112 protein-coding genes, 8 tRNA genes, 8 rRNA genes and 2 other annotated features (1 of these 130 cut by a window edge) are annotated in these 107,500 nt (G+C 48.1%); of the genes, 1 reads left to right on the forward strand and 127 read right to left on the reverse strand.

Annotated elements, in window-relative coordinates:
• Positions 1–110 precede the first annotated feature (110 nt).
• From ACV3PA_RS01680 to metG, 116 genes are all read right to left on the reverse strand, one after another.
• Positions 111–713 (reverse strand): KinB-signaling pathway activation protein, encoded by a 603-nt coding sequence (locus ACV3PA_RS01680; protein WP_023466658.1) that lies wholly within the window; start codon positions 711–713, stop codon positions 111–113.
• A 2-nt stretch (positions 714–715) separates the two neighbouring features.
• A complete protein-coding gene (locus tag ACV3PA_RS01685; protein ID WP_035413182.1) occupies positions 716–1,747 on the reverse strand; it encodes an Mrp/NBP35 family ATP-binding protein in 1,032 nt (343 codons plus the stop codon).
• A gap of 144 nt (positions 1,748–1,891) precedes the next feature.
• Positions 1,892–2,539, reverse strand: coding sequence for a M15 family metallopeptidase (locus ACV3PA_RS01690; protein ID WP_456125518.1), 648 nt, complete (start codon positions 2,537–2,539; stop codon positions 1,892–1,894).
• Between the two features lie 477 nt (positions 2,540–3,016).
• On the reverse strand, positions 3,017–3,409 hold the full coding sequence (gene rpsI / locus ACV3PA_RS01695) for a 30S ribosomal protein S9 (protein ID WP_023466655.1): 393 nt from the start codon (positions 3,407–3,409) through the stop codon (positions 3,017–3,019).
• A 24-nt stretch (positions 3,410–3,433) separates the two neighbouring features.
• The gene (gene rplM / locus ACV3PA_RS01700; protein WP_023466654.1) at positions 3,434–3,871 is read right to left on the reverse strand and encodes a 50S ribosomal protein L13; all 438 of its coding nucleotides are present in this window, start codon (positions 3,869–3,871) and stop codon (positions 3,434–3,436) included.
• Positions 3,872–4,039: 168 nt separating this feature from the next.
• Positions 4,040–4,774 carry a tRNA pseudouridine(38-40) synthase TruA gene (gene truA / locus ACV3PA_RS01705; RefSeq protein WP_456125519.1) on the reverse strand — a complete coding sequence of 245 codons (735 nt, stop codon included), beginning with the start codon at positions 4,772–4,774 and terminating at the stop codon, positions 4,040–4,042.
• The gene (locus ACV3PA_RS01710) at positions 4,774–5,565 is read right to left on the reverse strand and encodes an energy-coupling factor transporter transmembrane component T family protein (protein ID WP_456125520.1); all 792 of its coding nucleotides are present in this window, start codon (positions 5,563–5,565) and stop codon (positions 4,774–4,776) included. Before ACV3PA_RS01710 ends, truA begins: the two co-directional genes overlap by 1 nt.
• Complete coding sequence (locus tag ACV3PA_RS01715; RefSeq protein ID WP_456125521.1) at positions 5,562–6,416, reverse strand: energy-coupling factor transporter ATPase; 855 nt, start codon at positions 6,414–6,416, stop codon at positions 5,562–5,564. Before ACV3PA_RS01715 ends, ACV3PA_RS01710 begins: the two co-directional genes overlap by 4 nt.
• Positions 6,404–7,234 carry an energy-coupling factor ABC transporter ATP-binding protein gene (locus ACV3PA_RS01720; RefSeq protein ID WP_023466650.1) on the reverse strand — a complete coding sequence of 277 codons (831 nt, stop codon included), beginning with the start codon at positions 7,232–7,234 and terminating at the stop codon, positions 6,404–6,406. The genes ACV3PA_RS01715 and ACV3PA_RS01720 overlap by 13 nt, the downstream gene beginning before the upstream one ends.
• 98 nt (positions 7,235–7,332) lie before the next feature.
• Positions 7,333–7,704: a 50S ribosomal protein L17 gene (gene rplQ, locus ACV3PA_RS01725; protein WP_023466649.1), complete on the reverse strand. Its 372-nt coding sequence runs from the start codon at positions 7,702–7,704 to the stop codon at positions 7,333–7,335.
• 33 nt (positions 7,705–7,737) lie between these two features.
• Entirely contained in the window at positions 7,738–8,682 is a 945-nt protein-coding gene (locus tag ACV3PA_RS01730) for a DNA-directed RNA polymerase subunit alpha (RefSeq protein ID WP_023466648.1), read from the reverse strand.
• Positions 8,683–8,819: 137 nt separating this feature from the next.
• The gene (gene rpsK / locus ACV3PA_RS01735) at positions 8,820–9,215 is read right to left on the reverse strand and encodes a 30S ribosomal protein S11 (RefSeq protein WP_053451737.1); all 396 of its coding nucleotides are present in this window, start codon (positions 9,213–9,215) and stop codon (positions 8,820–8,822) included.
• A 16-nt stretch (positions 9,216–9,231) separates the two neighbouring features.
• Positions 9,232–9,597 carry a 30S ribosomal protein S13 gene (gene rpsM / locus ACV3PA_RS01740; RefSeq protein WP_023466646.1) on the reverse strand — a complete coding sequence of 122 codons (366 nt, stop codon included), beginning with the start codon at positions 9,595–9,597 and terminating at the stop codon, positions 9,232–9,234.
• A gap of 20 nt (positions 9,598–9,617) precedes the next feature.
• Positions 9,618–9,731, reverse strand: a complete 114-nt coding sequence (rpmJ, locus tag ACV3PA_RS01745) for a 50S ribosomal protein L36 (protein ID WP_003156543.1) — start codon at positions 9,729–9,731, stop codon at positions 9,618–9,620.
• Positions 9,732–9,764: 33 nt separating this feature from the next.
• Entirely contained in the window at positions 9,765–9,983 is a 219-nt protein-coding gene (gene infA, locus ACV3PA_RS01750; protein ID WP_012369032.1) for a translation initiation factor IF-1, read from the reverse strand.
• Positions 9,984–10,132: 149 nt separating this feature from the next.
• Positions 10,133–10,885 (reverse strand): type I methionyl aminopeptidase, encoded by a 753-nt coding sequence (gene map, locus ACV3PA_RS01755; RefSeq protein WP_023466644.1) that lies wholly within the window; start codon positions 10,883–10,885, stop codon positions 10,133–10,135.
• Complete coding sequence (locus ACV3PA_RS01760) at positions 10,885–11,532, reverse strand: adenylate kinase (protein WP_023466643.1); 648 nt, start codon at positions 11,530–11,532, stop codon at positions 10,885–10,887. The genes map and ACV3PA_RS01760 overlap by 1 nt, the downstream gene beginning before the upstream one ends.
• A gap of 71 nt (positions 11,533–11,603) precedes the next feature.
• Positions 11,604–12,893 carry a preprotein translocase subunit SecY gene (gene secY / locus ACV3PA_RS01765; RefSeq protein WP_023466642.1) on the reverse strand — a complete coding sequence of 430 codons (1,290 nt, stop codon included), beginning with the start codon at positions 12,891–12,893 and terminating at the stop codon, positions 11,604–11,606.
• Complete coding sequence (rplO, locus tag ACV3PA_RS01770; RefSeq protein WP_047390602.1) at positions 12,893–13,333, reverse strand: 50S ribosomal protein L15; 441 nt, start codon at positions 13,331–13,333, stop codon at positions 12,893–12,895. The genes secY and rplO overlap by 1 nt, the downstream gene beginning before the upstream one ends.
• A gap of 35 nt (positions 13,334–13,368) precedes the next feature.
• Positions 13,369–13,554, reverse strand: coding sequence for a 50S ribosomal protein L30 (gene rpmD / locus ACV3PA_RS01775; protein WP_023466640.1), 186 nt, complete (start codon positions 13,552–13,554; stop codon positions 13,369–13,371).
• A gap of 18 nt (positions 13,555–13,572) precedes the next feature.
• Positions 13,573–14,073, reverse strand: coding sequence for a 30S ribosomal protein S5 (gene rpsE / locus ACV3PA_RS01780; protein ID WP_050677141.1), 501 nt, complete (start codon positions 14,071–14,073; stop codon positions 13,573–13,575).
• A gap of 22 nt (positions 14,074–14,095) precedes the next feature.
• The gene (gene rplR, locus ACV3PA_RS01785; protein ID WP_029343092.1) at positions 14,096–14,446 is read right to left on the reverse strand and encodes a 50S ribosomal protein L18; all 351 of its coding nucleotides are present in this window, start codon (positions 14,444–14,446) and stop codon (positions 14,096–14,098) included.
• 37 nt (positions 14,447–14,483) lie between these two features.
• Entirely contained in the window at positions 14,484–15,020 is a 537-nt protein-coding gene (gene rplF, locus ACV3PA_RS01790; protein WP_053451738.1) for a 50S ribosomal protein L6, read from the reverse strand.
• A gap of 31 nt (positions 15,021–15,051) precedes the next feature.
• On the reverse strand, positions 15,052–15,450 hold the full coding sequence (gene rpsH, locus ACV3PA_RS01795; protein WP_012369023.1) for a 30S ribosomal protein S8: 399 nt from the start codon (positions 15,448–15,450) through the stop codon (positions 15,052–15,054).
• Positions 15,451–15,481: 31 nt separating this feature from the next.
• Complete coding sequence (gene rpsN / locus ACV3PA_RS01800) at positions 15,482–15,751, reverse strand: 30S ribosomal protein S14 (RefSeq protein ID WP_035413163.1); 270 nt, start codon at positions 15,749–15,751, stop codon at positions 15,482–15,484.
• Between the two features lie 14 nt (positions 15,752–15,765).
• A complete protein-coding gene (gene rplE / locus ACV3PA_RS01805) occupies positions 15,766–16,305 on the reverse strand; it encodes a 50S ribosomal protein L5 (protein WP_053451739.1) in 540 nt (179 codons plus the stop codon).
• Positions 16,306–16,336: 31 nt separating this feature from the next.
• Positions 16,337–16,648 (reverse strand): 50S ribosomal protein L24, encoded by a 312-nt coding sequence (gene rplX / locus ACV3PA_RS01810; RefSeq protein WP_012369020.1) that lies wholly within the window; start codon positions 16,646–16,648, stop codon positions 16,337–16,339.
• A 34-nt stretch (positions 16,649–16,682) separates the two neighbouring features.
• Positions 16,683–17,051, reverse strand: a complete 369-nt coding sequence (rplN, locus tag ACV3PA_RS01815) for a 50S ribosomal protein L14 (RefSeq protein ID WP_012369019.1) — start codon at positions 17,049–17,051, stop codon at positions 16,683–16,685.
• Between the two features lie 48 nt (positions 17,052–17,099).
• Positions 17,100–17,363 carry a 30S ribosomal protein S17 gene (rpsQ, locus tag ACV3PA_RS01820; protein WP_023466634.1) on the reverse strand — a complete coding sequence of 88 codons (264 nt, stop codon included), beginning with the start codon at positions 17,361–17,363 and terminating at the stop codon, positions 17,100–17,102.
• A gap of 31 nt (positions 17,364–17,394) precedes the next feature.
• A complete protein-coding gene (gene rpmC / locus ACV3PA_RS01825; RefSeq protein WP_012369017.1) occupies positions 17,395–17,598 on the reverse strand; it encodes a 50S ribosomal protein L29 in 204 nt (67 codons plus the stop codon).
• Entirely contained in the window at positions 17,585–18,022 is a 438-nt protein-coding gene (gene rplP / locus ACV3PA_RS01830; RefSeq protein ID WP_012369016.1) for a 50S ribosomal protein L16, read from the reverse strand. Before rplP ends, rpmC begins: the two co-directional genes overlap by 14 nt.
• Positions 18,023–18,055: 33 nt before the next feature.
• Positions 18,056–18,712: a 30S ribosomal protein S3 gene (gene rpsC / locus ACV3PA_RS01835; protein ID WP_023466633.1), complete on the reverse strand. Its 657-nt coding sequence runs from the start codon at positions 18,710–18,712 to the stop codon at positions 18,056–18,058.
• Between the two features lie 12 nt (positions 18,713–18,724).
• On the reverse strand, positions 18,725–19,057 hold the full coding sequence (gene rplV / locus ACV3PA_RS01840) for a 50S ribosomal protein L22 (RefSeq protein WP_012369014.1): 333 nt from the start codon (positions 19,055–19,057) through the stop codon (positions 18,725–18,727).
• A 20-nt stretch (positions 19,058–19,077) separates the two neighbouring features.
• Positions 19,078–19,356: a 30S ribosomal protein S19 gene (gene rpsS, locus ACV3PA_RS01845; RefSeq protein WP_012369013.1), complete on the reverse strand. Its 279-nt coding sequence runs from the start codon at positions 19,354–19,356 to the stop codon at positions 19,078–19,080.
• A gap of 63 nt (positions 19,357–19,419) precedes the next feature.
• A complete protein-coding gene (gene rplB / locus ACV3PA_RS01850; RefSeq protein ID WP_023466632.1) occupies positions 19,420–20,250 on the reverse strand; it encodes a 50S ribosomal protein L2 in 831 nt (276 codons plus the stop codon).
• 32 nt (positions 20,251–20,282) lie between these two features.
• Complete coding sequence (rplW, locus tag ACV3PA_RS01855) at positions 20,283–20,567, reverse strand: 50S ribosomal protein L23 (protein ID WP_023466631.1); 285 nt, start codon at positions 20,565–20,567, stop codon at positions 20,283–20,285.
• On the reverse strand, positions 20,567–21,190 hold the full coding sequence (gene rplD, locus ACV3PA_RS01860; RefSeq protein WP_023466630.1) for a 50S ribosomal protein L4: 624 nt from the start codon (positions 21,188–21,190) through the stop codon (positions 20,567–20,569). The genes rplW and rplD overlap by 1 nt, the downstream gene beginning before the upstream one ends.
• 29 nt (positions 21,191–21,219) lie before the next feature.
• Complete coding sequence (rplC, locus tag ACV3PA_RS01865; protein WP_023466629.1) at positions 21,220–21,846, reverse strand: 50S ribosomal protein L3; 627 nt, start codon at positions 21,844–21,846, stop codon at positions 21,220–21,222.
• A gap of 68 nt (positions 21,847–21,914) precedes the next feature.
• Positions 21,915–22,223, reverse strand: a complete 309-nt coding sequence (gene rpsJ / locus ACV3PA_RS01870; RefSeq protein ID WP_029343090.1) for a 30S ribosomal protein S10 — start codon at positions 22,221–22,223, stop codon at positions 21,915–21,917.
• A gap of 319 nt (positions 22,224–22,542) precedes the next feature.
• Entirely contained in the window at positions 22,543–23,730 is a 1,188-nt protein-coding gene (gene tuf, locus ACV3PA_RS01875; protein ID WP_053451741.1) for an elongation factor Tu, read from the reverse strand.
• A gap of 117 nt (positions 23,731–23,847) precedes the next feature.
• Positions 23,848–25,926: an elongation factor G gene (gene fusA, locus ACV3PA_RS01880; protein ID WP_053451742.1), complete on the reverse strand. Its 2,079-nt coding sequence runs from the start codon at positions 25,924–25,926 to the stop codon at positions 23,848–23,850.
• A gap of 124 nt (positions 25,927–26,050) precedes the next feature.
• The gene (gene rpsG, locus ACV3PA_RS01885) at positions 26,051–26,521 is read right to left on the reverse strand and encodes a 30S ribosomal protein S7 (RefSeq protein ID WP_023466623.1); all 471 of its coding nucleotides are present in this window, start codon (positions 26,519–26,521) and stop codon (positions 26,051–26,053) included.
• Positions 26,522–26,570: 49 nt separating this feature from the next.
• Positions 26,571–26,993, reverse strand: coding sequence for a 30S ribosomal protein S12 (gene rpsL / locus ACV3PA_RS01890; protein ID WP_012369004.1), 423 nt, complete (start codon positions 26,991–26,993; stop codon positions 26,571–26,573).
• A gap of 125 nt (positions 26,994–27,118) precedes the next feature.
• Positions 27,119–27,370, reverse strand: coding sequence for a ribosomal L7Ae/L30e/S12e/Gadd45 family protein (locus tag ACV3PA_RS01895; RefSeq protein WP_023466620.1), 252 nt, complete (start codon positions 27,368–27,370; stop codon positions 27,119–27,121).
• Between the two features lie 80 nt (positions 27,371–27,450).
• Complete coding sequence (gene rpoC / locus ACV3PA_RS01900) at positions 27,451–31,050, reverse strand: DNA-directed RNA polymerase subunit beta' (RefSeq protein WP_053451743.1); 3,600 nt, start codon at positions 31,048–31,050, stop codon at positions 27,451–27,453.
• 20 nt (positions 31,051–31,070) lie between these two features.
• Positions 31,071–34,628 carry a DNA-directed RNA polymerase subunit beta gene (gene rpoB, locus ACV3PA_RS01905; protein ID WP_053451758.1) on the reverse strand — a complete coding sequence of 1,186 codons (3,558 nt, stop codon included), beginning with the start codon at positions 34,626–34,628 and terminating at the stop codon, positions 31,071–31,073.
• 231 nt (positions 34,629–34,859) lie between these two features.
• Positions 34,860–35,456, reverse strand: coding sequence for a class I SAM-dependent methyltransferase (locus tag ACV3PA_RS01910; RefSeq protein WP_023466614.1), 597 nt, complete (start codon positions 35,454–35,456; stop codon positions 34,860–34,862).
• An 82-nt stretch (positions 35,457–35,538) separates the two neighbouring features.
• Positions 35,539–35,907, reverse strand: coding sequence for a 50S ribosomal protein L7/L12 (gene rplL / locus ACV3PA_RS01915; RefSeq protein WP_023466613.1), 369 nt, complete (start codon positions 35,905–35,907; stop codon positions 35,539–35,541).
• 76 nt (positions 35,908–35,983) lie between these two features.
• A complete protein-coding gene (rplJ, locus tag ACV3PA_RS01920; protein WP_053451745.1) occupies positions 35,984–36,490 on the reverse strand; it encodes a 50S ribosomal protein L10 in 507 nt (168 codons plus the stop codon).
• 50 nt (positions 36,491–36,540) lie between these two features.
• Positions 36,541–36,692 (reverse strand) — a sequence feature (ribosomal protein L10 leader region).
• Between the two features lie 55 nt (positions 36,693–36,747).
• Positions 36,748–37,434, reverse strand: coding sequence for a 50S ribosomal protein L1 (rplA, locus tag ACV3PA_RS01925; RefSeq protein WP_023466610.1), 687 nt, complete (start codon positions 37,432–37,434; stop codon positions 36,748–36,750).
• A gap of 117 nt (positions 37,435–37,551) precedes the next feature.
• Positions 37,552–37,977 carry a 50S ribosomal protein L11 gene (gene rplK, locus ACV3PA_RS01930; protein WP_023466609.1) on the reverse strand — a complete coding sequence of 142 codons (426 nt, stop codon included), beginning with the start codon at positions 37,975–37,977 and terminating at the stop codon, positions 37,552–37,554.
• Positions 37,978–38,126: 149 nt separating this feature from the next.
• Positions 38,127–38,678: a transcription termination/antitermination protein NusG gene (gene nusG / locus ACV3PA_RS01935; RefSeq protein ID WP_053451747.1), complete on the reverse strand. Its 552-nt coding sequence runs from the start codon at positions 38,676–38,678 to the stop codon at positions 38,127–38,129.
• Between the two features lie 19 nt (positions 38,679–38,697).
• Positions 38,698–38,868 carry a preprotein translocase subunit SecE gene (gene secE / locus ACV3PA_RS01940; RefSeq protein WP_023466605.1) on the reverse strand — a complete coding sequence of 57 codons (171 nt, stop codon included), beginning with the start codon at positions 38,866–38,868 and terminating at the stop codon, positions 38,698–38,700.
• 44 nt (positions 38,869–38,912) lie between these two features.
• On the reverse strand, positions 38,913–39,059 hold the full coding sequence (gene rpmG, locus ACV3PA_RS01945; protein WP_023466603.1) for a 50S ribosomal protein L33: 147 nt from the start codon (positions 39,057–39,059) through the stop codon (positions 38,913–38,915).
• A gap of 155 nt (positions 39,060–39,214) precedes the next feature.
• Positions 39,215–39,856: an RNA polymerase sporulation sigma factor SigH gene (sigH, locus tag ACV3PA_RS01950; protein WP_053451748.1), complete on the reverse strand. Its 642-nt coding sequence runs from the start codon at positions 39,854–39,856 to the stop codon at positions 39,215–39,217.
• 186 nt (positions 39,857–40,042) lie between these two features.
• The gene (locus ACV3PA_RS01955) at positions 40,043–40,573 is read right to left on the reverse strand and encodes an NYN domain-containing protein (RefSeq protein WP_456125522.1); all 531 of its coding nucleotides are present in this window, start codon (positions 40,571–40,573) and stop codon (positions 40,043–40,045) included.
• Complete coding sequence (rlmB, locus tag ACV3PA_RS01960) at positions 40,570–41,253, reverse strand: 23S rRNA (guanosine(2251)-2'-O)-methyltransferase RlmB (RefSeq protein WP_456125945.1); 684 nt, start codon at positions 41,251–41,253, stop codon at positions 40,570–40,572. Before rlmB ends, ACV3PA_RS01955 begins: the two co-directional genes overlap by 4 nt.
• A gap of 166 nt (positions 41,254–41,419) precedes the next feature.
• On the reverse strand, positions 41,420–41,824 hold the full coding sequence (locus ACV3PA_RS01965; RefSeq protein ID WP_023466600.1) for a Mini-ribonuclease 3: 405 nt from the start codon (positions 41,822–41,824) through the stop codon (positions 41,420–41,422).
• Complete coding sequence (gene cysS, locus ACV3PA_RS01970) at positions 41,821–43,218, reverse strand: cysteine--tRNA ligase (RefSeq protein WP_456125523.1); 1,398 nt, start codon at positions 43,216–43,218, stop codon at positions 41,821–41,823. The genes ACV3PA_RS01965 and cysS overlap by 4 nt, the downstream gene beginning before the upstream one ends.
• Positions 43,172–43,873 carry a serine O-acetyltransferase gene (cysE, locus tag ACV3PA_RS01975; RefSeq protein ID WP_268760699.1) on the reverse strand — a complete coding sequence of 234 codons (702 nt, stop codon included), beginning with the start codon at positions 43,871–43,873 and terminating at the stop codon, positions 43,172–43,174. The genes cysS and cysE overlap by 47 nt, the downstream gene beginning before the upstream one ends.
• Positions 43,874–43,900: 27 nt before the next feature.
• Positions 43,901–44,119, reverse strand: a binding site (T-box leader).
• Positions 44,119–45,567: a glutamate--tRNA ligase gene (gene gltX / locus ACV3PA_RS01980; protein ID WP_053451752.1), complete on the reverse strand. Its 1,449-nt coding sequence runs from the start codon at positions 45,565–45,567 to the stop codon at positions 44,119–44,121. It overlaps the preceding feature by 1 nt.
• Before the next feature lie 43 nt (positions 45,568–45,610).
• A complete protein-coding gene (gene ispF / locus ACV3PA_RS01985; RefSeq protein ID WP_456125524.1) occupies positions 45,611–46,093 on the reverse strand; it encodes a 2-C-methyl-D-erythritol 2,4-cyclodiphosphate synthase in 483 nt (160 codons plus the stop codon).
• Between the two features lie 2 nt (positions 46,094–46,095).
• Positions 46,096–46,779: a 2-C-methyl-D-erythritol 4-phosphate cytidylyltransferase gene (gene ispD, locus ACV3PA_RS01990; protein WP_456125525.1), complete on the reverse strand. Its 684-nt coding sequence runs from the start codon at positions 46,777–46,779 to the stop codon at positions 46,096–46,098.
• A gap of 132 nt (positions 46,780–46,911) precedes the next feature.
• Positions 46,912–47,997 carry a PIN/TRAM domain-containing protein gene (locus ACV3PA_RS01995; protein ID WP_456125526.1) on the reverse strand — a complete coding sequence of 362 codons (1,086 nt, stop codon included), beginning with the start codon at positions 47,995–47,997 and terminating at the stop codon, positions 46,912–46,914.
• A 127-nt stretch (positions 47,998–48,124) separates the two neighbouring features.
• Positions 48,125–49,501: a DNA repair protein RadA gene (gene radA, locus ACV3PA_RS02000; RefSeq protein ID WP_029343076.1), complete on the reverse strand. Its 1,377-nt coding sequence runs from the start codon at positions 49,499–49,501 to the stop codon at positions 48,125–48,127.
• Positions 49,502–49,576: 75 nt separating this feature from the next.
• Positions 49,577–52,024 (reverse strand): ATP-dependent protease ATP-binding subunit ClpC, encoded by a 2,448-nt coding sequence (gene clpC, locus ACV3PA_RS02005; RefSeq protein WP_035413120.1) that lies wholly within the window; start codon positions 52,022–52,024, stop codon positions 49,577–49,579.
• The gene (locus ACV3PA_RS02010; RefSeq protein ID WP_053451756.1) at positions 52,024–53,097 is read right to left on the reverse strand and encodes a protein arginine kinase; all 1,074 of its coding nucleotides are present in this window, start codon (positions 53,095–53,097) and stop codon (positions 52,024–52,026) included. The genes clpC and ACV3PA_RS02010 overlap by 1 nt, the downstream gene beginning before the upstream one ends.
• On the reverse strand, positions 53,090–53,518 hold the full coding sequence (locus ACV3PA_RS02015) for a hypothetical protein (RefSeq protein WP_023466580.1): 429 nt from the start codon (positions 53,516–53,518) through the stop codon (positions 53,090–53,092). Before ACV3PA_RS02015 ends, ACV3PA_RS02010 begins: the two co-directional genes overlap by 8 nt.
• A gap of 25 nt (positions 53,519–53,543) precedes the next feature.
• A complete protein-coding gene (locus ACV3PA_RS02020; RefSeq protein WP_053451757.1) occupies positions 53,544–53,999 on the reverse strand; it encodes a CtsR family transcriptional regulator in 456 nt (151 codons plus the stop codon).
• Between the two features lie 131 nt (positions 54,000–54,130).
• A 5S ribosomal RNA gene (rrf, locus tag ACV3PA_RS02025) occupies positions 54,131–54,246 on the reverse strand.
• A gap of 46 nt (positions 54,247–54,292) precedes the next feature.
• A 23S ribosomal RNA gene (locus tag ACV3PA_RS02030) occupies positions 54,293–57,206 on the reverse strand.
• 164 nt (positions 57,207–57,370) lie between these two features.
• Positions 57,371–58,932: ribosomal RNA gene (locus ACV3PA_RS02035) — 16S ribosomal RNA — on the reverse strand.
• 125 nt (positions 58,933–59,057) lie between these two features.
• Positions 59,058–59,133: transfer RNA gene (locus ACV3PA_RS02040), tRNA-Ala, on the reverse strand.
• Positions 59,134–59,155: 22 nt separating this feature from the next.
• Positions 59,156–59,232 (reverse strand) — tRNA-Pro (locus tag ACV3PA_RS02045).
• A 4-nt stretch (positions 59,233–59,236) separates the two neighbouring features.
• Positions 59,237–59,310: transfer RNA gene (locus ACV3PA_RS02050), tRNA-Arg, on the reverse strand.
• Between the two features lie 40 nt (positions 59,311–59,350).
• A tRNA-Leu gene (locus ACV3PA_RS02055) sits at positions 59,351–59,437 on the reverse strand.
• A 62-nt stretch (positions 59,438–59,499) separates the two neighbouring features.
• A tRNA-Thr gene (locus tag ACV3PA_RS02060) sits at positions 59,500–59,575 on the reverse strand.
• Between the two features lie 14 nt (positions 59,576–59,589).
• A tRNA-Val gene (locus ACV3PA_RS02065) sits at positions 59,590–59,665 on the reverse strand.
• Positions 59,666–59,674: 9 nt separating this feature from the next.
• Positions 59,675–59,790 (reverse strand): 5S ribosomal RNA (rrf, locus tag ACV3PA_RS02070).
• Between the two features lie 101 nt (positions 59,791–59,891).
• Positions 59,892–62,805, reverse strand: a 23S ribosomal RNA gene (locus tag ACV3PA_RS02075).
• A gap of 164 nt (positions 62,806–62,969) precedes the next feature.
• A 16S ribosomal RNA gene (locus tag ACV3PA_RS02080) occupies positions 62,970–64,531 on the reverse strand.
• The 16S, 23S and 5S rRNA genes sit together here with 6 tRNA genes alongside, the layout of an rRNA operon.
• A gap of 378 nt (positions 64,532–64,909) precedes the next feature.
• Positions 64,910–66,391 carry a lysine--tRNA ligase gene (gene lysS / locus ACV3PA_RS02085; protein WP_456125946.1) on the reverse strand — a complete coding sequence of 494 codons (1,482 nt, stop codon included), beginning with the start codon at positions 66,389–66,391 and terminating at the stop codon, positions 64,910–64,912.
• A gap of 162 nt (positions 66,392–66,553) precedes the next feature.
• Positions 66,554–67,546 carry a tRNA dihydrouridine synthase DusB gene (gene dusB, locus ACV3PA_RS02090; protein WP_456125527.1) on the reverse strand — a complete coding sequence of 331 codons (993 nt, stop codon included), beginning with the start codon at positions 67,544–67,546 and terminating at the stop codon, positions 66,554–66,556.
• Entirely contained in the window at positions 67,546–68,061 is a 516-nt protein-coding gene (folK, locus tag ACV3PA_RS02095; protein WP_456125528.1) for a 2-amino-4-hydroxy-6-hydroxymethyldihydropteridine diphosphokinase, read from the reverse strand. Before folK ends, dusB begins: the two co-directional genes overlap by 1 nt.
• The gene (gene folB / locus ACV3PA_RS02100; RefSeq protein WP_456125529.1) at positions 68,058–68,429 is read right to left on the reverse strand and encodes a dihydroneopterin aldolase; all 372 of its coding nucleotides are present in this window, start codon (positions 68,427–68,429) and stop codon (positions 68,058–68,060) included. The genes folK and folB overlap by 4 nt, the downstream gene beginning before the upstream one ends.
• Before the next feature lie 2 nt (positions 68,430–68,431).
• Complete coding sequence (gene folP, locus ACV3PA_RS02105) at positions 68,432–69,217, reverse strand: dihydropteroate synthase (protein ID WP_456125530.1); 786 nt, start codon at positions 69,215–69,217, stop codon at positions 68,432–68,434.
• Positions 69,214–70,053: an aminotransferase class IV gene (locus tag ACV3PA_RS02110; RefSeq protein ID WP_456125531.1), complete on the reverse strand. Its 840-nt coding sequence runs from the start codon at positions 70,051–70,053 to the stop codon at positions 69,214–69,216. The genes folP and ACV3PA_RS02110 overlap by 4 nt, the downstream gene beginning before the upstream one ends.
• Positions 70,037–70,618: an anthranilate synthase component II gene (locus tag ACV3PA_RS02115; protein WP_456125532.1), complete on the reverse strand. Its 582-nt coding sequence runs from the start codon at positions 70,616–70,618 to the stop codon at positions 70,037–70,039. Before ACV3PA_RS02115 ends, ACV3PA_RS02110 begins: the two co-directional genes overlap by 17 nt.
• Positions 70,615–72,000: an anthranilate synthase component I family protein gene (locus ACV3PA_RS02120; protein ID WP_053454597.1), complete on the reverse strand. Its 1,386-nt coding sequence runs from the start codon at positions 71,998–72,000 to the stop codon at positions 70,615–70,617. The genes ACV3PA_RS02115 and ACV3PA_RS02120 overlap by 4 nt, the downstream gene beginning before the upstream one ends.
• A gap of 87 nt (positions 72,001–72,087) precedes the next feature.
• On the reverse strand, positions 72,088–73,032 hold the full coding sequence (cysK, locus tag ACV3PA_RS02125; RefSeq protein WP_456125533.1) for a cysteine synthase A: 945 nt from the start codon (positions 73,030–73,032) through the stop codon (positions 72,088–72,090).
• 80 nt (positions 73,033–73,112) lie between these two features.
• Entirely contained in the window at positions 73,113–73,424 is a 312-nt protein-coding gene (locus tag ACV3PA_RS02130) for a SurA N-terminal domain-containing protein (RefSeq protein ID WP_023466564.1), read from the reverse strand.
• 12 nt (positions 73,425–73,436) lie between these two features.
• On the reverse strand, positions 73,437–74,360 hold the full coding sequence (hslO, locus tag ACV3PA_RS02135; protein ID WP_053454595.1) for an Hsp33 family molecular chaperone HslO: 924 nt from the start codon (positions 74,358–74,360) through the stop codon (positions 73,437–73,439).
• Between the two features lie 10 nt (positions 74,361–74,370).
• Positions 74,371–75,132: a type III pantothenate kinase gene (locus ACV3PA_RS02140; RefSeq protein WP_053454605.1), complete on the reverse strand. Its 762-nt coding sequence runs from the start codon at positions 75,130–75,132 to the stop codon at positions 74,371–74,373.
• Positions 75,133–75,312: 180 nt separating this feature from the next.
• A complete protein-coding gene (gene ftsH / locus ACV3PA_RS02145; protein WP_053454594.1) occupies positions 75,313–77,316 on the reverse strand; it encodes an ATP-dependent zinc metalloprotease FtsH in 2,004 nt (667 codons plus the stop codon).
• Between the two features lie 120 nt (positions 77,317–77,436).
• On the reverse strand, positions 77,437–77,982 hold the full coding sequence (gene hpt, locus ACV3PA_RS02150) for a hypoxanthine phosphoribosyltransferase (protein WP_456125534.1): 546 nt from the start codon (positions 77,980–77,982) through the stop codon (positions 77,437–77,439).
• 33 nt (positions 77,983–78,015) lie between these two features.
• Complete coding sequence (gene tilS, locus ACV3PA_RS02155; protein ID WP_053454593.1) at positions 78,016–79,248, reverse strand: tRNA lysidine(34) synthetase TilS; 1,233 nt, start codon at positions 79,246–79,248, stop codon at positions 78,016–78,018.
• Between the two features lie 71 nt (positions 79,249–79,319).
• A tRNA-Glu gene (locus ACV3PA_RS02160) sits at positions 79,320–79,391 on the reverse strand.
• A 9-nt stretch (positions 79,392–79,400) separates the two neighbouring features.
• Positions 79,401–79,477, reverse strand: a tRNA-Met gene (locus ACV3PA_RS02165).
• 153 nt (positions 79,478–79,630) lie between these two features.
• Positions 79,631–80,146 carry a S1 domain-containing RNA-binding protein gene (locus tag ACV3PA_RS02170; RefSeq protein WP_035413250.1) on the reverse strand — a complete coding sequence of 172 codons (516 nt, stop codon included), beginning with the start codon at positions 80,144–80,146 and terminating at the stop codon, positions 79,631–79,633.
• An 83-nt stretch (positions 80,147–80,229) separates the two neighbouring features.
• A complete protein-coding gene (locus ACV3PA_RS02175; RefSeq protein ID WP_053454592.1) occupies positions 80,230–80,607 on the reverse strand; it encodes an FtsB family cell division protein in 378 nt (125 codons plus the stop codon).
• Positions 80,608–80,672: 65 nt separating this feature from the next.
• On the reverse strand, positions 80,673–80,945 hold the full coding sequence (locus tag ACV3PA_RS02180; RefSeq protein ID WP_023466556.1) for an RNA-binding S4 domain-containing protein: 273 nt from the start codon (positions 80,943–80,945) through the stop codon (positions 80,673–80,675).
• Entirely contained in the window at positions 80,942–82,372 is a 1,431-nt protein-coding gene (yabN, locus tag ACV3PA_RS02185) for a bifunctional methyltransferase/pyrophosphohydrolase YabN (protein WP_456125535.1), read from the reverse strand. The genes ACV3PA_RS02180 and yabN overlap by 4 nt, the downstream gene beginning before the upstream one ends.
• A complete protein-coding gene (locus tag ACV3PA_RS02190; RefSeq protein ID WP_456125536.1) occupies positions 82,369–83,916 on the reverse strand; it encodes a putative polysaccharide biosynthesis protein in 1,548 nt (515 codons plus the stop codon). The genes yabN and ACV3PA_RS02190 overlap by 4 nt, the downstream gene beginning before the upstream one ends.
• Positions 83,913–87,428, reverse strand: coding sequence for a transcription-repair coupling factor (gene mfd / locus ACV3PA_RS02195; RefSeq protein ID WP_456125537.1), 3,516 nt, complete (start codon positions 87,426–87,428; stop codon positions 83,913–83,915). The genes ACV3PA_RS02190 and mfd overlap by 4 nt, the downstream gene beginning before the upstream one ends.
• A 56-nt stretch (positions 87,429–87,484) precedes the next feature.
• Positions 87,485–88,042, reverse strand: a complete 558-nt coding sequence (gene pth, locus ACV3PA_RS02200; protein WP_023466549.1) for an aminoacyl-tRNA hydrolase — start codon at positions 88,040–88,042, stop codon at positions 87,485–87,487.
• Between the two features lie 87 nt (positions 88,043–88,129).
• A complete protein-coding gene (locus ACV3PA_RS02205) occupies positions 88,130–89,086 on the reverse strand; it encodes a ribose-phosphate diphosphokinase (RefSeq protein ID WP_012368955.1) in 957 nt (318 codons plus the stop codon).
• 55 nt (positions 89,087–89,141) lie between these two features.
• Positions 89,142–90,491 carry a bifunctional UDP-N-acetylglucosamine diphosphorylase/glucosamine-1-phosphate N-acetyltransferase GlmU gene (glmU, locus tag ACV3PA_RS02210; protein WP_053454588.1) on the reverse strand — a complete coding sequence of 450 codons (1,350 nt, stop codon included), beginning with the start codon at positions 90,489–90,491 and terminating at the stop codon, positions 89,142–89,144.
• A gap of 168 nt (positions 90,492–90,659) precedes the next feature.
• Positions 90,660–90,971 carry a septation regulator SpoVG gene (gene spoVG / locus ACV3PA_RS02215; RefSeq protein ID WP_053454587.1) on the reverse strand — a complete coding sequence of 104 codons (312 nt, stop codon included), beginning with the start codon at positions 90,969–90,971 and terminating at the stop codon, positions 90,660–90,662.
• Positions 90,972–91,129: 158 nt separating this feature from the next.
• Positions 91,130–91,969, reverse strand: coding sequence for a pur operon repressor (gene purR / locus ACV3PA_RS02220; RefSeq protein ID WP_456125538.1), 840 nt, complete (start codon positions 91,967–91,969; stop codon positions 91,130–91,132).
• A gap of 69 nt (positions 91,970–92,038) precedes the next feature.
• Positions 92,039–92,899, reverse strand: a complete 861-nt coding sequence (ispE, locus tag ACV3PA_RS02225) for a 4-(cytidine 5'-diphospho)-2-C-methyl-D-erythritol kinase (RefSeq protein ID WP_053454585.1) — start codon at positions 92,897–92,899, stop codon at positions 92,039–92,041.
• Positions 92,900–92,994: 95 nt separating this feature from the next.
• Positions 92,995–93,234: a Veg family protein gene (locus ACV3PA_RS02230; protein WP_012368950.1), complete on the reverse strand. Its 240-nt coding sequence runs from the start codon at positions 93,232–93,234 to the stop codon at positions 92,995–92,997.
• Between the two features lie 84 nt (positions 93,235–93,318).
• Entirely contained in the window at positions 93,319–94,197 is an 879-nt protein-coding gene (rsmA, locus tag ACV3PA_RS02235; protein ID WP_053454584.1) for a 16S rRNA (adenine(1518)-N(6)/adenine(1519)-N(6))-dimethyltransferase RsmA, read from the reverse strand.
• Positions 94,194–94,751, reverse strand: a complete 558-nt coding sequence (gene rnmV / locus ACV3PA_RS02240; protein WP_023466539.1) for a ribonuclease M5 — start codon at positions 94,749–94,751, stop codon at positions 94,194–94,196. The genes rsmA and rnmV overlap by 4 nt, the downstream gene beginning before the upstream one ends.
• A 66-nt stretch (positions 94,752–94,817) precedes the next feature.
• Positions 94,818–96,089: a 3D domain-containing protein gene (locus tag ACV3PA_RS02245; protein ID WP_053454583.1), complete on the reverse strand. Its 1,272-nt coding sequence runs from the start codon at positions 96,087–96,089 to the stop codon at positions 94,818–94,820.
• Positions 96,086–96,853: a TatD family hydrolase gene (locus tag ACV3PA_RS02250; RefSeq protein WP_456125539.1), complete on the reverse strand. Its 768-nt coding sequence runs from the start codon at positions 96,851–96,853 to the stop codon at positions 96,086–96,088. Before ACV3PA_RS02250 ends, ACV3PA_RS02245 begins: the two co-directional genes overlap by 4 nt.
• A 59-nt stretch (positions 96,854–96,912) precedes the next feature.
• Positions 96,913–98,892 (reverse strand): methionine--tRNA ligase, encoded by a 1,980-nt coding sequence (gene metG / locus ACV3PA_RS02255; RefSeq protein WP_268760732.1) that lies wholly within the window; start codon positions 98,890–98,892, stop codon positions 96,913–96,915.
• 324 nt (positions 98,893–99,216) lie between these two features.
• On the opposite strand from metG, the gene ACV3PA_RS02260 reads away from it, so the two are divergent.
• Positions 99,217–99,513, forward strand: coding sequence for a transition state genes transcriptional regulator AbrB (locus ACV3PA_RS02260; RefSeq protein ID WP_023466531.1), 297 nt, complete (start codon positions 99,217–99,219; stop codon positions 99,511–99,513).
• A 35-nt stretch (positions 99,514–99,548) separates the two neighbouring features.
• Here ACV3PA_RS02260 and rsmI read toward each other — a convergent pair whose 3' ends face one another.
• From rsmI to ACV3PA_RS02315, 11 genes are all read right to left on the reverse strand, one after another.
• Complete coding sequence (gene rsmI / locus ACV3PA_RS02265; protein WP_456125540.1) at positions 99,549–100,406, reverse strand: 16S rRNA (cytidine(1402)-2'-O)-methyltransferase; 858 nt, start codon at positions 100,404–100,406, stop codon at positions 99,549–99,551.
• Positions 100,403–100,657 (reverse strand): GIY-YIG nuclease family protein, encoded by a 255-nt coding sequence (locus ACV3PA_RS02270; RefSeq protein WP_053454580.1) that lies wholly within the window; start codon positions 100,655–100,657, stop codon positions 100,403–100,405. Before ACV3PA_RS02270 ends, rsmI begins: the two co-directional genes overlap by 4 nt.
• Complete coding sequence (locus ACV3PA_RS02275) at positions 100,650–101,387, reverse strand: tRNA1(Val) (adenine(37)-N6)-methyltransferase (RefSeq protein ID WP_456125541.1); 738 nt, start codon at positions 101,385–101,387, stop codon at positions 100,650–100,652. Before ACV3PA_RS02275 ends, ACV3PA_RS02270 begins: the two co-directional genes overlap by 8 nt.
• A gap of 51 nt (positions 101,388–101,438) precedes the next feature.
• On the reverse strand, positions 101,439–101,789 hold the full coding sequence (gene yabA / locus ACV3PA_RS02280; RefSeq protein WP_119182633.1) for a DNA replication initiation control protein YabA: 351 nt from the start codon (positions 101,787–101,789) through the stop codon (positions 101,439–101,441).
• An 8-nt stretch (positions 101,790–101,797) separates the two neighbouring features.
• Positions 101,798–102,628: a PSP1 domain-containing protein gene (locus tag ACV3PA_RS02285; RefSeq protein ID WP_029343044.1), complete on the reverse strand. Its 831-nt coding sequence runs from the start codon at positions 102,626–102,628 to the stop codon at positions 101,798–101,800.
• A gap of 6 nt (positions 102,629–102,634) precedes the next feature.
• On the reverse strand, positions 102,635–103,627 hold the full coding sequence (locus ACV3PA_RS02290) for a DNA polymerase (RefSeq protein WP_053454578.1): 993 nt from the start codon (positions 103,625–103,627) through the stop codon (positions 102,635–102,637).
• Positions 103,627–103,956: a cyclic-di-AMP receptor gene (locus tag ACV3PA_RS02295; protein WP_023466519.1), complete on the reverse strand. Its 330-nt coding sequence runs from the start codon at positions 103,954–103,956 to the stop codon at positions 103,627–103,629. Before ACV3PA_RS02295 ends, ACV3PA_RS02290 begins: the two co-directional genes overlap by 1 nt.
• Positions 103,953–104,591 carry a dTMP kinase gene (tmk, locus tag ACV3PA_RS02300; protein ID WP_456125542.1) on the reverse strand — a complete coding sequence of 213 codons (639 nt, stop codon included), beginning with the start codon at positions 104,589–104,591 and terminating at the stop codon, positions 103,953–103,955. The genes ACV3PA_RS02295 and tmk overlap by 4 nt, the downstream gene beginning before the upstream one ends.
• Positions 104,588–106,006: an aminotransferase class I/II-fold pyridoxal phosphate-dependent enzyme gene (locus tag ACV3PA_RS02305; RefSeq protein ID WP_456125543.1), complete on the reverse strand. Its 1,419-nt coding sequence runs from the start codon at positions 106,004–106,006 to the stop codon at positions 104,588–104,590. Before ACV3PA_RS02305 ends, tmk begins: the two co-directional genes overlap by 4 nt.
• A gap of 70 nt (positions 106,007–106,076) precedes the next feature.
• Positions 106,077–106,192: ribosomal RNA gene (rrf, locus tag ACV3PA_RS02310) — 5S ribosomal RNA — on the reverse strand.
• A 47-nt stretch (positions 106,193–106,239) separates the two neighbouring features.
• A 23S ribosomal RNA gene (locus ACV3PA_RS02315) occupies positions 106,240–107,500 on the reverse strand; it runs 1,653 nt beyond the window's last position.

A 107,500-nucleotide genomic window follows, 5' to 3' on the forward strand; every position in this document is an offset into this window, starting at 1 on the left:
TAATATATCAACTCTTGTTTTTTTCGTCAACTGTTTTTCTAAAAAAACTTTTAAAAAAAGATAGACCCGCTTGAACCGGTAAAACGCTACCCGTTCGCGGGTCTTTTTCGTTACGCTTGTTTTTGCGATTGTCCTTGAGAAGCAGGCTTTTCTTGTAAGCGATGCAGCATTAAAATCTGGTACGCGTTACAAATCAAGAGTGTCGCAAGCGCTGCCCATAACATTCGTTTATCTTGTGTTGCCTGCAATGCAGGTACCCATTCAATCAACGTGATGACTGTCATGAGGAACAATGTTGGAATGAACGCTGTAAAGTTCGTTTCTCGTGCTTTCGTCCGCGCGACTAGGAAGGCAATTAACAGTAAGACGACCATCTCACCAATATAGAGGCTAGTCTTATCGAAGCCGTATGCTAATCCGCGTAGATAGACACCATCAAACAGTGCAAATGCGATCAATACGATCTGGACACGATTCCAAAGCTTTGCGCCCCGGAATAAGTCGAGTCCGACACGATGTAAGATCAAGTACGAGAAAAAACCCATTAAACTGATGGCTGTCCACGTACTGCTGTAGGAGAGAGCTGTTACATATCCGCTAATCGATTGATTTCGGATATATCCAGGTTCTGCTACCAAGTTAAACACGAAGCCGGCGAGCGTTCCGATTAGGAGCGTCATCCAAAACAGCTTCAAAAATCCTTTAATCTTCATTCTTATCCCTCTACTTTTTCGATGACACGCGTGGCGAGTTCATTATAGTACGTCTCAAATGGATGATCATCGCGATAGATAGATGGAGCGAAGTCCGCATCATTCGCATATGGTTGTCCAAGTGGAATCTTAGCTAGAATATCGGTTTTTAACGCTTCTGACAACCTCTCTCCGCCACCACTACCGAAGACATATTCTTTTTCGCCTGTCACTTTACTTTCAAAGTACGCCATGTTCTCGACGATTCCGAGTAAGCGATGGTTCGTTTTGATGGCCATTGCTCCTGCTCGTGCTGCAACGAAAGCGGCTGTTGCATGAGGTGTCGTGACGATGACTTCCTGACAGCTCGGGAGCATCGAATGAATATCAAGCGCGACATCCCCTGTACCTGGTGGGAGATCCAGCAATAAATAATCGAGATCGCCCCATTCAACGTCCGCGAAGAAGTTATTGAGCATCTTCCCGAGCATTGGTCCACGCCAGATGACAGGTGCATTGTCTTCGACGAAGAAGCCCATCGAGATGACCTTGACGCCAAAACGCTCTGGTGGAACGATCCGGTCATTGACGACAGTCGGTCGTGTTTCAATCCCCATCATGTCAGGTACACTAAAACCATAGATATCGGCATCAATCAAACCGACCTTCTTCCCTGCTCGTGCAAGTGCCACTGCTAAGTTAACGGAAACGGTCGATTTCCCGACACCACCCTTACCAGAAGCAATTGCGATGAATGTCGTACCGGATTCCGGTTTTAGGATCGATGGTGTCGTCGCCGCTTGAATCCCGTGATCACCAAGTGCCTCAAAGCGAAGTCCAACCGTTTTGAATCCTTTTTCTTTTAGTTCCTTGACGATTTGCTGTTGGAGCACGAGTTGCTCCCCAGAACCAGATTGAGCTAAAGCGATTTTAAGACTGACATAATCACCTTTAATCCGGACGTCACGAATGCCGTTCGTATCTGCAAGCGGGCGGTCAATCGTCGGATCGACGAGCGTTCCGACTACCTCGCGAATTTCTTGTTCATTCAACATAGTGCCTTCCCCCTGAAAACGTTCGATTTAATCCTTATTAGTATAACAAAAATAAGAGAGCGCTTGCACATTTCGACACCGGAAAGGATGACTTTTCCATGTCCGATGTCGCTTTTCATCATTTAGAGTAATCATCGGCTCTTGTTAGAACATCCGATTCCATGTACTAGGACCCACGACACCATCAACTTCGAGTCCTTGACGTGTTTGGTAGGCACGGACCTTTTGAGTCGTCTCTGTATCAAAACGGCGAGTTATGGTCGCTTTGACAGCCCGCTGGATCCGTTCGATATCCCTTGGATTCATATTCGCGGCACCTTGATACAACGGACGACCTGGATATGGAACGATCGCACTCTCTTTCGTCGTCCTTTTAGAAGCTTTTAGTAATTCAAAATGTGGATAGTCTTTAAAGCTCTTCCAGTCCCCACCCCAAGAAAAACCACGTCGTTTCATCGCAGCAACGATTATTTGAAACGCTTGATCATTTTGAAACAATGCTTGCGTACCATCTCGGGAATATTGAAAGAGATCGACAGCAATCCCACGATTATGATTTGATTGTCCCCCGCGTGCATTCGTCACGATCGGTCCCTCTGTCGTCCGTCCTTGTGCATATAAGCGATTCTGCTCCGCAATGGAACGATACCCTTGAGCGACACCGACATAAATTCCTTGCGTATGCATCTCTCGGATGACCTCACGTGTTCGCTTGGCAACTTCCGGTGAAAGACCTGAAGCATTCAACTTCCGATTCGCTCGCTCGAGTAACCAGCTGATCGATAATGCCATCTATGCTCACTCCCCTTTGTCTTCTGTTCCCAAAAACAAAATCCGCTATACTTATGAAATGCAGAACGATGCTAACTGACATCAAAAGGAGCAGTTTATGAAAATACGTATCATTTGGACATTTGGCGCCACATGCCCCTTGCCTCTTAGCTTTATCCTTCACTTTATGCTACAGCCCGCTACAACTACCAAAACAGAGTTACCGGACAATGCCACCCTCTTGAGTGAAGAAACCTCTTTTACAGCACAGGTTGGTCAAGCGACAACACACACTCCTATCGAATTCGTACAATCTTTATTTCTTTGGAGCATTCCGCTGACGATTGTCCTCCTTTATCTGCTTCTGACCTTGCTACACCGATTACGCATAACCAAGTCGACCTCACTTTAACCGCTGTTCTGACACTGTGTCAGAACAGCGGTTTTTTATACACAAAAAAACCTCCCACCACAAGGGTGAGAGGGATTCGAAAAGAATTAACGTTTCGAGAACTGTGGTGCACGACGAGCTGCTTTAAGACCGTATTTTTTACGCTCTTTCATACGAGCGTCACGAGTCAAGAAGCCTTTCGCTTTAAGTGCGCCGCGGAATTCTGGATCCGCTTGAAGAAGAGCACGTGAGATACCGTGACGGATAGCGCCTGCTTGACCAGTGAAGCCGCCGCCTTTGACCGTTACGATTACATCGTACTTGCCTTCTGTTTCTGTGATTACGAGTGGTTCTTTTGCAGTCATGATCAATGTCTCATAACCGAAGTATTCGCTGATATCGCGACCGTTAACTGTGACTTTACCGTCTCCAGCAACGAGGAAAACGCGCGCTGCCGCGTGTTTCCGGCGACCAGTGCCGTAGTAACGTACATCTGCCATCGTGTAGTTCCTCCTAAATTCGTATTAACCGCGAAGTTCGTAAACTTCTGGTTGTTGTGCTTCGTGCTTGTGTGCAGCTCCAGCGTAGACGTGGAGTTTGTTGAACATTTGACGACCGAGGCTACCTTTTGGAAGCATCCCTTTGATCGCGAGTTCAAGCATGCGCTCAGGTTTGTTAGCAAGCATATCGCGTGCAACAGTCTGCTTTAAGCCGCCTGGATGACCAGAGTGACGGTAGTAGACTTTTTTGTCGAGTTTGTTACCAGTTAAAACGATTTTCTCAACGTTGATGAGGATAACGTTATCCCCACAGTCAACGTGTGGTGTGAACGTAGGCTTGTGCTTACCACGGAGAAGTGATGACACTTCGCTCGCAAGGCGACCGAGTGTTTTACCTTCAGCGTCGATAAGGAGCCATTTGCGTTCTACATCAGTAGCTTTCGCCATGAAAGTTGTGCGCATGTAAAATACCTCCTAAGGAATTAAAAGTTCTGTTTTTGATTTTTCATTTATTCACTAGGTGAATCTATCATAATCTTAGGTGTACGGGGCTAAGATTGTGGTTTCATAATAAATGAAATGCCAATAAACATTGTATGTTTTTTAATGACCAATGTCAATTGCCTTTTTTCACTCCGGATAGAAAACTTCCCATAGGTAAAGTCCATGGGGAGGTGCCGTCACGCCCGCTACGTTCCGGTCCTTTGCCAGCAACATTTTTTTTATGTCCTCTGGCTCGAAGCGCCCGCGACCAACGTCGAGTAACGTCCCGACCATGATCCGGATTTGATTATACAAAAAACCACTGCCCTGGAACCGAAAGACGAGCTCGTCACCGACCGTCATCAACTCTGCCTCGTAAATCGTCCGGACACGGTTATCCGTTTCCGTCTTCGTGACACAAAACGAACTGAAGTCATGCGTCCCGACGAGATGAGCCATCCCTTGACGGATTCGCTCGAGATCGAGCGGATACGGAATATGGACCGATAGATTCCGACGAAACGCATTTTCTTCGCGACGTACGAAATACCGGTATTCCTTCCCTATGACGTCGTAACGTGCTTCGAAGGCCGGTTCAACCTCTTCACAGCTCCGGACACGGATATCCGCTGGTAAGAGCGTATTGAGTGCCTTGACGACGTTCTCTGGAGGAATCGATAGTTCTGTGTCAAAATGAATGACTTGCCCGTAAGCATGGACTCTCGCATCGGTCCGTCCCGATCCAATGATCTTAACAGGATGTTTGTGCATCCGCGCAAGCGTTGTTTCGATCACCTCTTGAATCGTCAATCCATTTGGTTGAACTTGATACCCAGCATAGCCGGTTCCGTCATATTGAATCGTACATTTTAAACGACGCATCAGCCAATCCCTCGCAATCCTACTAAACTGACCATAATAAGGACGAGTAAGACCATTAGACCGGTATCGCGCATCGTCCACTTGGATTCACGTAAACGAGTCCGTCCCTCTCCTCCACGATACCCCCGAGCTTCCATCGCTGTCGCGAGATCCTCTGCTCGCTTAAAGGCAGAGATGAATAAGGGAATCAATAACGGAATGATTGCCCGGACCCGTTCCTTGATTGGTCCAGCCGCTAAATCGACGCCACGTGCTTGCTGTGCCTTCATGATCTTCTCTGTCTCCTCTGCTAAGGTCGGCAGGAATCGAAGCGAGATCGATAACATAAGCGCGATCTCATGCGTTGGAACACGAACGACCTTGAACGGCTTCAATAATAATTCAATCGCATCTGTCAGTTCGATCGGAGACGTCGTCAAAGTGACGAGTGTCGTGATCGAGACCAGATAGAAGAAACGCAACGAGACGATGATCGCGAGTCGCAGTCCTTCTTCATAAATCCGTAACCAGCCGAGTTCGAAAATCACAGCCCCTTCACGTGTAAAGAATAGCTGGATGACGAACGTAAAAACGATTAGAAACAGAATGGGTCGTAGCCCCTTTAGAACATACCGAAGCGGCAACTGACTACTCATGAGTGCGAGAAACGTAAAGACAAGTAAAAAGATGTTCGTTGCTGCATTGTTTGCAAGAAAGACGAGCGGAATGAAGCAAAAGGCAAAAATGATCTTTGCGAGTGCTGACGAGCGGTGTAAATACGACTGACCAGGAATATGTTGTCCAACGATCATTCGCTCACCCCTTTCGTCATCAACCAATCGATCAATTCTGTCTCCGTCCGAATTTCTGGACGCTCCAACCCACGCTGATCAGCCACTTGCCAAGCAAGCGACAACACGTGTGGAAGATCGAGATGAAACTGCTCAAGTAACGTCTCTTCTCGGAATAAGTCGAGCGGTAGCCCGTCAAACGCCACCTGGGCGTCTTCCATGACGATGACACGTTCGGCATACTCAAGCACCTGATCCATATCGTGCGTGATTAAGAGTAACGTCAGCCCTGTCTCCGCATGAAGTCGGGCAAATAGACTTAGCATATGCTTGCGCCCTTGCGGATCGAGTCCTGCCGTCGGCTCATCGACGATCAACACGTCTGGTTGACTAGCGAGTACGCCAGCAATTGCTACACGCCTCATTTGCCCACCAGACAGGTCAAACGGCGAACGACTCCAAAAGACTTCATCGAGTCCAACAGTCCGTAATGCTTCTTTTGCTAATTCCTCAGCAGTCGCGGCATCATGACCGAAATTCATCGGACCGAACATGACATCTTTTAAGACCGTCTCTTCGAACAATTGATATTCTGGATATTGAAAAACAAGCCCGACACGACGTCTTAATGGCTTGAGGTCCTGTTTTTTCTTTGGTTCGACGATGATGTCGTCCACTTGTACCTTCCCCGCTGTCGGCTTGAGCAGCCCATTGATATGCTGCACGAGCGTCGATTTCCCGGATCCAGTATGCCCTACAAACGCAACAAGCGCCCCTGACGGAATCTCAAGATTCACATCACGTAGCGCGACTCGTTCGAACGGACTATTGAGTTGATACGTATAATTTAATTCCTGGATTAAGATTGGCATAAACGGTTCACCAATTCTCTTTCATCTAGTATCGTCTCCTCGAGTGAGAGACCTTGCGCCCGTAAGCGTTCTTGTACCCGAACAACGAATGGAACATCGAGTCCGATGTCTTCTAAGAACGATGCATGACGAAAGACTTCCTGAGGGGATCCTTCTAATACGATTTTCCCAGCATCCATTACGATGACACGACTAGCCCGTAACACTTCGTCTAATTCATGTGTAATCGCGATGACCGCCATTGGGTGGGTCGCGTGCAGTTCCTGAACGGTCGACATGACCTCTTGACGTGCTAATGGATCAAGCATTGATGTGGCTTCATCCAGCACGAGAACATCAGGGCGCATCGCAAGCGCCGAAGCGATTGCGACACGCTGCTTCTGTCCGCCGGATAGTTGATGGGGTTCCCGATCAACAAAATCCGTAAGGCCAACGCGCGCTAGACTGTCGTCGATACGACGAACCATTTCCTCGCGTGGCACACCCCAGTTTTCTAAGGCGAATGCCACGTCGTCGCGCACGGTCGTGCCAACGAATTGATTATCTGGATTTTGGAAGACGATACCGATTGCTCGGCGCATCTCCCACAGTTGCTCCGGATTCGCACTTGAAAAGCGCTCAGCAACCGTAACGGTCCCTGTCTCCGGTAACAACAATCCATTAAACAATTTCGTCAGCGTTGATTTTCCAGAGCCGTTGTGACCAACGATGGCGACCCATTCACCTGAACGAATCGTCAGAGAGACTTCTTGTAAGGCTGCTTGTTCCTGTTCCGGATACCGATAGGTGACCTGTTCCAGTTCAATCAGCTTGTCCATGATCTCTCCTCCTTCATCAAATCAATACTTTCTTTTTGTAGCAAAAGGGCAGAAGCGGGATACGCACTGCCCTTTTATGGCGAATCATTTAATGAGGATTAAACGAGTTCGATGATGACCATTTCTGCGCCGTCACCACGACGTGGTCCCATTTTCATGATACGTGTGTAACCACCTTGACGCTCAGCAAAACGTGGAGCCACATCAGCGAATAATTTTTGGATCGCGTCTTGTGCTTTGCCCTCTGCGTTTTGACCAGCAGCTTCACGGCGAACGAACGATGCAACTTGACGACGAGCGTGGAGATCACCGCGTTTACCTAAAGTGATGAGTTTCTCTACGACTGGACGAAGTTCCTTCGCTTTTTGTTCTGTAGTTTGGATACGCTCATTGATGATGAGATCAGTCGCAAGGTCACGCAAAAGTGCCTTACGTTGTGAGCTTGTACGGCCTAATTTCGAGTATGCCATGGATGGATTCCCTCCTTCGTGCAATTAATAGTATTAGTCTTCTTTGCGCAAGCCTAGTCCGAGTTCGTCGAGTTTCGCTTGAACTTCCTCGAGTGATTTACGTCCGAGGTTACGGACTTTCATCATCTCGTCTTCGCTCTTGTTCGCGAGTTCTTGAACCGTGTTGATACCAGCGCGTTTCAAACAGTTGTACGAACGAACTGAAAGATCGAGTTCTTCGATCGTCATTTCGAGTACTTTTTCTTTTTGATCTTCTTCCTTTTCGACCATGATTTCAGCATGGAGCGCTTCGTCCGTAAGACCAACAAAAATGTTTAAGTGTTCTGTCATGATTTTTGCACCGAGTGACACTGCTTCTTCAGGGCGGATTGAACCGTCCGTCCAAACATCAAGCGTCAACTTATCGAAGCTCGCATCTTGACCAACACGTGTTTTTTCAACTTGATAATTTACACGTTGAATTGGCGTGTAAATCGAGTCGATTGGGATTACACCGATTGGCATATCGTCCCGTTTGTTATCTTCAGCCTGAACATACCCACGACCACGGCGTGCTGTTAGACGCATATGAAGTGATGCACCTTCTGCAAGCGTTGCGATGTGAAGTTCTGGGTTGAGGATTTCGACGTCGCTGTCATGCGTAATGTTCGCAGCAGTGACAACACCAGCGCCTTGAATATCGATCTCAAGCGTTTTCTCTTCTTCCGAATACACTTTGAGGGCGAGTTTCTTAAGGTTCAAGATGATTTGGGTAACGTCTTCTACAACGCCATCAATCGTCGAGAACTCATGAAGAACGCCATCGATTTGGACTGCAGTGACTGCAGCACCCGGAAGTGAAGACAATAGGATACGACGCAAAGAGTTACCAAGCGTTGTACCGAATCCACGCTCAAGCGGCTCAACTACGAATTTACCAAACGTAGCGTTCTCGCTTAACTCGATCGTTTCAATCTTCGGTTTTTCGATTTCGATCATCTGAACCCCTCCTTGAATATCGTCATGTTGGCCATCGCATTCAATCGCCAACCGTCTTGTGTACGTTTCTACTGCCTTGCTTGGTCAAACGATCAACAAAAGTCTACTCGAATCCCCGCTCTGCAGTACAAGACGGGTTACACGCGACGACGTTTTGGAGGGCGGCAACCGTTGTGTGGTACTGGAGTGACGTCACGGATTGCAGTGACTTCGAGACCGATTGCTTGAAGAGCACGGATAGCTGCTTCACGACCTGCACCAGGACCTTTAACGTTAACTTCTACAGTACGCATACCGTTATCCATTGCTGTTTTAGCAGCTGTTTCAGATGCCATTTGTGCAGCGAAAGGAGTCGATTTACGTGAGCCTTTAAAGCCCATGTTACCTGCAGTTGCCCAAGAGATTGCATTCCCTTGCACATCAGTGATCGTAACGATTGTGTTGTTGAATGTTGAACGGATATGCACGATACCAGATTCAATATTCTTTTTGACTTTACGTTTACTACGAACGTTCTGTTTACGTTTTGCCATTTTAGTTTACCCTCCCTTACTTCTTCTTGTTCGCTACTGTACGGCGTGGGCCTTTACGAGTACGCGAGTTGTTTTTAGTGTTTTGACCACGAACTGGAAGACCACGACGGTGACGAACACCACGGTAGCAACCGATTTCGATCAAACGTTTGATGTTGAGTGAGATTTCACGACGAAGGTCACCCTCAACTTTGATTTTGTCTAAACCATCACGAAGTTGGTTCAATTGTTCCTCAGTCAAGTCGCGAGTACGAGTATCTTCAGAGATACCAGTTTCTTTCAAGACTTTCTGAGCAGTCGTTTTACCAACACCATAGATGTAAGTGAGTGAGATGACGATGCGTTTCTCACGTGGAATATCTACACCAGCAATACGTGCCATGTGTGCACCTCCTTGTTTAATTACCCTTGTTTTTGTTTATGCTTAGGGTTTTCGCAAATAACCATTACTTTGCCTTTACGGCGGATAACTTTACATTTTTCACAGATCGGTTTAACCGAAGGTCTTACTTTCATTGTGAATACCTCCTCCTGAAAAAATCGGAGTTTTTATTTGAAACGGTATGTGATCCGTCCGCGAGTCAAGTCGTATGGTGACAACTCAACCGTTACTTTATCTCCTGGCAAGATCCGAATGAAGTGCATCCGAATTTTTCCTGAGACGTGCGCGAGGACCGTGTGGCCGTTTTCTAACTCCACCTTAAACATCGCGTTTGGAAGCGGCTCGATAACCGTACCTTCCACTTCGATTACATCTTGTTTCGCCATCAATTATACCCCTTTCTCTATAAAGTTGATTGGGAGCCCAGACGATTTGTAGCGCTAGGGGCTTTCTACAAGAGCCATTGAGAGATCATCGGTCACAAACACGAGTGGATACTGGCTTATAGAAAGGTGACACCAATAACGCGCACAGCTCACTCTGCATCGACCGTTAAGATCTCGTAGCCGTCGTCTGTGATGGCGATGGTGTGCTCAAAGTGGGCGCACATGCTACCGTCCACCGTCACTACCGTCCAATTGTCGGATAGTGTGCGAACATAGCGTTTCCCGACATTGACCATTGGCTCAATTGCCAGTGTCATGCCGGTTTTCAGGCGCGGCCCTTTCCCCGGTGGTCCATAATGTGGAATTTGCGGATCTTCATGCAAATTTTGTCCCACGCCGTGGCCCACATATTCGCGGACTACAGAAAAATTCGCTGCTTCAACATGTGACTGAATCGCATGCGAAATATCTGTCAGGTGCACGCCAGCTTTGGCGCGCTCCAATCCTTTATACAGAGATTCTTCAGTTACGTCAAGTAACCGCTTCGTCTCTTCAGAGATTGTACCTACCGGATATGTCCAGGCTGAATCTCCGTGATACCCATTGTACTCTGCTCCGATGTCAATCGAGATGATGTCACCGTCCTGAAGTACACGATCTCCCGGAATACCATGGACAAGCTCTTCGTTCACAGAAGCACAGATGCTTCCTGTGAAACCATTATACCCTTTAAACGATGGTGTTGCCCCTTGACTTCGAATATAGCGTTCAGCGATCGCGTCGAGTTGCCCCGTCGTGATACCTGGGCGAATATGAGCTTGAAGCTCCTTATGCGTCCGGGCGACGATTTGTCCTGCTTTACGCATGATGTCGATTTCACGCGGCGCTTTCGTGATGATCATTACTGATCACCAAGGAGTGCCTGAACATCGGAATATACATCGTTGATCGGACGATCACCGTCCAAATTACGAAGATACCCTTTTTCTGCGTAAAAGTCAATCAAAGGTTGCGCTTGTGCGACGTTGACTTCCAAGCGACGACGTACTGTCTCCTCTTGGTCATCTTCACGTTGTACAAGTGCTGATCCGTCAATATCACAAATCCCCTCCACTTTTGGTGGGTTATAGAGAACGTGATACGTTGCTCCACAAGTTGGGCAAATCCGGCGACCTGTCAAACGAGGGACAAGTTTCTCCGGGTCTACACCGATGTGAATGACGTGATCAATTTGTTTGCCCAGATCTTCAAGTAATGCTTCAAGAGCATCGGCTTGTTTCACTGTGCGTGGGAAACCGTCAAGGAGAAAACCATTTGCACAGTCTTCTTTGGCGAGACGCTCACGTACGATGCCGATTGTGACTTCGTCCGGAACGAGTTCCCCTTTATCCATGTATGATTTCGCTTCTTGCCCGAGTGGCGTCGAATCTTTGATCGCCGCACGGAACATGTCGCCTGTCGAGATGTGGGGGATCGCATAGTCTTCGATGATTTTCGCAGCCTGCGTTCCTTTACCAGCACCCGGCAAACCCATCAATACTAGATTCATGTCGGTAGCCTCCACTTCTATAGCTCTATAGACACAACAGAAAGGAAAGGGATGGTCCCCTTCCTCCCGCCTTATCGGATAAAGCCTTTGTAGTGTCGTTTAACCAGTTGGCTTTCAATCTGTTTCATCGTTTCTAGTCCTACACCGATGACGATCAGCAAGCTCGTTCCACCAATTTGCACCGAGTTCGGTAAGCCAGCAAACTTAATAAAGAATGTCGGCGTCACCGCGATGACAGCGAGGAAGAGTGAACCGAAGAATGTCAGACGGTATAGAATCTTCGTGATGTACTGTTCCGTTTGCTTACCAGGACGAATACCAGGAATGTATCCGCCTTGTTTTTGAAGGTTCTCTGCCATTTGTTCCGGGTTAACCTGAACGAATGTGTAGAAGTACGAGAACGCGATGATCAGTGCCACATAGATCGACATACCGATTGGACTCGTATAGTCGAAAATGTCACGGATCTTCGTTGCCGTTTCCGGACTTGCAAAGAAACTCGCAATCGTTGGTGGCGTCACCATGAACGACACCGCGAAGATAACTGGAATAACACCGGCAGCGTTCAATTTGATCGGTAAGTGTGCCGATTGACCGCCAACTGGTGTCCGGTTCACCGTACGCTTAGCGTACTGAATCGGAATCTTACGTGCAGCTTGCTGTACGTAGATGACTCCGACGATGACCGCGATGATGATTAAAAGTAAAAGTACGATATAAAGCACGTTCACAAACAAAGCATCCCCTGCATTTTGGAGCTTCGTTTCGTAAATCTGGCGGAATGCATTCGGGAAGCCCGCGACGATCCCAGCGAAGATGATCATTGATATCCCGTTACCAATGCCCTTCTCCGTGATGAGTTCACCGATGAACATCAAGAATGCTGTTCCCGCTGTCAATACGAGTGCAATCATAACGTATGTCCAGGTGCCGAACTGTTCGTCGACAAGACCTGGGTAGATACGGTTAAATCCAAGCGCGATTCCAAACGCTTGGACTAAGCCGAGTACGATCGTTCCATAGCGCGTTACCGTTGCTAACTTCTTACGGCCCGCCTCTCCTTGTTTTGCCCATTCGGCAAACTTTGGAACAACGTCCATCTGTAAGAGTTGGACAACGATCGAGGCCGTGATATACGGCATGATTCCCATCGCAAAGAGTGAGAAATTCTGCAAAGCATTCCCACCGAACGAGTTCAAGAAACCAAGAATACCATTCTGGTCAATCTTGAACACTTCCGTGTTTACCATCGGCACTGGGATATGTGCTCCGATCCGGAACACGATGACCAAGGCCAAGGTAAAGAGAATGCGCCGACGAATGTCAGCTACGCGCCACATATTGGAGATCGCTTGAAACATTAGATCACCTCAACCGTACCGCCGGCAGCTTCGATCGCTTGCTTCGCAGCTTCGGAGAACTTATGAGCTTTAACTGTTAGTTTCTTTTCGATCTTACCGTTAGAAAGGATCTTAACGCCGTCTTTCATGCCTTTGACTGTACGAGTCTCGACAAGAAGTTCTGGAGTGATTTCAGTTCCTTCTTCAAAACGGTTGAGTGTGTCAAGGTTAATGACCGCGAACTCTTTACGAGTTGGGTTGTTGAAGCCGCGTTTTGGTAAACGACGGTAAAGTGGGTTTTGTCCACCTTCGAAACCTGGACGAACACCACCGCCTGAACGAGCTTTTTGACCTTTGTGACCACGGCCAGAAGTCTTACCGTTACCAGAAGACATACCGCGACCTACACGGTTGCGTTCTGAACGTGAACCAGCAGCTGGTTTCAATTCATGGAGTTTCATAGTGGGGCACCTCCTCATAAAATTATATCGAACTATTACTCTTGAATTTCTTTTACTGTCACTAAGTGTGACACGTGGTTAATCATCCCACGCATAGCAGCGTTGTCAGGTACGACAACAGTCTGGTGCATCTTGCGGAGACCAAGCGTACGAGTAGTAACGCGTTGGTTCTCCGGACGACCGATCATGCTGCGTGTGAGGGTAACTGCGAGTTTCGCCATCTGTTTTCCCTCCCTTTCTTAACCGCGAAGTTCTTCGACGGTTTTACCGCGGAGTTTCGCAACTTCTTCAGCACGTTTGAGTGATGTGAGACCTTGAACAGTCGCACGAACCATGTTGATTGGAGTGCTTGATCCAAGTGATTTTGAAAGAATGTCGTTGATTCCCGCTAATTCGAGAACCGCACGAACTGGACCACCAGCGATGACTCCAGTACCTTCAGAAGCAGGCTTCAAGAAGACGTGACCTGCACCGAATACACCGTTGACTTCGTGTGGAATTGTTGTGTTAACGATTGGGACGTTAACCATGTTTTTCTTAGCATCTTCGATTGCTTTACGGATCGCTTCAGGCACTTCCTGAGCTTTACCCGTACCGAAACCTACGTGACCATTCTTGTCACCAACGACGACGAGTGCAGCAAAACGGAAGCGACGGCCACCTTTTACTACTTTCGCGACGCGGTTTACGGTAACAACGCGTTCTTCGAGTTGATCCATGTTAATTTCTAACTGGCGCATGTAGAGGTTCCCTCCTTTTCTATTAGAATTTGAGACCAGCTTCACGAGCTGCTTCAGCTACAGCTTTGATACGTCCATGATAGAGATATCCTCCACGGTCGAAAACGACTGTTTCGATACCCTTTTCAAGAGCGCGCTCAGCTGCAAGCTTACCAACTGCTGTTGCAGCGTCAGTCGTGTTGCCTTTTTCAAGGTCGAGTGATGATGCAGATGCGAGTGTTGCATGTGTTGCATCGTCAATGACTTGTACGTAAATGTTCTTGTTCGAACGGAATACGTTCATACGTGGACGTGTTGCTGTCCCGATGATTGTACGACGGACACGACCATGACGTTTTTTACGCGTAGCGTTTTTATCTGCCTTTGAGATCATTTATGCCACTCCTTTCCGGTCAATTCGCATTCGCGAATTACTTACCTGTTTTACCTTCTTTACGACGAACGACTTCATCACTGTAACGAATACCTTTACCTTTGTACGGCTCAGGTTGACGGTACGAACGGATCAATGCAGCGACGTGACCAACACGTTCTTTGCTGATTCCGCGAACGATGATTTGCGTATTCGTAGGAACTTCGACTTCGATGCCTTGTTCCGGAGTGTACTCGATTGGGTGTGAGTAACCGAGGTTGAGTACGATTTTGTTACCTTGCTTTTGTGCACGGTAACCAACACCTTGGATATCGAGTGTCTTAGCGAAACCGTTGTTTACACCTTCGACCATGTTCGCGATAAGCGCACGAGTCGTTCCGTGGATCGTACGGCTTGCTTTCTCGTCGTTCGGACGAGTGACAGTCAATTCATTACCTTCTACGTTGATCGCCATAGCTGGGCTGAACTCGCGTGTGAGTTCCCCTTTAGGACCTTTTACCGTAACCGTGTTGTTTTCAACTGTTACTGTAACGCCTGCTGGGATGACGACTGGCTTTTTACCAATACGTGACATTTAAGACACCTCCGTTCTTTTTATGCGTGTATTACCAGATGTATGCGATCACTTCGCCGCCGACTTTTTGTTGGCGAGCTTCTTTGTCAGTCATTACACCTTTAGATGTTGAAACGATAGCGATTCCGAGACCACCGAGTACTTTCGGGATTTCATCAGCTTTCGCGTAAACGCGAAGACCTGGTTTCGAGATACGTTTGAGTCCAGTGATAACGCGCTCGTTGCTTGCGCCATATTTAAGGAATACGCGGAGCGTACCTTGTTTGCTGTCCTCGAGATATTCAACATCGCGGATGAAACCTTCACGTTTGAGGATTTCAGCGACTTCACGTTTGATTGTAGAAGCTGGCATTTCCAACTTCTCATGGCGAACCATGTTTGCATTACGAATGCGTGTAAGCATATCTGCAATCGGATCTGTCATAACCATGCGATGTACCTCCTTTCACAACTTTAATGAATTACCAGCTTGCTTTTTTAACACCAGGGATTTGACCTTTATGAGCAAGATCACGGAACTTAATACGGCTGATACCGAATTTACCAATGTAACCGTGTGGACGGCCAGTGATACTACAACGGTTGTGTAAACGAACCGCTGAAGAGTTACGTGGGAGTTTGCTCAAGCCGATGTAGTCGCCTTGTGCTTTCAATTCTGCGCGTTTTTCTGCGAAGCGCTCAACGAGTGCTTGACGTTTTACTTCACGTGCGATCATTGATTTCTTAGCCATGTTGTCGACCTCCCTTATTTTTGGAATGGCATGCCGAGTGATGTGAGAAGCTCACGTGACTCTTCATCCGTGTTAGCAGTAGTTACGATAACGATGTCCATACCACGGACTTTCGATACGCGATCGTAGTCGATCTCTGGGAAGATCAATTGTTCCTTCACGCCTAGCGTGTAGTTACCACGGCCATCGAAAGATTTTTTCGATACGCCACGGAAGTCACGTACACGTGGAAGTGACACGTTGATCAACTTGTCGAGGAATTCGTACATGCGCTCGCCACGAAGTGTAACCTTCGCACCGATTGGCATACCTTCACGAAGTTTGAAACCAGCGATTGATTTCTTAGCTTTCGTGATGAGTGGCTTCTGACCAGTGAGGAGCTGAAGCTCTTCGACTGCCATGTCAAGTGCCTTAGAGTTCGTAACAGCGTCACCAACACCCATGTTGATTACGATTTTATCGACTTTCGGCGCTTGCATTACAGAACTGTAGTTGAATTTCTCCATCATTACTTTGACGATTTCGTCTTGGTATTTAGCTTTTAAACGGTTCATCAGAAAGTGGACCTCCTTTCTTTAAATCTTCTTATTTATCTAAAGCTTCGCCCGATTTTTTAGCGATACGTACTTTCTTGCCGTCAACCACAGTGAAACCAACACGTGTTGGGTTACCTGTCTTAGGGTCGATGAGCATAACGTTCGATACGTGAATCGGTGCTTCTTTCTCGACAATTCCGCCTTGCGGGTTGAGTTGAGAAGGTTTTGAGTGTTTTTTGATCATGTTAACGCCTTCGACGATTACGCGATCTTTTTTAGGCATAGCTGTAAGGACAACGCCTTGTTTGCCTTTGTCTTTACCAGTCATAACCTGAACTTTATCACCTTTTTTGACATGCATCGTTAGAGCACCTCCTTGTAGGAATTCTTTGGAATTAAAGTACTTCCGGTGCCAACGAGACGATCTTCATGAAGTCTTTTTCACGAAGTTCGCGTGCGACTGGTCCGAAGATACGTGTGCCACGTGGGCTTTTGTCATCTTTGATGATGACTGCTGCGTTTTCGTCAAAACGGATGTACGAACCGTCTTTACGACGAACGCCACGTTTAGTACGAACGACTACTGCGCGTACAACTTCACCTTTTTTGACAACGCCACCTGGTGTTGCTTGTTTTACTGTACAAACAATTACGTCACCAATGTTAGCAGTTTTACGACCAGAACCACCGAGGACTTTGATCGTCAAGACTTCACGAGCTCCTGAGTTGTCTGCTACTTTTAAGCGAGATTCTTGTTGAATCATACGATTGTACCTCCCTCCGGATGTTTATTCACCCGAACTAATTAGAGTTTAGATGATTACTGCTTCTTCAATGACTTCTACGAGACGGAAACGTTTGTCCTTAGATAATGGACGTGTTTCTTGAATGCGTACAACATCACCGATTTTAGCTGTGTTGTTTTCATCATGCGCTTTGTACTTTTTAGAGTAGTTTACGCGTTTACCGTAAAGCTTGTGCTTTACTTTTGTTTCAACTGTAACTACGATCGTTTTGTCCATTTTGTCAGAAACGACGCGTCCAGTTAACACTTTGCGGTTGTTAGTGCGTTCCATTGAGTGTTCCTCCTCTCAGAATCCGAGTGAATTATGCGTTGTTGATGCCGAGTTCGCGTTCACGAAGAACGGTTTTCGCGCGTGCAATCGACTTGCGCACTTCACGGATACGAGCAGGGTTCTCAAGCTGACCAGTCGCGAGTTGGAAACGAAGGTTGAACAACTCTTCTTTCCACGAACCGACTTTACCGTTAAGCTCTTCAGTTGTTTGCTGACGGAGATCAGTTGCTTTCATTCGTATCACCACCATTTTCTTCACGTTTTACGAACTTACATTTTACTGGAAGTTTGTGTGATGCAAGACGGAGAGCTTCGCGTGCGATCTCTTCCGATACTCCTGCGATTTCGAACATTACTTTACCCGGTTTGACGACTGCTACCCAGCCCTCCGGAGCACCTTTACCTGAACCCATTCGGACTTCAAGAGGTTTTTTAGTGTATGGCTTGTGTGGGAAGATCTTGATCCACACTTTACCACCACGTTTCATATAACGAGTCATCGCGATACGCGCTGATTCGATTTGACGGCTAGTGATCCAGCTAGCTTCTTGAGCTTGGATACCGAACTCGCCGAAGTGTACTGTAGTACCACGTTTCGCTTTACCACGCATGTTGCCGCGGTGAACACGACGATATTTTACACGTTTTGGTAACAACATGTTGTGTTGCCTCCTTCCCTAGACGGATGTGGATTATTCTTCGTTTGCTGCTGCTTTTTTCGTAGGAAGCACTTCACCGTGGTGGAGCCATACTTTTACGCCAATTTTGCCGTAAGTTGTATCAGCTTCTGCAGTACCGTAATCGATGTCTGCACGGAGTGTATGAAGTGGAACTGTTCCTTCCGAATACTTCTCAGAACGAGCGATATCAGCGCCACCAAGACGACCAGAAACTTCAGTCTTGATTCCTTTGATACCTGAACGCATTGAGCGTTGGATTGATTGCTTCATAGCACGACGGAACGATACGCGACCTTCAAGTTGGCGAGCGATGTTCTCAGCGACGAGCTTAGCAACTGCATCCGGGTTTTTCACTTCAACGACGTTAACGTGAACGCGTTTGCCTTTTGCAAGGTTAGTGATGTCTTTACGAAGTGTTTCGATTTCAGAACCGCCTTTACCGATAACCATACCAGGCTTAGCAGTGTGAAGTGAGATGTTCAAGCGGTTAGCTGCGCGCTCGATTTCTACTTTAGAGACACTAGCGTCTTTAAGACGTTTTTCGATATATTCACGAACTACGTAGTCTTCATGAAGGAGATCAGCATAGTCTTTATCTGCGAACCAACGTGATTCCCAGTCTTTGATGATACCTACGCGAAGACCAGTTGGGTTAATCTTCTGACCCACGGTAATCCCTCCTTATTTTTCAGATACCACGATGTGAACGTGGCTCGTACGTTTGTTGATGCGGCTTGCGCGACCCATTGCACGTGGGCGGAAACGTTTGAGCGTTGGACCTTCGTTTACGTAAGCCTCAGTGACTACGAGGTTTTCGATGTTCATGTCGAAGTTGTGCTCAGCGTTCGCGATTGCCGATTTCAATACTTTCTCAACGATTGGCGTTGCTGCCTTGTTCGTGTAAGCAAGAATCGAAAGTGCTTCGCCGATTTGCTTCCCGCGGATTAAGTCTACTACGAGACGTGCCTTACGAGGAGCAATGCGAACCATATTAGCCGATGCTTTTGATTGCATAATGAGTACCTCCCCTCAGATTAACGTTTCGTTTTCTTATCGTTTCCAGCATGTCCTTTGTAAGAACGTGTTGGAGCGAATTCACCAAGTTTGTGACCGACCATATCTTCTGTCACGTAAACCGGTACGTGTTTACGACCATCGTAGACAGCGATCGTGTGACCGATGAACTCTGGGAAGATTGTCGAGCGGCGTGACCAAGTTTTGATGACATGTTTGTCACCAGCTTCGTTGGCTTTATCAACCTTAGCGAGCAGATGGTGATCTGCGAATGGACCTTTTTTCAAGCTGCGACCCATAGTTGTACCTCCCTTTGGCATGATTCAGGAACGGTTCCTACGAACCGTCCAGAAATCATGTAATTATTTTTTAGAACGACGGACGATATATTTATCGCTCGCTTTGTTTTTCTTACGAGTTTTGTATCCGAGTGCCGGTTTACCCCAAGGAGTAAGTGGGCCCGAACGACCGATTGGAGCACGTCCTTCACCACCACCGTGTGGGTGATCGACTGGGTTCATGACAGAACCACGAACTGTAGGACGTTTTCCGAGCCAGCGTGAACGACCAGCTTTACCGATATTGACGAGCTCGTGCTCTTCATTACCGACAGCGCCGACTGTTGCACGGCAAGTAGCAAGGATCATACGAGTTTCGCCTGATTGAAGACGAACGATTGCGTATTTACCATCTTTACCGAGAAGCTGAGCAGAAGTACCAGCTGCGCGAACGAGCTGACCACCTTTACCTGGCTTAAGTTCGATGTTGTGGATCAACGTACCGACTGGGATGTTTGAAAGTGGAAGAGCATTACCGACTTTAATGTCAGCTTCTGGTCCAGCCATGACTTGCATGTCTACTTTCAAGCCTTTCGGTGCGAGGATGTAGCGTTTTTCACCATCGATGTAGTGGATCAATGCGATGTTAGCAGAGCGGTTTGGATCGTATTCAATTGTAGCGACACGACCAGCGATGCCATCCTTGTTCCGTTTGAAGTCGATGATACGATATTTACGTTTGTGTCCGCCACCTTGGTGACGTACTGTCAAGCGACCTTGGTTGTTACGTCCGCCCTTTTTCGAAAGCTTTTCAGTTAACGATTTTTCAGGACGTGAAGCCGTAATCTCAGCAAAGTCAAGTGCAGTCATATTACGACGACCGTTAGTGGTCGGTTTAAACTTTTTAATTCCCATCGAGAGTTCCCTCCTTTTCTACAGAGTTCCGATTAACCGAGGTAATCGAGTTCTTTGCTATCTGCAGTAAGCGTGACGACCGCTTTTTTGCGGCGTGCTGTGTAACCAGCGTGACGACCTACGCGTTTTGCTTTTGGTTTTGAGATCAATGTGTTGACTTTGTCAACTTTCACTCCGAAGATCGCTTCGACTGCATCTTTGATTTGAGTCTTAGATGCCTTCACGTCTACTTCGAATGTGTACTTTTTCTCAGCCATTTGGTTTACTGAACGTTCAGTAATGACAGGACGTTTGATAATGTCGTGTGTGTGTGCCATTATGCAAGCACCTCCTCTACTCTCGCAACAGCGTCCTTCGTAATGATGACTTTGTCATGAGCGACAAGATCAAGGACGTTTACACCTGCAGCGTCAACGACTGTGACACCTGGGATGTTGCGTGTTGAAAGAACGACTGACTCGTTGTAATCAGCAGTAACGACGAGAACTTTACGTTCGATTGAAAGAGCAGCGAATACTGCGATCATGTCCTTAGTTTTAGGAGCATCGATTGTCAATCCTTCAAGAACGATGAACTCGTTGTTAGCGACTTTCGAAGAAAGTGCTGAACGAAGTGCGAGACGACGAACCTTTTTAGGAAGTTTATAAGCGTACGAACGTGGTGTTGGACCGAAGACTGTTCCACCGCCAACCCATTGTGGCGAACGGATCGAACCTTGGCGTGCACGACCAGTACCTTTTTGTTTCCATGGTTTACGGCCGCCACCGCGAACTTCCGAGCGACCTTTTGTATCATGTGTACCTTGGCGACGTGAAGCTTGTTGCATGACGATTGCATCGTATACGACTGCTTCATTTGGCTCGATTCCGAAAACGGCATCTGCGAGCTCGATGTCTCCAACTTGTGTACCTGTTTGGTTAAGCAAAGCTACTTTAGGCATTCGTTATTCCTCCTTTCCTTGCAAACGGATTAGTTGCCTTTAACCGCAGTTTTGATGACAACTTGGCTCTTACGTGCGCCTGGGATAGCACCCTTGACGAGGAGTAAGCCGCGTTCTGCATCAACTTTTACGATTTCAAGGTTTTGAACAGTGATTTGCTCTCCGCCCATGCGTCCAGGGAGCAATTTCCCTTTGAATACACGGTTAGGAGCAACAGGACCCATTGAACCTGGGCGACGGTGGTAACGCGAACCGTGAGCCATTGGACCACGTGATTGGTTGTGACGCTTGATTGCACCAGCGAAACCTTTACCTTTCGACGTACCTGTTACATCAACCATTTCGCCTGCAGCGAAAGTATCTGCTTTAATCTCTTGACCGATTTCGAAATCTGCTACTGATGTACGGATTTCTTTAATGAAGCGCTTAGGTGTCGCGTTTGCTTTCGCAGCGTGACCTTTTTGCGGTTTGTTTTGACGACCTTCTTTGATATCACCAAAGCCGAGTTGAACTGCTTCGTAACCGTCAACTTCCGTTGTTTTCAATTGAAGAACAACGTTACCTTCGACTGAAACGACAGTAACAGGGACGACTTCGCCTGACTCGTTGAAGATTTGTGTCATACCGAGTTTAGTTCCTAAGATTCCTTTAGCCATGAGATACACCTCCTAATATTGAATGATTTTGATCTTCTGGCTAGTATCAACTATCTATAGAAGAAAAATTAAAGTTTGATTTCGATGTCAACGCCCGATGGAAGTTCGAGACGCATAAGCGCATCAACAGTTTTCGGTGTTGGGTTAACGATGTCGATCAAACGTTTGTGTGTACGCATTTCGAACTGCTCACGAGCATCTTTGTACTTGTGAACGGCACGAAGTACTGTGTAGACCGCTTTCTCCGTTGGGAGTGGGATCGGACCAGATACAGTAGCACCTGAACGTTTTGCTGTGTCGACAATTTTCTCAGCCGATTGATCAAGCACGCGGTGATCGTATGCTTTCAAACGGATCCGAATTTTTTCATTTGCCATGTTATTTCCCTCCTTTTCGCCTATTTTGTAAATAGACATTCTCCGCGGAAATTTCCACACTAGCCATGGCAATGCCGCCTGGTGTGTCATAACCTCCCGCTTCATCGCGTTGTGTTTGTGACCAACATATTCTATCATACTGAATCACCAGCAAGATTGCAAGCATTAATAAAACAGAATATGTATTCAAGTCTCTCACCACTCGCACAAACACTTTCCTCAGTATATAAGATGTCAGACCATGTTGCAAGACTGTTTTCAAAGAAATGAAAAAAGGTCTTCCGCCACGGGAGACGGAAGACCTTTTTTGTCTTAAAAATTACTCAACGATTTCTGTAACTGATCCAGCGCCTACTGTACGGCCACCTTCACGGATTGAGAAACGAGTTTCTTTTTCAAGAGCGATTGGCGCGATGAGTTCAACAGTCAATTCGATGTTGTCCCCAGGCATTACCATTTCAGTTCCTTCTGGAAGTTGGCACATACCAGTTACGTCAGTTGTACGGAAGTAGAACTGTGGACGGTAGTTACCGAAGAATGGCGTGTGACGGCCACCCTCTTCTTTAGAGAGAACGTAAACTTGCGCTTTGAACTTTTTGTGTGGTGTGATTGTGTTTGGTTTCGCGAGAACTTGTCCACGCTCGATGTCGTCACGTGATACACCACGGAGAAGAGCACCGATGTTGTCGCCAGCTTCAGCATAGTCAAGAAGCTTACGGAACATCTCTACACCAGTACATACTGATTTTTTAGTTTCTTCGTGAAGACCAACGATTTCGATCTCGTCGTTGACTTTAAGAACTCCACGCTCAACGCGGCCAGTAGCAACTGTACCACGACCAGTGATTGAGAAGACATCCTCAACTGGCATCATGAAGTCTTTTTCAGTGTCACGAGTTGGTTCTGGGATGTACTCATCGACAGCTGCCATGAGTTCCATGATTTTTTCTTCCCATTTAGCTTCGCCGTTAAGCGCGCCAAGAGCAGACCCTTGGATAACTGGGAGGTCATCACCTGGGAAGTCATACTCAGAAAGAAGTTCACGGATTTCCATTTCGACGAGCTCAAGAAGCTCTTCGTCGTCAACCATGTCAACTTTGTTCATGAATACTACGATGAAAGGAACACCTACTTGACGTGAAAGCAAGATGTGCTCACGTGTTTGTGGCATTGGACCATCAGTTGCAGAAACAACGAGGATCGCTCCGTCCATTTGTGCAGCACCAGTGATCATGTTTTTAACATAGTCAGCGTGACCTGGGCAGTCAACGTGTGCATAGTGGCGTTTGTCTGTTTCGTACTCGATGTGAGCTGTTGCGATTGTGATACCGCGCTCGCGCTCTTCTGGAGCACCATCGATTTGGTCAAACTTAGTTGCAGCTTTACCTTGTGATTTTGCAAGTACAGCTGAGATAGCTGCTGTTAAAGTTGTTTTACCGTGGTCGACGTGGCCGATTGTACCAACGTTAACGTGCGGTTTAGAACGGTCGAATTTTTCCTTACCCATTCTGAATTCCTCCTCTATGTGTCTAATAATTTTTTATAACTAGGAAGGTGAGTCGTAAGATAACGTACACCTTCCTTAGCTTACACTAATCATAAAAGCGTGACAACCTGTGAAGGATTAGCCGTTTGCTTTTTTGATGATTTCTTCAGCAACTGATTTCGGTACTTCTTCGTAGTGATCGAAGTGCATCGAGTACGTTCCGCGACCTTGTGTGCGTGAACGAAGACCAGTAGCGTATCCAAACATTTCAGAAAGTGGAATCATTGAACGGACAACTTGAGCGTTACCGCGTGCTTCCATACCTTCTACGCGACCACGGCGTGATGTAACATCACCCATGATGTCTCCCATGTATTCGTCTGGGATAACGATTTCAACTTTCATCATTGGCTCAAGGATAACAGCGCCGCTCTTATCTTTAAGTTGTTTGACTGCCATTGAAGCCGCAACTTTAAATGCCATCTCGTTTGAGTCGACATCGTGGTACGATCCGAAGACGAGTGAAGCTTTTACGTCAACGACCGGGTAACCAGCAAGGATACCGTTTTGAAGTGCTTCTTCGATTCCGTGCTCAACCGCTGGGATGTATTCACGTGGAACAACACCACCGACGATTTTGTTGTTGAACTCGAAGCCAGCGCCTTCTTCGTTCGGCTCGAATTCTACGACGACGTGACCATACTGACCACGACCACCAGATTGACGAGCGAACTTCGAATCGATCTTCGCCGCTTGGCGGATCGTTTCACGGTAAGCTACTTGTGGAGCACCAACGTTTGCTTCGACTTTGAACTCGCGACGCATACGGTCAACGATGATGTCGAGGTGAAGCTCACCCATACCTGAGATGATCGTTTGACCAGTCTCTGGGTTTGTTTCAGTGCGGAACGTTGGATCCTCTTCAGCAAGCTTAGCGAGGGCTTGACCCATTTTATCTTGGTCAGCTTTCGTTTTTGGTTCGATAGCGACCGAGATAACTGGTTCTGGGAATGTCATTGATTCGAGAACGACGTTGTCTTTCTCTGCACAAAGCGTATCTCCAGTAGTCGTATCTTTCAAACCTACAGCTGCAGCGATGTCACCCGCGTATACCATCGGGATTTCTTCACGGCTGTTTGCGTGCATTTGAAGGATACGTCCAAGACGCTCACGTTTGCCTTTTGTTGAGTTTTTAACGTACGATCCTGCCGAAGCTGTACCAGAGTACACACGGAAGAACGTCAATTTACCGACGTAAGGGTCAGTCATAACTTTGAATGCGAGTGCAGAGAATGGTGCTTCGTCCGAAGACTCACGCACGATTTCTTCATCCGTATCCATGTTGATACCTGAGATCGCTTTTACGTCGATTGGTGATGGGAGGTAATCGAGAACTGCGTCAAGCATAAGCTGAACACCTTTGTTCTTGAATGCCGAACCTACGAGTACAGGATAGAAGTCAACTGTCAGAGTTGCTTTACGGATAGCCGCTTTCAACTCGTCGATTGTGATTTCTTCACCCTCGAGGTATTTCATCATCAATTCTTCTTCGTAATCCGCAACTGCTTCGATCAATGATCCACGGAGTTCTTCAGCTTGATCAGCGAGATCAGCTGGGAAACCGTCAGTCACTTCGATATCAGTTCCGAGATCGTTACCGTACATGTATGTTTTCTGTTCGACGAGGTCGATGATTCCTTTGAATTCATCTTCCGCACCAATTGGGATTTGGATCGCGTGTGCGTTTGCTTGAAGGCGATCGCGAAGCGTTCCAACCGAGTACAAGAAGTCTGCACCGATTTTATCCATTTTGTTAACGAAAACGATACGTGGTACGCCGTAAGTTGTAGCTTGGCGCCATACTGTCTCAGTTTGTGGCTCAACACCAGACTGAGCGTCAAGTACTGCTACCGCACCATCAAGTACGCGAAGTGAACGTTCAACCTCAACTGTGAAGTCTACGTGTCCAGGTGTATCGATGATGTTTACGCGGTTACCTTTCCATTGAGCAGTTGTTGCTGCCGATGTAATCGTGATCCCACGCTCTTGCTCTTGCTCCATCCAGTCCATTTGTGAAGCACCTTCGTGCGTTTCACCAATCTTGTGGATACGACCCGTGTAGTACAGGATACGCTCAGTCGTTGTTGTTTTACCAGCATCGATGTGAGCCATGATCCCGATGTTACGAGTGTTCTTAAGGGAGAATTCTCTTGCCATCTTTAAACATTCTCCTTTCGCATTTTAGTTTAGTGGTCGTGTGTTACCACACGTCATGACTATACCCGAAAGCCACCTCATAATTCCATTAAAAATGGCATGCATGAGGTGGTGATTTTCGGAATTACCAGCGGTAGTGAGCAAACGCTTTGTTCGCTTCCGCCATTTTGTGCATATCTTCGCGCTTCTTAACAGAAGCACCAGTGTTGTTTGCAGCGTCCATGATTTCGTTAGCAAGACGCGCATCCATTGTTTTTTCGTTACGGAGACGTGAGTAGTTCACGAGGTAACGAAGTGCGAGTGTCGTACGGCGCTCTGGGCGAACTTCGACAGGAACTTGATAGTTAGCTCCACCTACACGGCGTGCTTTAACTTCAAGAACTGGCATGATGTTGTTCATCGCTTCTTCAAAGACTTCCATTGCATCGCGACCTGAACGTTCAGCGATAGTTTCGAAAGCTTTGTATAAGATTTGTTGAGCAGTACCTTTTTTACCATCTAACATAAGACGGTTGATAAGGCGGGTAACGAGTTTAGAGTTGTAGATCGGATCAGCCATTACATCACGACGTTCTGCTTGACCTTTACGTGGCATTCCGAGTCCCTCCTTTCATATAGTGAGGTGATATCCTGAGATATCTAGATTATTTTTTTGCTGCTTTTGGACGTTTAGTACCATATTTCGAGCGACCTTGCATACGGCCGTCAACACCAGCTGTATCAAGCGCACCACGAACGATGTGGTAACGTACCCCTGGTAAGTCTTTTACGCGGCCGCCGCGGATAAGAACAACACTGTGCTCTTGAAGGTTGTGGCCGATACCTGGGATGTAAGCTGTTACTTCCATTGTGTTCGTCAAACGTACACGTGCGTATTTACGAAGAGCCGAGTTCGGTTTCTTCGGAGTCATTGTACCTACACGAGTACAAACACCACGTTTTTGTGGTGAGCTGATGTCAGTACGAGCTTTAATGAAGCTGTTGTACCCTTTGTTCAGCGCTGGCGAATCTGATTTCACAACTTTTGATTGACGTCCTTTACGGACTAATTGGTTGATAGTAGGCATCTTTGAGATCCTCCCTTCCTGAATTCATGACAAATTTCAAAACCACCGAGCCGGGTGGTTCATCGAAAGTCATAATGAAGCGTTTTGCGTGGCTCAGGCATTCCATCGCCACACAAAACGCATTATCAAACTTTCTTAATGGCAACAGCGGTTGCTGCGACATCGATTCCACAAGCTTTTCCAAGCTCTTGCTTAGAAGGAACATTCACGACTGGAACGTTAGCTTGTTTCGCCGCATCGAGCAATGCTTGTTTTACGTGTTCATCTGCGTCATCCGCAATGATCACTTCCGACGCCTTGCCAGATCGCAATGCTTTGAGCGTTTGCTTTTGACCGACAAACTTCAAATCTGCGCCGACTACTTTTTTGTAAGACATGAAGATATCCTCCAAAATAACACAGCCGGTTGGCAACACTATATCATAGTAGCACCGCCATACCGGCGTGTCAAGGCGTTTTATTCTACCGGAGAATCGGCTTCTACAGGTGCTTCGCCAGCTACTTCGAGATCGATCTGACGGTAACGTGCCATCCCAGTACCAGCTGGAACTAACTTACCGATGATGACGTTCTCTTTCAAGCCGCGAAGGTAGTCGCTCTTCCCTTTAATCGCTGCATCCGTAAGGACACGAGTCGTTTCTTGGAACGACGCAGCCGATAGGAATGAATCTGTTTCAAGTGACGCTTTCGTGATACCGAGAAGAACTGGTTTCGCCGAAGCGAGAGCTTTCCCGTTACGGAGCGCTTCTTTACAAGCTTCCTTGAACGTGCTGATATCGACGAGCGAACCTGGTAAGAGTGAAGTCTCACCAGACTCGATGACACGTACGCGACGGATCATTTGACGAACCATGACCTCGACGTGTTTGTCACCGATCTCAACCCCTTGCATCCGGTATACTTTTTGAACTTCTTGGAGCAAGTAGTTCTGAACGCCGGATACACCTTTAACGTTCAAGAGTTCTTTCGGATCGATCGAACCTTCTGTGAAGACTTGACCAGCTTTGACCTCGTCCCCGAGCTGAACACGTAGACGCGAACCGAATGGGATCGTGTATGTGCGTGTTTCGCTGAGTCCTTGAACCGTCAATTCACGTTTGTCACGCGATTCCGTGAAGTCGATGACTTGACCATCGATTTCCGAGATGACCGCTTGACCTTTCGGGTTACGCGCTTCGAACAACTCTTGGATACGCGGAAGACCTTGTGTGATATCATCACCGGCAACCCCACCTGTGTGGAAGGTACGCATCGTAAGCTGCGTTCCTGGCTCACCGATTGATTGTGCCGCAATGATACCGACAGCTTCGCCGACTTCGACGTCGTTGCCTGTTGCCAAGTTGCGTCCGTAACATTTCTTACAGACACCATGGCTTGTGTTACATGTGAAGGCAGTACGGATCTCAACGTTATCGACACCAGCGTCAGTGATGACACGAGCGATGTCTTCATCGATGAGTTCGTTCGTTGAAACGAGGACTTCTCCTGTTTCTGGATGAACGACGTTTTCGAATGCAGTACGGCCGACGAGGCGGTCGTAGAGACTTTCGATTTCTTCCGTTCCTTCACGGAGTGCAGTGACACGGATACCACGATCCGTTCCACAATCGTCTTCACGGATGATGACGTCTTGAGCGACGTCAACGAGACGACGAGTCAGGTAACCTGAGTCAGCCGTTTTCAGGGCTGTATCGGCAAGACCTTTACGCGCACCGTGTGTCGAGATGAAGTATTCCTGTACCGTTAGACCCTCACGGAACGATGATTTGATCGGGAGCTCGATGATCCGTCCACTTGGAGCGGCCATGAGTCCACGCATACCAGCGAGCTGCGTGAAGTTCGACGCGTTACCACGGGCACCGGAGTCACTCATCATGAAGATCGGGTTCAGACGGTTAAGGGATTTCATCAGACGAGACTGAATTTCATCCTTCGCATCATTCCACGATTTAACGACGCGCTCATAGCGCTCGTCTTCTGTGATGAGACCACGACGGTACGATTTCATGACGCGGTCGACATTGTCTTGCGCTTCAACAAGAATTTCTTGTTTGTCCGGAAGAACGATGATGTCCGCGATCCCTACCGTAATACCGGCACGAGTCGAGTGTTTGAATCCAAGGTTTTTCATGCGGTCGAGCATGCGGCTTGTTTCTGTCGTCTCAAACCGTTTGAAGACTTCCGCGATGACATTTCCAAGGAATCCTTTTTTGAACGGATCGATGATCGGACGATTCTTCAGTTCTGCCGCGACATCTGTTCCTTTTTCAAGGAAGTATGTGTCTGGCGTCGCTTCTTGAAGGTTCGTCATCGTTGGTTCGTTCAAGTAAGGGAACGTCGTTGGGAGGATCTCGTTGAAGATCAACTTACCGACTGTTGTAATCAATAATTTCTCGTTTTGCTCTTCTGTGAATGTCGGGTTCTTCAGAACGCCGGCTGGAATCGCAACACGTGTATGGAAGTGCGCATAACCGTTTTGGTAAGCGATGAGCGCTTCATTCACTGTCGAGAAGATTTTACCTTCGCCGATTGCGTTTTCGCGCTCGAGCGTGAGGTAGTAGTTACCGAGGACCATATCCTGCGATGGTGTAACAACAGGTTTACCGTCTTTCGGGTTCAAGATGTTTTGTGCAGCGAGCATGAGAAGACGTGCTTCTGCTTGAGCTTCTGCCGAAAGTGGTACGTGAACCGCCATTTGGTCACCATCGAAATCGGCGTTATATGCCGTACATACGAGTGGGTGAAGGCGAATCGCGCGTCCTTCGACGAGCGTTGGTTCGAACGCCTGGATACCGAGACGGTGAAGTGTCGGTGCACGGTTCAAGAGAACCGGATGCTCACGGATGACTTCTTCGAGGACATCCCAGATTTCAGGTTGAACACGCTCGATTTTCCGTTTCGCACTCTTGATGTTCGGTGCGATGCCACGAGAGACGAGTTCTTTCATGACGAACGGTTTGAAGAGTTCAAGTGCCATTTCTTTTGGAAGACCACATTGATACATCTTCAAGTTTGGACCAACGACGATAACCGAACGACCAGAGTAGTCGACACGTTTACCGAGTAAGTTTTGACGGAAACGTCCTTGTTTCCCTTTCAACATGTGTGAAAGTGATTTAAGTGGACGGTTACCTGGTCCTGTAACGGGACGACCGCGACGACCGTTATCGATCAAGGCATCGACTGCTTCTTGAAGCATCCGTTTTTCATTCTGAACGATGATGTTCGGAGCACCAAGGTCAAGAAGACGCTTGAGACGGTTGTTACGGTTGATGACGCGGCGGTACAAGTCGTTCAAGTCAGACGTTGCAAAACGTCCGCCATCGAGTTGAACCATCGGACGAAGTTCCGGTGGGATGACTGGAAGTACTTCGAGAACCATCCATTCTGGATTGTTGCCCGAGTTACGGAAAGCATCGAGGACTTCAAGGCGTTTAATCGCACGAGTACGACGTTGTCCTTGAATCATACGAAGCTCTTCACGTAATCCAGCGACTTCTTTATCAAGTTCCACGTCACGGAGCAATTTACGAACTGCTTCCGCACCCATTTCAGCAGTGAACGAACGACCGAACTTCTCACGATAGGCACGGTATTCTTTTTCTGAAAGGAGTTGTTTCTTCTCCAGTGTCGATTCGCCTGGATCTGTGACGACGTACGACGCGAAGTAGATGATCTCTTCTAACGCACGCGGTGACATGTCAAGGACGAGTCCCATACGGCTAGGAATTCCTTTGAAGTACCAGATGTGCGAAACCGGTGCTGCGAGCTCGATGTGACCCATGCGCTCACGACGGACTTTCGACTTCGTGACTTCAACGCCACAGCGGTCACAAATGATTCCTTTATAGCGGATCCGTTTGTATTTACCACAGTAACATTCCCAGTCTTTTGTTGGACCAAAGATACGTTCACAGAACAAACCGTCTTTCTCCGGTTTGAGTGTACGATAGTTGATCGTCTCCGGCTTTTTCACTTCCCCGAAAGACCATGAACGGATCTTTTCGGGGGAAGCGAGGCCGATTTGCATATATTCAAATCTATTAACATCTACCAAGGGGTGGACCTCCCTTTCGCTTATTCCTCTTCAGTAACAACTGGTGCGACAGGCGCTTGAACTTCTTCGAGTGCTGGAGTCGCGTTCGGGATATTGTCCTCGTCTTCGTCACGCATTTCGATCTCTTCATCATCAGCAGACATCATCTTAACGTCCATACCGAGGGATTGAAGCTCTTTAATGAGGACTCGGAACGATTCCGGTACGCCCGGTTGTGGTACATTCTCACCTTTGACGATTGCTTCGTACGCTTTGACACGACCGATCGTATCATCCGACTTGATTGTAAGGATCTCTTGGAGCGTGTAGGCTGCGCCATATGCTTCAAGTGCCCATACTTCCATCTCACCGAAACGCTGACCACCGAACTGGGCTTTACCACCGAGCGGTTGTTGTGTAACGAGTGAGTATGGTCCTGTCGAACGTGCGTGAAGTTTATCATCAACCATGTGAGCAAGTTTAATCATATACATGACACCGACAGAGATACGGTTATCGAACGCTTCACCCGAACGACCATCATAAAGGACAGTTTTCGCGTCGCGATCCATACCTGCTTCTTCAATCGTTGCCCAAACATCTTCCTCACGCGCACCATCAAATACTGGTGATGCGACTTTAATGCCGAGTTGACGTGCTGCCATCCCGAGGTGAAGCTCGAGCAACTGCCCGATGTTCATCCGTGATGGAACCCCAAGTGGGTTCAACATGATGTCAATTGGCGTACCGTCTGGCATGTACGGCATGTCTTCTTCTGGAAGGATACGCGAGATAACACCTTTGTTACCGTGACGCCCCGCCATTTTATCACCCTCGTGAATCTTACGCTTCTGAACGATGTAAGCACGGATCAACTGGTTGACACCAGGTGAGAGCTCGTCCCCATTATCGCGGTCGAAGATTTTGACGTCGAGGATGATTCCATCACCACCGTGTGGAACACGGAGAGATGTATCACGGACTTCACGTGCTTTTTCACCGAAGATCGCATGAAGAAGACGTTCTTCCGCTGTCAATTCCGTTACACCCTTCGGCGTAACTTTACCGACGAGGATATCGCCGTCCTTGACTTCCGCACCGACGCGGATGATTCCGCGATCGTCGAGGTTTTTCAAGGCATCATCACCGACGTTCGGAATATCACGTGTGATTTCTTCCGGTCCGAGTTTCGTATCACGCGACTCACATTCGTATTCTTCGATGTGGATCGATGTGTATACGTCATCTTTAACAAGACGCTCACTCATGATGACAGCATCCTCGTAGTTGTAACCATCCCATGTCATGAATCCGACGAGTACGTTGCGACCAAGTGCAAGTTCCCCACCGTCCATCGATGGACCATCTGCAAGGATCTCGCCTTTATCGACAGGGTCGCCTGCTTTGATGATTGGTTTTTGGTTATAACACGTTCCTTGGTTAGAACGGATGAATTTTTGAATCTTGTAACGGTCGAGTTCACCTTCAACGATGTTGCCATCGACTTCCGTCGTACGACGGACAAGGATTTCACGCGCCGTAACGCGCTCAGCGATCCCTGCGTGCTTCGCAACAACAGCGGCTCCTGAGTCTTTTGCAGACACGTACTCCATACCTGTACCAACAATCGGAGATTCCGGGTTCAGAAGTGGGACGGCCTGACGTTGCATGTTCGCTCCCATGAGGGCACGGTTCGAGTCATCGTTCTCAAGGAACGGGATACAAGCCGTTGCGGCAGATACAACCTGCTTCGGCGAAACATCCATATAATCGACACGTGCTGGTTCAACAGACAAGTTTTGTCCACGGAAACGTGAAAGGACGTGTGAATCTTGGAACGTCTTCTCTTCCGTCAACAACATATTTGCCTGTGCGACGACGTAGAGATCCTCTTCGTCTGCAGTCATGTAGTGGATGTCATTCGTGACGACGCCCGTTTCCGGATCGACACGACGATATGGTGCTTCGATGAAGCCGTACTCATTGACCTTCGCGTAGGAAGATAACGAGTTGATCAAACCGATGTTTGGTCCCTCTGGTGTTTCGATCGGACACATACGGGAATAGTGCGAGTAGTGTACGTCACGAACTTCGAAACCAGCGCGCTCACGTGTCAAACCACCGGGTCCGAGTGCTGAAAGACGACGTTTGTGCGTCAATTCTGCAAGCGGGTTCGTTTGGTCCATGAACTGAGACAACTGCGAGCTACCGAAGAACTCTTTAATCGATGCGATAACTGGACGAATGTTGATCAATGCCTGTGGCGTGATCGCATTCTGATCCTGAATCGACATCCGTTCTTTAACGACACGTTCCATCCGCGAGAGACCGATCCGGAATTGATTCTGGAGCAACTCACCGACTGAACGGAGACGACGGTTACCGAGGTGGTCGATATCGTCTGTCGTACCGACTTCATGCAACAAGTTGAAGAAGTAGTTGATTGCAGCAATCATGTCAGCAGGCGTGATGTGCTTGATGTCACGATCGATGTTACCGTTACCGATGATATTGATGATGCGTTCACCTTCAGCATCGTCCGGTGCGAACACCTTGATTGACTGTAAGTTGAAAGCCTCACCCTGCGTTACGCCGCCTGTTGGCGTCGCTTCGATGTAACCAACGGATCCTTCAAGGAATGGAAGGACTTTATCGAGCATACGACGATCAAGGACCGTTCCTGCTTCCGCGATGACTTCGCCTGTCTCTGGGTCAACGAGCGTTTCAGCAAGTTTCTGACCGAAAAGACGGTTCTTAAGATGAAGCTTTTTATTGATTTTATAACGACCAACGTTTGCCAAATCATAACGTTTCGGGTCAAAGAAGCGCGACACAAGTAACGCTTTTGCGTTTTCGACTGTCGGCGGCTCTCCCGGACGTAGACGCTCATAAATCTCGATGAGGGCTTTTTCCGTTGATTCCGTATTATCTTTTTCAAGTGAATTCCGGAGGTACTCATCATCACCGAGAAGATCGATGATTTCCTGATCCGTACCGAAACCAAGAGCACGTAAAAGAACCGTTACTGGAATCTTACGCGTGCGATCAATGCGAACATAAACGATGTCTTTCGCGTCTGTCTCGAGCTCGAGCCATGCACCACGGTTTGGGATGACTGTCGCGGAGAATCCACGCTTACCGTTCTTATCTAACTTATTGTTGTAATAAACACTTGGCGAACGAACAAGCTGCGAAACGATTACGCGCTCCGCTCCATTGATGATGAATGTTCCCGACTCCGTCATAAGCGGGAAGTCACCCATGAAGACTTCTTGTTCTTTCAATTCACCCGTCTCTTTATTTTGAAGACGGACTTTAACGCGTAGTGGTGCCGAATAGGTCACGTCGCGCTCTTTCGATTCATCGATCGAATACTTCGGCTCTCCGAGCGAGTAGTCGATGAATTCTAATACAAGATTCCCTGTGAAATCGGAAATCGGCGAAATGTCATGAAACATCTCACGAAGACCTTCCCGCAGGAACCACTCATACGAATTCGTTTGAATCTCGATTAAGTTTGGAAGTTCCAATACTTCGCTGATACGTGCATAGCTTCTTCTCTGACGGTGACGACCGTACTGAACAAGTTGACCAGTCAACTGATTCACCTCTCAGACCCACTTCTTCTTATAGAGAAGGACGGGTGTAATATCGAACATTGAAGCCATTTTTTGATTGATAAGCGCAAAAAAGCGACGTCTTGTCTACTTAATCATCTGTAGTCGAGAACGCCAGCTGCTTTCAAACATCTTATCCAAAAATCACTCCAATGGCATTTTATAATACTATCATAGACACAACATGAGGTCAACGACAAATCCTTCGATTTGTCAAGACCGAATTGATTTAAATATCGAGTACCCTTTATCCCGGGTAACTGTCTCACACATACCGAATACATCTTCCATCAACTTCTTCGCCGATGGACCACCTTGTTTCTTTTGAATGACGACCCAAAGTTCGCCGCCAACGACGAGATGATCATATGCTTCCCGGAGAATACGATGAACGACCGTTTTTCCTGCCCGAATCGGTGGATTCGTCACGATCGCTGCGAATGTCGATTCGCCTACCCCATCATACCCGTCACTCACACCGGTCGTCACGGAAACACCGTTCGCGCGCGCATTATCTGCCGCTAGTTCGAGCGCCCGTTCATTGACATCGATCAAGTGTGCCGGACGTCCTGTCGACTTCGAGAGCGCAATCCCCATCGGTCCATATCCGCAGCCGACATCTAAAATGTCTCCAGCTACAGCCGGTTCCGTGAATGCCTCAATCAAAAGACGTGAACCAAAATCGATTCCGTTCTTTGAAAAGACACCGTGATCCGATGTAAAGCGGAGCGTTTGACCACGCAAGACGTATTCCCACGTCTTCGGATCTCGCTTCGATGAAGGGTCATTCGTATAATAATGATCCGCCATGTTTCCTTCCCCTCTCATGTAAAAGATGAAAACAAAAGAAGCTCGCAATGCGAGCTTCTCTTGTTTCTACGGAAGAAGAAAATTACTTAACTTCTACAGTAGCGCCAGCTTCTTCAAGCTTAGCTTTCATTGCTTCAGCGTCTTCTTTCGAAACGCCTTCTTTAACTGGTGCTGGAGTTCCGTCTACGAGAGCTTTCGCTTCTTTAAGACCGAGGCCTGTCAATTCGCGAACTGCTTTGATGACGTTGATTTTACCAGATCCAGCGTTAGTAAGGATAACGTCGAATTCAGTTTGCTCTTCAGCTGCTGCGCCTGCGCCAGCACCTGCAACTGCTACTGGAGCTGCTGCTGATACGCCGAATTCTTCTTCGATTGTTTTTACGAGTTCGTTAAGTTCAAGAACAGTCATGCCCTTGAGGTCTTCGATAAATTGCTCTTTGTTGAAAGCCATTATGGTTTTCCTCCTTTGATTTAGCCCACGTTGGGGTGTGAAAATTGTGTTGTTTGCCTATCCCGCTAAGCAGAAATTAAGCAGATTGTTCTTCTTTTTGCTCTGCGATTGCGTTCGTTGCCACCGCGAGTCCACGGATTGGCGCTTGAAGCACGCTGAGGAGCATCGAAAGGAGACCTTCGCGTGATGGAAGTTCCGCAAGGGCTTTGACATCTTCTACTGAAGTGACTTTGCCTTCGATGATACCACCTTTAAGTTCGAGAGCCTTGTGTGTTTTAGCGAAGTCGTTCAAGATCTTAGCTGGCGCGATAACGTCTTCATTACTGAAGGCGATCGCACTAGGACCTGTGAAGACTTCCTCAAGACCTTCGAGGTTGCTTTGAACTGCCGCGCGGCGGAGGAGACCGTTTTTGTAAACTTTGAATTCAACGCCCGCTTCGCGGAGTTGTTTACGAAGTTCAGTGACTTCTTCTACTGTGAGACCACGGTAGTCGACGACAACTGTTCCTGCGCTCGCTTGGAGTTTCTCAGCGATCTCAGATACGAGATCCGCTTTGACAGCGATAACTTTTTCGTTTGCCATTTCTGTTGCACCTCCTGGTAGATGAAATGTACCGGTGCGAGGGGCTGCTCGATTTCAAATAAAAAGCCTCCGTCTGCAGAGCAGAGGAGGCGTAATCGTCAAAAAGGATACCTGAACAAACAGGCTCTCTGAGCAAGAACACCTCGGAAGGATTTATGCCCATGTGAGCACCTTCTGTCTACGGTATGTCGAAATATATCAACGTTTTATACTGTAACAGCGTTCTTAGAACGTTGTCAAGTTCGTTTTAGACGAAATTATTTCGCGAAGTCAGCTGAAGATACTTTTACACCAGGACCCATTGTAGAAGCGATCGCGATGTTCTTAAGGTATACACCTTTAGCAGTAGCAGGCTTAACTTTTACGAGAGTTTCGATAACTGTGTTGATGTTCTCAACGAGTTTCTCGTTATCGAATGATTTTTTACCGACAGGAACGTGGATGTTACCTGATTTGTCGACACGGTACTCAACTTTACCAGCTTTGATATCGTTGATTGCTTTTGTGACGTCAAATGTAACTGTACCTGTTTTCGGGTTTGGCATGAGGCCTTTTGGTCCGAGAACGCGACCAAGTTTACCAACTTCACCCATCATGTCTGGTGTCGCAACGATAACATCGAAGTCGAACCATCCTTGTTGGATTTTGTTGATGTACTCAGCATCACCAGCGTAATCTGCTCCAGCAGCTTCCGCTTCTTTAAGTTTCTCACCTTTCGCGAAGACGAGGACTTTTTGTGTTTTACCAGTACCGTGTGGCAATACGACTGCTCCACGGATTTGTTGGTCTGCTTTCTTCGGATCTACTCCGAGACGAACAGCCAATTCGATAGTCTCATCGAATTTCGCAGTTGCAGATTTTTTAGTCAAATCTACAGCTTCTGCGAGTTCGTATGAAACCGTACGATCGATAAGCTTAGCAGCTTCTTTGTACTTCTTACCCATTTTAGGTTCCTCCTTTGTGGTTGTGCGGAAAATCCTCCCACATAATGAAAGGGTAGCAGGCTTCAAGAAACTATCCGCCTGCGACCCTCATCGTTGTTCATGGTAATCAAAAAGACATTAGTCTTCGATTACGATACCCATAGAACGTGCAGTACCTTCAACCATCAACATTGCTGTTTCAACAGATGATGCGTTAAGGTCTGGCATTTTTGTTTCAGCGATTTCACGAACTTTGTCACGTTTGACTGTCGCTACTTTCTTACGGTTCGGTTCACCTGAACCACTCTCAATTCCAGCTGCTTTCTTCAAGAGAACTGCTGCTGGTGGAGTCTTAGTGATGAATGTGAATGAACGATCTTCAAAAACCGTGATGACTACAGGGATAATCAAGCCGGCTTGGTCTTGTGTACGAGCGTTGAACTCTTTACAGAAGCCCATGATGTTCACACCTGCTTGACCGAGTGCCGGTCCAACTGGTGGAGCTGGGTTTGCTTTGCCCGCAGGAATTTGAAGTTTTACGAGTTTCATAACCTTCTTCGCCACGAGACACACCTCCTTAATTCTTTAATGTGGTTTAATTGGACGTTGCGCGTCCTCCCACTCATTCTATTCGACGAGTTATTTATCGAAATAAGCACAACATCAAACACGAAAAATTGTATCATTAAAACAAAACATTCGCAATAGGAAACTTAATCGATTTTCTCGACCTGTGCGAAATCAAGCTCGACCTTCGTTTCGCGACCGAACATATCAACAGATACTTTCATCTTCTCAGCATCCGTATCAAGCTCCTCGATCGTACCTTCGAGATTCTCGAAAGCTCCTTCTTTGATCCGGACGATTTGTCCGAGTGAGAAGTCGTAACGGCTCTTCAGATCGACGAGACCCATTGATCCAAGGATGTTTTCTGCTTCTTCCGGAAGGAGTGGTGTCGGTTTTGAACCACCACCGACTGATCCGAGGAAGCCCGTGACGTTCGGAGTATTCCGGACGACATACCAAGAATCATCCGTCATGACCATCTCAACGAGGACATACCCCGGGAAGATCTTGACTTCACGTTCCTTGATTTTCGTTTCTCCCTTTTTGTTCGTTACTTCTTCTTGTACCGTTTCAATTGGAACGAGTACACGGAAGATTTTTTCGTCCATGTTCATGGATTCAATCCGACGTTCAAGGTTTGCCTTGACGTTGTTTTCAAATCCGGAATACGTTTGGACGACAAACCATTGTTTCTCCATGGTAGGCCACCTCTTCTTTTTACTTAATCAACCAGCTCATCAATGCGCTAAGCCCTGAATCGACGCCGAAGATGAAGACACCCATGAAGATCACCATTCCGATGACCGTCAATGTGTATTTCGTCAGCTCTTTCCGTTTTGGCCAGCTCGTCTTTTTCAATTCATTCCATACGTCACGCAAAAATTTCATAGTACTTTCCCTCCAGGATGTAATAAATCGGGACAGATGAAGCCTTATTTCGCTTCTTTATGAATCGTATGCGCGTTACAACGACGGCAGAATTTCTTCAATTCTAAGCGGACAGTGACATCCTCTTTTTTCATCGTCGTATAGTCGCGGGCACCGCAATTATCACAAGCAAGGCCTACTTTCTTCGCCATCTCAAAGTCCTCCTTCTTTGCCACTCTTCTCTTCCGTTGTGTTACGTTCCTTCCGAAAAAGAGCGTAAAAAAAAACGCCTATGAGCGGCGTCTCGCTAGTAAGGCGCTAGTTATACAGTAGCATAGGAAGGGATCACGGTCAATCTACCTCTCTGTTAGACCGTCATCTTTCGTGCTTCGAGGTAACGCTCAAGCTTCCGCTTGACACGTTGCAACGCATTGTCGATCGACTTGACGTGACGATCGAGGTCGTCAGAGATCTCCTGATACGTTCGTCCGTCAAGATAGAGCGCAAGTACCTTTCGTTCGAGGTCACTTAAAATCTCATTCATCTTCGATTCAATGTCTGCATATTCTTCTCGGTTGATGATCAAAATCTGCGGATCAGATGGGGCAGTCGACGTAATGATATCGAGCAACGTCCGCTCCGATTCATCGTCATAGATTGGTTTATCGAGTGAGATGTACGAGTTCAACGGAATATGTTTCTGACGTGTCGCCGTCTTGATCGCGGTGATCATCTGTCGTGTGATGCATAATTCGGCAAATCCTTTAAACGAGGCGAGCTTATCCGTTCGGTAATCGCGTACAGCCTTATAAAGACCGATCATTCCTTCTTGGATGATATCTTCCCGGTCTGCCCCGATCAAAAAGTAAGAACGGGCTTTGGCGCGCACGAAATTCCGATACCGCTCGATCAAAAATTCGAGCGCATCGCTGTTGTCGAACTCTTTCGCTTGTTCTACAAGCGCTTCATCGGTCATGCACTCAAACTGGTCGAACGAAACCAAACTCATCCTGTATCCCTCCAAGCATCATTGACGAATAGTTCAATTGTTTTTAATTATACAATAATTACCTGTCGTACGACAATGAAAATTGGCATGACCTCTTTTGCTGTACTCAATATGTATCTTTCCACAAAAAAACACCGTTCTTCCAAAATAGGAAAAACGGTGCTCCGCTCATGTGAATGGTTCATATCATGTATCTGAATTCTTTCGTCGACGAATCGCTTCAAGACGGGCGATGACGTCTTCCGGTAAATCAATCTTCGAGCGCGGTTGTGCCGTCGTCTTCGCAGACGTCGTCTGTTGTTTGATGACCGCAACAGCCGCCTTCCACTCACGCCGGAGTTCTTGCGCCGATATGCGAAGTGCTCCGAGCGTGAAGATGACCCACTGCTCCGTGTAGTCATTTGTCGCTACAGTCAGCTTGACCCGGATGTCTTGTAGCCAATCAGCAGCGGTCTTTTCAATCCATTCATCCGCTGTTTCGTTCTCCCGTGTATAGACGATATCGATCCCACTTTTTTGCATCCGTGATTCACGTCCTGGTTGAAGATAGGCATCAAAGACAATCGTGACGCTGATCCCTGTGACGGCTTGGTACTCTGCCATCGCATGAATCAATCGTTCCCGTGCTAATTCAAAATCTTGCTCCCGCAACGTCCGAAATTCTGGCCATGCGCCAATGATATTATAGCCATCTACGATGAGGCGATCATACTTCATCGCGAATACGGCTTTCTAGTCCGGTAGACTTCATATAGTAATAACGAAGCAGCAACCGATGCGTTGAGTGACGTGACATGCCCTGCCATCGGGAGGTGGACGAGGAAGTCACATTTCTCACGGACGAGCCGGCTCATTCCTTTTCCTTCACTTCCAATGACGATTCCAAGGGGCATCGTACCGTCAAGTGTCCGGTAGTCATCACTTTCGCGTGCATCCGTTCCGACGAACCAGATGCCTTGTTTTTTCAAATCTTCCATCGTTCGCGCCAAGTTCGTCACTCGAACGACTGGAATATGTTCGATTGCACCGGTTGATGCTTTAGCGACGACTTGTGTTAATCCGACCGATCGACGCTTCGGAATGATGATCCCGTGTGCCCCGACAGCATCTGCCGTCCGCAGAATCGATCCAAGGTTGTGAGGATCCTCGAGTTCATCAAGCATGATCAAGAGCGGTGTTTCATCCTTTTGACGTGCAAGCTCGAAGATATCTTCCATCTCAGCGTACTCATACGCAGCAACTGCTGCGACAACACCTTGGTGATTTTCCGTTCCGGCTAAACCCGTTAATCGCGAACGCGGAACGAGCTGGATTTGAATTCCCGCTTCCTGCGCCATCGCATGGATGACGGCGAGTGGTCCTTTTTGTTGCCCTTCCTGTAAGAACAACTTGTTCATTTCGCGCCCACTCCGTAATGCCTCAAGGACAGGGTTACGACCTGACAAGAAATCTTGCCCTTCTTCGAGCGGTTCGATTACGACCGATTGTTCCTTAACGGGAGCAACCTTCTTTTTCTCTTGCGCTGGACGTTGCGCTTTTGGCTTCGGCTTAGCGCCAGTAACCTTAGGACTCGTCTGTTTTTTCGGCTTCGAGTAATTCGAACGCTTGTCCGATGAGTTCTTCAAGACGATCTCCTCCTTCTGAAAGATAAATATAACCAAGTAATGCTTCAAATGCTGTCGCGTAACGATACGTATGAACGTCTGTGCTTTTCGGGACAGAACCAGATTTTGCATTCTTCCCACGACGGACGACCGCTGCTTCTTCTTCCGTCAACGCATCCGTATTCAACCAGTGCGTTACGACTGTCGCTTGTGCTTGTGCCCGAACGTACCGGACGGCTGCTTTGTGTAGTTCGCCCGGTTTCACATATCCTTGTTCAAGCAATCGCTCCCGCACACGAATTTCATAGACGACGTCGCCCATGTACGCTAACGCGAGTGCATTGAGTTGTTTGTAGTTCTTCATCCGCGCTTCCACCGCATCCCTTGTGCTGTGTCTTCAAGCAGGATACCTTGATCACGCAGTTGGTCGCGAATCGCGTCCGCTCGTGCGAAATCACGATTTTGACGGGCTGTATTCCGCTCTTCGATCAACTGTTCGACTTCCTCATCGAGCAAGCCTTTATCGACTGTCAACGTCACACCAAGGACATCTGATAATTCCGAGAACAGTGCGAGAAACTGTTCGAGCACCTGTTTCGACACATGTGCTTCTCCGAGGTATAGATTGGCTTCTTTCGAGAGATCAAACAAATCCGTCACCGCATTCGCTGTATTGAAATCATCATCCATCGATGTGATGAAGTGTTCCTTGATCGCCGCTAGGCGATTCAACCACTTCTCGTCACCTGTTCCGAGATCAGCCGTCATTTCAAGACGATGTTCGATATTTGCGACCGACTCGCGAATCCGATCGAGACCATTTGCCGCCTGATCGATCAATTCACGACTATAGTTGATCGGGTGACGATACTGAACCGATAACATGAAGAAACGCAAGACCATCGGATCGACCGCTTGAATCGCTTCATGGACCGTCAGAAAGTTACCGAGTGATTTCGACATCTTCTCGTTTTCGATGTTCAAGAAACCATTATGCATCCAGTAGTTTGCGAACTTCTGTGAATTGCATGCTTCCGATTGAGCAATCTCATTCTCGTGGTGTGGGAACTTCAAGTCTTGTCCACCCGCATGGATATCAATCGTCTCACCGAGGTACTTCTTCGCCATTGCCGAGCATTCGATGTGCCAGCCTGGTCGTCCTTCTCCCCATGGACTCGTCCATGCCGGTTCACCTGGTTTCGCTGCTTTCCAGAGAACGAAATCAAGTGGGTCTTCTTTTTTATCTCCTACTTCGATCCGCGCACCTGCACGTAATTCGTCGATTGACTGTTGGCTTAATTGTCCGTAGTCATCGAAGCTACGTGTTCGGAAATAGACATCGCCGCTTGATGTATAGGCATTTCCTTTTTCAACGAGCACTTCGATGAAGGCGATGATATCGTCCATCGTTTCTGTAACGAGTGGATGAATATCCGCTTTTTGGACATTCAAAGCTCCTGTATCCGCATGATATGCCTCGATGAAACGTTTCGTTAACGCATGGTAGTCTTCTCCGAGTTCGTTCGCCGTCCGAATGATCTTATCATCGACGTCAGTAAAGTTCGAGACGTATTTGACTTCATATCCGCGATACGTGAAGTAACGACGGACCGTATCGAAGACGATTGCTGGACGCGCATTTCCGATATGGATGTAGTTATAAACGGTCGGGCCACAGACATACATCTTGACCTTTCCTTCTTCTAATGGCTTAAATGGTTCCTTTTTTCCGGTCATGCTGTTGTACAGTTGAATCATGACGTCGCCCTCCTTTGATCCGTTCGATTTCTTGTTTTAATACTTCTAGTTCCATTTCGATTCGCTCTTGGCACTCGCTGACGGGATCCGGGAAACGATGATCGAGTGGTGCTTCGACCTTCATGCCGTCCTGAATGACGACGCGTCCCGGAATGCCGACGACCGTCGCATTCGGAGGAACAGGTTTTAGGACGACGGAACTCGCTCCAATTTTAGAGTATGCCCCGATCGTGATGTCGCCGAGGACACGAGCACCTGCTGAAACAAGAACTCCGTCTTCAATCGTCGGATGACGCTTTCCTGTTTCTTTCCCCGTTCCGCCGAGTGTCACGCCTTGAAACAACGTGACATCATCACCGATAATCGTCGTCTCACCAATAACGACACCCATCCCGTGATCGATAAAGAATCGGCGTCCAATCGTCGCTCCCGGATGAATCTCGATGCCGGTCAAAAAGCGACTGAACTGCGAAATCAATCGACCGAGTAAGCGAAACTTCGCTTTCCAGAGCCGATGGGCAAGACGATGCATCCATATCGCATGTAAGCCCGGGTATGTCAAAATGACTTCTAACGTGCTGCGGGCAGCTGGATCTTGCTCAAACACATTGCGGATATCTTCTCGTATCCGTGTCATATTCGTTCTCCTCTCCATAAGAAAAAGCGCCTCCATGCATTGCTGCACAGAGACGCTAACGAAGCGCGGTCCCACTCTGTTTGGACGATATACTCGTCCCTCTCGACGTCCGTTAACGCCGGAGATACGTCTGCGCCTACTCTCACCGATTTCGGGCAGCACTCAGAGGGGCATTTCATGATTCGCTTCTTCAAGCCCTCGCACCATTCGAGCTTGTCTCTGGAGAAGAAGACGCATCGTTACTTTCCTCGTCTACGCTTTCGTTATTCTGCTTCAAGCCGTGCAAGCACACGGTCTTTTCCTAGTAATTGAATCGTGTTCGGGAGTTCTGGACCATGCGTCTGTCCCGTCGTCGCGACACGAATTGGCATGAACAAGTTTTTCCCTTTTTGACCAGTTGCTTTTTGCGTCGCTTTGATCGATGCTTTAATCGCTTCTGGTGTCCACTCTTCTAGAGCACGTAACTGGTTCGCGAATTCTGCTAAAACAGCCGGAACTGTCTCGCCGCTCAAGACAGTGTTTGCCTCTTCATCATACACCACTTCATCTTCAAAGAACATCTCTGAAAGCTTGACGATTTCTGCACCGTGCGTCATCTGCTCACGGTAAAGTGAGACGAGATCACGTGCCCAAGCGAGCTCTTCTTCTGAAGGTGATGCTTCAACGCGACCTGCTTCTTGTAAGAACGGAAGGCTCGCTTCGAATACTTCTTCGAACGATTGGTGTTTCATGTACTGGCTGTTGATCCAAGCCAATTTGTTTTGGTCAAAGACAGCCGGACTCTTCGAGAGACGATCCGCGTCAAAGATCTTGATGAGCTCTTCTTTTGTGAAGATTTCCTCTTCGCCAACCGGTGACCAGCCGAGAAGCGTGATGAAGTTTAGCAATGCTTCCGGTAGATAACCGAGCTCTTTATACTGCTCGATGTACTGGATGATCGAGTGATCGCGTTTTGAGAGTTTTTTGTGTGATTCGTTGACGATCAATGTCATGTGACCGAACGTCGGATATTCCCAACCGAACGCGTCATAGATCATCATCTGTTTCGGTGTGTTCGAAATATGATCATCCCCGCGAAGAACATGACTGATCGCCATCAAGTGATCGTCGATGACAACAGCAAAGTTATACGTCGGAATGCCGTCTTTTTTGACGATGACCCAGTCACCGAAATCTTTTGACTCGAAGGAGACGTCGTCTTTGACAATATCATTCCATGTATACGTGACATCTTCCGGCACACGAATCCGAATCGACGGCGTGCGACCTTCTGCGCGGAACGCTTCTTCTTGTTCTGCTGTCAGGTTACGGTGTGCACCTGAATAACGTGGTGCTTCACCGCGTGCAATTTGCGCTTCGCGTTCTGCTTCGAGCTCTTCCGATGTCATATAGCAACGGTAAGCGAGTCCTTTTTCAAGTAACTCATCCGTATACTTTTGATAGATATCGAGACGCTCCATTTGTGAATATGGACCATACTCGCCACCGCGACCTGGACCTTCGTCCCAATCGACACCGAGCCACTCAAGATTCTTCATTTGACTCTCGACACCATCTGCGATGTTCCGCTTTTGGTCCGTATCCTCGATTCGTAATACCATCTTACCGCCTAAATGGCGTGCAAACAGATAGTTAAATAATGCAGTCCGGGCATTCCCGATATGCAAGTGTCCTGTTGGACTTGGGGCATAACGTACTCGTACTTCTGCCATTGCCAATCACTCCTTCGACTAAAATTCGCTTATCTAGTATACCTTATTCTTCGATTCGTTTCAGTAGAATCACTGCTTGACAAGCGATTCCCTCTTCTCGTCCCGTAAAACCTAACCATTCCGTCGTCGTTGCCTTGACATTAATCTGTTCAATGTCCGCTTCGAGTAATTCCGCGATCCGCGCCCGCATCGTATCAATATACGGACGAAGCTTTGGCACCTGGGCGATGACTGTCGCATCTAGGTTGCCGAGCTCGTACCCTTGTTGTTTAACGAGTGCGTAGACATGCTCAAGTAATTTTGCTGAATCTGCATCTTTGAATTCTGGGTCCGTATCCGGAAAATGTTTTCCGATATCTCCTGCTGCAATCGCACCGAGTGCTGCGTCGGCAATCGTATGTAACAAGACGTCAGCATCCGAGTGACCGAGCAATCCTTTCGTATGCGGAATCTCGATGCCGCCTAAAATCAATTTCCGATCCTCTGCAAAGGCATGTACATCAAAACCTTGTCCAATTCGAATCATGATCATTTCCCTCGTTTCATTAGAATCGCTTCACCGAACCATAAGTCGTCCGGTGTCGTCATCTTGATATTTTCGTAGTGACCGGTAACGATCGTCACTTTTCCTCCGTCCCATTCTATCAAACTTGCATCATCGGTTCCTAGGTATTTCGTTGCCGCCTTCTCGTGAACCGTACGAATCGTCGCAAGATCAAACGCTTGCGGTGTCTGTGCTGCCATCAGCTGCTCACGTGGAACCGTTTCACTGATTTGATTCGCTTCGATTCGTTTCACCGTATCTTTAATCGGTACAGCGAGAATCGCCGCCTGATTTAAAGTTGCCGCCTGTACGACAGCATGAATCGCTTCCTGCGAAATGAACGGTCGGGCGCCATCATGGATTAGAACGATTCCTTCCCCTTCAAGTGCCTCAAGACCACGGAGTACACTTTCTTGACGTTCGGCACCACCTGCGACAAGTTTAATGGATGTCGTATACGACGCGGTAATGCTTGTGAACCAATCTTGCTCCAGTGGATTGATGGCAAGAACGATCTCCGTACATGCAGGATCTGCCTCAAAGACGTCTAGTGTCCAAGCAATGATTGGACGTTCTCTCAGTTCGAGCATCAATTTATTACGATCAGCGCCCATCCGCTTACCAGCACCAGCAGCGGGGATGACGACACGATACGTGGCTGTAGACATCACATTCCCTCTTTTCTTCCTAACTGATCATCATGCCGCACTTCGTCACACCGAAAACGGACTCGATCGTGAAATCGAATCCGTTACGGGGTCTATCCGAGTGCCTCTCGATGTCTCTCTAGGCATAGTGTCTCATTTTTCTTGTGGTTTCGCAAAAATCATTCGTCCTGCTGACGTCTGCAAGACACTCGTGACGACGACGCCGATTGTTTTGGAAATCAAGTGTTTTCCGCCTTCGACGACGACCATCGTTCCGTCTTCGAGATACGCGATGCCTTGCTTCTGTTCTTTCCCTTCCTTAATCACAAGGACGGTCATCTCTTCACCTGGAATGACGACTTGTTTGACGGCATTCGCTAGATCATTGATGTTAAGAACAGGCACATGTCGAACTTCACAAACTTTGTTCAAGTTATAGTCATTCGTGACGACGATGCCTTTGACGAGTTCCGCTAGTTTAATCAGCTTAATGTCGACTTCCGGTACATCCTCAAAGTCGCCATCATAAATTTCGACCTCGACTCCTGGAATCTCTTGTAACTCTTTTAAGACGTCGAGTCCACGACGTCCCCGGTTTCGTTTCAACGTATCGGAAGAGTCAGCGATGTATTGCAACTCACCGATGACGAATTGCGGGACGATTAGTTTCCCTTCAACGAAGCCAGTTTTCGTAATATCCGTGATCCGACCATCGATGATGACGCTCGTATCGAGAACCTTACTGTTTGATTTAGCTGGTACGATCACTTCTGGTGTCGCCTTTTTCTCACTTTGGTTGCTACGTAAGAAGATTTTTGTCAATTCATGACGTTTGCGATAACCGACCGTAAAGCCGAGATATCCGAATAACGCGGTCACGAAAATCGTTAAGACATTACTTAAGACAGGGATACCTACCAAATCAATCAATGTACTGACGAGGAATGCTAGTACCAACCCGATCAAAAGACCAAATGTTCCAAAAAAGAGATCTGCTACTGGGGCTTTGACAAGTCGTTCTTCTAAAAATCGGAGAAGTCGAATTACCGAATCCGTAATGAATAATCCAATTAATAAGAATATGAGTGCACCAATCGTTCCAGTTACGTATTCGCTCATCAACCATGTAGGGAATGTCGTATTCGTTGCCGTTTCAATTAATTGGAAGAACTGAGGCAGCAACAAAATCCCGAGGGCAAGTCCAAGTAATGCAAAAAATACCCGAATGACGATTTTCAATCTTCTCACCTCCTTTGCTTATTTTAAGTTCATTGTAACATGTACTGATTTGAACTACCTACGCCGGAAGGAGGGGAAACTGTTTACATATCCATTACAGCTTCCCCACTTTTTGCGTCATTCCAGCTTAAAACGGGATGGTTTCACGTAATGCTTCGTCCACACTCTCGACACCAACGACCGTAATGCCATCTGGATACGTCCACCCACCCAGGTTATTTTTTGGAATGATGGCGCGTGTGAAACCAAGTTTAGCGGCTTCTGCTACGCGTTGTTCAATCCGCGACACACGTCGAACTTCGCCTGTCAATCCAACTTCACCAATTACGACATCAGTCGGACGCGTCGGCTTATCGCGGAAACTTGAAGCAATGGCGACACAGACTGCTAAATCAATCGCTGGTTCGTCGAGCTTTACACCACCCGCTGCTTTGAGGTAAGCATCTTGTGTCTGCAAGAGAAGACCCGATCGTTTCTCAAGGACAGCCATCAACAAAGCCACCTTATTTTGATCAATTCCGGTCGCCATTCGTCTAGGGTTCCCAAACGACGTCGGTGAAATCAGCGCTTGCAGTTCAACGAGAACCGTCCGTGTCCCTTCCATCGATGCAACGATCGTCGAACCAGATACGCCAGATGTCCGCTCTTCGAGGAAAATTTCGGATGGATTGAGGACCTCTTCGAGTCCTGACTCCCGCATCTCAAAAATCCCGATTTCATTCGTCGAACCAAACCGGTTCTTAACGGCGCGTAAAATGCGGAACGTATGGTGACGTTCGCCTTCGAAGTACAAGACGGCATCGACCATGTGTTCAAGCAAACGAGGGCCGGCAATCGAACCTTGTTTTGTGACGTGACCGACGATGAAAATCGCAATACCACGACTCTTCGCAATTTTCATCAGCATTGCTGTACATTCACGTACCTGTGTTACGCTCCCTGGCGCCGATTGAATTTCATCAATGTAGACAGTTTGAATCGAGTCGATGATTAAAAAACGTGGCTGTTCTTCATCGACGACGCGTTCAATCATATTCATATCTGTCTCACTAAGGACAAATAAATCTTGCGTCGGTAATCCCAGTCGTTCCGCGCGCAGCTTTGTTTGTTTGAGCGACTCTTCCCCTGAGATGTAGAGGACTTTTTCGCCACGCTGGGCAAGACGAGCACTCGTCTGAAGTAGAATCGTTGATTTCCCAATCCCCGGGTCTCCTCCAACGAGTACCATCGATCCGGGAACGATGCCGCCACCAAGAACGCGGTCGAATTCACCACTTCCGGTAAAGACGCGACTCTCTTCTTGCGAGACGATGTTCGCGAGGCGTTCTGGTTTTAATTGTTTTGTTGTAGTATGAACGAATGCGGCACCGCGTCGTCCTTTTTTCTCTTCAACGACTTCTTCGACCATCGTGTTCCATTCTCCACACCCCGAACAACGTCCCATCCATTTCGGTGATTCGGTTCCACAGCTTTGGCAAACGAACTTTGTTTTTAACTTAGCCAATCGATTCATCCTTTCTTTTCAAAAAAAGGACCAGCTTCGCTCAGAAAGTGCGAAAGCTGGCCCTGTGCTCAGTGCTTATTCCGTTGCGGCAGAACTCACGTGATTCCGGCGAACGATGAATTCGTTCTCTTCGACATCAAGCGCAACATGCTCTCCTTTTTGGATATCACCTGCGAGCAATGCTTCTGACAACCGGTCTTCCGCTTCCCGCTGAAGGGCACGACGGATTGGACGCGCACCGTACTCTGGATCGTATCCGATATCAGCGATCTTCGAGAGGGCAGCTGGTGTCAATTCGAAATGAATTTCCTGTTCAGCCAAACGTTTTTCAAGGGTTTTCGCCATCAACTTCACGATCTCTTCGATGTGTTGTTTCTCGAGTGAGTGGAAGACGATCGTTTCGTCAATCCGGTTCAAGAACTCTGGACGGAACGCCCGTTTGAGTTCTTCCATGACTTTATCTTTCATATCTTTGTATTCGCGATCCGTATCTTCCGAAACAGCGAATCCGACATATTTATTCCGTTTAAGGGCACTTGCACCGACGTTCGATGTCATGACGATGATCGTGTTACGGAAATCAACCGTCCGACCTTTCGAGTCCGTCAAGCGTCCATCATCAAGTACTTGTAAGAGAATGTTGAAGACTTCTGGGTGAGCCTTCTCGATTTCATCAAGTAAGATAACCGAGTATGGTTTCCGGCGAACTTTTTCTGTCAATTGACCGCCTTCTTCGTAGCCGACATACCCTGGAGGTGAACCGACGAGACGACTCGTTGCGTGTTTCTCCATGTACTCTGACATGTCGATCCGGATGATCGCATCCTCATCTCCGAACATTGCTTCAGCAACCGCACGTGCAAGCTCTGTCTTACCAACCCCTGTAGGACCGAGGAAGATGAACGAACCAATCGGACGTTTTGGATCTTTAAGTCCAGCCCGTGCCCGGCGGATCGCTTTTGAGATTGATTTAACGGCTTCATTTTGACCGATGACACGATCGTGAAGGATTTCTTCGAGGCGAAGGAGACGATCGGTCTCTTCTTCCGCGATCTTCGTGACCGGTACACCTGTCCAGTTAGCAACGACTTGGGCGATGTCATCTTTTGTGACTTCAAGTTTTTCGTTGCCCTGTTTATTCTGCCATTCCTCTTTCAAACGCTCCAGCTCATCACGTAATTTTTGTTCCGTATCACGAAGGCTTGCTGCTTTTTCGAACTCTTGGCTCTGGACAGCTTCGTCCTTGTCTTTACGGATACCTTCAAGTTTCGCTTCGACTTCTTTTAAGTTCGGTGGCGCTGTATACGAGCGTAAACGAACTTTTGATGCCGCTTCATCAATCAAATCGATCGCTTTATCTGGAAGGAAACGATCCGAAATGTATCGATCCGACAATGTGACGGCTTCTTGAATCGCTTCGTCTGTGATCGTCACACGGTGGTGTGCTTCATAACGATCGCGAAGACCGAATAGGATTTGTGTTGCTTCATCTGTCGTTGGCTCAGCGACTTGGATTGGTTGGAAACGACGTTCGAGTGCCGCATCTTTTTCGATGTACTTCCGGTACTCATCAAGTGTCGTAGCTCCGATACACTGTAGCTCGCCTCGCGCGAGTGATGGTTTAAGGATATTCGATGCATCGATCGCACCTTCTGCTCCACCTGCTCCAATCAATGTATGCAACTCATCGATGAAGAGAATGATGTTCCCAGCTTGACGAATCTCATCCATGACCTTTTTCAAGCGATCCTCGAATTCACCACGGTATTTCGTACCGGCGACGAGTGTTCCCATGTCGAGTACCATGACGCGTTTATTACGTAACGTCTCCGGTACTTCATTGTTGATGATTTGTTGAGCAAGACCCTCAACGACAGCTGTTTTACCAACCCCTGGTTCCCCAATCAAGACCGGGTTGTTCTTCGTCCGGCGGCTCAAAACTTCAATGACGCGTTGAATCTCTTTCGCGCGACCAATGACTGGGTCAAGACGTGTCTCACGCGCTTGTTGCGTCAAATCACGAGCAAGACCATCAAGTGTTGGTGTTGCAACACCTGAACCGGCTTGCGATGCGTTTGCTGTTGTTTCGCTGTTCCCAAGCAACTGGAGTACTTGCTGACGAGCTTTTGAAAGACTGATACCTAAGTTATTCAAGACACGAGCAGCAACGCCTTCTCCTTCTCGAATCAAACCGAGTAAAAGGTGTTCTGTCCCGACGTAAGAGTGACCAAGTTTACGTGCCTCATCCATTGATAGCTCAATAACTTTTTTCGCACGAGGTGTATAGTGAATCGTCGTTGCACCATCTTGTCCTCGACCGATCAATGCTTCGACTTCCATCTGAATTTTATCTGAACTGAGACCAAGTGCTGTTAATGCTTTCGCAGCGATTCCGTCTCCTTCACGTACAAGTCCGAGTAAAATGTGTTCTGTTCCGATATTATGGTGCCCCAACCGTACTGCCTCTTCTTGAGCAAGTGCCAATACACGTTGTGCACGTTCTGTGAATCGTCCAAACATCATTATGCAAAACCTCCTTGTGTGTGATCCCTATTTGTCTGTTCGGTTAACATCGTCCGGATTCGTTTTGCCCGTTCGATGTCCCGTTCTCTAGATGTTAATTGTTTCCCGAAATGCTTTTGTAGAAAACCTGTTTGTAACGAAACGAGCAGTTGATGAAAAAGATTTGGAGGAAGATTGACCTCTAATCCCAGACTATCTGCTAAGCGAACATCCGATAGTCGTTCCGTCGCCTCTCGAGCTGTAATCAATCGAGCTGAGGTCAAGATACCGTAGGAACGATATAGTCTGTCCTCTAGTTCTTCTTGATACATCTCCAATAATCCTTTTCTTGCTGCTTGTTCTGCTTCAATTAATGCTTCGACCGCAAATTGATAGTCCGTGATCAGCATATCCTCACTTGCCCCAAGAGTCCGTTGATTTGAAAGCTGGAACATGCGACCAGAAGCATCACTTCCCTCGCCGTAACGCCCACGAATCGCGAATCCTAGCTGCCGTAAGTGTTTGATGTACCCTTGAATCTGATTCGTCAGGACGAGTCCCGGCAAGTGCAACATCACGGAAGCACGGAGACCTGTTCCGACGTTACTCGGACACGTCGTTAAATAACCAAGCGTATCATCAAAAGCAATCTTAAATCGTTCACTAATCAAACGATCGACTTGTTTTGCGATGCGAAATGCTTCTTCGAGCTGTAGTCCTGGCAAGAGCGTCTGAATGCGGAAATGATCCTCCTCATTCACCATGACACTAATCTGCTCATCTTCACTAATGAAGAGACCTGTTCGCGGATGACTCGCTAACGCTGGACTAATCAGATGCTTTTCTACTAAAGCGGTTCGCGTCAGTACATCCGCTTGATCGACACGACCAAACCGGAAACCTTTCATCCCATTGAGTTGGCGTTCCGTCTCTTCAATTAATGCATTTGCCTGTTGCTCCGACAACATCGTTGAGAACGGATACCGTGTCGTATTACGTGCTAATCGGATACGTGTCGAAACGACGATGTCGTCAAAGGGAGAAGATTGATTCATCGATTCGCTTAAAGGGTGTTGGAGCAACTCTTCAAACATGACGCAAATCCTCCTCGACACTCTCAATCTGTTGTTTTATGACTTCTGCTTCTTCATAATCTTCTGCTAAGATCTTGCGATTTAATTGTTCTTTAAGCCGACTGAGCTGCTGATTCAATCGTTTTTCAACGGATTCCTCATCAGGACGTGAGCCATAATGTTGCGTATGACCGTGTTGGAACTGGCGAACCATCCCGTCGACTTCGTCTTTAAAAAATGAATAACAAGTCGGGCAACCGACTTTACGAAGATGAAGCAATTGTTGGCGGGTCATACCACAAGACGGACAGGCCGTCCCTTGATACTCACGTGCTAACTCCCTCACACAAACCGAACATAAGAATTTTTCATCGGTTTCTGACTCTTGTGGAAGTTTGACACGGACGATTGCTTCTCGTTCGCCACATCGTTGACAACGCATAGTGCATTCCTCCAATGTCCGACGACTAGAGTCGCTTCATAGTTTGAAGAAGCGTCCGCATCAAGTGGGCACGCATCCGGTGTTGATCTTCGATCGCCATCGGCAAACTCTCTTTTTGCAACAGCGATTGAATCAAAATAGCTTCCCGCCGCGTCAATAATTGTTCGTTCATCAAACGAATCAAGTAATCTTCTGCAGCTTGTTCCGTCAAATGATCACCAATCCATGAACTGACTTCATCTAATAGATCGTGACTATCGAGCACAACGATTTTTTGAATCCGAATGTACCCACCGCCACCTCGTTTACTTTCAACAAAATAACCTTTTTCGACCGTAAAACGAGTATTGATGACATAGTTGATTTGCGATGGTACACAGTCAAAACGCTGTGCAATTTCTTGACGTTTGATTTCAATCGTCTTTTCGTCGTGTAAAATTTGCTTTAAATAGGCTTCGATGATATCTGTGATGTTTTGCATTGGCACCACCTCTCTGACCATCTTTGACTATTGTTTGATTTAATAGTAATCATCTAAAAAAAGAAATGCAACTGATAAGGCTTTTTAGAAAACACAAAAAGACCGACCTGCAATCTGCAGATCGGTCAAGTGCCTGGCAACGTCCTATCCTCACAGGGGGAAGCCCCCAACTACTTTCGGCGTTCAAGTGCTTAACTTCCGTGTTCGGCATGGGAACGGGTGTGACCACTTGGCTATCGTCACCAGACGACGGGCTCGCGCCCTCAAAACTGAAGTCATCAACAAGCATCTGCTAGAACAAGGCCTCGACCGATTAGTATCACTCAGCTCCACATGTCGCCATGCTTCCACCCGTGACCTATCTACCTCATCGTCTCTGAGGGGTCTTTCTTGATTACTCAAAGGGAAATCTCATCTTGGAGGGGGCTTCATGCTTAGATGCTTTCAGCATTTATCCCGTCCGCACGTAGCTACCCAGCGATGCTCCTGGCGGAACAACTGGTACACCAGCGGTGCGTCCATCCCGGTCCTCTCGTACTAAGGACAGCTCTCCTCAAATTTCCTGCGCCCACGACGGATAGGGACCGAACTGTCTCACGACGTTCTGAACCCAGCTCGCGTACCGCTTTAATGGGCGAACAGCCCAACCCTTGGGACCTACTCCAGCCCCAGGATGCGATGAGCCGACATCGAGGTGCCAAACCTCCCCGTCGATGTGGACTCTTGGGGGAGATCAGCCTGTTATCCCCAGGGTAGCTTTTATCCGTTGAGCGATGGCCCTTCCATGCGGAACCACCGGATCACTAAGCCCGACTTTCGTCCCTGCTCGACTTGTAGGTCTCGCAGTCAAGCTCCCTTCTGCCTTTGCGCTCTACGAATGATTTCCAACCATTCTGAGGGAACCTTTGGGCGCCTCCGTTACTGTTTAGGAGGCGACCGCCCCAGTCAAACTACCCGCCTGACACGGTCCTCCAGCCGGATGACGGCTGCGAGTTAGAGACTCTATGCATGAAGGGCGGTATCCCAAGGGTGACTCCTCCGAAGCTGGCGCTCCGGGCTCGACGTCTCCCGCCTATCCTGTACATCATGCACAAAGCCTCAATATCAGGCTGTAGTAAAGCTCCATGGGGTCTTTCCGTCCTGTCGCGGGTAACCTGCATCTTCACAGGTACTATGATTTCACCGGGTCTCTCGTTGAGACAGTGCCCAAATCGTTACGCCTTTCGTGCGGGTCGGAACTTACCCGACAAGGAATTTCGCTACCTTAGGACCGTTATAGTTACGGCCGCCGTTTACTGGGGCTTCGGTTCAAAGCTTCGCTTGCGCTAACCCATCCCCTTAACCTTCCAGCACCGGGCAGGCGTCAGCCCCTATACGTCATCTTGCGATTTAGCAGAGACCTGTGTTTTTGCTAAACAGTCGTTTGGGCCTATTCACTGCGGCTCTACATGTGTAGAGCGTCCCTTCTCCCGAAGTTACGGGACCATTTTGCCGAGTTCCTTAACGAGAGTTATCCCGCGCGTCTTAGAATTCTCATCTCGCCTACCTGTGTCGGTTTACGGTACTGGCGCCTTCCCCCTCACTAGAGGCTTTTCTTGGCAGTGTGAAATCGTGACCTACGTCCCTACGGGACTCCGCATCGTTCCTTGACTTTGATGCCTGACGGATTTGCCAATCAGACGGTCTTGAAACTTGCACATGCACTTCCATCCGCATGCGTCACTATCCTCCTGCGTCCCCCCATTGTTCAAACGGTGGATCGGCGGTACAGGAATATCAACCTGTTATCCATCGCCTACGCCTTTCGGCCTCGGCTTAGGTCCAGACTAACCCTGAGCGGACGAGCCTTCCTCAGGAAACCTTGGGCTTTCGACGGAGGGGATTCTCACCCCTCTTTTCGCTACTCACACCGGCATTCTCACTTCCAAACGCTCCACTGCTCCTTCCGGTACAGCTTCACAGCGGTTTGGAACGCTCCCCTACCATTCCTTACGGAATCCGCAGCTTCGGTGGTATGTTTAGCCCCGTTACATTTTCGGCGCGGCGCCACTCGACTAGTGAGCTATTACGCACTCTTTGAATGGTGGCTGCTTCTAAGCCAACATCCTAGCTGTCTAGGCAGCGCCACATCCTTTTCCACTTAACATACACTTTGGGACCTTAGCTGGCGGTCTGGGCTGTTTCCCTCTTGACTACGGATCTTATCACTCGCAGTCTGACTCCCGAGTATAAGTTGCTGGCATTCGGAGTTTAACTGAATTCGGTAACCCTGTGGGGGCCCCTAGTCCAATCAGTGCTCTACCTCCAGAACTCTCAACCTCGAGGCTAGCCCTAAAGCTATTTCGGGGAGAACCAGCTATCTCCAGGTTCGATTGGCATTTCACCGCTACCCACACCTCATCCCCGCACTTTTCAACGTGCGTGGGTTCGGACCTCCAGTCAGTGTTACCTGACCTTCATCCTGGACATGGGTAGATCACCTGGTTTCGGGTCTACGACAACGCACTGAACGCCCTGTTCAGACTCGCTTTCGCTACGGCTCCGCCTCATCGGCTTAACCTCGCGCGTTATCGTAACTCGCCGGTTCATTCTACAAAAGGCACGCCATCACCCATTAACGGGCTCTGACTACTTGTAGGCATACGGTTTCAGGATCTATTTCACTCCCCTTCCGGGGTGCTTTTCACCTTTCCCTCACGGTACTGGTTCACTATCGGTCACTAGGGAGTATTTAGCCTTGGGAGATGGTCCTCCCGGATTCCGACGGGGTTTCACGTGTCCCGCCGTACTCAGGATCCACTCTGGAGGGAAAACAGTTTCAGCTACAGGGCTGTCACCTTCTTCGGCGGACCTTTCCAGGTCCTTCACCTACTGTCTTCCTTTTTGACTCCGTATAGAGTGTCCTACAACCCCGAAGAGCATGCTCTTCGGTTTGGGCTGTTCCCGTTTCGCTCGCCGCTACTCAGGGAATCGCATTTGCTTTCTCTTCCTCCGGGTACTTAGATGTTTCAGTTCCCCGGGTCTGCCTCACGCTACACTATGTATTCATGTAACATGTCCCATCCCATTACAGATGGTGGGTTCCCCCATTCGGAAATCTTCGGATCAAAGCATACTTACTGCTCCCCGAAGCATATCGCTGTTCGTCGCGTCCTTCATCGGCTCCTAGTGCCAAGGCATCCACCGTACGCCCTTCATACCTTGATCTAGCGTTGGTATTCTAAGAACACACGTCTAATGACATGGTTATAAAAAGTTTGATGTCTTGTTGATGTCTTCAGTTTTCAAGGTGCGAGTGTCTCTATCGAGACTGAGAGACGAGCTCTCAAAACTGAACGATGGGCATGTCCCGTAAGGGACGTTTTCCTTAGAAAGGAGGTGATCCAGCCGCACCTTCCGATACGGCTACCTTGTTACGACTTCACCCCAATCATCTACCCCACCTTCGACGGCTGGCTCCTTGCGGTTACCTCACCGGCTTCGGGTGTTGCAAACTCTCGTGGTGTGACGGGCGGTGTGTACAAGACCCGGGAACGTATTCACCGCAGTATGCTGACCTGCGATTACTAGCGATTCCGACTTCATGCAGGCGAGTTGCAGCCTGCAATCCGAACTGGGAACGGCTTTATGGGATTGGCTCCACCTCGCGGTCTCGCTGCCCTTTGTACCGTCCATTGTAGCACGTGTGTAGCCCAACTCATAAGGGGCATGATGATTTGACGTCATCCCCACCTTCCTCCGGTTTGTCACCGGCAGTCTCCCTAGAGTGCCCAACTAAATGCTGGCAACTAAGGATAGGGGTTGCGCTCGTTGCGGGACTTAACCCAACATCTCACGACACGAGCTGACGACAACCATGCACCACCTGTCACCATTGTCCCCGAAGGGAAAACTTGATCTCTCAAGCGGTCAATGGGATGTCAAGAGTTGGTAAGGTTCTTCGCGTTGCTTCGAATTAAACCACATGCTCCACCGCTTGTGCGGGTCCCCGTCAATTCCTTTGAGTTTCAGCCTTGCGGCCGTACTCCCCAGGCGGAGTGCTTAATGCGTTAGCTTCAGCACTGAGGGGCGGAAACCCCCCAACACCTAGCACTCATCGTTTACGGCGTGGACTACCAGGGTATCTAATCCTGTTTGCTCCCCACGCTTTCGCGCCTCAGCGTCAGTTACAGACCAAAGAGTCGCCTTCGCCACTGGTGTTCCTCCACATCTCTACGCATTTCACCGCTACACGTGGAATTCCACTCTTCTCTTCTGTACTCAAGCCTTCCAGTTTCCAATGGCCCTCCCCGGTTGAGCCGGGGGCTTTCACATCAGACTTAAAAGGCCGCCTGCGCGCGCTTTACGCCCAATAATTCCGGACAACGCTTGCCACCTACGTATTACCGCGGCTGCTGGCACGTAGTTAGCCGTGGCTTTCTCGTAAGGTACCGTCAAGGTACGAGCATTACCTCTCGTACGTGTTCTTCCCTTACAACAGAGTTTTACGATCCGAAAACCTTCATCACTCACGCGGCGTTGCTCCATCAGACTTTCGTCCATTGTGGAAGATTCCCTACTGCTGCCTCCCGTAGGAGTCTGGGCCGTGTCTCAGTCCCAGTGTGGCCGATCACCCTCTCAGGTCGGCTATGCATCGTCGCCTTGGTGGGCCATTACCTCACCAACTAGCTAATGCACCGCAAGGCCATCTCAAGGTGACGCCGGAGCGCCTTTCATCAGCGGACCATGCGGTCCGTTGAACTATCCGGTATTAGCTCCGATTTCTCGGAGTTATCCCAATCCTTGAGGCAGGTTCCTTACGTGTTACTCACCCGTCCGCCGCTCATTCCACTGCCTTCCCTCCGAAGAGTTCCGTCAGCTTCCTGCGCTCGACTTGCATGTATTAGGCACGCCGCCAGCGTTCGTCCTGAGCCAGGATCAAACTCTCCATAAAGTGTTTGACTTGCTCGTTGTTGTGACCGAAGTCACGATTGACGAAGCTTGCGCTTCATTCGTTTTTGTATTCCGTAGAATACGTTTTTTGCCTCATCGTTCAGTTTTCAAAGTTCGTCATAAAAATGGTGGAGCCTAGCGGGATCGAACCGCTGACCTCCTGCGTGCAAGGCAGGCGCTCTCCCAGCTGAGCTAAGGCCCCATTAAAGGGATGAAATTGAAGATGGTCGGGAAGACAGGATTCGAACCTGCGACCCCTTGGTCCCAAACCAAGTGCTCTACCAAGCTGAGCTACTTCCCGAAAATGCACCCTGAGAGATTCGAACTCCCGACCCCTTGATTCGTAGTCAAGTACTCTATCCAGCTGAGCTAAGGGTGCGGAATATAAGGATCAAACAGTAAACATCCAAAATGAAAAATGGTACCGAGGGCCGGAATCGAACCGGCACGGGGAAACCCCCGCAGGATTTTAAGTCCTGTGCGTCTACCAGTTCCGCCACCCCGGCAGGGATATAAAAGGTAGAACCTTCATTCACAATTGAATTCTGGTGATCATTAAAGATAAAAATGGTGCCGGCAACAGGAGTCGAACCCGCGACCTACTGATTACAAGTCAGTTGCTCTACCAGCTGAGCTACACCGGCAAGTGTAATAAAAATGGTGGAGGATGACGGGATCGAACCGCCGACCCCCTGCTTGTAAGGCAGGTGCTCTCCCAGCTGAGCTAATCCTCCATATGTATCGCCTGGCAGCGTCCTATCCTCACAGGGGGAAGCCCCCAACTACTTTCGGCGTTCAAGTGCTTAACTTCCGTGTTCGGCATGGGAACGGGTGTGACCACTTGGCTATCGCCACCAGACATTTATTATCTTAACATTATGTTCACATAACGTCAAGACTTTTTTTCGTTTTTTTGAAAGGCTCGCGCCCTCAAAACTGAAGTCATCAACAAGCATCTGCTAGAACAAGGCCTCGACCGATTAGTATCACTCAGCTCCACATGTCGCCATGCTTCCACCCGTGACCTATCTACCTCATCGTCTCTGAGGGGTCTTTCTTGATTACTCAAAGGGAAATCTCATCTTGGAGGGGGCTTCATGCTTAGATGCTTTCAGCATTTATCCCGTCCGCACGTAGCTACCCAGCGATGCTCCTGGCGGAACAACTGGTACACCAGCGGTGCGTCCATCCCGGTCCTCTCGTACTAAGGACAGCTCTCCTCAAATTTCCTGCGCCCACGACGGATAGGGACCGAACTGTCTCACGACGTTCTGAACCCAGCTCGCGTACCGCTTTAATGGGCGAACAGCCCAACCCTTGGGACCTACTCCAGCCCCAGGATGCGATGAGCCGACATCGAGGTGCCAAACCTCCCCGTCGATGTGGACTCTTGGGGGAGATCAGCCTGTTATCCCCAGGGTAGCTTTTATCCGTTGAGCGATGGCCCTTCCATGCGGAACCACCGGATCACTAAGCCCGACTTTCGTCCCTGCTCGACTTGTAGGTCTCGCAGTCAAGCTCCCTTCTGCCTTTGCGCTCTACGAATGATTTCCAACCATTCTGAGGGAACCTTTGGGCGCCTCCGTTACTGTTTAGGAGGCGACCGCCCCAGTCAAACTACCCGCCTGACACGGTCCTCCAGCCGGATGACGGCTGCGAGTTAGAGACTCTATGCATGAAGGGCGGTATCCCAAGGGTGACTCCTCCGAAGCTGGCGCTCCGGGCTCGACGTCTCCCGCCTATCCTGTACATCATGCACAAAGCCTCAATATCAGGCTGTAGTAAAGCTCCATGGGGTCTTTCCGTCCTGTCGCGGGTAACCTGCATCTTCACAGGTACTATGATTTCACCGGGTCTCTCGTTGAGACAGTGCCCAAATCGTTACGCCTTTCGTGCGGGTCGGAACTTACCCGACAAGGAATTTCGCTACCTTAGGACCGTTATAGTTACGGCCGCCGTTTACTGGGGCTTCGGTTCAAAGCTTCGCTTGCGCTAACCCATCCCCTTAACCTTCCAGCACCGGGCAGGCGTCAGCCCCTATACGTCATCTTGCGATTTAGCAGAGACCTGTGTTTTTGCTAAACAGTCGTTTGGGCCTATTCACTGCGGCTCTACATGTGTAGAGCGTCCCTTCTCCCGAAGTTACGGGACCATTTTGCCGAGTTCCTTAACGAGAGTTATCCCGCGCGTCTTAGAATTCTCATCTCGCCTACCTGTGTCGGTTTACGGTACTGGCGCCTTCCCCCTCACTAGAGGCTTTTCTTGGCAGTGTGAAATCGTGACCTACGTCCCTACGGGACTCCGCATCGTTCCTTGACTTTGATGCCTGACGGATTTGCCAATCAGACGGTCTTGAAACTTGCACATGCACTTCCATCCGCATGCGTCACTATCCTCCTGCGTCCCCCCATTGTTCAAACGGTGGATCGGCGGTACAGGAATATCAACCTGTTATCCATCGCCTACGCCTTTCGGCCTCGGCTTAGGTCCAGACTAACCCTGAGCGGACGAGCCTTCCTCAGGAAACCTTGGGCTTTCGACGGAGGGGATTCTCACCCCTCTTTTCGCTACTCACACCGGCATTCTCACTTCCAAACGCTCCACTGCTCCTTCCGGTACAGCTTCACAGCGGTTTGGAACGCTCCCCTACCATTCCTTACGGAATCCGCAGCTTCGGTGGTATGTTTAGCCCCGTTACATTTTCGGCGCGGCGCCACTCGACTAGTGAGCTATTACGCACTCTTTGAATGGTGGCTGCTTCTAAGCCAACATCCTAGCTGTCTAGGCAGCGCCACATCCTTTTCCACTTAACATACACTTTGGGACCTTAGCTGGCGGTCTGGGCTGTTTCCCTCTTGACTACGGATCTTATCACTCGCAGTCTGACTCCCGAGTATAAGTTGCTGGCATTCGGAGTTTAACTGAATTCGGTAACCCTGTGGGGGCCCCTAGTCCAATCAGTGCTCTACCTCCAGAACTCTCAACCTCGAGGCTAGCCCTAAAGCTATTTCGGGGAGAACCAGCTATCTCCAGGTTCGATTGGCATTTCACCGCTACCCACACCTCATCCCCGCACTTTTCAACGTGCGTGGGTTCGGACCTCCAGTCAGTGTTACCTGACCTTCATCCTGGACATGGGTAGATCACCTGGTTTCGGGTCTACGACAACGCACTGAACGCCCTGTTCAGACTCGCTTTCGCTACGGCTCCGCCTCATCGGCTTAACCTCGCGCGTTATCGTAACTCGCCGGTTCATTCTACAAAAGGCACGCCATCACCCATTAACGGGCTCTGACTACTTGTAGGCATACGGTTTCAGGATCTATTTCACTCCCCTTCCGGGGTGCTTTTCACCTTTCCCTCACGGTACTGGTTCACTATCGGTCACTAGGGAGTATTTAGCCTTGGGAGATGGTCCTCCCGGATTCCGACGGGGTTTCACGTGTCCCGCCGTACTCAGGATCCACTCTGGAGGGAAAACAGTTTCAGCTACAGGGCTGTCACCTTCTTCGGCGGACCTTTCCAGGTCCTTCACCTACTGTCTTCCTTTTTGACTCCGTATAGAGTGTCCTACAACCCCGAAGAGCATGCTCTTCGGTTTGGGCTGTTCCCGTTTCGCTCGCCGCTACTCAGGGAATCGCATTTGCTTTCTCTTCCTCCGGGTACTTAGATGTTTCAGTTCCCCGGGTCTGCCTCACGCTACACTATGTATTCATGTAACATGTCCCATCCCATTACAGATGGTGGGTTCCCCCATTCGGAAATCTTCGGATCAAAGCATACTTACTGCTCCCCGAAGCATATCGCTGTTCGTCGCGTCCTTCATCGGCTCCTAGTGCCAAGGCATCCACCGTACGCCCTTCATACCTTGATCTAGCGTTGGTATTCTAAGAACACACGTCTAATGACATGGTTATAAAAAGTTTGATGTCTTGTTGATGTCTTCAGTTTTCAAGGTGCGAGTGTCTCTATCGAGACTGAGAGACGAGCTCTCAAAACTGAACGATGGGCATGTCCCGTAAGGGACGTTTTCCTTAGAAAGGAGGTGATCCAGCCGCACCTTCCGATACGGCTACCTTGTTACGACTTCACCCCAATCATCTACCCCACCTTCGACGGCTGGCTCCTTGCGGTTACCTCACCGGCTTCGGGTGTTGCAAACTCTCGTGGTGTGACGGGCGGTGTGTACAAGACCCGGGAACGTATTCACCGCAGTATGCTGACCTGCGATTACTAGCGATTCCGACTTCATGCAGGCGAGTTGCAGCCTGCAATCCGAACTGGGAACGGCTTTATGGGATTGGCTCCACCTCGCGGTCTCGCTGCCCTTTGTACCGTCCATTGTAGCACGTGTGTAGCCCAACTCATAAGGGGCATGATGATTTGACGTCATCCCCACCTTCCTCCGGTTTGTCACCGGCAGTCTCCCTAGAGTGCCCAACTAAATGCTGGCAACTAAGGATAGGGGTTGCGCTCGTTGCGGGACTTAACCCAACATCTCACGACACGAGCTGACGACAACCATGCACCACCTGTCACCATTGTCCCCGAAGGGAAAACTTGATCTCTCAAGCGGTCAATGGGATGTCAAGAGTTGGTAAGGTTCTTCGCGTTGCTTCGAATTAAACCACATGCTCCACCGCTTGTGCGGGTCCCCGTCAATTCCTTTGAGTTTCAGCCTTGCGGCCGTACTCCCCAGGCGGAGTGCTTAATGCGTTAGCTTCAGCACTGAGGGGCGGAAACCCCCCAACACCTAGCACTCATCGTTTACGGCGTGGACTACCAGGGTATCTAATCCTGTTTGCTCCCCACGCTTTCGCGCCTCAGCGTCAGTTACAGACCAAAGAGTCGCCTTCGCCACTGGTGTTCCTCCACATCTCTACGCATTTCACCGCTACACGTGGAATTCCACTCTTCTCTTCTGTACTCAAGCCTTCCAGTTTCCAATGGCCCTCCCCGGTTGAGCCGGGGGCTTTCACATCAGACTTAAAAGGCCGCCTGCGCGCGCTTTACGCCCAATAATTCCGGACAACGCTTGCCACCTACGTATTACCGCGGCTGCTGGCACGTAGTTAGCCGTGGCTTTCTCGTAAGGTACCGTCAAGGTACGAGCATTACCTCTCGTACGTGTTCTTCCCTTACAACAGAGTTTTACGATCCGAAAACCTTCATCACTCACGCGGCGTTGCTCCATCAGACTTTCGTCCATTGTGGAAGATTCCCTACTGCTGCCTCCCGTAGGAGTCTGGGCCGTGTCTCAGTCCCAGTGTGGCCGATCACCCTCTCAGGTCGGCTATGCATCGTCGCCTTGGTGGGCCATTACCTCACCAACTAGCTAATGCACCGCAAGGCCATCTCAAGGTGACGCCGGAGCGCCTTTCATCAGCGGACCATGCGGTCCGTTGAACTATCCGGTATTAGCTCCGATTTCTCGGAGTTATCCCAATCCTTGAGGCAGGTTCCTTACGTGTTACTCACCCGTCCGCCGCTCATTCCACTGCCTTCCCTCCGAAGAGTTCCGTCAGCTTCCTGCGCTCGACTTGCATGTATTAGGCACGCCGCCAGCGTTCGTCCTGAGCCAGGATCAAACTCTCCATAAAGTGTTTGACTTGCTCGTTGTTGTGACCGAAGTCACGATTGACGAAGCTTGCGCTTCATTCGTTTTTGTATTCCGTAGAATACGTTTTTGCCTCATCGTTCAGTTTTCAAAGTTCGTCGTGTCGTTTTCAGCGACTTTAATATCATACCAGGTTATCAACTCGATTGTCAACAACTTTTTTGATATTTATTTTTGTGTGTCACGACCATTCGCGGCACAAGAAGTAATATACCATGGCTTTTCGAATCGTACAAGCGTTTTATTAGAAAAACATTTAAAAACTTTTATTTACCCGTTTTTTAACTTGATTATGCTTACGATCTCTTCAAAAAGAACGCTCCGTTCCTTCTATATAGAAAGAACGAAGCTGCTCCATTCATTAATTTTGTTGGTGACGCATCGTTGGGAAGAGTAATACATCACGAATCGATGGTGCGTTCGTCAACAACATGACGAGACGATCAATCCCGATTCCAAGACCGCCTGTTGGTGGCATACCGTATTCGAGTGCTTCAATGAAGTCTGTATCCATTTCATGCGCTTCATCGTTACCTGCTTCTTTTTCGACGAGTTGTGCTTCGAACCGTTCACGTTGATCGATTGGATCGTTCAACTCCGTGAAGGCATTCGCATGTTCACGACGGACGATGAATAATTCAAAGCGATCCGTAAAGCGTGGATCTTCAGGATTCTTCTTCGCTAATGGTGATACTTCAACAGGATGACCATAGACGAATGTTGGTTGAACGAGAGTTTCTTCTACTTTTTGTTCAAAGAATTCATTTAGAATGTGTCCTGTCGTCATATGCGACTGGACTTCTACACCGTGTTCATGCGCGAGTTCTAGAGCACGTTCGTTTGAAATCTGTTCAAAGAAGTCGACACCTGTTGCTTCTTTAACGAGATCAACCATGTGCGCACGTTTCCAACCCACAGATAGATCAATGATGTCTTCTCCGTAAGTGACCTGTGTTGTACCGAGTACTTCTTGCGCAACATGAGCAATCAGGTTCTCTGTTAAGTTCATGATGTCTTTATAGTCAGCATACGCTTCATATAGTTCGATCATCGTAAATTCTGGGTTGTGACGCGTTGAGATTCCTTCATTACGGAACACGCGACCGATTTCGTAGACTTTCTCAAGTCCACCGACGATCAAACGTTTCAGATGGAGTTCAATCGCAATCCGCATGTAAAGCGTCATGTCGAGTGCATTATGATGCGTGATGAACGGACGAGCCGACGCTCCACCCGCGATTGTGTGCAACATTGGTGTTTCGACTTCCAAGTATCCGAGGTTATCGAGATATTGACGGATTCCGCGAATGACTTTACTCCGTGCGATGAATGTCTCACGTGATTCTTGGTTCGTAATGAGATCGAGGTAACGCTGACGATAACGTTGTTCGATATCTTTTAATCCGTGATATTTATCCGGAAGTGGACGTAGTGCTTTTGTTAATAACGTAAATGCTGTGACGTGAACAGAGAGTTCACCAACATTCGTCTTAAACACGTATCCTTGAATTCCAACGATGTCACCTAAGTCACATGTCTTATAAATTTCATAAGCATCTTCCCCAACATCATCTTTACGGACATACAACTGAATTTGACCTTGAACATCTTGAATGTTCGTAAAGCCAACCTTCCCTTTACGGCGCGTCGTCATGACACGACCTGCGATCGCTACTTCCGGTTTCAGTTCAGCTAATTCTTCTTTTGTATGTTCACCAAATGATGCACGAATGCTCGCGGTATCCGTCGAACGTTCAAAACGTGCGCCGAATGGATCGAGACCTTGTTCACGCATGGCGTTCATCTTACCGAGACGCACCTGCATTTGATCGTTCATTTCCATATCCTGACTCACTGTCTTCACTCCTTTTAATAATGGTTCACGACGATTCCCTCGAATAAAAAGCTGCCGGAATGACCGACAGCCCCTTTAGAAAACCGATACGCTCATCTTCAATGCAACTAGCGTACCACAAAACGCCTCTGTCCGACCATACTTTACCTGTTAGGCATATGCTACGTCTTCTTCGAGTGTTTGTAAGTACTGCTGTAAGAGTTCAACGAGTCCCGCGTGTGTGTCAATATTAAATAACGCATTGCGAACACGACCGTTCCCTTTCATCCCTTTCAAGTACCACGCGACATGTGTCCGCATTTCGCGCACTGCGAGTTCTTCTCCTTTTAAAGCGACTAAACGCGTAGCATGTAAAAGACAAATATCGATCTTCTCGCGTGCTGTTGGTTCTGCCGGAAGCGTTCCTGATTCAAGGTACTGGATCGTCTGATACAGCATCCATGGATTCCCGAGTGCTGCCCGTCCGATCATGACACCGTCAACACCAATCTCATCAATCATTCGTTTGGCATCTTGTGGGGTCTGAACATCCCCATTTCCGATGATTGGGATATTGACCGCTTTTTTTGCTTCCCCGATGATGTTCCAGTCTGCGACACCTTCATATTTTTGCGAACGTGTCCGTCCGTGAATGGCAACAGCCTTCGCGCCACCCGCTTCTGCTGCTTTGACATTATCCACACAATAGATGTGATGACTGTCCCATCCGGTCCGCATCTTGACCGTCACCGGTTTATCGATTGCCTGCGTCACCGCATGGACCATCTCATAGACCTTGTCTGGATCAAGCAGCCACTTTGCTCCGGCATCACTCTTCGTGACTTTCGGGACCGGACACCCCATATTGATATCAATGATATCAGCATTCGTGTTCGCCTCGACATATTGCGCGGCTTGAACAAGCGTCTCTTTTGAACCACCATAGATTTGAAGACTGAGTGGTTTTTCTCGTTCATCGACATAGAGCATCTGAAGCGTCCGTTCGTTCTCGTACAAGATTCCCTTATCGCTGACCATCTCGGCACAGACAAGTCCTGCTCCGAATTCTTTTGCAATCAAACGAAACGCCGGATTACAGACGCCTGCCATCGGTGCCAAGATGACCTGATTCTTTAGTTTGATATCACCAATGTTCCATTCCATTACTGTTCCTCCGCTTCTAAAAGACCACCTAACTGCCGCACACCGTTTCGTTCCGACTCTGGTAACTGCTCATACAGCTGCTCGACATTTTGTCCAAGACCAGGAACGATTTGTTCTGCTGCAAGTTCACGTAATGGTGCAAGGACGAACGCCCGCTCTTGCATCCGTGGATGCGGGACGGTTAATCCTTCTAAATCAATTCGTTCTTCCGCATACAGCAAAATATCTAAGTCAAGCGTCCGCGGTCCATTTTTAAATAGGCGCTTACGTCCTTCAAGCTGTTCGATTTCTTGTAATCGTCCGAGCAATACATCGGCATCGTCCGTCGTTTGAATCGCGACGACCATGTTATAGAATAAATCCTGATCGAGATAACCGACCGGTAATGTTTCATAAATCGATGAAGCTTGAACATCGTGCACAGACGGTAATGCTCTCAGATGCGCAACCGCCGCTCTTAAATGAGCCGCTTTATCACCAATGTTCGAACCAAGTGCAATATACGCGTACTTCATACATAATCCTCCCGGAGTCGATTGATCTCGACCGCCACATGTTCATAGTGCCCGGCAATCGGCGGATCCGGTTTGATGACTTTAATCGACGCCTCTTCAATCCGTCCGTCTAACGCAAAGACGGCTTTAGCAATACGATCCGCCAAGGCTTCGACGAGTTGGAGCGGTTCTCCTTCGACGACATGTTTCGTCGCTTCATACAATTCAGCGTAATTGACGCTTTTCGTCAAATCATCTGTTCGACCGGCTTCTGCCAATGCAAGTCCGATCGATAAGTCGACATTAAAGCGTTGACCCAGTTTTGTCTCCTCTGCGAATACACCGTGGTATCCATAAAAACGCATCCCGGTGACATGAATTCGATCCATCGTTATTCCCCCTTCGTCGCTGCCAACATGATATCCATCATCTGCGCTGCCCGTTTGACTTCTTTCACGTCATGCACACGCATCCAGTCACACCCTTGTTGAATGCCATAACAGACCGTCGCGATCGTTCCCTCAAGTCGTTCTTCCGTCGGTAATCCGAGCGCAAGTCCAATCATCGATTTACGGGATGTCCCGAGTAAAACCGGATAACCGAAGTCTGTTACGATCGACAAGTGACGCATCAGATACAAATTTTCCTCGTGTGTCTTCATGAAGCCGATTCCCGGATCGAGCCAAATGTGTTCTTCTGCGACATTTGCCTGCTTCGCTAACCGAATCGACTCCTCGAGGTCAGCCCGGACTTCCGCGAGCATATCTGTTCCATGTGCCGTCTCTCGATTATGCATCAAAATGATTGGAACATGATGTCGCGCCGCCACGTCGACCATCGAACGATCGCCCCACTTTGAGCCCCACACATCATTAATGATATCTGCTCCTGCCTCAATAGCGGCTTCCGCGACGATCGGTTTATACGTATCAATTGAAACGAGTACATTCAATTCCTGTTTGATCCGCTTGATTACCGGTATGACACGTGCGAGTTCTTCTTCGACCGATACGAATGCCGCACCCGGACGCGTCGATTCTCCACCAACATCGATTGCATCTGCTCCGTCTGCGACCAGCTGACGTGCTTGACGCACCGCTTGCTCGACATCCACATATTGTCCACCGTCTGAAAAGGAGTCCGGTGTTACGTTTAAAATACCCATGATGTAGGTCATCGTTGTTCCCTCCTTGTTGTCACATGTTCAACGGATTGATCAAACAGCGTCATGATCTGCGCATATCCTGTTCCATTAATTCCGGGGAAGGGGCGTCCATCGAGTGACGAGATTGCGACCGCTTCCTGAACAGAATTTGTATAAATGATCTCATCTGCTTCTTCGAGTTGCGGTAAATAAGCGAGACGTTCTTCGACTGGTAGGTGTTGCATCAAAAACTGACGCGTAATCCCGTTCAGTGCTCCGGTCTCAAGCGGTGACGTATACCATGTGCTCCCGTAACGCCAAAAGATATTGGATGTAATCCCCTCGCACACATGACCTTCTTTCGTTAAGAACAACCCTTCCGCTTCTGGATTGAACAGCTGACGTTTCGCTACTAAATTATTCATGTAATGATGTGACTTCAAACGATATGTCGTCTCGGGCGTACTCCGCGGTAAACGAATCGTTTCGAGTGCACGTTCTGCTCGCTTTCGTGGAGCGATCGGTTTCGCATAGATCAATACGGTCGGTGTGTCGTAAGGGTCAATTGATAACCCAATCTCACGCGGACCAGCCGAGACATTCAAACGGATATAGAGGTCATTCGCCTCGTACACTTTATATAAATCCTGGGTCGCTTGCCGTAACGCTTCTCGATCGTATGGTAGTTGGATCCCGAGCGCAATACAACTCATCCGTAAGCGTTCGATATGATCATCGAATAAAAACGGATGTCCGTTATAGGTCCGAAACGTCTCAAATACACCCATTCCGTAGACGTATCCGTGATCGAGTGGTGAGATTCTTACCTCTTCTTCTCGTTTAATGGTTCCGTCATGCCAGAGATACATAATGCGTCAACTCCAAGAAATTTTTTAACATCTGTTTGCCGTCTCGCGTCAAAATTGCTTCTGGATGAAACTGCACACCGTGAATCGGTAACGTCCGGTGACGAAGTGCCATGATTTCGCCGCCTGCTTCTGCCGTCACTTCGAGCACTTCCGGAAACGTCTCACGTTCAATGACGAGTGAATGATAACGTGTCACCGGTGTTGCTTGTGGGATTTGTTCAAACATCCCTTGTCCGTCATGCGTAAGCGATGAGACTTTCCCGTGCATCAATTCCTTCGCTCGAATGACTTTCCCACCAAATACTTGTCCGATTGCTTGATGACCTAAGCAGACTCCTAAAATCGGTATCTTCCCAGCAAAGTAAGCAATCGCTTCTAAACTAATCCCTGCTTCATTCGGTGTACACGGACCGGGCGAGATAACGAGGTGATCAGGACGTAGCGCTTCGATTTCTTCAAGCGTAATCGCGTCGTTGCGAAACACACGAATGTCTTGTCCGAGTTCACCGAAATACTGGACTAAGTTATACGTAAATGAATCATAGTTATCAATCAGTACAATCATTGTGTTCCCTCCGCCGTTTCTTTGGTTACCCATAATGCTTTTGCCTTACTAAGTGACTCCTCATATTCACGTGCCGCATCGGAATCCGTAACGACTCCAGCACCCGCTTGGACATACGCCATCCCGTCTTTTGCAACGAGCGTTCGAATCAAGATGTTAAAGATGACATCATCTGCCCAGCTGATGAAACCAAGTGATCCAGTATAGATACCGCGTCTGACCGGTTCTAGTTCCTCGATGATTTCCATCGTCCGGATTTTTGGTGCTCCGGTGATCGTTCCACCTGGGAACATCGCAGCGAGCACTTGACTTCCGGAATGTTCCGGCGCCACTTGTCCTCTGACGTTCGATACGATGTGCTGCACATGGGAGTATTTCTCGATCACCATCAGCTCATCGACATGAACCGTACCATAACGACTGACACGCCCTAAATCATTTCGCTCTAAATCAACGAGCATCACATGCTCTGCCCGTTCTTTTTCGTTATCGAGTAAAGTTTTGGCAAGCCGTAAATCCTCTGCTTCATCCTTCCCTCGCGGACGTGTTCCGGCAATCGGTCGCGTCGACAGTTCGTCACCGATTTTTTCGACAAGCAATTCTGGCGATGCCGACACGAGTGTTAAATCCTCGTCAGCAAAGTAACCCATATAGGGTGAAGGATTGACCTGTCGTAATACATCATAGAGATGTTCCGGTGTCGTCCCGAGCGGTTCTTGTTGACGGACGGACAAATTGACTTGGAAGACGTCACCGTCCTCAATATACGATTTAATCCGGTGTGCGGCTGTCATGAACGCTTCCTGTCCGAAAGCTCGTTCCCGCTCACCTGATGAACCGGTCGCAGCAAACTGAGGCGCTCCTGTCTCAATACACCAACGCGTGATTTCTGTTTCAAGGACATGCACTGCTTCTTCTGCTGAATCACGTGTCACGGCAACGAACAATTGCTTCGTCTCCTCATCAAACACAGCGACTTCATCGTACCAATAGAACGATAAATCCGGCGTCTGAAGATCATCTACTGCCTGCACGGGTAACTTCTCTAAATAACGGACGGCATCATAACTCACGTATCCGGCAAATCCACCAAAGAACGGTGGCATCCCGGCAGGTCGAACAGATTCACGTTCGACTCGGAGCTGTTCGAGGACATCAAATGGATTCGCAATCGATGTTTCGACTTTTCCATCTGTCTCGATCGTCGTTATCCCGTCCTTCGTACGAATGTATCCGACAGGACGGATGGCGGCCATCGTATAGCTTCCGATCCGACCACTTTCAAGCCAGACATGTCCGGTTGTTCCAGTCGTCTGCTCAACGTAGCGATTATAGAATTGTTCTTTTGTCCATGGTATTGCTTTATATTTCGTCTGTCGCATGCGCGTCCCCCACTTCACACTATTCTGCTCTCATTATACGCAAAAAAGTACACGGAAGCCGAATGACTTCCGTGTACGTACTGTTGATTATTTTGATTGATCTGCTTCTTCCTCGACTTGATACAGTGGTGTACTTAAGTACCGTTCACCGTTCGAAGGAATGATCGCGAGGACATTTTTTCCTTTTCCAAGGCGTTTTGCTATCTTGAGCGCTGCCGCAATCGCAGCACCTGACGAGATACCACCTAAGACACCGTTCGTCTTCGCTGCTCGACGTGCGTGCTCGAATGCTTCTTCTGTCGTGATTTGCTCGACACCATCATAAATGTCTGTATCGAGAATCGACGGTACGAATCCAGCACCGATTCCTTGCAATTTATGCGGTCCTGGTTTACCACCAGATAAGACGGGTGAATCCGTTGGTTCGACGGCAATGATTTCGATTCCTTTGAAAGCATCGCGTAACACTTTCCCAGCACCCGTGATTGTTCCACCTGTTCCGATACCCGCGATGAACGCATCGAGTTGCATGCCTTCGAACGCTTCGACGATTTCAGGACCTGTCGTTTTTTCGTGAACGACTGGATTGGCACCGTTATTGAACTGTTGTGGCATGAAGTAACCATGCTCTTCCGCTTCCGCTGTCGCGCGAGCAATCGCACCCTTCATCCCTTCAGGTCCTGGTGTCAGAATCAATTCTGCACCATAGGCGCGAAGCAACGTCCGGCGCTCCATGCTCATCGTTTCAGGCATGACGAGGATGGCGCGATACCCTTTCGCCGAAGCGACCATCGCAAGCCCAATTCCTGTGTTACCACTCGTCGGCTCGATGATCGTGTCGCCTTCTTTGAGTTGACCCGCTTCTTCTGCTGCCTCGATCATTGATAAGGCGATCCGGTCTTTTACGCTCGACCCCGGATTCATGTACTCCAGTTTCAGATAAACATCTGCATCCTCAGGACCCGTTAGATGATGTAACTTGACGATCGGCGTTCGACCGACTAAATCTAGTACTGAATTCGCAATACGCATGACCATTCCTCCTCATTAGTGAACCGCTTGAATTCCAAGTAATCCGATAGACTAATTATCAGCGGATTGGATGAAATCTGTCAATCAAAGCGTTTGACTTCCGGCTTTTTTCCATCTTTTGTCTGGCGTTCGACCGCTTCTTGAATCAACCGATCAATCGTCTGCTTCTCCTGCTCCGTGCGCATCGTCTGATAAACCATCGCTCGCGTGATCTTTTCATCACCGACTTCGGCAACGACATCCTCAAGCGGACCACCGATACTATCCTGAACGATTTTAGGAGAATCGACTTTCGGGAGCTCACCCATGAAGGCGTAAGCACCGGTCATGAAATTCGTCAACATTAAGATGAAGATCAACATCCACAAGTACTTAGGTTGTACATTCCCCATATCAGATCCCTCTTATGCTCTTTCGAGTGATTTTTCGCGAAGTTCCTCTAATTCTGGAACATCATAGTGATAATGTTCTGAACAGAAGTGACAAACAGCTTCCGCGCCACCATCTTCATCAATCATTGCTTGGATCTCATCTGGACCGAGTGCGATGATCGCTGTCGCTAACTTTTCGCGGTCACACGTACATTCGAACGAGACCGGAATCGTATCGAGGTGCTCATAGTCACCGAGAACGAGTTCGAGCATCTCTTCTGGTGTTTTTTCCTCACCGACAAGAATTGAGATTGGTTTAAGGGCTGCGACACGTTTTTCAAGCGCTGAAATCGTCTCTTCCGATGCACCTGGCATCAACTGAACAATCAACCCACCTGCTGCGATGACCGATTCGTCTTCTGGATAAACCAGTACACCTGCGCCAACGACCGATGGACTTTGTTCCGATACAGCGAAGTAATACGTGAAGTCTTCACTGATCTCACCTGTTTGAATCGGTGACTGACCACCGACGAAGTCACGTAGTCCAAGGTCTTTAATGACAGAAATGTTTCCGCGACCGACTGCTTCACCGACTTTTAATTTCGTCAGACCGTCTGCATTGACGTACGTATCCATCTCGACTCGTGGACGACTGACGTAGCCACGAACGACACCTTTTGCGTCGGCATCAACGATGATCTTCCCGATTGGTCCATCGCCTTCCACTTTCAACGTGACACGTGTATCGCCTTTTTGCATCGTACCCATCATTGCGCCGATTGTCAGTGTCCGACCGAGTGCTGCTGTAACGACCGGTGTCGTTTGGTGGCGGAGTTGTGCTTCATAAACCGTTTTTGTTGAACGGATCGCAAACGCACGGACTTCACCGTTGAAGCCTAACGCCCGTACTAAATAATCATCTTTTAATTGTGCTAATAATTCTTCACGTTTCATCTTGATTCCCTCACTTATTTCGTTCGTAGATAATCCGTAATCCATCTAACGTCAAGAATGGATCGACGACTTCAATCATCGTGGATTCCTCGCTAATTAATCGGGCTAAACCACCAGTCGCAATGACCTTCGCTTCACCCATTTCATCTTTCATCCGGTGGACGAGTCCGTCTACCTGTGCCACGTATCCAAAATACGTGCCCGACTGCATCGCATGGATCGTATTCCGTCCAATCGCTGACTGTGGCTTCGCAATTTCGATTCGTGGTAATTTTGCTGCCTTATTATAGAGTGCCTCGGTAGCAACCATCACACCTGGTGAGATGATGCCACCGTAATACCGTTTTTGTGCATCGATGTAACAATACGTCGTTGCTGTTCCGAAATCGACGATGATCATCGGTCCCTCGTATTTCGCTGTCGCCGCTACTGCATTGACGATTCGATCGGCCCCCACTTCACGTGGATTGTCGACTTTTAAATCAAGTCCTGTCTTAATTCCTGGTCCGATCAAGAATGGACGACGTTTGAAGTAACGCACACACATGTTTTCGAGTGGAAACACGACGGGGGGTACGACAGATGATAACACGATTCCCTCAACTTCTTCCACGTTTAGCTCTGCGTCGCGGAACAACGCCTTGACGAGCATACCGTATTCGTCCGTCGTACGTGTCCGGTCTGTCGCAATCCGCCAATGCTCAATCAACTCTTGTCCTTGATAGACACCTAAGACGATATTCGTATTTCCGACATCGATGACTAAAATCATTTGCTTATTTCCCCGCTTCTTCTCGATTTTCATTCTTTTCTCCATTCCAATTCTGCACGATAGGAATGATATACGTTGTGATTATACCATGCTCGTATAGCCACACCTACAGATGTGTATTCACCCATTCTGCAACAAAAAAGAACGGATTCGATAACCATCGAATCCGTTCCCTTCGGCTTACACTTGATCGTCGCGGCGCGGCGTATCTGGTGTATCCGTATCTACATTTTTTCCTTCATCAACGACTGAGCCCATTTGCGTTGGAGACTGTGTCGGTTGATCAACAGTTACATCTGTCGATTCCGGTGCTTTCTCTTCTGCTTTTGGAGTCGTTGCTTCTGGTTCATGTTTTTTGTATTCGCCTGTCTCTAAGAGATGGTGAATTTGTTTTTGATCGAGTGTTTCAACTTCAAGCAACGTCGTTGCAATCAAGTCGAGCTGATCGCGTTTCTCAGTCAGGATATCTTTCGCTTTTTGGTAACAGCGATTGATGATCGCTTGGATTTCCGTATCGATCTCGTGTGCAATCGCATCCGAGTAGTTCTGTTCGTTTTGGAAATCACGGCCGAGGAAGACGTTACCACTTTGACCTGATCCGAATTGAAGGGGTCCGAGTTTTTCACTCATCCCGAACTCCATGACCATTTTCCGTGCAAGACCTGTCGCACGTTGGAAGTCATTGCTTGCCCCAGTCGAGACTTCTCCGAAGACGATGTCCTCTGCAACACGACCACCGAGCAATCCAGTAATCTTGTCTTCGAGTTCCGGCTTCGTCATGAAGTAACGATCTTCTTTTGGCAACATGACGACATATCCACCCGCGTTACCGCGAGGAACGATTGTTACTTTGTGTACTTCATCCGCATCGTCGAGCGTGACACCGATAATCGTATGTCCTGCTTCGTGCCATGCGACAATCTTTTTCTCTTTCGGCGAGATGATCCGGCTCTTCTTCGCTGGTCCAGCGATAACACGGTCAATCGCTTCTTCGAGATCAACGATCGATACTTTATCACGGTCTGACCGAGCCGCAACAAGTGCTGCTTCGTTCAGAAGGTTTTCAAGATCCGCACCTGAGAATCCAGGTGTCCGTTGTGCGATAGCTTTTAAATCAACTGTCGAATCGAGCGGTTTATTCCGCGCGTGAACTTTCAAGACTGCTTCACGACCGACAACATCTGGACGGTCAACCGTGATTTGACGGTCAAAACGACCTGGACGGAGTAACGCAGGGTCAAGAATATCAGCACGGTTCGTTGCTGCGATCATGATGATGCCTTCGTTTTCACTGAATCCATCCATCTCAACGAGAAGTTGGTTCAATGTCTGCTCACGCTCATCGTGTCCACCACCGAGACCTGCGCCCCGTTGACGACCGACAGCATCGATTTCATCGATGAAGATGATACATGGTGCATTTTTCTTCGCGTTTTCGAACAAGTCACGGACACGTGATGCCCCGACACCGACGAACATCTCAACGAAGTCAGAACCTGAAATCGAGAAGAATGGTACGCCAGCTTCACCAGCTGCGGCACGCGCAAGCAACGTTTTACCTGTACCTGGAGGACCTACGAGGAGGACCCCTTTCGGAATACGGGCACCGAGTTTTGCGAATTTACGTGGATCTTTCAAGAATTCGACGACTTCGACGAGCTCTTGTTTCTCTTCGTCTGCACCGGCTACATCATCAAACGTAATCTTTTTCTTCTCTGTATCATAGAGGCGTGCCTTCGATTTACCGAAGTTCATGACGCGACCGCCACCACCGCCACCTTGCGCTTGATTAATCAAGAAGAAGAAGAGGATGAAGATGATGATGAATGGAACGATCGTCGTTAGCAGCGCGATCCAACCACCATTCGTTTCTGCTGCCTTAAAGTCCATTTTGACTCCTTGGCTTTTGAGTTGCGTGTAGAGATCCGTTAATTCTGTATCAACAGCCGGTACGACCGTCTCATACGTCGAATCTTTTTCACGCAAATCTCCTGTCACATTATACGTCTGCCCTTCATATTGGAAGGTAGCCGTCTTGATTTCACCTTTTTCAACAGACTCGACAAACTGTGTGTAATTGATTTCTTTGCTTTTGTTCACTGGACTCTGCAAGTATTGCAGAAACAAGATCAAAGCTAGAAAAATGACCCCAAACACGAGGGTATTCTTCACTGCTCGGTTCATCTTATGCCTCCTCTCCGCATCCATCTCGTTTTTCTAATGGATGAATACGAATCCTGGCGCGACAGGGCGCGCTTTGTAATTGGTTTCATCTTATCATGGGACAGACGAGATTAAAAATAATTAGCCACCGTAGACTGCAGGTTTTAAGACACCTACATACGGAAGGTTACGGTACTTCTCTTCGTAATCCAAACCATAACCGACAACGAATTCGTGTGGAATGATGAAGCCACTGTAATCTGCGTGCAAGTCATTCTTCCGTCCTGTCGGTTTGTCGAGCAATGTCACGATTTTAACGGACTTCGCTTTCCGGTACTTGAAGAGGTCTACGAGGTAACCAAGCGTCAATCCGCTGTCGATGATATCTTCGACAATCAAGATGTCGCGTCCTTCTACTGATGTGTTCAAATCTTTTTCAATCTTGACTTCACCTGTTGATGTTGTCCCACCGTGATACGTCGAAACGTCCATGAAGTCCATTTCAAGGTGCATATCCATCTTTTTGACAAGATCGGACATGAAAGGCATTGCACCTTTTAAGACACACACAAGCAACGGAAAACGATCGTGATAATCCGCTGTTAATTCGCCGGCGAGTTCGCCCACTTTATTTTGGATCTCTTCTTCTGAAATCAGTACTTTTTCCATATCGTTCATCAAGGTCATGCTAGGTATTCCTCCTCCATAATAAACACTACATTACCATTCTATCATTAAATAAGATTTTGCGAGGAGTTCAAATGACCCGAATATTGCAATTCGATGTCCAATGACGGCTAAAGTCACTCCATTTGCATCGACGACGACCGGCACTTGTTCCCGGAGATAACGTGGAACCTTCGCATCAATCAGAATTCGACTGACTTTTTTGGAACCAACAGCAAGTTGAATCCGATCTCCCGGACGTGGCGGACGTACCGTCAACGGAAACGCAATCGCGTCCAGTGGAATCCCGTGTGTTCCAATTGAGAAGCGAAGCATTTGTTCACCATAATGATACGTTCCCAAATTCTCCCCTACTTGAAACGGTAAATCGTCATTCATTGACCGCATCACACGATCTTGCATCAAAAAGCCATATGCACGTCGCATCCTCCAGTTTCCATAATACACTTCGTCCGAGCCCTTATCCACCCGAAGCCATGTAACAAAGTGACGAATCGTTTCGGAAGAAAACGTTTCACCCGTTAACGTCGGCAAGACGAGCCGTTGTAAATCCGTCGGCAATTCTAAAATCCGTGCTACCGGAATTCCGTTCTCTTCTTTGCACCGATCGAGGTAAATGGAAACGAATGTCGCCTGTTCGCGCATGATTTCCTGTCGCGCAAGTGCTGCAGCTGCTGTTGCCTGTTCAAAACCAGGACGAATGTCTCGCAACGGTGGAAGAATCGTATGCCGAATTTGATTTCGTAAATAGGTCGTTTCTGCATTTGATGCATCCTCTCGCCACGATACCTCATGTTGCCATGCATAATCGAGTAATGCTTGCTTCGATTCATGTAGTAACGGTCGATGTAACCAGCCGTCACCAAACGGACGAATGGCGGGAATGCCATCAATTTGCGCCTCTCCTCGAACGAGCTGAACTAGTAGCGTTTCGATTTGATCATCTTGATGATGGGCGAGAACAAGACGCGAGCGTCCTGTTTCTTCCATGATTCGCTCAAAAAACGCATACCGTGCTTCACGACAAGCTGCTTGCGAGCTCTTTCGTCCTGCCCAGTCTAAACGCGTCATGAAAAACGAAATCTTTCGAGTCGCTGCCCAGTCTTTGATAAAACGTGCTTCTTCGTCGGATGCTTCTCGTAATCCGTGGTGCACATGCGCAATCGCAATGTCGTACCCGTCTCGGTACAACCGATCGACGAGTACCATCGAGTCACATCCCCCAGACACTCCGACTAGGAGCGGTTCGAACGGCACACCTTCCATAACGACTTCACCCCTTTCCATTAAAACCTAAAAAAAGCTATCTCTATATAATAGAGATAGCTTTTTGAGAATGACCCGTACGGGATTCGAACCCGTGTTACCGCCGTGAAAGGGCGGTGTCTTAACCGCTTGACCAACGGGCCAAAAAAATATGGTAGCGGCGGAGGGAGTCGAACCCACGACCTCACGGGTATGAACCGTACGCTCTAGCCAGCTGAGCTACACCGCCATATTTTTAACTCGTGCGTCTTAAGCACATTTTCTATAATACGGGCAGGTCAAATGAAAGTCAACGCTTTTTATAAAAATAATTTCAAAAAAATAAAAGATGGAATGAACGGCGTCATTCCATCTCTATTCTTATAAAGAACAGGTCAGCAAGTTATTGACGTTTTGCGCCGCGTCCGCCACGTTTTGAATCCGTTTGACGTTTCAATGTAGCAAGACGATCTTCACTATCTTTCAGGAAACTAGACATCAACGTATCGAACGATTGTTCTTTGCGCGGTGGTGGTGTGTTACGGCCACCTTTGTTGAAGCCTCCACGGTTACCGCCTCCACGTGGTCCTTTGTTATCGAACGAACGTGGTCCGCGATCTTGTCCTGCTGGACGTGGTCCACGGTCAAACTGACGTGCCGGACGTGGGCGTTCACCTTCTGGACGATCGACGGCTTTTTTGATGGAAAGACCAATCTTACCATCGTTTTCAACACTTAAGACTTTAACGGTGATTTCTTGACCGACCGTTAATACATCATTGATGTCCTTAACATAAGAATCTGCCACTTCACTGATGTGAACAAGACCAGTTTTCCCTGTTGGTAACTCAACGAACGCTCCGAAATTCGTGATGCCTGTTACTTTCCCTTGCACTTTGCTGCCTACTTCAATCGACATAAATTGTATTGCTCCTTTTTAGTTGATTCGTTTCTTATTATACGAGTGATTCATTCTTTTTTCAATCAATCGGCAACCTTCAATTAGTCTTCAGGTGAAAAGTAGAAGATCGTTTCCCCTTTTTTCGAATAGAGCAACTCACTTCGAGCTAGGTTCGCCACATATTCTTTATCATTGAGACGACTGATTTCTTCTTTCAGACGAGCCGTTTCTTTTTTCGCTTTTGTCTGCTCTTGTTCAGCTACTTGAAATGACTGCTTTTGTTCTGCGATCAATTGCCGTTTTTCCATGTATGACCACCCCATGAGGGAAAAGATGAGCAAAAAGACGGTCAGACACAGGAAAAAGCGATTTTTGAGACGTCGACGGTTTTCGATGGCATTCTGACTCAATTGCTTCTTGCGGTCATTGAGCGGCTTGATCTTTGGCGTAGGACGCCCCGATTCGAGCGGTGTTGGCATATCATCCCTCCTCTTTCTGAGTGGTCATCCCTGACACTCTTAGTATACTTCCTTTTTCCGGTAAATCACATCGATTCTTCGGAATTCACCTTTTCTTCACGGATGATCTCATACATATCAGATGCTTCTTCTTTTTTCGCATGTTCTTTAATGCTCGATATAGCAACTGTGACGATCTTATTTCCGAACCGTATCGTCATCTCATCACCTGCTGCTACGGTACTACTTGCTTTTGCTACATTACCGTTGATCGTAATACGCCCTTGATCGGCGACTTCTTTCGCAAGCGTCCGTCGTTTGATCAGACGCGACACTTTTAAAAATTTATCAAGTCTCATGACTGTTCCTCCTGCTTCGCTTGATGCCAGAGTAAATCTTGTTCTTCAAGCGTCATCTCAACGAGCGGTCGATCCGCTAGTTGTTCCATCCGTGTAAAACGGCGAATGAATTTATCATTCGTTCGTTGTAATCCTTCTTCTGCCGATAGACCGAGGTATTTTCCGACGAGTGTCATCGAAAACAGGACGTCTCCGAATTCTCCGAGTCGTTCTTCTGGTGCTGCTTCTTTCAATTCACGTAACTCTTCGATCACTTTTTCAAGTGCCCCCTCGACGTCTTCCCACTCAAAACCGACTTTCGCCACTTTCTTTTGAATAGCTTCTGCCCGCATCAAAGCAGGTGCTCCTTTTGTCACACCATCAAGCAAGAAAGTCCGCTCTGGTTTTTCTTGCGCTTTGATGTCTTGCCAGTTCGAAACGACATCTTCTGAAGAATCGACAGTCGTTTCCCCGAAAACATGCGGATGACGACGAATCATCTTATCACTGACGCTTCCGATGACGTCTCGAATATCAAAATAACCTTCATCTAAACCAATTTGTGCGTGGAGCATGACCTGTAAGAGGACATCTCCTAGCTCTTCTATCATTAAATTATCGTCCTGAAGGTCGATGGCTTCCAGTAATTCGTAAGATTCTTCGATTAAATGCCGTTTTAAGGACTCATGAGTTTGCTCTTGATCCCACGGACACCCACCTTCGCCACGTAAACGAGCGATAATCTCTTTTAAGGTCGAGAAGTCGCGATTCAACGTCTGCTCATCCGTAACCGGTGGTACATAGACCGTCGTTAAGTTACTGAGCGTCGTCACATGATCGAGTTCATACAACGGTACGTTTTGAACGGTTTGCTGACTTGTACCTGCTGCTGTGACAAGAGTGACCAAATGTTCATCCGGATACCGTTCCATCAACTGGACCTTTAAATCACCTGCGACAAGCGCATCATAGACTTGTCCAATCAGCAGATGTTGACGAATCTGTGCTTCATCAACGGCAAACGCTGTTGCATCAAGTAACTGGAATCCTTCAATCGGATCCACGCCAAGGGCTGCGAACATCGGATCGAGAAAACTTTGTCCCCCTACGACATCGACATTGTCTGTCCGTTGTAACAACTGTTGCACGGTACTCTCAGCGACTAATGGATGTCCTGGAACGGCGTAGATGATGTCCGTCGTTTCAGAAAGGTAAAGCAATTCCTCGACGATTTCTGTGTATACATCTTCAAACCGACTATGTCGTTCGTAAACCGAGTCAAATGATGTAAAGTTCATTCCCTCTGCTGCGAGTTCTGAAACGACCGGATGATCCATTGTCCGTAAATAGACAGGTTGTGTCGTATTTTTTAATAATCGATAGATGCCGAATGGCAATTGTTCCAGTTCGCCGACGCCAAGGCCGACGATCGTAATTCGGTGTGTCATATGCTCCTCCTACGTTGGTACATCTGATATAACTTATCTCCTAAAGGCAATAACGCCCACTCTTGTGCTGTTAATGTCCGGACGCGTAACGCCATACTGCCGTAAATGATGGCACCACCGACGACAAGGACGCCGACTTCGAGTGCCGCACCGATTCGTGTCTCAAGCTCAAATAGCTGAAAGAACGTTTCGATCAGATACAGAAACACACTCATGGCAAGCACAGGTAAGATCAGTCGGCGATAAAATGTGTTTCCTGCTGATACGCGACCGAACTTCCGATTCAATAAAATCCACTGAGCCGCCGCCATGACGGCAAAACCGCCAAATGTCGCCATACCCGCCCCGATCATACCATATCGGGGAATGAAATAGAGATTCAGAGCGAGCTTCGCCCCTAATCCGACAAGAACACCGACGAGCGCATATTTTTCGGCATCGACTGACTGCAGACAAGAGACAATCATCATCGCGATCGAAGCAGCAAATGACGTCGCTGCGAGCCAAATCAACCCTACTGTTCCTTCGTCATTTTGATATAACGCAATATTGAGCGGACGCATCACACCCATTAAACCGATCGTCGCTGCAGCGGCAATCAACAGACCGGAACGGAGCAGCGTTTCCAATTGTTGACGCATCATCCGTGGATTATGCTTTCGATATGCGGTCGATAAGGACGGAACGCTCGCAAGACTCATTGATGTCGCAAATAAAATCGCAAATTGCAATAATGGGTATCCACGATCGAGGACCCCTTTTTCGATTTTCGTCTCCGTCGTATTGCCAAGTAGATTGACGAACGTCAACCCGTCGATCAATTGCATCAACAATAAGGCAAGTGACGCGATACTAACTGCCACACCGCTTGTCACGAGCACCTTACCGACCCGTCGTACGTGAACACTTGAAAACACAGGACGACCGATCTTTCCTTTCGCAAAACGCAATAAAACGAATAACGAAACCACACTGCCGCCGATCGCCGTTAAATGAGCACTCGCACCAATCCAGTAAGGATCTGCCTGCATCGAGACACCGATATAGGTCACGAGCAACATCAGTCCGACGCGAACGGCATTTTCAGAGACTTGGGATACGGCAGTCGGTCGCATCTCAAGATCTGCTTGAAACATGCCTCGTAGAACGGCAATCACGGGCAGTAAGTAAAACGTACACGTCACTGCACGCAAGGGAACGACGAGTTTGTTATCCCCAAACCATCCGGCAAGTGTCGGGGCGATCCACCAACCAAGCACCCCGAAAAAGACGGTCATGGCAAGTAAGACATAAAAAATCGACCAGAGAACTTCTCGTTTCTCATCTGGGTGGTGAAGCGTCAATTTCGCCACGATGACAGGCAGCGCATAAATGCCGAGCGCTGCCGCAATCGCAAATAACGGATAGACGGTCTGATAGACATACAGTCCAAAGTCACCGGCAAGATTCTGATACGGAATCCGGTAAAAGAAGCTGAGTAATTTCGAGATATAACTAGAGATCGCAAGTAATGCTGCGCCTTGGGCAATCGTTCGTTTATTCATCGCGCGACGAGCCGGCGATCAAGTTCCGCCAGTAATTGTTCTGCCTGCATCGTCATCTGTTGCGTCGACTGTTTGTTGCGGTTCAGAGTTAAGACGAGTTTCTGCTCTTGTTGTCCCATACCTAGACCACGTCCCAGTGGAACGGTCCATTTAACGAAGTCTGCCACATCGAGTTGTTGTGTTGATTGGAGTGACAAGACGATTTCGATTTTCGGTTCGGTTTGTTTAACACGCTCGACACGTGCCCGTTCAGCGAAAATACGCATTCGTGTCAACTGGATCAAACGCGCGACTTCATCTGGGAACTCACCGAAACGTTCGAGCATTTCCGTTTCGAGTTGTTCGAGACTATCAACGGTATCCACATATTTCAAACGTTTGTAGAACTCGATTTTTAGCTCGGAGTCCGTCATGTAGTGTGATGGAATATAGGCATCAAGGCTGAACGTGAACTCAGGAACGAATTTCTGAACGCGTTTTTTACCTTTCATCCGTTCTTTCCGCTCTTCGACTGCTTCTGCAAGCATCTGTGAATAGAGATCGAAACCAACAGAATCGATGAATCCAGATTGTTGCGAACCGAGTAAGTTCCCAGCACCACGAATCGATAAGTCACGCATTGCGATTTTAAAGCCGCTACCGAGCTCCGTAAACTCCTTTATCGCCTGCAGACGACTTTCTGCCACTTCCGTCAATCGTTTTTGCGGACGGTACGTAAAGTATGAGTAGGCGACGCGACTTGATCGACCGACACGACCACGTAATTGATAAAGCTGCGATAAGCCCATTTGATCAGCGTCATGAACGATCAACGTATTGACGTTCGGGATATCAATTCCTGTCTCAATGATCGTCGTACTGACAAGGACGTCGGCATCTCCTTCGAAGAAGGCGATTAGCTGACTTTCGAGTTCGGTTTCCGTCATTCGACCGTGAGCCGTGACGATCCGCGCTTCCGGGACGAGTGCGCGAATCTCTTCTGCCTTTCGCTCGATGCCTTCGACACGGTTATACAGGAAGAATGCTTGTCCACCACGCCCGAGTTCCCGTTCGAGTGCTTCCCGCATGACGATCCCGTCGTATTCCATGACATACGTCTGGACCGGGTAACGGTTTTCAGGTGGTGTCTCAAGAACCGAAAGATCGCGAATCCCGATCATCGACATGTGCAATGTCCGCGGAATCGGTGTTGCTGTCAACGTCAAGACGTCGACGTTCGTCTTCAACTGTTTCAGACGTTCTTTGTGTTTAACTCCGAATCGCTGCTCTTCATCAATGATTAACAAACCGATATCAGCGAACTGGACGTCTTTTGACAGCACACGGTGTGTCCCGACGACGACATCGATTGTTCCCTCTTTTAATCCTTGTTTCGTCGCTTTTAATTCTGCTGGCGAACGGAACCGGCTCATGACCGACACACGAATCGGCCATTCACTGAATCGCTCAAGCATCGTTTCATAGTGCTGTTGCGCAAGAACGGTCGTCGGTACGAGCAACGCGACTTGTTTTCCAGACATGACTGCTTTAAAGGCTGCACGAATCGCTACTTCTGTTTTCCCGTACCCGACGTCGCCACACAAGAGACGATCCATCGGACGCGGACGTTCCATATCTTTCTTGATCTCAGCGATCGAGCGCAATTGATCGACCGTTTCCTCATATGGGAACGAAGCTTCAAACGCCTGCATGTTATCATCGTCCTCTGGGAACGCAAAACCGACAGCTGCTTCACGAGCCGCATAGAGCTTAATCAACTCATCGGCGATATCTTCGACCGATTTTTGAACCTTCGCTTTGACCTTTTTCCATTCCGTCCCGCCGAGTTTATAGATCTTCGGCTCTTTTCCTTCAGCCCCGACATACTTTTGAATCAAGTCGATTTGGTCGACAGGGACATACAAGGAGTCCTCTCCCGCATAAACGAGATGGAGATAATCCTGATGATTACCGGCTACATCAATCGTCTTGATGCCATGGTATCGACCAATCCCGTGATGAATATGGACGACGTAATCACCCGTCTTCAATTCCTGGTAACTCTTGATCCGTTCAGCATTCGTCAGCTTCGTCGTCTGCTTCCGGCGGCGCGCTGGTTGTTTGAAGACTTCCTCTTCCGTGATGACGACGAGACGTGCATTCGTCATTTCAAATCCACCATGAATTCCGCCAATTAGGATCGCGGGTTGACCACGGGTGATGCTTTCTTTCGTTACGATCGAGGCTTCAACCCCATAATCAGATAACGTTTGGCGCATCCGCTCGGCACGTTCCCGGTTACTCGCTAAGAAGACCATCCACATGTCGGCACGGCGATACCGTTCGACTTCTTGCTTCAAGCGTTCCATCTGACCATGGAATGGTGCAATTGGTTTGATACTGAAATGGATTGCTGCACTTTCCGGTACACCGCTCCGGCGTGTCGGTAGCAGCGAGAGATACAATAACGGTTGCCCTTCAAAGACATGTGCCATTGGAACCGACAGGACATAATCACTGACGCTTTGGCCGCGTTCAATGAGCGATGCCATCCATTCCGCTTCTTCTGCATCCTGAACTTCTGCCGCTTCTTCAACACGTGCGACTTCATCGACGATCAAGACACTGCCCGTCACGTCTTGACGTAAGGTCGACGTGTAGAGGATTGGTGCATACTTCGCAAACTGCTTCGGTTGATCGCCGTTTTCTAACAACTCGACGTCATAGGCGATTCCTTCTTCGAGTGCCGCAAGGACTTCCGTACTTTGGACACGCTCTTTCGTTGCTTCATAGAGACGACGGACTTTTTCACCCGCGTCCTTCAACTGATCCTTCGTCGCAAAGTGTTCAGCTGCTGGCATCAAACACGCTTCTGCGACGACACCAAGCGAGCGTTGGGTCTCCGCATCGAATGTATAGATTGAATCGACTTCCTCATCAAATAGGTCGAGCCGGTACGGACGTTCGACTGTGAGTGGATAGATATCGATGATACTTCCGCGAACAGCAAATTCACCTGGTGTCGTCACGGTCGCTGTCCGTTCATATCCAGCATCGACTAAGTCTTGGACGAAGTCTGGAATCGATAAGATATCGCCCGGTTTCACTTGTTTGACGTGTGATAAGAACGTCTGTGCATCCGGAACGTATCGACGTAAACCAACGAGCGGAATGATCAGGATTCCATCGTCCGTCGTCAACAAGCGATGCCGTGTCTCGATCCGCGTTGCCCGTAATTCCGGACTTGCCCCGTAGGAGAGTTCCGCCGCTAACGTCTCGTCGACCGGATACAGCATGACGTCTTCTTCTGGTACGAGTTCAATCAAATCATCGTATAACTTCTGTGCTTGGAACATATTATGCGTCACGAGCACGAATCGACGTTTCGTCTCCTGATAAATACCGGCGACGAACAGTGCTTTTCCACTATTCATCAAACCAGTAATCAACTGTGCATTGACACCATCTCGGAAGCGTTCCCGAACCGTCTTGATTTCAGGAATCGCTAGTAAAAGTTCTTGTAATTGTTTCATCTTCTTCCTCCTAAAACACGACAGCAAAAACGCTTTGGAACCCCAAAGCGTTGCGTTCAGTTATACCGATTCATCAAAGCAAGAAACGGTGTGTCTATGAAGTCCGTCGCTACATCGACAGACGCATTGAGTACATGTTGCAAGCTTCCTTGTTCCGCCTTCGAAAAATTCATCAATACCCAGTCGATGACTTGGATTGGTGCCGGTGGTCGACCGACGCCGAGTTTGAGACGCTTGATTTCCTGCGTACCAAGGTGCTGGATTAACGACTTGACGCCGTTATGACCACCAGCACTACCTTTTGAACGTAAGCGTAGTTTCTCAAGTGGTAGATCTAAATCATCATAGATGACGAGAACATCTTCTACCGCAATTTTATAAAAATCAAGCAACGGTCGAACCGCTTCACCTGATAAGTTCATATACGTCAATGGCTTCACGAGTACGACACGCTCTCCGTTTATCATTCCCGTTCCGAAGAGGGCCTTAAACTTCGATTCTGAGAGCTTGATCCCGTGCTTCTCTGCTAAAGCATCAATCGCAAGAAAACCGATGTTGTGGCGCGTATTTGCATACTTTGCCCCGGGATTTCCTAATCCGACGATACATTTCATATCGATTCCTCATTTCTATTAAAAAAGTAAACGAACAAGGGTCCGATTTCAATAAACCGGACCACGTCGTTCGTATGCATCAATCAATCAGCTGAAGAGCGGGCTGATTGATTTCTGTTCGTGTACACGGATGATTGCTTCTGCAAGCAAGCGTGCCACAGAGATTTGTTTGATTTTACTTGCACATTCGCGTTGCGTCAAATCGATCGTGTTCAAGACAACAAGTTCTTCGATTGCTGAGTTCTCGATCCGTTCCATTGCTGGACCCGAAAGAACAGGGTGTGTACAACATGCATAGACTTGTTTCGCTCCGTTTTCGATCAAAGCGTTCGCTGCAAGTGTAATCGTACCTGCTGTATCGATGATGTCATCAATGATGATGGCAATCTTGCCATCGACTTGACCAACGATGTTCATGACTTCTGCGACGTTCGGTTTCGGACGGCGTTTGTCGATGATCGCGATTGGTGCTTTTAATTGTTCTGCTAATTTACGTGCCCGTGTGACACCGCCATGGTCTGGAGAAACGATGACGAGTTCGTTTGGATCGATGTTCTTTTTCTCGAAGTATGAAGCGAGAAGCGGTACACCCATCAACTGATCTACTGGAATATCGAAGAACCCTTGGATTTGTGCTGCATGGAGATCCATCGTCACGACGCGTGTCGCCCCTGCTACTTCAAGCAAGTTCGCAACGAGTTTCGCCGTGATTGGCTCACGTGAACGTGCTTTGCGGTCTTGACGCGCATAACCGTAATACGGGATGACGACGTTGATTGTCCGTGCAGACGCCCGTTTCAGTGCATCGATCATGATGAGAAGTTCCATCAGGTTTTCGTTGACTGGTTGGCTTGTCGATTGAATGATGTAAATATCATCCCCTCGAACACTTTCTTCGATGTTCATCGAAATTTCGCCATCACTGAAGTGTTTGACTGAACTTTCGCTCACCGGGATTCCGATGACTTTAGCGATTTCCTCTGCCAGTGGTTTGTTCGAGTTGAGTGCGAAAATACGAATTTCATGTTCTAAGACAGTAGACATGTGTAGGTGGCCTCCATTTGTTTGGGTTTAGACGAGTAGAGCGACAAGTAATGAATTAACGATAATCAGGTTTCGTCGTTTGACGTTCCCGTGCGATCGCGAGACCGTTTTCCGGTACATCATCTGTGACGGTTGATCCGGCAGCAACAAGGGCATTCTTGCCGACCGTGACCGGTGCGATCAAGTTGACGTTACAGCCAATAAAGGCATCGTCCTCAATGATCGTCTGGAATTTATTTTTCCCATCGTAATTGACCGTGATTGATCCACAACCAAGATTGACGTTGTCGCCGATCGTTGCATCTCCGACATAGCTCAAGTGTGCTGATTTGCTACCTTCGCCAAACGTTGATTTCTTGATCTCAACAAAGTTTCCAACGCGTGTGTTTGCACCAAGTACTGCTTGTTGACGTAAATGCGCGAATGGACCGACTTGCGCCGTCGGACCGATCTTGCTATCCGTGACAACTGATTGACGAACAATTGCGCCATCAGCCACTTCACTATCGCGGATATCCGAGTTCGGACCAATCGTACATTCTGAACCAATGACCGTGTGACCAAGTAACTGTGTACCCGGATAGAGAACGGTATCTGAACCAATCGTAACGTCCGGTCCGATATACGTCGAAGATGGATCAACGAAAGTGACCCCTTGACGCATCCAGTACTCATTCGTCCGCTTACGCATTGACGTTTCCGCTTGCGCCAGTGCGACGCGGTCGTTAACACCGATTGTCTCTTCAAACGTAGGTGCCGCATAAGCTGCAATTGTTTCGCCTGCTGCTTTTGCAAGTTCGATCACATCTGGTAAGTAATACTCACCTTGTGCGTTGTCATTCTTAACCTGTTTCAGCGTCGCGAACAGCATTTCGTTATCAAATACGTACGTGCCTGTATTGATTTCTCGAATCGCGAGTTCTTCTGCATTCGCATCCTTATGCTCGACGATTTTCGAGACGTTTCCATCTTCACCACGAACAATTCGTCCGTAACCAGTTGGATCGTCAGCAAGTGCCGTCAAAACAGTCACTTTTGCGTTTGTCTCCGTATGATGTTGAAGCAATGAAGCCAGTGTCTCACTCGTCAAGAGTGGTGTATCGCCACAGACGACGAGAGTTGCTCCTTGTTCGTTCCCAAGTACGGGTTCTGCCATTTGAACAGCATGACCTGTGCCTAGCTGCTCACTTTGAAGTGCGTATTCCACCGATGTGCCAAGCACTTCTTTGACGGATTCTGCACCATGACCGACGATGACGACCTGTCGCTTGACGCCGAGCGTCGCTAATTGATCGACGACGTGCTGTACCATAGGTTTCCCAGCGACTGGGTGAAGTACTTTGTAAAGCTTCGATTTCATCCGAGTTCCTTTACCCGCTGCTAGAATTACCGCGAAATGATTCATCCTTGTCGCTCCTCCACGTAAATTAGTGTTGATTTCGTTCTGAAATAGTACACTCGTTCCAACTATAACGAAAATAGCATCGTTATTCAATGATGGGACAGAACGGAGAAGAGGAAAAAACGCGAAAAAAGACAGCTTTTCCCAAGAAGAGAAAACCTGTCTTTTTTCTTATACGTGATCTGTCGTTTGGACAGAAGAGACTTCGTATCCAATGCCTTCTTCTTGATCCTCACGGGCCGCATAGGCTTCGAGTACTGAATCTTCGACCTTTTTTCGCATTAATGCATTGATTGGATGAGCGACATCCCGGAAGATACCTTCTTGCGTTCGTTTGCTTGGCATGGCAACGAAAAGACCGCTGTTCCCTTCGATAACACGCAAATCATGTACCACGAATTCGTGGTCGAGCGTAATAGAGGCAAGTGCTTTCATTCGACCCTCTGCCACGACGCGACGAATTTTAACGTCCGTAACGTTCATTTTGTCCGCACCCCTTTAACCGTTGTCACAACTCTTCGTTGTCTACTTCTACTTACGGCTTAAAACAAATAAAGGTTTAGTCTTTCCCAATCTTTTTACGCATAATTTCCAAAAGTTTGATAATTACAGTATAGTTACAATCCATGCGACTGTCAATTTCAGGTAGTCTCGACTTCTGAGAAGTAATGGTCTACGTTGCCACGCTTGACCTGAATTTGACCAAGATCAACGTCGACGTCTGCTAATTTCATTAAGCTGACATATTCATTGACCATCTTTTTCTCAGCACCTTCTGCCTCGATCAAGACACCAACGCCTGCGACTTTTGCTTCAAACTCGCTCAAGAGACTCATCATCCCGCGAATCGTTCCGCCGGCTTTCATGAAATCATCAATCAATAAAACATTCGCTCCACGAGGTAAGCTCCGACGTGCCAGTGCCATCGTCCGGATCGCTTTTGAAGAACCCGAGACATAGTTGATACTGACCGTTGAACCTTCCGTGACGCGACTATCCGAACGCACGATGACGAACGGCACACCAAGTTGCTCTGCGACTGCATAAGCAAGCGGAATCCCTTTCGTTGCAATCGTCATGACGACATCAACTTTCTTTTGACTGAAGACAGACGCAAATACTTGCCCCATCTGTTTGACCATCTTCGGGTCCCCGAGTAAGTCTGTCAAATAGAGATATCCTCCCGGTAACAGTCGATCCGGACGTGCAACACGTTCACATAGATCGTCAATGAACGGTAACGCCTTTTTACTGCTCCACGTCGGGATGAACATGACGCCACCTGCAGCACCTGGCACAGTGATAAGGCGCCCCGTTCCCTCATGTTCTAACATCTCGCTGACAATATCTAAATCTTCACTGATTGAAGATTTCGCCGATTTATAGCGCTCTGCAAAAATCGTCAATGAGACGAGATGATGGGGATGGTCAAGCAAGTACCGTGTCATGTCAACCAACCGACCACTTCTCCGAATTTTCATTTGTTTAGTTCCACCTCTCCGTAATTCCGAATATTCAATAGTGAATATATCATTTTCATACGGATATTATCAATGGTTTTCGCCTAAAAGACGAACGACGTAGACTTCATTACAAAAGCCTCGTAATCCATTATAGAGACGTTGTGCCCGATTCTCGTGTTCTGTCAGAGCAAAGACGGTTGGACCACTTCCGCTCATTAAGACACCTTCTGCACCACAACTTGCCATGAATTCCTTGATTTGCTCGACTTCCGGGTGCATCGGTAACGTAACCGATTCAAGAACGTTACCGAGTGATTGACAGATCGCTTGGAAATCTTGTTCTTTCACGGCGTCAATCATCGCTTCGACGTTCGGACGTTTTGCTGTGTTCAGGTCAAGCGCTCCGTAGACATCGGCTGTCGAAACACCGATCGTCGGTTTTGCGAGAACGACCCAGCATGGCGGTGGCGAGACAAGTTTCTCAAGTTTTTCGCCGCGACCGGTTGCGATCGCCGTTCCACCCATGACACAAAATGGCACATCGGATCCAACCGCTGCACCAACCTCCGCCAACTCTTCAAGTGTCAAGCCGAGTTGCCACAAATCGTTTAAGCCGCGTAACGTTGCTGCTGCATCACTTGATCCACCAGCTAGTCCGGCTGCGACCGGAATATGTTTTTCTAAGAAAATCTCGACCCCTGTCTTGACGTCATATTTTTCTTTTAGAATCGCCGCTGCTTTATAAGCAAGATTACGTTCATCATTCGGGACATAGGCGTGTTGGGCATTCATCCGAATTTCTCCTGACGGAAGCTCCGTCAACTCGAGACGGTCTGCCAAATCGACTGTCGTCATCACCATATGTACATCATGATAGCCGTCCGGGCGCTTTGCCGTCGCATCCAGGACTAGGTTGATTTTGGCCGGAGCCTTTACAATAATCGTCATCGTGCCGTTCCTCCTCTAGTTCGTTTCCTGTAGGAATTGTATCAACCTTTCCACAAAAAAAGAAGCGAACATTTTGTCCGCTTCGGAAGGTAAGTTTACGAATTCGCAAATTCGATTTGTACGGAGTCTGTTAGCACGTCGGCGTAGCTATAAGAAACTCGCTCGACATTGTGGCGCTCTGCGTCTAGCTTGACTACAAACACCGAAGGATACGTCTCAACGAGCGTTCCGATTCGGGTTACGACCTTTTTACGACCGCCGCTTGCTTTTAGCGTCAGTCTTTCACCAACATGTGTTTCGAAAACATGTCTGATTTCGTTCAACGTCTTTGGCATACGCTTCACCTCACTAATATTTATTATAGCATATTAAATAAATATTAGAAAGGGGAAATATTATATCTGTTCTAATCGTATCCGTCAACGTTTTTTAATTGGCAAAAGTGCATCCGCTAACTGTGCGAATTCCTGCAGGCTGAGCGTTTCTCCACGGCGACGTGGTTCAATTCCAGCTTCTAGTAATGCTTCTTCGACAGCCGCTTTTTCCGTCTTCCCGAAGTGCGTCGTCAAATTGTTCAAAATCGTTTTCCGACGTTGTGCAAAACTTGCTCGGACGATCTCAAAGAAGAGAGCCTCATCTTGTGTCTGTACCGCTGGCTCTTTTCGAATGTTCAAACGGATGACAGCCGAGTCGACATTCGGTGCTGGAATGAAGACTTGTTTTGGAACCGTAAAGCAGACTTCAGCTTCCGCATAGTACTGGATCGCAATCGACAAAGAACCGTATGCTTTCGTTCCAGGTTTTGCTCCAATCCGTTCAGCGACTTCCTTTTGAATCATCATGACAAGCGTCCGAAACGGTGCTTTCGCTTCGAGAATCCGCATGATGATTGGTGTCGTGACGTAATACGGGAGGTTCGCCACAACGGCAATATCAGTAATGCCTTCTTGCGTAAACTCCTCAGCAACGATCGTCGAAAGATCGAGTTCGAGGGCATCACCATGAATGACCTTCGTATGGGGATACGGTGAAAGCGTATCGTCAAGAATCGGTAACAACCGCTGATCGATTTCAAGAGCAACGACTTTTTTCGCCTGTTTCGCCGATTGTTCCGTCAACGATCCAATTCCCGGTCCGATCTCGAGTACGCCGCTATCAGGTGTTAACCCAGCTGCTCCAACAATATTTCCTAATACATTTAAATCGATTAAAAAGTTTTGCCCTAACGATTTTTTAAACGAAAAGCCATGTTTCGCTAAAATTTCTTTCGTCCGGTGCAATGTAGCAATGTCTTTCAAACTTCTTCCTCCTCTAGTTGTTTCAGAGCGGCTTCCCATTCTGCGCGCGTAATCCGGATTGATGCGACGCGCTTCACGAGTTGTTTCGCATTCGGTTCACCAATTGCAAGAATCTGACCGAGACGACGACGACGGATCGAGGCTGCTGGTCCACCAATCAGGTCAGCTGCTAAGATCATCTCACGTGTCACTTCCGCAACCGGTGCTTCTTCCGTCTCATAGACAGCAGCAAGCGCCTCTTCAATCGCAGCTGGTGAGGCATGTTCGACACCGATTTTCCCTCGTTTATCCTTTGCTTGAGCACGGGGAAGATAGGCATGTTTACAACCTGGCACGCGTTCATTGATCCGCGCACGGATGCGGTCTCCCGGAAAATCAGGATCCGTGAAAATAATGACACCACGACGTTCGAGTGCTTTCTCGATCCGTTGCATCGTCTGTTCATTAACGGCTGAGCCGTTCGTTTCAATTGTATCGACATCAAAGACTTCTTGTAATCGTGTCGTATCATCCCGTCCTTCGACGACAATGACTTCTTTTAAGCGTTTCCGCATGATCTCTCCACCTTCTTCAAACACTCTCGTAATTGTACCTGTTTCCACGAAAAAAACAAGGAAGCGTCACGTGTCCGCTTCCGTTGCACCAGGAATGACCCAGACTTGTAGTTGTTTTCGACCAAACGTCTTCGCTTTTTGTTCACCATCGACTAAAACGTCAATCTTATTGCCTTTAATGGCTCCACCTGTATCAAGGGCAATTGCTAGACCAATTCCTTCGACGTAGACCTTCGTTCCAAGTGGAATGACTTTCGGATCAACCGCGATGATCGGCAATCCTTGATATGAAATCGTATCGGTCACGTCATATCCTGTCGCTGTCAACGCACGACCATCGTACAAACGACTACCGTTTGAAGCTGGGTCGTTCGTATACGCTGTTGCTTCGACCATCAAACTCTTCGCACTTGAAAAATCAAGGTCCGCATCCGCTTTTGGTGTTTCAGTTAGTGGATTCGTCGCTTGCTCTTCGTTAAAGACAGGTGCTTCGGTAGATTTCTCGACTGGTTTTGTCCCCACTTTGACGACTTGTTTGACGGGTGTCTGTGTCACTTGATCACCAATCAGCTTTTTCTCTTTACTGAGACCGTCAGCGAGCGTCAATTGATACTTCTTCGTTCGGACACCTGGACGACCAGATGTCGTCACCAGTTGCTCGCCTTCCGGTAGAGTCGGGTCTTCCACCTCTTCAATCTCAAACGGGACGAGTTGATCCTGAGTCAATGTCGCACGTCGGGTCGTATTAACTGTGATCATCGTTCCTTCTGTTACACGAGTGTCCGGATCCGGTGCAACTCGGTCTTCCTTTTGGAGCCGAACGCCTTCCCGTGCTAATAATTCCCGGACTGACGTCTCATACGTATAGATTTGTCGTGCTTTTCCACCGACGACGAGATCAACGGGAAACGCTTCCCGGTACCGAACTGTCATTCCGTTCGTTAAGACAGCGTCAGATGACGGATAGATATCATCGGTATCTGCTTTCTTGATACCTCGTTCCGCAAGCAAATCCTTCACTTGGCGTGCTTGCGTTCGAACGCGACGTGACTCTCCGTACCCCATGATCAGTGTGATTTCTTTTGCCCGCTGAATGACGATTAGTCGTTTTTTCGGCAAATCGGCACTAAGCGCCGGTTCAATCACATCATTGTCCCGCGTCGTAATGCCAGCTTCTTCGAGCGCGCCATAAACGGAATTGGCTGTCGTTTCAATTTGCTGTTCTCGCCCATCAATCAAGACAGTCACGGTTTGCGGATGATCCATCATTCCGTAGATGAGTGCTGCAATAAATAATAGGCTGAATCCAATTGTTGTGAATGTCAGAGAACGCATCATGGCAAACGGAAGACTCGTTTTGCATTTTCAGTCGTTGCTGCTTCGACGTCGGCGTACATCATGCCACGTAGTTGGGCAATCTCTTCTGCGACGAATCGCACGTAGGCCGGCTCGTTACGTTTGCCACGGTGTGGTGTTGGTGTCAGGTAAGGACAATCCGTTTCAACGAGTAAACGATCGAGCGGTACTTCTTGGGCAACACGTTTTGGCATCTTCGCGTTTTTGAACGTAACAGGTCCACCAAGTGAAATGTAGAAGTTCATCGCCAGGCAACGCGGTAATAATTCAGCACTCATACTGTAGCTATGCAAAATACCACCGACTTCTTTTGCATCCTCTTCTTCGAGAATTCGTAATGTATCTTCCGTCGCTTCCCGGTTATGGATGACGATTGGCTTCTTTTTCTGCTTCGCAAGACGGATCTGCTTCCGGAAAGCTTCCTGCTGTACATCCTTCGGCGACGTATCCCAGTGATAGTCGAGACCGATTTCTCCAAGTGCGACGACTTTTTCATGGTCCATCAACCGTTCAACCTTTTGATAGGCTTCTTCATCAAAGTCAATCGAATCGACGGGATGCCAACCGATGACTGCATAGAGATCGTCATACGCTTCGACGAGTTCCATCGCACGATCAATCGTCTTATGGTCGAATCCAACGACAATCATCGGTGAAACACCGTTCGCGCGTGCTCGCTCGATTATTTCATGGACATCGTCTGCAAATTGGTCTGCATTTAAATGGGTGTGTGTATCGATTAACATATCTATTCGACTCCTTCTTTAAAAAAATGCCTGTGACATGAAGTCCACAGGCATCGGTTTTATTTTACACTTGCGCCGTTTGCCATCGTTGATGGAACCGTCGCGAGTTCAAGTTTTCCTGCCTTTTCAGCAGCAAGGACCATTCCTTGTGAGAGTTCGCCACGTAACGTGACCGGTTTTAAGTTCGCCACGACAATGACCTTCCGTCCGACTAAATCTTCTGGCTCATACCACTGTGCGATACCTGAAACGATTTGGCGTGTTTCTTTGCCCATATCGACTTGTAACTTCAGTAGTTTTTTCGCCTTCTTGATTTTTTCAGCCGTCACAACTTCACCGACACGTAATTCGATTTGGTCAAAGACATCAATCGTCGTTTCTGGACGAACGTCTTCATCCGCCTCTTCAACTTCTTCTTCCTCCACACGCGCAGCAGAAGCTTGACGCATCATATCAACGATTGCTTCGACTTCTTCTTTAACGTCAAGACGCGGGAAGATCGGTGTAGCTGTACCGACTTTTGTTCCCGGTGTGATATCTGCGAACTTCTCAAGAGCTGCCCAGTCCATCGCTTGTCCTGAGAGACCGAGTTGCGTAAAGATTTCTTTTGGCGAACGCGTCATGAACGGTTGTAACATGATTGCGACGTGACGCAGGACGCCGACGAGATGCACCATGACCGAACCGAGTTCGACCGTTTTCGTTTCGTCTTTTGCAAGAACCCACGGTTGTGTCTCATCGATATATTTGTTTGCGCGGCTGATCAATTGCCAAATGTTCGACAGAACGACAGAGAATTCCATATGTTCCATCGATGCTTCGACTTTCGTGACTGTTTCTTTCGCAAGATCCGAGAGCGTCGCATCAAACGGTGTCACGTTGCCTGTATAAGCAGGGATCTCACCGTCAAAGTATTTCGTGACCATCGCGATTGTCCGGTTGAGTAAGTTCCCGAGATCGTTCGCTAAATCATAGTTCATACGCTCAACGAAGGCTTCTGGTGTGAACATACCGTCCGAACCGAATGGTACTTCCCGTAACAGGTAATAACGAAGCGCATCAAGACCATAACGATCCGTCAATGGAATTGGATCGACGACGTTCCCTTTTGATTTCGACATTTTTCCATCTTTCATCAACAACCAGCCGTGCGCGAAGACTTTCTTCGGTAATGGGAGGTCAAGCGCCATCAAGAGTGCCGGCCAGATGATCGTATGGAAACGAACGATTTCTTTTCCGACGAGATGAACATCTGCTGGCCAGTACTTATCAAAGTTACCATGATCGTCTGTACCGTAACCAAGTGAAGAGATATAGTTCGTCAACGCATCGATCCAGACGTAGACGACATGTTTTGGATTCGATGGGACTTGTACACCCCAGTTGAATGTCGTCCGTGAGACTGCTAAGTCTTGCAGACCTGGTTTAATGAAGTTATTGATCATCTCGTGTTTGCGTGATTCCGGCAAGATGAACGACGGATTCGCTTCGAAGTACTCAAGCAGACGGTCCGCGTATTTGCTGATCCGGAAGAAATAACATTCTTCGCGAACAAGTTCGACCGGGTGTCCACTGTCAGGACTTTTCCCGTCGACAAGTTGTGATTCTGTATAATACGTCTCATCGGGAATCGAATACCAACCTTCATATTCACCTAAGTAGATATCGCCTGATTCCAGGAGTGTCTCAAATACTTTTTCGACGACTTTCTTGTGACGTGGTTCTGTCGTCCGAATATAATCGTCGTACGAGATGTCGAGACGATCCCATAAGACTTTAATCTGCTCAACGACACCATCAACGAATGCCTGTTCCGAGATGCCCGCTTCTGCTGCTTTTTCCTGGATCTTTTGACCATGCTCATCGCTACCAGTCAAATACCGGACATCAAATCCTTGAAGTCGTTTGTATCGTGCCATTGCATCTCCAGCCACCGTCGTGTATGCGTGACCGATATGTAGTTTTGCACTTGGATAATAAATTGGAGTCGTGATGTAAAATGTGTTTGCCATGTTATTCCTCCGTTCTCTGATTTCCATCTTCATTATAGGCTATTATACGCTGTTACGGGGCTGATGTCGAAACTCGTATTTTGTCGAATCAAAACATTTTTTGACATCAGACATCAAATTACAAAAAAACACACTCTATAGTTTCATTTCCTTAAAAAAGGGAAAATGTATTAATAAATCGTTTCAAATATGGGGTTTTTGAGAAATAAATGACATTTTGATTTCAAGCTATTCAGATTGGTTGACTACTTTTGGAAAGTCTAGTATTCTACATTCTATAGAAACGATGTCGAATTTTGACGATTTTTCAAAAGAAAAAGAGATCCATGACATCAAAGGAGGAACAACAAAATGAAATCAACAGGTATTGTACGTAAAGTAGACGAGCTCGGTCGTGTCGTAATTCCAATCGAATTACGCCGTACACTTCAAATCGCAGAAAAGGATGCCCTCGAGATCTATGTCGATAACGAACAGATCATCCTTAAAAAATATAAACCAAACATGACTTGCCAAGTTACAGGTGAAGTATCAGAAGATAACTTTAAATTGGCTGATGGTAAGTTGATTCTTTCACCAGATGGCGCACAACGCGTTCTCGTTGAATTAAAAGATTTCCTCGATCGTCATTACGCAAGCAACGAATAAACAACGAAGGAAGCTCCAGACGGGGCTTCCTTTTTTTAATCTGCTTCGTGAAACGCGAGGTACAATTCCTGACGATCCAGTCCGCGCTCCTTCGCCACACGCTTCAACGCCGCATTCGGCTTTTCGCCTTCTTCGATATACCGGCGGATTTGCTCGAGTGGATCACTCTCTTGGATGACCGCATCCGGTCGATCTTCGTTTGATCCTTCAACGAGAACGACGAACTCGCCCCGAACGTCTTCTGCTGCCCAAGCGCGTAATTCACTCACACTTCCACGAATGTATTCTTCATACCGTTTCGTTAATTCCCGAGCTAACGTCACGTGGCGATCACCAAGTACTTCTTCGATTCCTTGCAACATCTCTTTCAATCGATGCGGTGCTTCATAAAAGACGAGTGTTCCCTTTTCGTATTTCACTTGCTCCAACTCTTCGCGCCGTTCTTTTTTCTTCCGTGGTAAAAAGCCGTAATACAAAAAGCGTTCTGTCGATAGACCCGATGCAACAAGCGCCGTTAACGCAGCATTTGCACCCGGCAAAACGATGACAGGAATGTCGGCTGCGATCGCTTGGCGAATCAAATCACTTCCTGGGTCCGAGATACCGGGCATACCGGCGTCTGAGACGAGAGCGATTTGTTTTCCTGACTGCAAATCGGCGCGTAGTCGTTCTCCGCTCGTTTGTTTATTATGTTCATGGTAACTGACAAGTTTCGTCTCAATTGAAAAATGCCGAAATAGTTTCATCGTCTGGCGTGTATCTTCTGCTGCGACGATATCCGATTCCTGCAAGATTCGGACGGCCCGGTATGTCATGTCTTCTAAATTACCGATTGGTGTCGGGACGATATAGAGTCCTGTTCCTTGCTGTTGATAGCTACTCGTCGCTTTCATGAGCTTCCTCCTTGAATCAGCCGTTCTTTTTGTGAACGTGTTAATTGTTTAATCGCATATTCCCGCTTCATTGCCTCTGACTTCGTCGCGAATGCCTCCTGATGTACGAGCACGACCGGCAGACGGGCACGCGTATACTTTGCACCCTTGCCTGCATTATGTGTCGCAACTCGTTGCGTGACGTCCACTGCGTAACCTGTATAGTACGTATCATCTTGGCAACGGACGATATAGACCGCATGCTCAGACATCGAATAGTTCCTTCATCTGTGCGGCATACGAATTATCTGCTTCATAGACGATGAAGGGTGGAAGGACCTTCAGCCCAGGTTTTGCGTCCTTGATTCCTTCGATCAACAGCATATTCGCTTCTTTACCTGCTTTTGGATAAATCAATTGCATCCGCTTCGGTTCAAGACGATAGGTCCGCATCAAGGTAACAATATCGAGCAATCGTTCCGGACGATGGACGAACGCTGCTTTTCCGCCTTGCTTCAATAAATCAGCTGCACCGCGGATACAGTCTTCGAGCGTACATAGAACTTCATGCCTCGCGATCGTATAATGTTCACTCTGGTTTTGATTCGATGTCTCGTTTGCTAAAAAATAGGGTGGGTTACACGTGACCGCGTCATAAATCCCGTATCCGAGACGCGCTCCCGCTTCTTTCACGTCGCCTTCAATCATCTCGATTTGATCGTTCAGCTCATTCAAGTGGATGCTACGTCCTGCCATCTCCGCTAGTCGCGGTTGAATCTCAAGACCCGTGATCTGCCCTTTCGTCCGGTAAGACAAAAAGAGTGGGATCGCACCGTTTCCAGAACAGAGATCAGCAATCCGTCCCTGTTGAATTGGAACCCATGCAAACCGTGCGAGCAGTGCCGCATCGAGTGAATAGGAAAAGACGGATGGACTTTGAATGATTTTCCCTTCTTGTCCTAAGAGGTAATCAAGTCGTTCGTCTGGTAATAGTTCAAACATGTGATGCCTTCCTTTCCGAAAAAAAGACTGACTCATGTAGAAGTCAGCCTCTCAATGTTTCGTTAACATGGATAAGCAGAAGAGACAATCACCGTCTTTTCGTACTTGTCCATAATGCAAGTTACAGATGTGGAATCCTTCCTGATACAAACGTCCGAGATTATCGTAGCCTGCGCCGACGCCCGCTTCCGCTTCTTCGGCTTCCGTGACCGGCTGTTGTTCATCACGTTCGACTTTTTCCCGAAGATGATGATTTTCCAGGTACAGGTGTTGGTTTTCTTCCATCATGTAAGCTAGCTGATCTTTTAACACGCTCAGATGCTCAGTCAGCAAATGAATCTGTTGCTCAATCGCATCGACACGCGTAATGATTTCTTTTTTATCGACTCTCTCCACGCGTATGCACCCCGTTATTCTTTTGGTCGTTTTGGTTTTACGGCACCGACGGACAATAGTTCTTCCATCGAATACGTTAAGACGCGGGAACGATCCTTCAGCTCGATTTGAACGACTTGATCGAGAATGTTCAATCCAACGACGCGTCCTTCGCCTTCAGGTACCGTCAAACGTTTTCCGTAATCCGGCAAGTCACGACGCATCTCTTCATACGTATCGTTCTCGTATTTCAGACAGCACATCAACCGTCCACATACGCCTGAAATCTTCGTCGGATTCAATGAGAGATTTTGATCTTTTGCCATCTTGATCGAGACTGGCTCGAACTCACCGAGGAAAGACGAACAACATAAGACACGACCACACGGACCAATGCCTCCCAGTAACTTCGCTTCATCTCGAACACCGATTTGACGGAGTTCGATGCGCGTCCGGAAGACAGCCGCTAAATCTTTCACCAACTCACGGAAGTCGACACGTCCTTCAGCCGTGAAATAGAAGATGACCTTATTGCGGTCAAACGTGTACTCGACATCGACCAATTTCATATCGAGTTTATGTTCGCGGATTTTCTCGACACATACCGCATGCGCATCAAGCGCTGCGACTTTATTTTCGCGGACGATCATTGCATCTTTATCGTCAGCAATTCGAAGAATGGATTTCAGTGGTAACACCACATCTTCTTCGTCCATTTGTTTATCGGCGATAACCACTTCGCCATATTCAATGCCCCGTACCGTCTCAACGATGACTGCTTGTCCTCGTGATAATGACTCTTGTCCAGGTGCAAAATAATAAATTTTGCCCGCTTCTTTAAAGCGAACGCCTACTACTTCTAGCATGTCGCTCTACCCTTTCTGTAAGTCAAACATGAGACGCTCAACTGTTAATTGGGGATTAACATTCGCTTCGACCCGTCGGACTGCAGCAAGCACAGCTTGCAACCAGCGGGTGATCGTCGTCTGGCTCTTGGATCCCATCTGTTCAAGTTGGGGTTTACTATTCGTATAGGTCATACCTTCCCACGCCGGATTCAGTTTCAGACGTAAGACATCCTCGAAGAAACAAGTGACGAGTTCAAGACCGATTCGGACATCCTGACGGTTCTTGAATTGTCCCATCCATTTCTCTTGTACGAACAGCGGTAAATCAGCCGGACGATTCGCTAATTCCTCCATCAATTGTAACACTGACGCTCGCGCATTTACAAACCAGTCTTCGAGCAATGCTTCTTCCGCATCCTCGACTTTTGGATAGACGCGAGCCGCAAGTTGCGTCAACTCGTGGTCCCGTCCCGTTTTCTCAGATAAAACAGCTCCAATCATTTGACGATCCGCTGGGCGAAAACTTAATAACTGTCCCCGCGATCGAATCGTCGGCAAAAGAAGTTGAGGTTGGTTCGTCAATAATAAGGCAACTTTCCCTTCACCTGGCTCCTCAAAGAACTTCAGCAAGCTGTTTGCTGCCTGAGGTGTCATCTTATGCGATTGAGTAATAACATAAATTTGACGATCGCCTTCGAGTCCTCGGAGTGAGAGATCATGCATCAATTGCTGAATCTGTTCTTTTTTGATGGTTGCGCCATCTGGTTCGATTTCATAATAATCGACCAAGTTACCACTTTCCATCCGCCGACAGCTACGACAGACACCACATGGCTCTACATCGACCGGCGCCTCACAAAAAAGGCTCTTTGCGAACAAGTGAGCCGCTTCAAGTAGAAGCGGCTCATAGTCTCCGGTGAAGATATAAGCGTGATTGATTCGGTCGTTACGTAACGAGTTTTGAAGAATCGTCGAAATGACCGATTGTGTCTGCTCTAGTTCATGAAACGTCTGCATTAGAATTGATGAAACCCTTCAATTGGTAAGACGAAGACCGTCGCCCCACCGACTTGGACTTCAACAGGATACGGGATATAAGAATCCGCATGACCACCCATGGGCGAAATCGGAGATACCATCTGTTCACGACTCGAACAATTCTTTTTAATCAATCGTAAAAGATCGTCAAGACGTTCACTTTGAACACCAATCATGAACGTCGTATTCCCTTCTTTTAGGAAACCACCTGTCGTTGCCAGTTTTGTCGCTCGGAAATCATGCTCGACAAGTGCTTCCGCCAAACGCAGGCTATCTTTATCTTGAACAATCGTAATGACCATTTTCATGAGAATCTCTCCCTTTCTTTTAAATACGTCATGACATCTTCCACTAATTCCAGATGAATCGTTTCAATCGATCGATTGGCTTGTACGATCTGTACCCGTTCCGAGTCAGACGCAGCAATCTGTTGAAAGCCTTCATAGACACGGGCACGAAACGCATCGTCTCGTTGCTCGATTCGATCAAGTGCTCCCCGATCCATCATTCGTTTTTTAGAATCCGAGACTGTTAAATCAAATAGATATGTCCGGTCTGGCGCTAATCCGCCTGTTGCAGAAGCATTGATTTGACGGACAAGATCAATCGGGTGCCCGAGACCATACCCTTGATAAGCAAGTGATGCATCCACGAATCGATCACATAAGACAATCGTTCCAGCTTCTAATGCTGGTCGAATCAATTCTTCGACATGTTGAGCGCGAGACGCTGCATACAATAGAATTTCCGTCATCTCTGTCATCTCTTCAAAAACAGGATTTAGAATCAACGAACGAATTTCGTTCCCAACACGTGTGCCACCTGGTTCTCGTGTTGTCATGACGTTATATCCCTTTTCCTTTAACACCTCGCCAAGCAATTGCAGTTGTGTCGTTTTACCGGCACCATCCGGTCCTTCGACAGTAATGAACGTACCTTTCATACTTCAAACCCTTCCTCTATGACGCGTAACGCTCCGTGTTGCAATTGTTCGCCCCCTTGCAAATGAACGGCTACGGTTTGATAATGTCGTAAACGTAATACCTGTTCCGCCGTGATGCACTCTCCTCTGACGATTAACGGGATGCCTGGCGGGTACGGAATAATCGTTTCTAGTGAAACGTGACCGATACACTCATCCAGATGACGGAACGTACCTGTTGCTTGTTCTAACTGTTCATAAGAACAAGCTAAAGCAGATACCTGTATTTTACCCATAATTGATTGCTCGATATACCTTTTCGAGGGAATTCCTTCTAATTTCATATTTTGAATAGCTCGTTCGACGCGATTTATCCAGTCCTCCTGCTCAGTCTTTGACAAACGACGTAGTGGCAAAATACATACGACATGATCTCCTAGGGCAAACTCTGCATCGAGCTGGACCATTCGTAACGCTTGTAACAAAGCGTCTCCTGTATATCCTTCATACGCTAGTGTCATCCGTGACCAATCGTCAAAACGAATGACTGTTAGATGGTCGAAGCGTTGAAGTTTCTGTACAAACGCATCGTGACTACTCTGAATATCTGACATGATTTCAACTGTCCACTGTTCTCGATAGAAACGTGCGTAATCTAACGAAGCCATTAGTAAATAAGAAGGACTCGATGTTTGAAACGCTTGTAGCGCGCGCTTTAACCTTCTTCTCATGTCTTCCGTAAATCGTTCGTGCATCCACGCTCCCATTGTCAGAGCGGGAAGTGTTTTATGAGCAGACTGAACGACGGCAGTTGCGCCTAGTTCAAAAGCAGAGCGAACACCAAACGAATTTCCAAAATGAGCGCCGTGTGCTTCATCCACTAGCAAAGGAATACCAAATGACATCGTTAACTCAATCAGCGATGCAATATCAGCTGCTTCTCCGTAATACGTTGGAGAGGTTATAAACACGCCAACCCCTCCTGGATATTTCGTAAACGCTTCCTTTAATGTTTCACGTGAAACATGCCCGCTAATTCCTGTTTCCTCATGAATGTCAGGTTCAAGAAATATTGGTTCAATACCGAGCCATTCCAACGCATTAAAAACGGATTTGTGCGAATTACGCTGTACATAAACGCGCTCTCCTCTTGTTGCTGTAGCTGCAAGCATCGCCCAGTTCCCAACAGTCGAGCCATTTACGAGAAAATAACTTGCTTGTGCATTATAAACCTGTCGCAATAAAGAAACCGCATCAGCTATGGCTTCTTCTGGATGATGAAAATCATCTAGACCCGGTAATTCTGTAACATCCCATTTAAAAAAGTCTGGCAAAGATGTCAGTGTTCCATTTTTATGTCCAGGAACATGCCATGAGATCGGCGTTCGATCTAAGTGACGCTGAAGTGCATGTACAATAGGAAGTTCGCGTTTCATGAAAACACTCCTTTTTCATCTAAAATGATTACACAAAAAGACCGACCTGCAATCTGCAGATCGGTCAAGTGCCTGGCAACGTCCTATCCTCACAGGGGGAAGCCCCCAACTACTTTCGGCGTTCAAGTGCTTAACTTCCGTGTTCGGCATGGGAACGGGTGTGACCACTTGGCTATCGTCACCAGACGACGGGCTCGTGCCCTCAAAACTGAAGTCATCAACAATGCATCTGCTAGAACAAGGCCTCGACCGATTAGTATCACTCAGCTCCACATGTCGCCATGCTTCCACCCGTGACCTATCTACCTCATCGTCTCTGAGGGGTCTTTCTTGATTACTCAAAGGGAAATCTCATCTTGGAGGGGGCTTCATGCTTAGATGCTTTCAGCATTTATCCCGTCCGCACGTAGCTACCCAGCGATGCTCCTGGCGGAACAACTGGTACACCAGCGGTGCGTCCATCCCGGTCCTCTCGTACTAAGGACAGCTCTCCTCAAATTTCCTGCGCCCACGACGGATAGGGACCGAACTGTCTCACGACGTTCTGAACCCAGCTCGCGTACCGCTTTAATGGGCGAACAGCCCAACCCTTGGGACCTACTCCAGCCCCAGGATGCGATGAGCCGACATCGAGGTGCCAAACCTCCCCGTCGATGTGGACTCTTGGGGGAGATCAGCCTGTTATCCCCAGGGTAGCTTTTATCCGTTGAGCGATGGCCCTTCCATGCGGAACCACCGGATCACTAAGCCCGACTTTCGTCCCTGCTCGACTTGTAGGTCTCGCAGTCAAGCTCCCTTCTGCCTTTGCGCTCTACGAATGATTTCCAACCATTCTGAGGGAACCTTTGGGCGCCTCCGTTACTGTTTAGGAGGCGACCGCCCCAGTCAAACTACCCGCCTGACACGGTCCTCCAGCCGGATGACGGCTGCGAGTTAGAGACTCTATGCATGAAGGGCGGTATCCCAAGGGTGACTCCTCCGAAGCTGGCGCTCCGGGCTCGACGTCTCCCGCCTATCCTGTACATCATGCACAAAGCCTCAATATCAGGCTGTAGTAAAGCTCCATGGGGTCTTTCCGTCCTGTCGCGGGTAACCTGCATCTTCACAGGTACTATGATTTCACCGGGTCTCTCGTTGAGACAGTGCCCAAATCGTTACGCCTTTCGTGCGGGTCGGAACTTACCCGACAAGGAATTTCGCTACCTTAGGACCGTTATAGTTACGGCCGCCGTTTACTGGGGCTTCGGTTCAAAGCTTCGCTTGCGCTAACCCATCCCCTTAACCTTCCAGCACCGGGCAGGCGTCAGCCCCTATACGTCATCTTGCGATTTAGCAGAGACCTGTGTTTTTGCTAAACAGTCGTTTGGGCCTATTCACTGCGGCTCTACATGTGTAGAGCGTCCCTTCTCCCGAAGTTACGGGACCATTTTGCCGAGTTCCTTAACGAGAGTTATCCCGCGCGTCTTAGAATTCTCATCTCGCCTACCTGTGTCG

Source organism: Exiguobacterium sp. EA-TM-5, from assembly GCF_053878415.1.

Bases quoted from the DNA above. Each gene is read 5' to 3' on its own strand.
- ACV3PA_RS02170 (WP_035413250.1), bottom strand. From the start codon at position 80,146: ATGTCGATTGAAGTAGGCAGCAAAGTGCAAGGGAAAGTAACAGGCATC.
- ACV3PA_RS01715 (WP_456125521.1), bottom strand. From the start codon at position 6,416: ATGCCAATCTTAATCCAGGAATTAAATTATACGTATCAACTCAATAGT.
- ACV3PA_RS02250 (WP_456125539.1), bottom strand. From the start codon at position 96,853: ATGTTAATCGATACACACACCCATTTAAATGCAGACCAATTTGCAGAC.
- rplF (WP_053451738.1), bottom strand. From the start codon at position 15,020: ATGTCACGTATTGGTAAAAAGCCAGTCGTCATCCCAGCAGGCGTTACA.
- folB (WP_456125529.1), bottom strand. From the start codon at position 68,429: ATGGATCGAATTCATGTCACCGGGATGCGTTTTTATGGATACCACGGT.
- rpsQ (WP_023466634.1), bottom strand. From the start codon at position 17,363: ATGGAACGCACTAACAACCGCAAAGTGTTAACTGGACGCGTCGTTTCT.
- rpsL (WP_012369004.1), bottom strand. From the start codon at position 26,993: ATGCCTACTATCAACCAATTAGTCCGTAAAGGACGTCAATCAAAAGTT.
- map (WP_023466644.1), bottom strand. From the start codon at position 10,885: ATGATCATCACGAAAGCGCCGCGTGAAATCGACATCATGCGTAAAGCA.
- folK (WP_456125528.1), bottom strand. From the start codon at position 68,061: ATGAAGTACGCGTATATTGCACTTGGTTCGAACATTGGTGATAAAGCG.
- purR (WP_456125538.1), bottom strand. From the start codon at position 91,969: ATGAAAATTCGGAGAAGTGGTCGGTTGGTTGACATGACACGGTACTTG.
- ACV3PA_RS02020 (WP_053451757.1), bottom strand. From the start codon at position 53,999: ATGCAAAACATCACAGATATCATCGAAGCCTATTTAAAGCAAATTTTA.
- rplO (WP_047390602.1), bottom strand. From the start codon at position 13,333: ATGAAACTCCATGAATTGAAACCAGCTGCTGGTTCACGTTCAGAACGC.
- ispD (WP_456125525.1), bottom strand. From the start codon at position 46,779: ATGTCTACAGCCACGTATCGTGTCGTCATCCCCGCTGCTGGTGCTGGT.
- metG (WP_268760732.1), bottom strand. From the start codon at position 98,892: ATGGAAATCAGAGAACGGAGGAATAACATGGCAAACACATTTTACATC.
- ACV3PA_RS01690 (WP_456125518.1), bottom strand. From the start codon at position 2,539: ATGGCATTATCGATCAGCTGGTTACTCGAGCGAGCGAATCGGAAGTTG.
- truA (WP_456125519.1), bottom strand. From the start codon at position 4,774: ATGCGTCGTTTAAAATGTACGATTCAATATGACGGAACCGGCTATGCT.
- ftsH (WP_053454594.1), bottom strand. From the start codon at position 77,316: ATGAACCGAGCAGTGAAGAATACCCTCGTGTTTGGGGTCATTTTTCTA.
- tilS (WP_053454593.1), bottom strand. From the start codon at position 79,248: ATGGAAGGTGTGCCGTTCGAACCGCTCCTAGTCGGAGTGTCTGGGGGA.
- rpsH (WP_012369023.1), bottom strand. From the start codon at position 15,450: ATGGTTATGACAGATCCGATTGCAGATATGCTTACACGCATTCGTAAT.
- ACV3PA_RS01710 (WP_456125520.1), bottom strand. From the start codon at position 5,565: ATGATCGTTGGACAACATATTCCTGGTCAGTCGTATTTACACCGCTCG.
- rplV (WP_012369014.1), bottom strand. From the start codon at position 19,057: ATGCAATCAAAAGCATCGGCTAATATGGTTCGCATTGCTCCTCGTAAG.
- rplE (WP_053451739.1), bottom strand. From the start codon at position 16,305: ATGAACCGTTTAAAAGCTAAATACCAAGACGAAATCGTCAAAGTAATG.
- ispE (WP_053454585.1), bottom strand. From the start codon at position 92,899: ATGACGATTATTGTAAAGGCTCCGGCCAAAATCAACCTAGTCCTGGAT.
- ACV3PA_RS02010 (WP_053451756.1), bottom strand. From the start codon at position 53,097: ATGTTTGAAGAGTTGCTCCAACACCCTTTAAGCGAATCGATGAATCAA.
- nusG (WP_053451747.1), bottom strand. From the start codon at position 38,678: ATGGAGAAACAATGGTTTGTCGTCCAAACGTATTCCGGATTTGAAAAC.
- rpsM (WP_023466646.1), bottom strand. From the start codon at position 9,597: ATGGCACGTATTGCTGGTGTAGATATTCCACGTGAGAAACGCATCGTC.
- rpmC (WP_012369017.1), bottom strand. From the start codon at position 17,598: ATGAAAGCAACTGATCTCCGTCAGCAAACAACTGAAGAGCTTAACGGT.
- rplJ (WP_053451745.1), bottom strand. From the start codon at position 36,490: ATGGCAAACGAAAAAGTTATCGCTGTCAAAGCGGATCTCGTATCTGAG.
- rplQ (WP_023466649.1), bottom strand. From the start codon at position 7,704: ATGGCATACTCGAAATTAGGCCGTACAAGCTCACAACGTAAGGCACTT.
- ACV3PA_RS02290 (WP_053454578.1), bottom strand. From the start codon at position 103,627: ATGCAGACGTTTCATGAACTAGAGCAGACACAATCGGTCATTTCGACG.
- rlmB (WP_456125945.1), bottom strand. From the start codon at position 41,253: ATGAACAAGTTGTTCTTACAGGAAGGGCAACAAAAAGGACCACTCGCC.
- ACV3PA_RS02260 (WP_023466531.1), top strand. From the start codon at position 99,217: ATGAAATCAACAGGTATTGTACGTAAAGTAGACGAGCTCGGTCGTGTC.
- rpsN (WP_035413163.1), bottom strand. From the start codon at position 15,751: ATGGCTAAGAAATCAATGATCGCACGTGAAGTAAAACGTCAAGCACTC.
- ACV3PA_RS02140 (WP_053454605.1), bottom strand. From the start codon at position 75,132: ATGATTTTAGTCATCGATGTCGGAAATACGAATATCGTCTTAGGTGTC.
- rplD (WP_023466630.1), bottom strand. From the start codon at position 21,190: ATGCCTAAAGTAGCTTTGCTTAACCAAACAGGTACACAAGTTGGAGAC.
- rpsK (WP_053451737.1), bottom strand. From the start codon at position 9,215: ATGGCAAAACGTAAACAGAACGTTCGTAGTAAACGTAAAGTCAAAAAG.
- tuf (WP_053451741.1), bottom strand. From the start codon at position 23,730: ATGGGTAAGGAAAAATTCGACCGTTCTAAACCGCACGTTAACGTTGGT.
- pth (WP_023466549.1), bottom strand. From the start codon at position 88,042: ATGAAATGTATCGTCGGATTAGGAAATCCCGGGGCAAAGTATGCAAAT.
- rplX (WP_012369020.1), bottom strand. From the start codon at position 16,648: ATGCATGTCAAAAAAGGTGATAAAGTTCAGGTTATGACTGGTAAAGAC.
- fusA (WP_053451742.1), bottom strand. From the start codon at position 25,926: ATGGCAAGAGAATTCTCCCTTAAGAACACTCGTAACATCGGGATCATG.
- ACV3PA_RS02285 (WP_029343044.1), bottom strand. From the start codon at position 102,628: ATGCTAGAAGTAGTAGGCGTTCGCTTTAAAGAAGCGGGCAAAATTTAT.
- ACV3PA_RS01910 (WP_023466614.1), bottom strand. From the start codon at position 35,456: ATGGCGGATCATTATTATACGAATGACCCTTCATCGAAGCGAGATCCG.
- mfd (WP_456125537.1), bottom strand. From the start codon at position 87,428: ATGAAACAATTACAAGAACTTTTACTAGCGATTCCTGAAATCAAGACG.
- rplP (WP_012369016.1), bottom strand. From the start codon at position 18,022: ATGTTGTTACCAAAACGTGTAAAATATCGTCGTGTTCACCGCGGCAAC.
- rpsE (WP_050677141.1), bottom strand. From the start codon at position 14,073: ATGCGCCAGTTAGAAATTAACATGGATCAACTCGAAGAACGCGTTGTT.
- rplN (WP_012369019.1), bottom strand. From the start codon at position 17,051: ATGATTCAACAAGAATCTCGCTTAAAAGTAGCAGACAACTCAGGAGCT.
- ACV3PA_RS02205 (WP_012368955.1), bottom strand. From the start codon at position 89,086: ATGTCTACTGTCTTAGAACATGAAATTCGTATTTTCGCACTCAACTCG.
- ACV3PA_RS02295 (WP_023466519.1), bottom strand. From the start codon at position 103,956: ATGAAAATGGTCATTACGATTGTTCAAGATAAAGATAGCCTGCGTTTG.
- rpmG (WP_023466603.1), bottom strand. From the start codon at position 39,059: ATGGCGAAGAAAGTAGGCCTTGCTTGTGATAATTGCGGTGCCCGCGAC.
- ACV3PA_RS02015 (WP_023466580.1), bottom strand. From the start codon at position 53,518: ATGCGTTGTCAACGATGTGGCGAACGAGAAGCAATCGTCCGTGTCAAA.
- cysS (WP_456125523.1), bottom strand. From the start codon at position 43,218: ATGATTCAACTGTACAACAGCATGACCGGAAAAAAGGAACCATTTAAG.
- ACV3PA_RS02305 (WP_456125543.1), bottom strand. From the start codon at position 106,006: ATGAAACGCGAACTTCCTATTGTACATGCACTTCAGCGTCACTTAGAT.
- ACV3PA_RS01730 (WP_023466648.1), bottom strand. From the start codon at position 8,682: ATGATCGAAATCGAAAAACCGAAGATTGAAACGATCGAGTTAAGCGAG.
- rnmV (WP_023466539.1), bottom strand. From the start codon at position 94,751: ATGCGGAAACGCTTAAAAGAAGTCATTGTCGTCGAAGGACGGGATGAT.
- rpsG (WP_023466623.1), bottom strand. From the start codon at position 26,521: ATGCCACGTAAAGGTCAAGCAGAACGTCGTGATGTAATGGCTGATCCG.
- ACV3PA_RS01965 (WP_023466600.1), bottom strand. From the start codon at position 41,824: ATGAAGAACTACAAACAACTCAATGCACTCGCGTTAGCGTACATGGGC.
- ACV3PA_RS02275 (WP_456125541.1), bottom strand. From the start codon at position 101,387: ATGTTTGAACTATTACCAGACGAACGACTTGATTACCTCTTAGGACAA.
- rsmI (WP_456125540.1), bottom strand. From the start codon at position 100,406: ATGAAAGCGACGAGTAGCTATCAACAGCAAGGAACAGGACTCTATATC.
- yabN (WP_456125535.1), bottom strand. From the start codon at position 82,372: ATGACACACCGAATTACGATCGTCGGCCTTGGCGTCGGCGAACTGGAA.
- folP (WP_456125530.1), bottom strand. From the start codon at position 69,217: ATGACCTACATCATGGGTATTTTAAACGTAACACCGGACTCCTTTTCA.
- rplM (WP_023466654.1), bottom strand. From the start codon at position 3,871: ATGCGCACAACTTTCATGGCGAAAGCTACTGATGTAGAACGCAAATGG.
- cysK (WP_456125533.1), bottom strand. From the start codon at position 73,032: ATGCGTATTGCGAATTCAGTACTAGATTTAGTCGGTCGAACGCCGATC.
- ACV3PA_RS02130 (WP_023466564.1), bottom strand. From the start codon at position 73,424: ATGGGGAATGTACAACCTAAGTACTTGTGGATGTTGATCTTCATCTTA.
- lysS (WP_456125946.1), bottom strand. From the start codon at position 66,391: ATGGAAATGAACGATCAAATGCAGGTGCGTCTCGGTAAGATGAACGCC.
- ACV3PA_RS02175 (WP_053454592.1), bottom strand. From the start codon at position 80,607: ATGCCAACACCGCTCGAATCGGGGCGTCCTACGCCAAAGATCAAGCCG.
- ACV3PA_RS01955 (WP_456125522.1), bottom strand. From the start codon at position 40,573: ATGAAGTATGATCGCCTCATCGTAGATGGCTATAATATCATTGGCGCA.
- ACV3PA_RS01680 (WP_023466658.1), bottom strand. From the start codon at position 713: ATGAAGATTAAAGGATTTTTGAAGCTGTTTTGGATGACGCTCCTAATC.
- ACV3PA_RS02230 (WP_012368950.1), bottom strand. From the start codon at position 93,234: ATGCCAAAGACGTTGAACGAAATCAGACATGTTTTCGAAACACATGTT.
- ACV3PA_RS02270 (WP_053454580.1), bottom strand. From the start codon at position 100,657: ATGTCTGAGCATGCGGTCTATATCGTCCGTTGCCAAGATGATACGTAC.
- ACV3PA_RS02180 (WP_023466556.1), bottom strand. From the start codon at position 80,945: ATGAGACTTGATAAATTTTTAAAAGTGTCGCGTCTGATCAAACGACGG.
- ACV3PA_RS02190 (WP_456125536.1), bottom strand. From the start codon at position 83,916: ATGAATAAACGAACGATTGCCCAAGGCGCAGCATTACTTGCGATCTCT.
- rplW (WP_023466631.1), bottom strand. From the start codon at position 20,567: ATGGCACACACACACGACATTATCAAACGTCCTGTCATTACTGAACGT.
- infA (WP_012369032.1), bottom strand. From the start codon at position 9,983: ATGGCGAAACAAGATGTAATCGAAGTGGAAGGTACGGTTATCGAGCCG.
- ispF (WP_456125524.1), bottom strand. From the start codon at position 46,093: ATGATTCGAATTGGACAAGGTTTTGATGTACATGCCTTTGCAGAGGAT.
- ACV3PA_RS02245 (WP_053454583.1), bottom strand. From the start codon at position 96,089: ATGATGCGTTCTCTGACATTCACAACAATTGGATTCAGCCTATTATTT.
- rplB (WP_023466632.1), bottom strand. From the start codon at position 20,250: ATGGGAATTAAAAAGTTTAAACCGACCACTAACGGTCGTCGTAATATG.
- ACV3PA_RS02120 (WP_053454597.1), bottom strand. From the start codon at position 72,000: ATGCGACAGACGAAATATAAAGCAATACCATGGACAAAAGAACAATTC.
- hslO (WP_053454595.1), bottom strand. From the start codon at position 74,360: ATGAAACGTGAAGAATTATTAGCACAATTAAAAGATGATTATTTAGTA.
- ACV3PA_RS02110 (WP_456125531.1), bottom strand. From the start codon at position 70,053: ATGTATCTCTGGCATGACGGAACCATTAAACGAGAAGAAGAGGTAAGA.
- clpC (WP_035413120.1), bottom strand. From the start codon at position 52,024: ATGATGTTTGGACGATTCACAGAACGTGCACAACGTGTATTGGCACTT.
- glmU (WP_053454588.1), bottom strand. From the start codon at position 90,491: ATGAATCATTTCGCGGTAATTCTAGCAGCGGGTAAAGGAACTCGGATG.
- spoVG (WP_053454587.1), bottom strand. From the start codon at position 90,971: ATGAACGTTACGGACGTTAAAATTCGTCGCGTCGTGGCAGAGGGTCGA.
- rplC (WP_023466629.1), bottom strand. From the start codon at position 21,846: ATGGCTAAAGGAATCTTAGGAACTAAACTCGGTATGACACAAATCTTC.
- ACV3PA_RS02115 (WP_456125532.1), bottom strand. From the start codon at position 70,618: ATGATTGTACTGATTGATAACTATGATTCATTTACGTATAACTTAGTC.
- rplA (WP_023466610.1), bottom strand. From the start codon at position 37,434: ATGGGTAAGAAGTACAAAGAAGCTGCTAAGCTTATCGATCGTACGGTT.
- gltX (WP_053451752.1), bottom strand. From the start codon at position 45,567: ATGGCAGAAGTACGAGTACGTTATGCCCCAAGTCCAACAGGACACTTG.
- rpsS (WP_012369013.1), bottom strand. From the start codon at position 19,356: ATGGGTCGCAGCTTGAAAAAAGGTCCATTCGCAGATCACCATCTGCTC.
- secY (WP_023466642.1), bottom strand. From the start codon at position 12,893: ATGTTTCAAGCGATCTCCAATATGTGGCGCGTAGCTGACATTCGTCGG.
- ACV3PA_RS01720 (WP_023466650.1), bottom strand. From the start codon at position 7,234: ATGGACAAGCTGATTGAACTGGAACAGGTCACCTATCGGTATCCGGAA.
- rpmJ (WP_003156543.1), bottom strand. From the start codon at position 9,731: ATGAAAGTAAGACCTTCGGTTAAACCGATCTGTGAAAAATGTAAAGTT.
- ACV3PA_RS01760 (WP_023466643.1), bottom strand. From the start codon at position 11,532: ATGAATCTAGTATTGATGGGTTTGCCGGGTGCTGGTAAAGGAACGCAG.
- ACV3PA_RS01685 (WP_035413182.1), bottom strand. From the start codon at position 1,747: ATGTTGAATGAACAAGAAATTCGCGAGGTAGTCGGAACGCTCGTCGAT.
- cysE (WP_268760699.1), bottom strand. From the start codon at position 43,873: ATGGAGAGGAGAACGAATATGACACGGATACGAGAAGATATCCGCAAT.
- rplL (WP_023466613.1), bottom strand. From the start codon at position 35,907: ATGGCTTTCAACAAAGAGCAATTTATCGAAGACCTCAAGGGCATGACT.
- rpsJ (WP_029343090.1), bottom strand. From the start codon at position 22,223: ATGGCAAATGAAAAAATTCGGATCCGTTTGAAAGCATACGATCACCGC.
- secE (WP_023466605.1), bottom strand. From the start codon at position 38,868: ATGAAATTTTTGCGTGACGTATGGAATGAATTGAAAAAGACGAGCTGG.
- hpt (WP_456125534.1), bottom strand. From the start codon at position 77,982: ATGACCTTGATGAACGATATGGAAAAAGTACTGATTTCAGAAGAAGAG.
- rpmD (WP_023466640.1), bottom strand. From the start codon at position 13,554: ATGGCGAAACTCGCAGTTACCCTCACACGCAGCATGATCGGTCGTCCG.
- tmk (WP_456125542.1), bottom strand. From the start codon at position 104,591: ATGAAAGGTACGTTCATTACTGTCGAAGGACCGGATGGTGCCGGTAAA.
- ACV3PA_RS01895 (WP_023466620.1), bottom strand. From the start codon at position 27,370: ATGTCTTACAAAAAAGTAGTCGGCGCAGATTTGAAGTTTGTCGGTCAA.
- rplR (WP_029343092.1), bottom strand. From the start codon at position 14,446: ATGATCTCAAAGGCAGATAAAAACGCTACGCGTAAAAAACGTCATGGT.
- rpsI (WP_023466655.1), bottom strand. From the start codon at position 3,409: ATGGCAGATGTACGTTACTACGGCACTGGTCGCCGGAAACACGCGGCA.
- dusB (WP_456125527.1), bottom strand. From the start codon at position 67,546: ATGGAATGGAACATTGGTGATATCAAACTAAAGAATCAGGTCATCTTG.
- sigH (WP_053451748.1), bottom strand. From the start codon at position 39,856: ATGAGTTTGGTTTCGTTCGACCAGTTTGAGTGCATGACCGATGAAGCG.